The following is a 115343-nucleotide window of genomic DNA, read 5'->3' on the forward strand; positions in this document are numbered from 1 at the left end:
AAGGCATCAGAGCATGGCCGTTCTCGGTCAGTTTGGGATAACGGCCGGAGCGATCAAACAGATCGACACCACAGTCGAGTTCCATGTTCATAATGTGTTGGCTTATCACGGATTGGGCTCGACCTAACTTTCTCGCTGCTGCGGAAAATGAGCCGGATTCGGATGTGGCAACAAACGCCTGCAATTGTTCGATAGTAAACATATCGTTTTTACCGATGGTATCTAACTTTTTATTATCTCAATCATAGATAAAATTTCAGTCATTGAGTAGAACAAATGGGTAGATAATCATGACTCGTAACGAACGAATTTTCCACGCAGTACTTTTTGAATTGATGGCGTTAGCGATCATTGTGCCTGCAGCTGCGTTGATCACAGGCAAAGGTTCAAGTGATTTGGCGTTAGTAGGGATCGGTTTGAGTTTGTATACCGTAGTTTGGAACTACATTTACAACTTGTACTTCGATAAGTGGTTTGGTAGCAACCGAGCAGACAGAAGTTTAGCAATGCGCCTTGGTCACACTGTTGGGTTTGAAGGTGGGTTGATCTTTATTTCTATACCTGTGATCGCATGGTTCTTGGAGATTACGTTCCTTCAAGCATTGATGCTCGAAGCGGGGTTTCTAGTCTTCTTCTTGTTTTACGCCACAGGCTTTAACTGGTTGTACGATAAAGTTCAACCGTTTGGGAAAATGAGAAAGTTACTGGTGTAGCCGAGTGAGCTTCCCCAAATGCGATTGGAGTAACTAGAAAAAAGCCACCGTATTTCGGTGGCTTTATTGGTCAGTGGGCGGTAGTTATTCTGCAGAAAGTACGCGTAAGATTTTGTCTGCGTGTTCTGCAACTTCAATGCCTTCGTCGGTTAGATAACCACCATCAGGTTGCGTACACAATTGCTTTTGGTAAAGACGCGCAACTGCTGCTTGCATCTCTTCTGAGGCATCTGAATGAACTTTAATGCCTGTCGCTGCACTGCTTAAATCGAATTGAAGAAGAAGGTTCAGTTCGGCGATGTGTTCAGCTGAATATTTCATAGATAATTCCTTTGCGCTTTTTTATCCAAGCTAGTCTTAAAACCAGTGTTGAGCAACACAAAACAACAAGAAGTGTTAACTGCATTGCTATCAGACTGATATAACGTGGAATTTTTGTTCGAACGCTGAGTATCTTGTTTAATATCAATGATAGTTAAGACAACAAACTATAGTTGAGTTTTATCGATTTCCGTCTCACCAACAACATTTTTAGTAAACATGAAAAATAGCCCTTGAAAAAGTCAGGAAATGGAGCGATTATCCGCGCCTCTTTAATTGTTTCTAAATGTTACACTTCCATGAACTTCAATCAGTTTGACTCTTTATTGCCACCTCAGGCTGCTGAACGTGCCGCCGAAGTAGGTGTAGGCAAAGCAACGAAAGCTCCAATCAAATCTTTTCTGCTCGCCATTTCTGCGGGGCTTCATATTGGTATTGCTTTCATTTTCTATACCACAGTAACGACAGGCGCGGGCGATCTGCCTTGGGGCATCACACGACTCATTGGCGGTCTAGCATTTAGCCTTGGTTTGATTTTGGTGGTGGTTACTGGTGGCGAGCTATTTACCAGTTCGGTTCTGACTCTGGTTGCGCGTGCGAGTGGCAAAATTTCATGGAAAACGCTGGTTAAAAACTGGTTTGTGGTTTATTTCGGCAATATGGTTGGCGCTATTTTGCTGGTGGCGTGTATGTTGGTGACAAAGCAATACATGTTCGATCACGGCCAAGTTGGTCTGAATGCCATGGCCATTTCACAACATAAGTTGCACCATGGTTTTTTTGCGGCGGTTGCACTTGGCATCATGTGTAACGTGTTAGTTTGTATTGCGGTTTGGATGACATTCAGTGGCCGTACATTAACAGACAAAATCGCGGTAATGATTTTGCCAGTAGCGATGTTCGTCTCCGCTGGTTTTGAGCACTGTATTGCGAACATGTTCCAAGTTCCAATGGCTATTGGTATCAAATACTTTGCGCCAGAAGCCTTCTGGCAAATGACAGGTGCTGATATCGCAAATTATGCGGACTTGAACATGATGGGCTTTATCGTTAACAACCTTATCCCAGTCACGATCGGTAACATCATCGGCGGCGGTGTGTTCGTCGGTATGTGGTACTGGATGATCTATCTACGTGATGAAGACAAACATCTGCGATAGAGCCCAAAGAAAGAGAAAGGCGAGCTAAGTAGCTCGCCTTTTTTGTACGTCGTATTTGGGTGAAAGTGCTTTCTAAATCAGCTCTTCATTGATTCCAAATTCGTTTGGCAACCATTGAGATGTTATCTCTTGTGGCTCTTGCACAAGCCATTCAACCGGCAAGTCAGACAGTAACTCATCGTGTTTTTCCGCCATGATCAATACGTCCATGATATCTGCTCCATTTTGTCTCTAAGCACAATGTAGAAGCCGAAGATGTCATTGAGTTGACTAAAATGTGACCATTGCATGTTGATAAGACAGGAGACTCAGAAATGTGGCTATGTTTCTGGTTGCGTATATCTTTTGGTGGCTTATCCACATTTTCTGTGGATAACCTGTATCAAAGATCGTGAGTATCTCTGAAGATCCAGAAAATTTCATAAAATTAGGGGGTTATGTGGCCAATTACTGACCTCGCTTCATTCCATCAACTGGGCGTACTTTGACCGTAACACGGCCTTCTTTTGTTTGTACAAAGCTCAATGTCATTTCAAGTGTGATGGCAACAGAGACGCTCATCATGACAAAAATAGCTAGCATGATGACCAGTTGATATTTAATGGCAACCAATGGGCTTGCGCCCCCTAGGATTTGCCCCGTCATCATACCAGGAAGCGTGACAAGGCCCATCGTGGTCATTGAGGCTAGTGTTGGCGCTAACGATTTTCTCAGAGCCTCCTGAACGAAAGGAAAGGAAGCGTATTTAGGGGCGGCACCCAGTGAGATGGCAGCTTCGTACTCAGATTTACGCTCTTCAAAAGCAGAGAATAAGTTTTGTAGCGCGATGATATTACTGCTCAGACTATTGCCTAACAGCATGCCTGCCAATGGGATCATATATTGTGCATTGTAAAGCGGAGTAGGACGCACCAAGCCAGCGGTGATCGCAATTAGTAGTGGAAACAAGCCACATACAAGCCCGGTGAGAAGTGGCAGCATGAGCGGCTTTTTCGGTAAACGTGCTTTCCCTGCAATGGAGCTTGCTCCTACGACGAGCATAATCGCAAGCCAAAGTAAGTTGATGATCAAGCTGTTTAATTGAAAGAGATATTCAAGATAAACCCCGATCAGAACGAGCTGTAAAGTCATACGCACAACGCTGACTGATGCATCTTTCGCGATGCCTAATCTATAGCGTGCATTGATCGCAAATGGCACTAACAGAATCAAACTGAAAGCCGCTAATTTTGCCCAACTAATGTCCACCACACTGTTCATAATCACTCCTTGAAATTGCCGCTTAGAATTGTAACCAACCCCATTCTCTATATGAATCTCAATGGGTAATTTTTGCTTTTTTCATGGTGGAAATTGCGAGAGGTTTTATAAAATGTTTTTTATCATTTTGTTTACAAGTCATTATCTTTCTCAGGAGTTTGAGTAATTTTTCGGCACGAATTTTACCGCTCAAATGTAATTCATGTTTTGTAAATGTTGCAAGTTTAACAAGATTTTAAAAGACTTATTTTTTCATATCTGTTCATGTTTTTTAATAAATAATATCAATCCAACATAACTCCGGATGAGCTCAAAAAAGTGTTGAATTACAAGGCTTGAAGGGAGTTATTTGATTGAACCTTACTATTAGTATGGTCTAACATTTTCAATTAGAGATTGTAAAAACTTAAGCTTGGTTACACGGGCTTTTCAATAACACTAGATACAAAATAGGCAAATGTATGAGTGATGTTAATAAAATTGAGAGTGGCGAAAAACGCTCACTGGAGTGGAAGTCTTTCCTCTTCATTGCAGTTGTTCTCTTCCCAATTCTGAGTGTGGCTTTCGTAGGCGGCTACGGATTTATCGTTTGGGCACTACAAGTGTTCTTCTTTGGTCCTCCAGGCGCACACAGCATGTAAGCCAGTGAGCTCACAACCACACTTTTGAAAAGATTTTAAGAGAGCAAATAATGAAATCATTAATCATTAAACTGTGGCGTACGATGACGCGCCCGGCAGTTCATATCAGCCTTGGCGTGCTGACTATGGGCGGTTTCATCGCTGGTGTTATTTTCTGGGGTGGATTTAACACCGCGCTAGAAGCAACCAACACTGAAGAATTCTGTATTAGCTGTCACACCATGCGTGACAACGTATACGTTGAGCTGCAAGACACGGTTCACTGGAAAAACCACTCTGGTGTTCGTGCTACTTGTCCTGACTGTCACGTTCCTCACAACTGGACTGACAAAATCGCTCGTAAAATGCAGGCTTCTAAAGAAGTATTTGCGCAAGTTTTTGGCAACTACTCTGAACCCGGCGTTTTCGAAGAGCGTCGTATCGAACTTGCTAAACACGAATGGGATCGTTTCTCTGCAAACAAATCTCTAGAGTGTAAAAACTGTCACAACTACGAGTCTATGGACTTCGAGCAAATGTCTCCAACCGCTCGTATCCAGATGAAGCAAGCGGCAGAAAAAGATCAAAGCTGTGTTGACTGTCACAAAGGTATCGCGCACAACCTACCAGCAGGTATGGATAGCATCGGCGGCATCGTGGGTGATCTAGAGCAAATGACATCAGGTACTGACTACGCAGTAGGTCAAGAGCTCGTAAGTATTCGTCACCTTCCAATTTACTTTGACGCGCAAGGCGCGAAAGAAGCGGGTCTTCTAAACCCTGCATCAACAGTAAAAGTTCTGGAAGATAAAGGTGACTTCATCGAAATCGAAATTGACGGCTGGCGTAAAGCGAAAGGCTTTGGTCGCGTAATTCAAGAAGATTTCGGTAAGAACATTGCAACTGCGTCTCTACTTAAAGAAGCGTCTACAGACAGCAACATCGTTACGACTGGTGAAAAACGAGTGGACGAGCTGACTGGTCTTCCTTGGGAGAAAGTGGCAGCGAAAGTATGGATCAAGAAAGAGTCTATGCTGAACGACATCAACCCTGTATGGGAAAAATCGAAAGAAGCATACAAAACAAACTGTTCTGTATGTCATACACAACCAGCTGAAGCGCACTTCGATGCGAACACCTGGCCAGGTATGTTCGACGGCATGCTTGCGTTCGTTAACCTAGATACAGACAGTGAAGCACTGATCTTGAAATATCTACAGAAGCACTCTTCAGATTATGCTGAAGGCCACCACTAATAAGCGCGGATTGGAGTAATTTAAATGGCTATTACACGAAGAAGTTTTCTTAAAGGTGTAGCAACCACAAGTGCAGCGTCAGTTATCGGTCCAAGCTTATTGGCGTCAGCTTCTGCAAACGCAGCTGAGTCGACTGGTACTTGGAAAGTAACAGGCTCACACTGGGGCGCGTTCCGCGCCCACATCTACGCGGGTAAAGTTCAAGAGATCAAACCGCTAGAACTAGACAAAAACCCAACAGAAATGTTGAACGGCATCAAGGGTATTATCTACAGCCCTTCACGTGTTCGTTACCCAATGGTTCGTCTAGATTGGTTGAAGAAACATAAATACAGCGCGGATACTCGCGGTAACAACCGTTTCATCCGTGTGACTTGGGATGAAGCTCTAGACTTGTTCTACCGTGAGCTAGAACGTGTTCAAAAAGAATACGGTCCTTGGGCTCTGCATGCTGGTCAAACTGGTTGGAACCAAACAGGTTCATTCAACAACTGTACCGCGCACATGCAACGTGCAGTAGGTATGCACGGTAACTTCATCACTAAAGTAGGCGACTACTCGACTGGTGCAGGTCAAACCATCATGCCTTACGTACTTGGTTCAACTGAAGTTTACGCACAAGGTACGTCTTGGTCTGAAATCCTTGAGAACTCAGACAACATCATTCTGTGGGCAAACGACCCAGTGAAAAACCTACAAGTAGGTTGGAACTGTGAAACTCACGAATCATTCAAGTACCTTGCAGAGCTAAAAGAAAAAGTAGCGAAAGGCGAGATCAACGTTCTGTCTGTTGACCCAGTTAAGAACAAAACGCAACGCTACCTAGAGAACGATCACCTGTACATCAACCCGATGACAGACGTAGCGTTCATGCTGGCTGTGGCTCATGTTCTGTACAACGAAAACCTGTACGACAAGAAGTTCATTGATACTTACTGTCTAGGCTTTGAAGAGTTCATCCAATACGTTCAAGGTAAGACAAAAGACAAAGTAGAGAAGACACCAGAATGGGCAGCGGCTATCTGTGGCGTGAAAGCGGACAAGATTCGTGAATTCGCACGCATGCTAGTAAGCGGCCGTACACAGATCCTGATGGGTTGGTGTATCCAGCGTCAAGAGCACGGTGAGCAGCCATACTGGGCGGCGGCTGTGGTTGCGGCAATGGTTGGTCAAATCGGTCTACCTGGTGGTGGTATCTCTTACGGTCACCACTACTCAAGTATCGGTGTGCCTTCTACTGGTTTCGCTGGTCCTGGTGGTTTCCCTCGTAACCTTGACCAAGGTATGAAGCCGAAGTGGGACAACAACGACTTTAACGGTTACAGCCGTACTATCCCAGTTGCACGTTGGATCGACTGTCTGCTTGAGCCAGGCAAAGAGATCAACTACAACGGCGGTAAAGTGAAACTGCCAGACTTCAAGATGATGGTTATCTCGGGTTGTAACCCATGGCACCACCATCAAGATCGTAACCGCATGAAGAAAGCGTTCCGCAAACTTCAAACGGTTGTAACGATCGAGTTTGCTTGGACTGCAACATGTCGCTTCTCTGACATCGTTCTACCTGCGTGTACGCAATGGGAACGTAACGACATCGACGTGTACGGTTCATACTCGAACAAAGGTCTGATCGCGATGCATCGTCTCGTCGATCCATTGTTCCAATCTAAGCCTGACTTCCAAATCATGAGTGAACTAACTCAGCGTTTTGGTCGCCGCGAAGAATACACTCGTGGTATGAGCGAGATGGAGTGGATCGAAAGCCTATACAACGATTGTAAGAAAGCGAACGAAGGCAAGTTCGAAATGCCAGAATTCAATGAGTTCTGGGAGAAGAGCGTACTAGACTTTGGTGAAGGTAAACCTTGGGTTCGTCACGCGGACTTCCGTAAAGACCCTGAGCTTAACCCTCTAGGTACACCGTCTGGCTTCATCGAGATTACATCACGTAAGATCGGCCGTTACGGTTACGAACACTGTCAAGAGCACCCAATGTGGTTCGAAAAATCAGAGCGTTCACACGGTGGCCCTGGCTCAGACAAATACCCGTTCTGGTTGCAGTCTTGTCACCCAGACAAGCGTCTGCACTCTCAAATGTGTGAGTCTGAAGAGTTCCGCGCGACATACGCGGTGCAAGGTCGTGAGCCTGTTTACATCAACCCAATCGATGCAAAAGCAAAAGGCATTAAAGACGGTGACTTGGTACGCGTATTCAACGGCCGCGGTCAGCTACTAGCTGGTGCTGTTCTAACTGACAGTTACCCACGTGGCGTTATCCGTATCGAAGAAGGCGCATGGTACGGCCCACTAAACGAGAAAGAAGGCGCAATCTGTACTTACGGTGACCCTAATACGCTAACGCAGGACATCGGCTCTTCTGAGCTTGCTCAAGCGACTTCTGCGAACACATGTATCGTAGACTTCGAGAAGTTCACAGGCAAAGTACCGCCAGTGACTTCATTCGGTGGTCCAATCGAAGTTGCTTAATTAGTGCAATTTGCATAAATCGAAATACCAGCCTTCGGGCTGGTATTTTTTTAACCAAAATTTCAGTGAGCGTTATCTCAATAACCGTTTTTGAGCGTCAGAGTGCATGGATTCGTGACGAAAATAACGAATTGCTCGCATCATTCACAGGATAATGAAGTCATATTCAAAAGGCTTCACGCGCAACCAAGCATCGTGGGGTCAACTGGACACAAAACAATAATAATCAGTGAGTAGATGCAATATGGCTCAGACCATTCAGTTAGCCAACCATTCCGAAATGACGATCATCGATAACGATCTGCACGTGGATGTGATTGGTAATCAAGCCCATTTCTCTTTCTCTGGGCTTCACAATAAGACCTTTACTGACCGTGAAGTGCTGTTCGAAATGCCGTTTCTATACGAGCACGAAGCCAACGTGATTGGTGATGGTTTTCAAATGTTGGCGCAAACGTCAGGAACGATCACGCACCCGATTGAAATAGGTCGATGCCCCGACAACATTCCCCCATACCGTGTGTACTCGCAACATGCACCTAAGCGTTACTACAACTATCTAGTGATTGAGGATTCTGCTGGTTACACCTTGTTTGGCTTCACGACGTGCCGTCGATTTGCTGGTTACTTTGATATACAACAGCGAAATGGGCAGTGGATACTGACCGCAGCAATTGATGGTGAACACACGCAAGTGGCGGATTGGGAACACAATCAACTTGAGTCCATTACGATTTTAACTGGCAACTCGCTATCCGATCTGTATCAAGAGTTCAGCGAGATGATTGCCGCGCATCATCCTATTCGCAACGGTGTCACGCAGGATGCACCGATAGGCTGGTGTTCTTGGTATGCGTACTATGCCGATGTGACCGAGCAAAATGTTTTAGAAAATGTTGATTGCATGCAAGACAAGCTCGAAGACTTAGAATGGGTACTTCTGGATGATGGCTATCAAGCGTTCATGGGGGATTGGCTTACGCCGTCGGATAAATTCTCTGGCGGTGTGAAGGAGCTGATTCAAAACATTCGCGCAAAAGGCAAAAAGCCGGCGATTTGGATGGCTCCTTTCATAGCGCAGCCAGAATCTGAGGTCTTTAAGCAACATCCTGAATGGTTTGTTCGTCATCCTGACGGTCAGCTCCTTAAAGCCGAAGATGTTACCTACGGTGGCTGGCGTTGTACGCCTTGGTATATTCTCGATACGTCTAATCCCGAAGTGCAAGATCATCTAACGCACGTTGTGTCAGTGATGAGGTTAGAGTGGGGCGTAGAGCTGTTTAAGCTCGATGCAAACTACTGGGGAACACTAAAAGGAAAACGTAGTCAGTCTGGTATTACGGGTGTTGAAGCGTATCGATTAGGGATGGCGGCGATCGCCAGAGGAGCAGGAGACGCGTGGTTGCTTGGCTGCAACGCGCCAATGTGGCCATCTTTGGGGCTGGTGGATGCGATGCGTGTGTCTGATGACGTCGAGCGCCATAGCCACCGTTTTGAACAGATCGCTAAAGAGACGTTTTTCCGTAGTTGGCAGCACCGTAAGTTGTGGCAAATTGACCCAGACTGCGCGACGTTTACTTCTCTTGCTAATCAAGCTGCATCACGTGAAGACTACGAGTTTCACCGTACCGTATTATTGGCGTCTGGCGGCTTGCTTTTGTCTGGCGACCCTCTCCCGGAAATCACGCCATTTGCGAGTAAAACCTTGGCGAAGCTGATGTTGCGACAACGACGCAGCCAAGAATCTGCTAAGTTCACGGCGTTAAGTTTGAGCCATGCTTTTTTGAAACTGACGGACAAGAATGATCTACATTGTTTGTTCAATTACGCGAATCATAATGCGACTGAATTTACTCTCACAGCGGATCAGCCCGTTGATTGGTATGACTATTGGACCGGAGAAAAGCTCAACCAAGATCCTTGTCAGTTGCTTCTAGTGAGTGTCGATAGAGGTCTGAATGCCAAAGCAATAGTGACCGCGTAAAGGTCATTGAAAACGACGTATTAAACGAAAAGAGCCACTTGGGCTCTTTTCTTGTTTTTACGCGTTCTTTTTTGAGAGCGTAATAATTAAAACTCAAACATAAAGTAATAGCCATAGCCCACAATGAACGCAGGGATAGAAGAATAGACCGTTGCCATCAATGCCGCTTTGGGAGCCATGGCAATCGCGGGGAACAGTGCATCACCATCGTTAGAAATCGCATTTGCAATCTGCGCGGATAATGGTGCGGCACCAGTAATGTACAAACTGGTGACGAGAATCTGTGGGCCGCAGCCTGGTAGCATACCGATGGCTAAGCCAGCCAATGGCATCCAGATGCCCCAATTTGAAAAGGTAGCAGCCAAATCAACGCCTGAAAAATAGGTCGTTAATTCAAACGCAAGAAACGCCACGATAACCCACGCGCTGACAAAGTTGGTGTCTTGAGCTGCTTTTTGAATCGGGTGTGAATCAACGATTTTTTCATCTTCTGACACCGTCGATTGATAATCTCCCAACTCTTTTGTCATTGCCCACAACGACATGGAGACCACCGCAAATATCGCTCCTAACCATTCAATGCTACTTGGACTCAAATTCAGTAGCTGATTGATATCCACTTGGAATGAGGTCATTACGGCCACCATGCTCGCAGGGATTATCAACCACTTCCAGAATGCGCCTTGAAGATTAATCGCACGTTGCTCTAAAGGCGTGTATCGCTCGCTTTGATGCTGACAACAATGGTGGTGGGCGCTCGCTTGCTTTGGCTCGGGGCGTAGAAAGTCATCAGGATGAAATGCGTTGACGATCAAACCCGAAACCGTACCTACCACAATGCCAAGTGCGACGACGCCAACGCCGACGGACGGTTTTGCCGCGAGTAATAAGAATGCCGCATCGCCCATGGTTGATGTCAGTACGGCTACGATTGCGCCAAATCCTACTCGTCCACTAATAAATTGAGTCGTAACAACAATAGCGCCGCCACAGCCCGGAAGCGCACCGAGTAGGGCTGCAAAAAACACCTGATGATGACGAGAGCGATGATAGAGCTGAGTGATGCGATTCGTCTTCGACATAAAGTTGGAGAGGTAATGATAAATCGCCAAGGTTGCTGCGACATAACAAGATACTGCCCAGAAAGAATCGGAAAGCGTGGTCACTGTGATCTCTCGGGTGTTCTCATTCGCTAATAAGACAAGCATGATAATGGGGATAAGCAGTCGCTTATAAGCTAACTGGAACTGAGTTGGCTGAAATAGCTGCTGTGCGGAGTGCAAAAATCGGGTCGCGTTCATCGTTAACTCAAATGCAAATGGTAATAATTATCATTATATGTAAATGAGATTTATTCGCAATAGGGTTGTGAACTTTTCTTCGTGTCAAACTCCCTCAAATCAGGTAAAGTATCGGCCTTTGTGAGCAAACAGCTTCCACGGCACACCGTGCCATTGTTCGGAAGCGTATCAAATTGACTTGGATAGGAAGAAACATGATTCTAGTTGTAGGTCATAAGAACCCAGACAGTGACAGTATTTGTAGTGCACTAGTTGCAACAGAACTTCTAAAGGCGCGTGGCGTTGAAGCAATGCCAATTCGTCAGGGCGAAATCAACCGTGAAACTCAGCACATTCTTGAAGTAGCTGGCGCAGAAGTTCCAGAACTTCGCACTTCAGTAGCGGGTGAAACCGTTTGGCTAGTAGACTACTCAGATCTAGCGCAAGCACCAGACGACATCGCTGAAGCTGAAATCGCGGGTATCGTTGACCACCACCGTCTAGGTGACGTGATGACAGTGAACCCAATGGAAGCATGGATCTGGCCTGTTGGCTGTACTAACACAGTACTATTCAACATGTTCAAGATTGAAGGTCACGAGATCAAGCCTCAAATCGCTAAGCTAATGATGTCAGCAATCCTATCTGACACAGTAGGCTTCGCTTCTCCAACTTGTACACAAAAAGACAAAGATGCTGTTGCTGAGCTAGCTGCAATCGCTGACGTACAAGATGTGGATGCATTCACGAAAGATCTTCTAATTGCTAAGACAAACATCGAAGGTCTATCTGCGGCTCAACTCGTTGAAAAAGACCTTAAAGGTTACCCATTCAACGGTCGTGACGTAGTGGTTGGTCAGGTTGAACTTGCAACTCTTGAGCAAGTTGACGGTATGATCGAAGCACTAGAAGCGGACCTAGAATCTCGTTGTGAGAAAGATAACCTAGCGTTCGCTGCTGTTATGCTAACAGACATCACAACTGCTCAAACTCGTCTTCTATACAAAGGTGAGTGGGCTGAGAAACTTGTTAAGCACGAGAAAGACGGCATGCTAATGATGGAAAATACACTAAGCCGTAAGAAGCAAGGTTGGCCTTGGCTTCAAACTGAGCTAGCGTAATTTCATTATTACCAGCATATACTGTAAATGCCCGCTTAGCTGCGGGCATTTTTCTATGGGAAACAGGAGACTGATATGTCTGAGCAACTCACCCAAGAACAAATCGATACGATTAATCGCTACAACGAAGAGCAGCGCCTAAAGTATTGTGTCAAAGAGATTGTCGCGAATCGTAAAGTTTGGATTCTTAAAGACGAGCACGGCTGTGTCATGTTAAACACAGAAGACGATGATTGCGTTCCTGTGTGGCCAAATGAAGAATTTGCCAAGCAGTGGGCAACGGGTGACTGGGAAGAGTGTGAACCAGAAGCGATCTCTCTTAACAAATGGCATAGCCGTTGGACTACTGGCCTAGAAGATGATGAGCTATCGGTTGTTGTATTCCCGAATCAAAACGAAGAAGGCGTGGTGTTGTTTCCTGACGAGTTTGATTTCGAACTGCGTAAACAAGCAAGCCGTCGTTAATCTGACTTTACTCGCTTCACCCAATAGAAAAAGCCTGCATGAAAGCAGGCTTTTTGTTTATCGTGAGCCATCTGTTTAGTGGCTTGGCGCTTTGTAGAAATGGCTTTCTACCAAGCGCTGGGTAATCGCATGTTCTGGATTAGTAAGGACTTGGTTTGTCTCTCCAAACTCAACCACTTCGCCTTCGTGCATTACCATCACTTTGTCGGTGATGTGTTTTACGATACCGATATGCTGAGACACGTACACAAACGACAAGCCCATCTCTTCTTGCAGCTCCAAGAACAGGTTGATGATCTGCGAGCGCATCGCCATATCCAAACCGTTTAGCGCTTCATCCGCCACAATGATTGATGGCTGAAGGATGAGTGCACGAGCCAAACACACACGCTGTTTTTGACCAGCAGCAAGCATTTGAGGATAGAAGTAGGCGTGCTCCGGCAGAAGCCCTACGCGAAGCAACGTCTCTTTCACACGTTTCATTCGTGCATCTGGCGGCATGTTGGTGTTTCGTTTCAACGGACCTTCCAAGATTCGTCCAATTTGAATACGAGGATTCAATGACGTGTTTGGGTCTTGGAAAATCATGCGAATCAACTTACATCGCGTTGCGTAATCTTTGTGTTCTAAACGCTCACCATTGACTCGGATCTCACCTGAACTAGGTTCAACAACGCCTGCGAGCATGCGTGCAAGTGTTGATTTACCGGAGCCATTCTGGCCAATAAAGCCAATAGTTTGTCCCGGCTCTAGCGTAAAGCTCACGGGCTTAACTGCTTCATTAACTTGACGTCTGAACAGTCGAGAACGCGTGACAAACTGCTTCGATAAGTTATCGACTTCGAGTAACGCACTCATGACTTCTTCTCCGTGTTCAATGGAAAGTGACAGTTAAACTTATGGTTTTTAATGCGTCGCGTGTGTGGAATTTCAACACACTGTTTTTGCGCGTACGGACAACGCGGCCCTAATCGACAACCAATTGGCAGATGCTGCAAAGGAGGGATAGACCCAGGTAGCGATTGCAGTTTCTGCTTGTGCGGTACCCAATCATTAAAATCTGGCATCGCTTTTAGCAGCGCGTCAGTGTAAGGGTGTTTAGGTGCTTCGATGATTTTGTCGGTGTCGGCAGATTCAACCGACTGACCACAGTACATGACGGTAATTCGGCTTGCCCATTGCGTGATGGTAGCCAAGTCGTGACCGATCAGCAAAATCGTGGTGTTGTTGAGCTGGTTCATTCGGCTCAACAAACGCAGAATCTGCGATTGAGTGATGGGGTCCAAGTCGTTAGTTGGTTCATCGGCAATCAACAATTTAGGTTTGGTTGCGATGGCCATGGCGATCATGACTTTTTGACATTCACCATCTGTTAGCTCGTACGGGTAGCTGCCCATCAAGCGTTTGTGATCTTTGATACCAACTTTGTGCAGTAGCGCAATGGCCTGTTTTTTACGCCATTTGAATCGCTCCCACCACTTGCCTTCAAAGGCGCGAGAGGGGATAGACTCAATTAATTGACGTCCTACTTCTTCGGAAGGGTCCAAACAGGTTGAGGGTTCTTGGAAGATCATCGCGATATCGCGGGCAATGACGCGTCGACGCTCTTTCGGCGTAAGCTGTAAAAGGTCGATGTTGCCCAAGCGCATTCGGTCTGCGGTGATTCGCCAGTTGTCCTTACAAACCCCCACGATCGCTTTCGCAACTAAGCTTTTACCTGAGCCAGACTCGCCCACCAAGCCTCGGATTTCACCTTCGTTGAGCGTTAGGCTCATTCGGTCGACGGCTTTCACCATCCCTTGTGGTGTTTCGATCTCGATAGTCAGATGTCGAATATCTAATAACGGCATTATTCGATCCCCGCATTCAGCGCTTGGCGTACACCTTCACCTACTAAGTTTAAGATAATTACGGTGAACATGATGGTCAGACCCGGAAGCGTCACGGTCCATGGTGCGATGTAAATCAGCTCGACGGAATCACCCAAAATGGCACCCCATTCGGTACTCGGTGCTTGAGCACCCAAGCCAAGAAAACCAAGAGCTGTGATATCCAAAATGGCCGCCGACAGAGCGAGAGTAATCTCTGCTGCAATGACGGTTAAAATGTTTGGAAGAATCGAGCTCCACAGTAAGTAGAAGTCATTTGCGCCATCTAGGCGGGCTGCCATGATGTAATCTTTTTCTACCTCAGTATGCACGGCAATATACACCGAGCGAATAAAACGTGGGATCAGGGCTAAACAAATCGCCAGCAAGATATTAAATTCACCAAAGCCAAGGAATGCCACAAAAATGATCGCGAGCAATAGCGATGGAATCGACATAACGGTGTCGAGAAGGTGGTTCAAAGTACTGGAAAGCAGACCTTTCGTCATCCCCGCCAGCACTCCGATAAAGCAACCTACGATGGTCGCAATCGCAGTAATGCCAACTGCTGCACCAAAAGTCAGTTGAGAGCCCATGATCAAGCGCGACAGAATATCACGACCTAAGTCATCGGTTCCTAAAAAGTAATCGACGGTGCCCGCTGGTGCCCATGAAGGGGGAACGAGTAACTCACCAGATTGTGCTTGTGGATCAAACGGGACAAGCCACGGAGCTAAAATAGTGATCAATACAATCAAGCCTAAACACCACAAGCCAAACATCGCTAACCCGTTAGCGCGGTAACTACGCCAAAATCGCTCGAACTGAGTTGGAATGCGTTCTTCCTGATAAACGTTATTTGTTAGCATACCATTCCTTTCTCACCAGAGGGTTGATCATGGCGCCAATCAAGTCCGAAAGGATATTGGCAGTTAAAACGAGTGTCGCAAGCACCATTACTCCTGCTTGGATTGAGGCGTAATCTTGATTGGCAAGCGCATCCAGCAACCAGCGACCAATGCCCGGCCAGTTAAAGATCGACTCGGTGATGATCGCTAAAGTGATCATGCTAGATAGCTGAACCCCAACTTTTGGAATGATGGGCGGAATGGCGTTACGCATTACGTGCTGAGTGACGATCTCACGATTCGATAAACCTTTGATTCGGGCTGCGCGAATGTAGTTTTGGCTCATAACTTCTGCAACAGATGCACGCATCAAACCAACAACTTGAGTCGTAGGTGCTAACGCCAGAACCAAACACGGCAGAACCATATGCTCAATGACACTTTGCAGTGCATGAGCTCGGTATTCACCTTTCGCCATAAAGGCGTCAATAATGGCAAACCCAGTCACATGGTCGATTTCGTACAGCAAGTCATAGCGTCCAGCAACAGGGAAGATATGGTATTCCAACGAGAAGACCATGATCAGCAGTAGTGCCACCCAGAAAATCGGAGCAGAGTAACCCGACATCGAAAGAAACGAGATACCAGTGTCTAGCCACTTACCTTGCTTCATCCCTGCAATCGTACCAAGTGGGATACCGATTAAGAGCGAAACCAGAAAGGCGAAAAAGCACAATTCTAATGTGGCAGGAAAAACAACGGCGAGTTCGTCGTAAATCGCATTGCCGTTTTTGCTTAAACCAAAATCGAGCTGAGAAAGGTTAATTAAGTAGCTTTGCCAGCCAGACCAGAACTCAACATTTGCCCAATGTGAAAGCGGGTCAAGGCGCAGCAGAGAAAAGCCCACCAAAGTGAGAATCATCAAAGTGATGAAAAAGAGGTTAAATCGTCGAACGGTGTACCAAAACATCAGTGGATTCTCTCAACTCTATCAAACGGTTGGGCATTGAAAGGGCTCGATTTGAAGCCAGTTAATGACTTGTCGTGCACACGGAATTGAACCCCATGTGCCAACGGAATAACTGGAAACTCTTCATTCAAAATATTTTGTGCCTGACGATACAGGTTTAGGCGGTAACGTTGCTCTTGCGTCTCTAGCGCGAGATCCAGCAAAAAGTCGAAATCATCGTTACACCACATCGAAACGTTAAGGCCCACTCGGTCTGATTCGCACGATAGTAAAGGACGGAAGAAGTTATCCGGATCGCCAGTATCGCCAATCCAGCCAGTAAGGAGCAAGTCGATATCGTTGATGTTTTCAAGATCCACTCGCTCGAAACGGTCGTCGGTGAGCAGAGTCAGCTTGATGCCGATATCGGCGAAGTTCGCCTGAATGAGCTCAGCAGTTTTGCGTGGACTTGGGTTGAATGCTCTTGGCTCTAGCGGCACCCACATCGACAGTTTTAGACCATCTTCGTATCCCGCTTCACGAAGTAGAGCGAGAGCGTAATTTCGGTCATAACGAATTTTCGCACTGTCTTTTTGATACGCCCAAGAGTTCGGCGGCAGCAATGTATAAGCTAGGGTTCCTGTACCGTAATAAACCGAATCCAAGATATTTTGACGATTGATCGCAAGGTTCAAAGCTTGGCGGACTCTTGGGTCGCGAAGTGCTGGAGTCTCGGTATTAATCGCAATAAAGGAAACGTTATTTGCTGGTGTTGCCGTCAATTCAAGGTTTTCATCTTCTTGAATGATTGGGATCTGGCTAGAGATAGGTGAAGACAAAACATCGCATTCATTGCGCAGCAACTTAGCTAACGTGCCAGTACCACGGTGTGAAATGTCGAACACTACCTGTTCCATTTTCGCTGGCGAGTTCCAGTAGTTCGGGTGACGTTCCAAGCGAATCAAATCGTTTACTTGATACTCTTTGAGCTGGTAAGGCCCTGAACCAATAGGGAGTTGGTCGATTTGCTCTTTGTTGTCTTTTGCCGCCAATTGTTGACCGTATTCTGCTGACAGTATTACCGCATGGCTGGTGGCGATGTTTGCCAAGAATGAAAAGTTTGGTTGCGCGAGTTTAAACGTCACTGTGTAATCATCGACAGCAATCACATCTTGCAATAGATTTTGAAAATCTAAACCAGCAAACCATGGATAAAAACCACCACCAACTTGATGAAAAGGATGGTCTACATCAATGACTCGCTTAAAGCTGAATACCACGTCTTTTGAATTTAACGGGCGAGTCGGAGAGAACCACGGTGTCGTTTGGAACTGAACGCCATGTTTGAGCTTGAATGTGTACTCAGTACCTTCCTTGTTCACAGACCAACTTTCCGCAATGCTTGCAATAGGTTGGTGTGTTTTAGGATCAAGCGTGAGTAAGGTGTCGTACAACTGAGGGCTTAACGCCTCGGCTGTAATACCACTGTCTATAAGCTGAGGGTTAAATGTTGTTGGTTTACCTTGCCCACAAAACACAAAACCTGCTTGGCGAATATCGTTGTGATCGATTTCTTCACCACAAGCAGTCAGTAAGCTAATACCAATAAGGCTCAGCGATAATCTTATAAAAGCATTCATAATATGAAATGTTCATTGGATTTTGCTTGTTTCATTTGATCTTACTCGTCCGGAGCTCACAAGCGAAAATGATCTCGCTAATTTAACACCTTTGTGAACTCGCTCCAAACACAAAATCTTTTGCTGGTAGGGTGTTAGATCAAAATACGATGTCTATTTAACACTGTAGCCCGAATTTTGCAGACATGAGTTGCGTTATCTATGGCTAGTAGTGTTTTTGGTTTTGTTAACTTTGTCCGACTAAACCGTACTTTCTGACCATACCTCGTAGCTGGTGATAGCTTAATCCCAACAATTCGGCTGCTTGTCGTTGGTTGAATTTTGCTTCTTCCAAGGCACGATTGAGAAGATTGATATCTTGCTCCTCTTGCCACTGTTTGTAATCGAGAGGAAAGTGGATCGAAGTCGTTTGAGACGAGGCTTCTTCTTGAGGATCTTCGTTTGCCGCAGTATGACCAAGCGCATTGTTCCAACCAGTGGCAAAAGGGTTAAAAATCAGCTCATCAATCGGTTCTGCATTTAGTCCGTGTTGATAGATAGCGCGCTCAATTACGTTTTTTAGCTCACGCACATTACCTGGCCACGAGTAATCGAGCAGGGCTTGTTGCGCTTGATGAGTGAAACCAACGAAGTATTCGAGTTGCAACTCTCGACACATTTTCATTGCGTAATGTTCGGCAAGCGACAGGATATCTTCTTTGCGTTCTCGCAATGGTGGCAACATGATAACGTCAAAGGCTAGACGATCGAGTAAGTCGGCACGGAAATCACCTTGCTCAGCCAGTCGTGGCAAATCTGCATTGGTAGCACACACTAAGCGCACATCCGCGTTAAGAGCGGTATGACCACCGACGCGTTCGTATTCACCGTATTCAATCACTCGCAGCAGCTTCTCTTGCACAAGTAACGGCGCAGTTGCCAACTCATCCAAGAACAAGGTGCCACCTTCCGCTCGTTCAAAACGGCCTTTGTGCTTGCCTTTTGAACCAGTGAACGAGCCGGATTCATGGCCGAACAACTCGGAGTCAATCAAACCTTCGCTTAAGGTCGCACAGTTGAGAGAAAGAAGTGGCTTATCCCAACGTTTTGATAAGTAATGCAAACGTTGAGCGATCAGTTCTTTACCGGTACCTCGCTCACCAATAATGAGGACGGGACGTTCAATTGGGGCGAGTTGTGATACTTTATCCAATACAGCGAGAAAAGCGGGAGATTCACCAATAAGGTTTTGCTTCATAAAATCCTTCTTATTTTTGCTACCTAGCCTAATTTAAGCGCAGAGTTGGTGAATTTTACCAACTGTTGGTGAAAAACATCATAGCATAACGGTGTATAACAACAAGATTACTGATAACCTGTTGATTTTTATAGATTATAAAAGTTGGCATGGTACTTGTTATATATTCAGGGAGACACAAGGTGAATCACCACCTTGTCGAGTTTTAATAGGAAAAAAGAGGAGTTCCGTTATGGGTATTTTTTCTCGTTTTGCAGATATCGTTAACTCAAACATCAGTGCATTGCTAGACAAGGCGGAAGATCCTGAAAAAATGATCCGTCTTATCATTCAAGAAATGGAAGACACACTTGTAGAAGTGCGTACTAACTCGGCTAAAGCGATTGCAGACAAAAAAGAGCTGGCTCGTAAAGTTGAGATGCTAGAAGAGCAAATTGGCGAATGGGGTCAAAAAGCGAGCCTAGCGTTGGTTAAAGAGCGCGAAGATTTGGCGCGTGCAGCCCTAATTGAAAAGCAAAAACTTGAGCAAGTCGTAAAAGGTTTGCACACAGAGCAAACGCTGGTGGAAGAAACGATCAACAAGTTGACTGGTGAAATCGGTAAGCTTGAGAACAAAATCGCAGAAACACGTGCAAAGCAACAAGCGCTAGCGATTCGTAATCAAACAGCGTCTAACCGTCGCGATGTTCAAAAGCATCTGCATACTAGCCGCACCAATGAAGCAATGGCGAAGTTCGATCAATATTCTCGTAAAATTGACGAAATGGAAGCGGAAGCCGATCTGTACGCTCAAACTGGGAATGCAAAATCGCTAGAGCAAGAGTTTGCCGAGCTTCAGGCTCAAGACGAAATTGAAAAAGAGTTGGCAAAACTGAAAGAACAGATGTCATCGCAAGATAAATAAGAGAGGAGCCATTTATGTCGGCATTTTTATTAGTAGGACCAGTGATTGTCTTTTTAATCTTTGTCGCTCCACTATGGCTCTTCTTACACTATCGCAGTAAACGCAAAACGGATAGTGCACTGTCGAGCCAAGACTTAGAGCGCCTTCAGGTACTGTCTGAAAAAGCGGAAGCGATGCAGTCTCGAGTTGATACATTGGAGCGCATCTTAGATGCTGAGTCACCAACATGGAGACGTAAGTATGAATAATCGAGAACTGTATCGTGATCCAGTAAATGGCAAAATCTCCGGTGTTTGTGCCGGATTTGCCAACTACTTTGGTGCAGAAGTTTGGTTGATTCGTATTGTAGTGATTTCTGCTGCCCTATTAGGTGGTACATTCTTAGTGGTGTTAGCGTATATCGCGATGGCATTTATGCTCGAAAAGCAACCCGTGAGATATTCTGAAAACATAAGAGAGCAGCAAGAGCATACGCTTAAAAGTAAGCCTTGGCAGAAAGGACAAAGTCCGGATCAATTACTCAGTGTTTTGGAAAGAGATTTTGACCGTCTTGATGGCAAAATTTGTAACATGGAAGCGTATGTGACGTCCGATACATTTAGGGTAAACCGAGAGTTCAGCAAACTCTAAACTTGATGCATCTATCAATGATTTAAATAAAGCAGGCGACAAGCCTGCTTTTTTATCACAAATTACTAATTTTTAAGCATAATTAATCTTTTGTGCTCTGGAAGTTAATTCATAATTCATCTACTTTAAATGTAATCACTTACTTTTTATGGATGAATGTGATGAGAAAACTGCTCATTCCGATAGCCGTCACGGCTGCATTGTCGGGTTGTGGTAAAGAGCTTCCACCAGTTCCTGAGCCAGAATCTCGCCCCGCAAAACTTTTTACTGTTTCTGTTGGCAACGCACAATTTGAACGCCATTTCCCCGCCACCACAGAAGCCGGTGACAGAGCTGTACTCGCATTTCGTGTCCCAGGGTTGCTTCAATCTATTGAAGTTAATGAAGGGCAAGTCGTTAAAAAAGGCGATGTGCTAGCAGTTCTTAACCCAGATGAATATTCCTTATTGGAAAAGCAAGCAAGAGCGAATTTTGCGTTAGCTGATGTTCAGTACAAGCGCTATAAAAAGCTGCGGAAAGACCAAGTGGTCTCTGAACAAGATTTTGATGAAGCGAAAGCTAATCATAACTCCGCTAAAGCGCAATGGGATCAAGCCAAAGCGAACTTGCGCTACACCCAACTCGTTGCTCCTTACGATGGCACCATTTCTTATCTTCCTGCCGAAAATCATGAATACGTTGCCGCCAAAGAAGGGGTGATGAACATTCAAACCAATCAGGTAATGAAGGTGATTTTTCAACTGCCTGACTATTTGCTCAACCGTTATACGCAAGGCGTGAATGTTTCAGCAAAAATGATATTCGATGCGTTTCCCGAACGCTCTTTCGATCTGACTTTCCAAGAAATTGACACCGAAGCCGACCCAAAAACGGGCAGCTATAAAGTGACGATGGTGATGGAAAGACCGCCAGAGCTAGGCATTCTTCCAGGTATGTCAGGCAATGCGTATCTCGTGTCACAAAACTCCGGAGCGACCAAAATTCCAGATTCTGCGCTCTTTGAAGAAAATGGAAAAACTTACGTTTGGCGCGTTGATGACCAAGGTGTGGTTGCGAAAGCCGACATTACGATGAATGACAACGGACAGATCTTGCAAGGGTTAGCGGATGGCGATCAAATCATTATCTCAGGCATTAATGTCATTGAGCCGGGAATCAAAGTTCGGGCTTGGGTGAAGGAGCGAGGGTTGTAGTATGAAAGGAATCATAACCTTAACCGCGATTTTCGCAGCGCTTACTTTGGCTGGTTGTGGTGAAAAAGGGCCAGAAAGAACCGTCGAAACCCCCAAAGTAAGAGTGGTTTCGCTAGAAGGTAATCGAGTTGATGACAATCTGTATTTTCCAGCTGTTGCGAACGCCGCGGACCGCTCTCATTTGAGTTTCCGTGTGGCGGGTGAAGTGAGTCGCGTCATGGTGCGAGAAGGGGATAAAGTGCAAAAAGGCGCTGTTATCGCCACCCTAGACCCAACGGATTATCAACTGGATGTCGATAATGCCACGGCGAGATTTTCTGTGGTCGACAGTCAATATCGCCGCTCTCGGCCTTTGGTGGATAAAGGTTTGTTGGCGAAGTCGCAGTTTGATGAAATTGCTGCGCAGCGCCAAATCGCGTTGGCGGAGTTGGAACTCGCTAAGTTGCGTTTATCGTTCACCACATTAAAAGCGCCGGTTGATGGCATCATTTCTCGGGTCAATATTGATCAATTTGAGAATGTTCAAGTTGGGCAACATATTGTCAATATCCACAGTCTGGATCGCGTAGAAGTTCTGATTCAATTGCCAGATCGCTTGTACGTCAAACAGCCTCCTACAGAAGAAAGATTAACGGCAATTAATGCGGTGGTTCGTGTTCCTAGTGGCAACGAGTACAAGGCGACGGTTAAAGAGTTCACCACTGAGCCTGATCCAACCACAGGAACGTTTACCGTGACGCTTTCTTTACCGATGCCAAAAGAGGAATACATCCTTGATGGTATGGCAGTTGAAGTGACCTCGAAAGATGAAAAAGTGGGTTTAGAGCTGAACGTTGGGATCAATGTGCCGATTGAGGCAATTTTCAATGCTGATGGAGACGAGCTTGGACGTGAGAACAAGTTTGTTTGGGTGCTGAATGACGACAGTACCATTTCCCGAAAACAAATCCGAACCGGCAAAGCCTCCAAAACCTCGATTCAAGTGCTTGATGGATTAGCGCTTAACGACAAAGTGGTGGTTGCTGGCGTTTCGCGACTCAGAGATGGAATGAAAGTGGAAGTGGTTAAGCAGGAGGCTGGTTTATGAGCGAGCAAAATAAAGTGCCTCAAAGTGATGATGACGTAACGGGCATTGCGGCTTATTTCATTCGAAATCGCGTGATTAGCTGGATGGTGTCTTTGATCTTCTTGATTGGTGGTATTGCTGCCTTCTTCGGGTTGGGACGTTTAGAAGATCCGGCCTTTACCATCAAAGATGCGATGGTAGTGACGTCATACCCAGGTGCGACGCCGCAACAGGTGGAAGAAGAAGTGACGTACCCGCTGGAAAAAGCCATCCAGCAACTGACTTACGTTGACGAAGTGAACTCCATTTCCAACCGTGGTTTATCTCAGATCACCGTGACGATGAAAAACAACTATGGTCCCGATGATTTACCACAAATTTGGGATGAATTGCGTCGAAAAGTGAATGACTTAAAAGTCACCTTACCTCCAGGTGTTAATGAGCCTCAGGTTATTGATGACTTCGGTGATGTGTACGGCATCTTGTTGGCAGTGACAGGGGATGGCTACAGCTACAAAGAGTTGCTGGATTATGTTGACTACTTACGCCGTGAGCTTGAACTGGTCGATGGCGTCAGCAAGGTTTCTGTCTCTGGTCAGCAGCAAGAGCAAGTCTTTATTGAAGTTTCGATGAAGAAGCTCAGCAGTATTGGTTTGTCGCCAAATACGGTTTTTAACTTGCTGTCCACGCAAAATATTGTGTCTGATGCTGGCGCTATTCGTATTGGTGATGAGTACATTCGAATTCAGCCTACGGGTGAGTTCCAAAGCGTTGATGAGTTAGGGGACCTGTTGATCACCGAATCTGGTGCGCAAGGGCTTATTTTCCTCAAAGATGTAGCGGAAATTAAACGTGGCTATGTTGAAGTGCCGAGTAACATCATCAACTTTAATGGCAGCTTAGCGCTGAACGTTGGTGTGTCGTTTGCCCAAGGAGTCAACGTGGTTGAAGTCGGTAAGGCCTTTGATCGTCGCCTTGCCGAGTTGAAGTATCAACAACCGGTTGGTGTCGAAATCTCAGAGATTTACAGCCAACCGAAAGAGGTAGATAAATCGGTCAGCGGCTTTGTGATCAGTTTGGCGCAGGCAGTTGGCATCGTAATTATCGTATTGCTGTTCTTTATGGGGCTGCGCTCGGGTCTATTGATAGGCCTGATCTTGCTACTCACGGTTTTAGGTACGTTCATCTTCATGAAATATCTCGCGATTGACTTGCAGCGCATCTCTCTGGGTGCGTTGGTTATCGCACTCGGTATGTTGGTGGATAATGCCATCGTGGTGGTGGAAGGGATATTAATCGGCACTCAAAAAGGGCGAACGCGATTACAAGCTGCGACGGATATTGTCACTCAAACCAAATGGCCGCTATTGGGTGCAACTGTAATTGCGGTAACGGCATTTGCGCCAATTGGTTTGTCTGAAGACTCCACGGGTGAGTACTGTGGCACCTTGTTTACGGTACTGCTGATTTCCCTCATGCTGAGTTGGTTTACCGCTATTTCTCTAACGCCGTTCTTTGCCGATATTTTCTTTAAGGGACAGAAAATCAAGCAAGGTGAAGGTGAGGAAAACGACCCATATAACGGCATTATTTTTGTGGCATATAAAAAGTTTTTAGAGTTTTGTATGCGTCGCGCGTGGTTAACGGTCGTAGTTTTGATTGTTGGGCTTGGTGCAAGTGTTTATGGGTTTACCTTGGTAAAACAATCGTTTTTCCCATCTTCAACCACGCCAATTTTCCAATTGGATGTGTGGCTACCGGAAGGTACAGATATTCGTGCGACTAACGATAAGCTAAAAGAACTGGAATCTTGGCTTGCTGAGCAAGAGCACGTTGATCACATCACAACAACTGCGGGTAAAGGTCTGCAACGCTTTATGCTGACGTATGCTCCGGAAAAAAGCTATGCCGCTTATGGTGAAATCACTACGCGAGTTGATAACTACGAAGCGCTTGCGCCGTTAATGGCACGGTTTAGGGATCACCTAAAAGCCAACTATCCAGAGATCAATTACAAGCTCAAACAGATTGAATTGGGCCCTGGTGGCGGCGCGAAAATTGAAGCGCGTATTATCGGCTCTGATCCAACGGTGCTTCGCACGATTGCGGCGCAAGTAATGGATATCATGTACGCCGATCCGGGCGCGACCAATATTCGCCACGACTGGCGTGAGCGTACTCAAGTGCTTGAGCCTCAGTTCAACGAGAGTCAAGCGCGTCGTTACGGTATCACTAAATCTGATGTGGATGATTTCTTATCGATGTCGTTCTCGGGAATGACGATAGGTCTTTATCGTGACGGTACTACGTTGATGCCGATTGTGGCGCGTTTACCAGAAGACGAGCGTATCGATATTCGTAACATCGAAGGCATGAAAATTTGGAGCCCTGCGCAGAGTGAGTTTATCCCACTCCAGCAAGTCACAATGGGTTACGACATGCGTTGGGAAGACCCTATCATCGTGCGTAAGAACCGTAAGCGTATGCTTACTGTGATGGCGGACCCTGATATTCTCGGTGAAGAAACCGCATCGACGTTGCAAAAACGCCTACAGCCGCAAATCGAAGCGATTCAAATGCCACCTGGCTATTCTCTAGAATGGGGTGGTGAGTACGAGTCTTCAGGTGATGCTCAAGAGTCTCTGTTCACAACGATGCCGATGGGCTACTTGTTCATGTTCTTGATCACCGTGTTCCTATTCAACTCGATTAAAGAACCGCTGATTGTTTGGCTCACTGTGCCACTGGCATTGATTGGTGTCACCACCGGCTTGTTGGCACTCAATACGCCGTTTGGCTTTATGGCGTTGCTGGGCTTTTTGAGCTTATCTGGTATGGTACTCAAAAATGGCATTGTTCTGCTCGACCAAATTGAAATTGAGATGAAGTCGGGGAAAGAGGCGTATGACGCAGTGGTTGATGCGGCAGTCAGTCGTGTTCGCCCAGTGTGTATGGCAGCAATTACCACCATTTTGGGTATGATTCCTCTTCTACCTGATATCTTCTTTAAACCGATGGCGGTAACGATTATGTTTGGTTTAGGTTTTGCCACCATCCTGACACTTATTGTCGTGCCAGTGTTGTATCGTCTGTTCCATAAAGTGTCGGTGCCGAAATAGGCTTAATGTAAAGTAACGATGTAAAGTTCAGCGCCTCTAGCTGGTGAGTTAGAGGCGCTTTTTATAAGGACGAAAAATGACAGAACACAAAACGTGCGCGTGGGCGATGAACCACCCTCTAGAGCGCGCATATCACGATGCAGAGTGGGGCGTTCCGGTTTATGACGACAAAGTGTTGTTCGAATTTATTACGTTGGAAGGTGCGCAAGCGGGATTGAGTTGGATTACGATTCTGAAAAAACGTGAAGGGTACCGAGAAGCGTTTGAAAACTATGATTTGGACGCGTTGGAACAGAGAAATGAAGAGCGCGCCGAGTTCATCGTCGAAAACTTCGATGTAGTGAAGCATCGCGGCAAAATCAATTCGGTATTTAGCAACGCTAAAGCAGCCAAAGCACTTATTGCTGAATATGGCAGCTTATCAGCGGCGTTGTGGCAGTTTGTCGATGGCAAGCCTGTGGTAAATCAGTGGCATGAAATGAGTGACGTACCTGCTTCGACAGAACAGTCCAAAGCCATGAGCAAGTTTCTCAAAAAGAAAGGCTTTAAGTTTGTCGGTGAAACCATCTGTTATGCCTTTATGCAAGCCGTTGGCATGGTGGATGATCACATCGTTGGATGCCTCAAAAAACAAAACCAATAACGTTTCGTTTATATAATTGCTCAGTTTATACAGCTAGTTCTGGCTGTCATGAATACGTTCCAAGGCTTCGATACGGCGCCATTGAGTTGTCTCGAAGCTTTGCTTCCTCAAATTAGCAATTTCTAACTGCTTCTGTTCGTGACCCAAAAATTCATCATCAAGAATATCTGCACGTTTTTCTAGGTAATTTGTTAGCTCTGTTTCAAACGCCGATCGTTGTTCATCCAATTTTTGCAGCCTTTGCGCGCCTTCTTCTCCTACCAACTCGACGCGAGCAAGATACTTATCCTGTGAACTGAGTAATGCGGTTTGGTCGAGTTGCCTCGTTAAGGCATTGTTGCGTTCACTTTGCTGGATGTACTCAGGTTGTTCAGACAACGCTTGGTTGAGTAGTAGTTGCTGAGAATCAGAGTCTTGCTCGTACGTTTTAATCACCAGTTTCTCTATTGCGAGTTGGCGTAGTCGATTTTCTTCATCAAATAGTTGGGAAATTTGTTGATCGTTAAAGTATTCAAGTTGCAAATTTAGAATGGCTTCATTCAGCCGTTGCAGTTGGTTCAACGACAACGTCGTATCTTCAAGTGGTTCTAATTTAGAAAGCGCCCGTTTGTACGCGAGATAGGTTTGAAACAACTCAACATCAATGCCTAGTGAGTTTTGCTGCGAGATACTTTCTTCAATATTTTCTTGGATTTCTTCAAGGCTATGTTCCCCCAAACCACTTAATGAGTACTCAAAAAAGTCTTTCTGAGAGGAGAGGTCGATAGTAGTGTCATGTTGCGATTGAGCCATCTTGGGTTGTGGTGAGTCCGATACGTAGAGGGAAGCCGCTCCCACACCGAGAAGCAAAAGAATGGATACAGCGATAAGAGCGACTTTCGTCATGGGGAATTCCTGTTACAGTCCTTGCAGTTTCAAACGATTCGCATGCTGGCGATACAGCGTGACGGGGTCGGTTTCAAAAAGATGGTGGATACCGAGTAAACCGTTAATTTCGTCCAAGTGATTCATTTTGTAATCATCACGAATGACTTTTCCTAAATGAGTGCTGCATGCGCCAACGAGCCCATCGTTTGGCCCATCGAATGCCAAGCCGAGTACCATCATGGCTGCGTCTGTCGGATCGAAAACGTTGGAAAAAGTGGATGATCCGGTCCATGAGTAGTAATACACACCGTTCGGTGCCAGCAAATCACCGTCGCCACATTCGCTGGTTGGAATGCCTTCAGGGTAGTGTTGGTTAAAAGCTAGCGAGCCTTCCGTCGTTAATGCGGCTAAGGAAGCCAGTGGATCTTGATCAAGATCTGAACCACCTGAAAGCAGATTGATCAGAGTGGTTAACCCCTGCGCGAGTTTAACGGCTAACTGTTCTGTCCCCGAGCCTTCTGGAACAGTGCCGCGTACTAAGTCTGCGACTTTTGAGCCTTTGTTCACTCCGCCGATACTGGTGACAGAAGCCACTAAATCAGGGCGTACAGAGGCTACATAACGCGCTGTTGGGCCACCATGGCTGTGACCAATGAGGTTCACTTTGCTAGCACCTGTGGCGGCGAGTAAGGTTTCGACTTGAGAAAGAAGCTGCTCACCGCGGGCTTCGCTACTGTTTGTCGCGGAAACTTGTGCCACATAAACTGTAGCGCCATCTTTGGTTAATGAGTGAGGGATACCAAAGAAATAATCCACGCCAGCCAGCGAGTCAAAGCCGAACAAACCATGAACCAACACAATGGGGTATTTGGTTTGCGTATAGCCAGTTGCGGCGTTGGCTGAAGCAATCGGCAGGGTAATTAGAGTAAAAAGCAACACTGCTATGAGTTTGAGTTTCAAAGTTATCTCCTTGTGGTATGACCTCTTATGAGTGGTAAAGGGTAGGAGACAAATTGAGAAGATGGGAAGTCTTCATGTAGCACATGTTTTTATTCTGTGATTGCTCAAATGAAAAACAACACAAATGATGAACATTGAAGGAGAGGAAGAAGGGAGGCGGTAGATCTCCAGTTATTTCATTAGCTTATAAAAAAGCCCTGCTGAGCAGGGCGATAACATGAGTTATTTCAGAGAGACTTCTTTTTCAAGCATTAGGGCGTTGTATCGAGCAAATCCGGCTTCTAAATCGGCGATTAAGTCTTCAACATCTTCCAAGCCCACATGAATACGAATCAGAGTGCCTTCAAAGTTCGGATTGGCGACCGTGCGTAAGCTGTTAAAGCTGCGAGGTTCGTTAGCCAAAATCAAACTCTCATAACCACCCCAAGAGTAACCCATGCTGAAGTGTTTCATGCCATCAAGCAAAGCTGTGGTCGCTTTTGGATACGAGGTTTTCAGCACAAATGAGAACAAGCCATTGCCGCCAGTAAAATCACGCTCAAAGAACTCATGACCAGGGCAAGTCTCTAGGGCAGGGTGACGAACATGATCCACTTCAGGGCGGCTTGCCAACCACTGTGCGACTTTCAAACTGTTTTCAGCGTGCTGGCGTAAGCGAACATCCAAAGTGCGAATGCCTCGTAGGCCAAGGTAAGCGTCATCAGGAGAAACGCATTGACCCATCAGGTAGCTTTGTTCGCGAAGCTGATCCCAGTATTTCTCAGACGCTACTGCGGTGCCGAGCATGACGTCAGAGTGTCCAACGATGTACTTTGTCGCCGCTTGAATAGAAATGTCCACGCCATGCTCGAAAGGTGAGAAGTTCACGCCTGCGCCCCACGTGTTATCGAGCATCACAATGATATCGTGCTCGTGAGCGATGCGCGCCATGGTTGGAACGTCTTGAACTTCCATCGTGATTGACCCCGGCGATTCAAGAAACAGTATTTTGGTGTTTGGTTGAATCAAATCACGAATGTTTTCGCCGATCATCGGATCGTAGTAAGTGGTTTCTACGCCCATCTTTTTCATTATCACGTTGCAGAAATCACGCGTTGGTTCGTAACACGTATCAACCATCAAAATATGGTCGCCAGCTTCGACGAAAGAAAGGATCGCGTTAGAAATGGCTGCCGTTCCACAAGGGTAAAGAGCACAACCCGCGCCGCCTTCGATCTCGACCATTGCATCTTGAAAAGCAAAGTGAGTGTTAGTACCACGACGCCCGTAAAACAGCGTTTTGTTTGCGCGGTTTATTGCGGCTTGGTTTTTCTCTGCAACAGTATTAAACACGACAGTAGAAGCGCGTTGTACTGGCGGGTTTACCACGCCGTTGGTCCACTTCTTATCGCGGCCTGCGGTAATGAGTTTGGTCTTTTTGCCCTCTGACATAAAAATTCCCTGTCTTAAATATTACAATTTGGATTATTTAAAACATGGACGACATAGGGTTTGCAAGGGAAAAGTCACATATCGACCAATAACCGTTTGGATTGAACGTTTAGAGCGCCGTGTGGTAGCGATGATTACATGAGACGTATTGGGGAAAGCACAGAATAGTCGATGCGAAAAGTAAGACGCAGATAAAATAAACCTCCAGCATGGACTCTCATTACTGGAGGTTTGAACTGAAATGGTCACTGATTTAGAGCAATGGGTTGAAGAGGTAGAACACACGCTCAAGGAAACGAGAATAAAGGCTACGTTTTTCCCACTCGTCCAAAACGACAGGATGAGATTGCTTGATATAACCATCTTGCAACCATGACAATTGCTTGGTGAACTCTTCATCGTCGACAGCCAGAGTGACTTCAAAGTTCAGCCACAGGCTGCGCATGTCCATATTCACCGTACCAACCAAACAGAACTGGTCGTCGATAACGACCGATTTGGTGTGCAGCAAGCCACCATAGAACTCGTAAATTTTCACGCCAGCGGCCAAAAGTTCGCTGTAGAAAGCGCGCGATGCCCACTGAACCATAAGTGAGTCATTTTTGTGCGGTATGATCAGCTCAACATCAATACCGCGCTGCGCCGTCATTTTTAACGTCTCAAGCAAGTCGGTATTAGGTACAAAATACGGTGTTGTGATTCGTACCGAACGATTGGCTTGGTTAATTGCCAAAGTAAGCACTTGATAAATCAAATACTCTGGCATGCCGGGACCAGATGGAACCACCTGAATCGGATGTTGGTATTTGCTGTTGTCAATTTTGCACTCCGGCAACTTCGGCAGATAACGTTCGCCCGTTTCTACTTCCCAGTCCCAGCAGTGAATCGCACTCAGTACGTTTACGGTTGGCCCTGTAACTCGCACCATGATATCGATCCAACGCCCAACGCCGCTGCTCTGTTTAAAGTATGCAGGATCGACAAGGTTCATTGATCCTGTATAGGCGATTTCATCATCAATGACGATGATTTTACGGTGCTGGCGAAGATCAAGACGACGTAAGAACATACGCCACATCTTCACTTCGAGTGCCTGAATAACCTCGATACCCGAATCTTTCATCATTTTGTACCAAGGACTTCTGAAGAAGCGTGGGCTACCCGCAGAGTCCAGTAGTAGCTTCACATCCACACCACGTTTAGATGCTTGGATAAGAGCGGATGCTACCGAATCGGCCAAGCCGCCTGGGTGCCAAATGTAGAACACCATTCGAATGCTCGTTTTGGCATTCTCGATGTCTTCGATGATGGAGTGCAGAATTTCATCAGGAGATTGTTGCAAGGACAGAGTATTCCCGCTCAGAGCAGGTAGCCCAAGACGGTTGTTACACAGTTCATCGATGCGGTAGATATGGCGACCCATGGTTTCAGGCATGTGTGCGTGGCAATCATTGAGTTGACTAAACCACTTGGCAAAAGGGGTAAACATCTCTTTTGCTCGTTCAGCTCGTTTTCTGCCTAAGTTCAGCTCACCAAATAGGAAATAGCACGCAACGCCAAGCACGGGAAGGATATAGATGATCATTAGCCAAGCTAAAGACACGCTCACCGCACGACGCTTCAAAACAACGCGTAAAGTAACACCAGCAACTAAGAACCAATACAGTCCAATGCCAGTAAGAGTAAGAAAATGATAGAACTTGTCCATATACGCTCAAAGTAATATGCCCATCTAGGATATTAAGCATAAAAGTGGGTTGGGGGAACAGATTTCCCAATGAGAAGTGGGATTGACCCTACATGAGGAACAAATTTCATAACAGGTGATTCTGTTATTTTAATGTGAAAAATAAGGCTATTCTTTAACTTTTGAACAAAAAAGCAGCATTTAACGTGCGTAATACTACACTTGTGCGATAAATGTACTTTTTGGGGTTCCAATTCTAATGGGGAACTGCTTTACTTGCTATACATAGAGCGTCGAACAAACTTCTTATAAGTGTATATAAATATTTACACAAACATTTTAGACGCCTATCTCTATGCATACACAACACAACAAATCTTTGGAGAATAAGCGTGGCTACAACTAATACAGCAGCACCACGTGATACGTGGGGGTCTAAATTAGGCTTCGTAATGGCAGCAGCGGGTTCCGCTGTTGGTTTGGGTAACATCTGGAAGTTCCCGTACACAGCAGGTGAGAGTGGCGGCGGTGCGTTCGTTGCGATCTACCTTTTCTTTGTTATTTTTATCGGTTTTAGCGTCATGCTTACTGAGTTCGCTATTGGTCGTAAGACAGGTCTATCAGCAGTAGGCGCATTTAAATCCACTGACCGACGCTGGACGTTCACCGGCGTGATTGGTGTATTTAGTGGGCTACTTATCATGGGTTTTTACCCTGTCGTAGGTGGTTGGGCGTTAGCGTACATTTTTAAAGTCGGTGGTGGTCTACTAAGTACGCCAGAGGCAATCGGTGACAGCTTTGGTGGTTTCATTTCTGATCCGCTACAACCGCTGTTCTGGATGGGTGTGTACCTTTTCCTCAACGTACTGATCGTAATGAAAGGTATTTCTGGCGGTATCGAAAAAGCGGGTAAAGTTCTTATGCCGCTGCTGTTCATCATCTTGATCATCGTATCGGTGAAAGGTTTGATGCTTCCAGGTGCGATGGCAGGTCTTGAGTTCTTGTTCATGCCAGACTTCTCAAAAGTAGACAGTAACGTGGTACTTGCAGCATTAGGTCAGGCGTTCTTCTCATTGAGTCTTGGTATGGGTTGTATGATGACTTATGGCTCTTACTTGAAGAAGAAAGAGAACCTCGTTCAAACAACAGGCATGGTTACGGCAATGGATACCGGCGTAGCGATCCTTGCTGGTGTCGCGATGTTCCCTGCAATGTTTGCTTTCGGCATGGAACCAGCTGCAGGCCCAGGTCTGGTGTTCGTCGTTGTCCCTCAATTATTCGCGGAAATGGGCGGTGTGATTGGTTTGCTACTTGCGCTTCTGTTCTTCATCGGATTAACGGTAGCGGCGCTTACCTCTTCGGTTTCATTGTTAGAAGTAGTGGTTTCTTACCTTATCGATGAGAAAGGCATGAAACGTTCTAACGCAGTAGTTTCAGCAAGTGTCGTGATGGCATCACTTTGTGTCTTTGCATCGCTTTCGCTAGGCGGTATGGGACCAACGCTATTTGGTACTGGCGCATTCGATATCTTCGACCTACTGACAGACAAAATCTTCCTAGCGGTTGGGGGGATGTTGGTATGTATCTTTGCTGGCTGGCGCTTAAATCGTGCAGAGCTTGAAAAAGAAATCACGAATGATGGCGAAGTATCATTCCCACTATTTGGCTTATGGTACAACCTCGTTAAATACGTCATTCCGGTAGCGATTGCTATTGTTGCCTTCATGGGCATTAAGTCTGGCTTCGATAGCGGCAAAGGCGAAATCATGGTTTTAGGTATCGCGATTATTGGTTTTGCAGGATTACTTTCGAAGAAACTGTAAACAGCTTAAAAAGATAAAGAAAAGTGGGGGCTTAGTAAGGCTCCCGCTTTTTTTTGTGTCTGTAGGATAAGACTGACATTTTTAGATTAATTGTGTTTTTTTATAAAACTTTAATTGCAATGTGATGTTTGTCACATAAAATGCGCAACCACTGCAAAGGGGTGTCTATCGTCCCGAAATAATTCATGTGCAGATTGATACAGCAATGTCTGCACAGAACATAATTTATAAGGAACCTTGTCAGTGAAAATGTCAGTTCGTAAAAAGTTATATGCGAGCTTTGGTGCCATTTTGGCAACCATGTTGGTGATGATCGCGATTATTACGTTTGAAGTGATTAATTCACATAAAGTGGCACAAGAAGTCAGAACAGACGACGTCCCAGAGACCATTGGATACATGGCTTTGATCGATGAAGCTGGGGATATTTATCGAGATGCTGTCGGTATGATCATCAATACCAGTGGTGCACAACGTGAATATCAATCGAACAAGAAAGAGTTTGCCTCTGCGTTGGCTGATGTACAACGTCTTGAAACCGCTGGTGGAGAAGACTATCGCAATATCGAAAAAATTGAGCAGCTTATGGCGAATTTTACGTCGAGCTTTGAGAGCCAAATTCAGCCGAATATTGGGCATCGCAGTTTAGAAGAAAACGTTGAGCAAGTCCGTCAGTTGTACGAGGTGAATCTAGCTCCAATTGAAGACATGCTCAATGCGGCAACGGCAGAAGGCCGCCAAAGCACACATGATGCGCTTCTCCAATTGACCGATTCATTCAACGATATTGAGAACACCATTTACGCGCTAGGTACGCTTGCGGCGATCGCAACAGTGTTTATTGCATACTGGTTGTCTAATTCAATCACAGGGCGTTTGACCGCACTGGATACTTTGGCACAACGTGTGGCGGAAGGTGATTTGACAGCTTCTCCTATCAAAGACGAATCGGGTGATGAGCTTTCTAACTTAGCGACCTCTTTAAATAAAATGCAGGCATCTCTAACGGGGTTGATTGGCTCTATTTCAGTCGTGTCTGAAGAAGTTAAGTCGGTCACGAGTGAGCTGTCTGTTGTTAGCCAAGACATTGTTTCTGGTGCGAGTAGCCAAGCCGACAAAGCGAACCTCATCGCAACGGCAGCAGAAGAGCTGAGTTTGACCATTTCACAAGTGGCGGAACAAGGTGCGTCTACGTTTGAAGAAGCTCGTAAATCAGAAGCCACAGCCGAGCAAGGTCGTACGGTCATTGTTGAAATGGTAGAGAGCATTCAACAGGTATCGAAGCAAATGGCGGACATGTCGGTTCAGATGAATCACCTTGGTGCTCATGGCGAGAAAATTGGCGCAGTCATTAAAGTGATTGAAGACATCGCAGAGCAAACTAACTTGCTTGCGTTAAACGCGGCAATTGAAGCTGCACGTGCGGGTGAGTTTGGTCGCGGGTTTGCGGTTGTGGCTGATGAAGTCCGTGCACTTGCTGAGCGTACGACGAAAGCAACACAAGAAGTAGGCGAGATTATCCAAGCGATTCAAGTTGGCACGCAAGAAGCCGTGACTTACACCGAAGATGGTTGCCGTTTGGTGGAAATTGGTGTTAGCCAAAGCTCGGGAGCGGTGGAATCATTGGAAGAAATCGTTGCTGGTGCAGGGCACGTGCAAAGCATGGTGAACTCTATTGCGACCGCAGCCGAAGAGCAAACTGCGGTGACAAAAGAAATTGCCGCAGATATTACGTCGATCAGCGACATTTCGGTTCGCTCACTGCAACTAGCGAATGACAGCTCACAAAGCGTAGAAGGTTTGAACCGCAAGGTACACGAGTTGGAAACACTAGTGGGTAAGTTTAAGCTCGCCTAATCAATCAGAATCGGTATACTTCTGGCTCCAAACGTGGAGCCAGTTTTTTATGTTCGATATTCTACATACCCATCCCGATTTTCTGATCATCAATAAGCATCCCAACGTCTCTGTTCATAAAGACGATGGCGACACAATGCTGTTGCAAGAAGTGGCTAAGCAGAGTGGTGATGAGCAGCTCTATCTTATCCATCGCTTGGATAAAATGACGTCGGGTATTCTGCTCCTCGGACGCAACGCCAAAGCGGCCAGTGCGTTATCGCAAGCCTTTGCTGACCGCCAAGTGGAAAAGTTCTATCTGGCGATTGGCGCTAAAAAGCCGAAAAAGAAACAAGGTTGGGTGATAGGTGATATGGAGCGTTCGCGCCGTTCATCATGGAAGCTGGTCAACAGCAAAAACAACCCAGCCGTCACCCAGTTTTTCTCTCTTACGGCAGAGCCCGGAGAGCGCCTATTTTTATGTAAGCCACACACTGGTAAAACGCATCAAATCCGCGTGGCATTAAAATCGGTTGGCTCAGGTATTGTTGGCGACCCGATTTACAATGCAGGCAATGAGGCTGATCGCGGTTACCTGCATGCATTTTCACTTTGCTTCCAATACCGAGATGAGCAATATCGCTTTGTTTGCGATCCACGAGAATACCAAGTGCTGGGTAACAAATGGCACAGTGAAATCGTCTCTCAGGGTTTGGATACTTGGCTTTCCCCTTGGGAACTGAACTGGCCTACGATCAAATAACCGTCACAAAGAAAACTAATAAGAGAACTCGATGCAAGCATCACAACTTCCGCTGTTCTTTCAGCATCTAGAAACCGAGCTCGCGCAAGCTCCGAACGAAATTCGTCGACTGTTTCATGGTCGTGGCCGTCGTTTTGAGGGCTTAGAGCAAATCACCTGTGATTGGTTACAAGGTCAGTTGATTATCAACTTGTTTAAAGAAGTCGACGACGCGTTTCTCGCTGAGCTGAAAAGCGGCCTCAATGCGTTGGCACAATCACAACTGTGGGCAAATAAGCAAGGTCGCACTATGGTTCTTCAGCACCGTTATGCCGATGGTGCGCCTTCAGAAGTGCTTGTCGGTGAATTAGACGCTCGCCCTGTCGTTGAAGAAAACGGTTTGAAATACCAATTGGATATTGGTCGCAACCAAAACTTCGGTCTGTTTTTGGACATGCGCTACGGTCGTAATTGGGTTCGCGAAAATGCGAAGCACAAAAACGTGCTCAACTTGTTTGCTTACACCTGTGGCTTTTCTGTCGCTGCCATTGCGGGTGGCGCAGATAAAGTGGTTAACGTCGACATGGCAAAAGCGTCGCTGTCTAAAGGTCGTGAGAACCACAAGCTAAATGGTCATAACATCAACCAGGTAAGCTTTATGGGGCACGATATCTTTAAATCGTGGGGTAAGATTAAAAAATCTGGTCAGTATGATTTGATTATCATCGATCCGCCGTCATTCCAGAAAGGCAGCTTTGCGCTGACTAAAGATTACAAAAAGATTCTACGTCGGTTGCCAGATTTGTTGGCAGAAAGCGGTCAAGTGATGGCATGTGTGAACTCGCCATCTGTGACAAGCGACTTCTTGATTGAAAGCATGAAAGAAGAAGCGCCAGAGTTGACATTCCGTGAGCGTCTGGATAACCCACCAGAGTTTATGGACGTAGACAGCGAAGCTGCATTGAAAGTGTTGTTATTTAGCTAAAAGACTTTTGTTGCAACAGAAGTAACATCAAAAAAAGCGCCGCGAAACATCTAGACAGACGTATCGCGGCGCTTTTTTGTATTTGGAAAACTAACCAATCTGCACTTCAAGATCCGCTTTGATGGTTGATGAGCAGGCGAGCACATAGCCTTGTTCAATTTCTTCTGGCGTTAATGTTTCTAGGCTGGTGGAAGAGACGTTGCCTTGACGAACCTTGCATTTGCACGAGCCACAAATGCCGCTACGACAAGCGACGATTAATGGTAAACCTGCGCCTTCAAGCACATCGGCCAGTACCTGACCTTTTTGCGCATCGATGTTTTGAGCAAAGTCAGGAACGGAAACACGAACAGCTTCATCGGAGACCGATGTTTCTGCGCCAGTCGCTGGCGTAAAACTCTCTTGGTAGAAGTTTGTCATGTCAAAACCAAGGTCATTCAAATAGCCGTGAACATCTTGCATAAACTGGCTTGGACCACACAGGTAAACGGTACGTTGCTTGAAATCAGGAACAAGCTCTTTAAGCCAGTCGGCATTCAAACGACCTTGTGGGTGTGACGTTCCTTCGCGGTTTTTCAGCAACAGCTTTAAATGGAAGTTGGGATACACAGCGTCGAACGTTTCTAGCTGATCGTAGTAAATCGTCTCTTCTGGGCTGCGTGCGATATGAAGAAATGCGATGTCCACATCGTTGTCGTTTTCATCTTGATTACTCAGCCAGTGTTTTGCCATCGAAAATACGGGCGTGACGCCGCAACCTGCACTGATAAGCAAGGCTTTTGTTTCGCCATCACGTAAAACGGGTGGATGGTCAATGCAGTTAAATTCGCCCGTTGGTGGTAATGCTTGAACGGTATCACCGAGCAGCAGCGAGTCAACGATGTAGTTCGATACTTTACCGCCAGATACTCGTTTGATGGTGAGTTGAAGGTGATCGTCTTCATTGATCGAGCTGATTGAATAGGCACGAAACTCCATTTTTCCATCAATTTCGACGCCCAAGTTAATAAACTGGCCAGGTTTAAACTGAAACAGAAGTGATTCGGTTAGTTCGGCCAATTTGATGCTGACGGTGTCGTGTGTTTCGAAGTATTTGTCGATGCAACGGAGTGTGACGGGTTGGTTACCTTGCCATTCAAAAAACATAACAATCTCTTTGGTTGTGGCTATTTTTAGTTCGAAATAGATAGCGCCTCCACGTAAGGAGGCGCGAACAAGCAAGTTTATTAAGCTGCTAGGATAGCTTTTAGATCATCCTGAACATTGCCAATACTGCGCATATCGAACTTCTCTTGGATGATGGCGATTAGGTTTGGCGTAAGGAATGCCGGTGCAGTAGGGCCTGTGTAAATGCCTTTCACGCCCAATGCAAATAGCGTTAGCAAGATAACGATCGCTTTTTGCTCGAACCAAGAAAGTACAAGCGTGAGTGGTAGCTCATTGATGTCACAGTCAAACTCTTTCGCCAGTGCAAGTGCAAGCTGGATTGCAGAGTAAGCATCGTTACATTGGCCCACATCCAATAGGCGAGGGATACCGTTGATATCGCCGAACGTATTCTTGTTGAAGCGGAACTTACCACACGCCAAGGTCAGGATTAGCGTGTCTTCTGGCGCTTCAGCCGTAAAATCGGTGTAGTAGCTGCGTTCAGCTTTATCACCATCACAACCGCCGACTAGGAAGAAGTGTTTGATGTTGCCTTGCTTCACTTGATCGATAACCGCAGGGGCGGCATTCATCAGTGCATTGCGACCAAAACCAACCGTGATGTGGTGTTCGATTTCATCGTGTTGGAAACCGTCTTGCGCTAGAGCACATTCAATCACTTGGCTAAAATCATCGCCTTCGATGTGAGCCACACCAGGCCAGCCAACAATACTACGAGTGAATAAACGGTCTGCGTATTGACCCACATTTGGATTCAATAAGCAGTTTGACGTCATTACGATTGCGCCAGGGAAGTTTGCGAATTCTTTCTGTTGGTTTTGCCATGCGCTGCCGTAGTTGCCGACAAGATGAGGGTATTTCTTCAGCTCTGGGTAGCCGTGTGCAGGCAGCATTTCACCGTTGGTGTAAACGTTGATGCCCTTGCCTTCGGTTTGTTGCAGGATTTTTTCTAGGTCATGCAAATCATGGCCAGAGACAAGAATACATTTGCCTTTTACTGATTTGACGTTCACCGTTGTTGGTTCAGGATGGCCGAAGGTCGTAGTTTCACCTTGGTCGAGCATTTCCATCACTTTGTAGTTCATCAGGCCAATGCGCATTGAGCAATCAAGTAGTTCGCCAAGATCTTCAGGATCTGTGCCTAACCACGCCATGATTTCATGGTATTCGGCATAGATATCGTTGTTGGTTTGCTCAAGAACGCGTGCGTGCTCCATGTACGCTGCGGCACCTTTAAGTCCGTATAGGCAAAGTAGGCGTAGGCCAATAACATCTTCATGTACTTGGTCTTTACCACGGTTAACCGCGACTTGAGGAGCAAAAGCTAAGATAGCTTCTGCGCTGTCTGGTAGCTCAAAGTGAGCAACCGCAGGAATGTCAGCGACTTCGGTATCGGCAAGCGTTGCTGCAGACATCACTTGCTCTTTTAACAATGCTTTGTACGTTGCAGCTTGAGAAGTTAACTCCAGGATGCGTTCAGGGTCGAAGTTAACGTTCGTCAATGTAGAGAAAAATGCCTTGGGTGCCCATTGGTTGATTTCATCGTTAATGATGTTGAATTCAAGTGCTTTTGATGCCCAAAAAGAAACCCCTTGCAGTGTGTAAACCAACACGTCTTGTAGGTCTGATACTTCAGAAGTTTTGCCACACATGCCTTGTGCAAAAGAACAACCTTTAACAGCAGGGGTTTGAATTGTCTGTTCACATTGAATACAGAACATATTGGGTTCTCCAGTGATTGTTTTAATAGTCGTGATGTTGACCACTAGAGAGCAGAATGCGTGCCAATTATTATCTTGTTGATTTTTAATGGTTTTGTTTGTTTTTGATAGGGCGGGTGATGTAATTAAGACAACATAAACGATGTCTTAATTACATCGGATTCTTGTGGTTGGTTATTTATTGATCCCGAGCTTTTTACCCATTCGATATAAGTTACCGCGATCCATTTGTAAAAACTCCGCCGCTTTTGCCCAAACGCCACCAGTTTGGCTCAAAGCATGTTCAATTAAATCACGCTGATAGCTTTCTATTAGCTCTCGCATTGGTTGGCTTTCTTTGGGTAAATAATGTGATGTGTTTTTTACATCATCGAGAGCCAATGAGGTGTCGAAATGGTTAAGCATGATCGTGCTTGCGCCTTGTTGAATGGCGTGCAAAGCCGCGCGAGTTAAAGTGTGTTCGAGCTCGCGCACGTTTCCGTACCAAGGTAAAGATTCCAATTGAGTCAACACTTTAGGATGAACGTGCAGATTGGGTGCATTGAATTGTTGGCGTACTTTTTCCAACAAATATCCTGCTAAAACGGGAATATCCCCGTCACGGGCACGCAGTGGGGGGACTTGGATTGGGAACACGTTCAAACGGTGGAAAAGGTCTGCTCGAAACGTGCCAGCTTCGACCTCTTTTTCTAATTGTCGATTGGTCGCGGCGATGATGCGCACATTGACCATCAAATGCTGATCGCTACCTACACGTTGCAGCTCGCCTTGCTGAATTACGCGCAGCAATTTTGCTTGCAAAATCAAAGGCAGTTCACCCACTTCATCAAGGAAAATCGTTCCACCGTCTGCCAATTCAAACTTACCGGCACGGTGGCTATTCGCACCTGTAAATGCGCCTTTGACATGGCCAAACAGTTCACTCTCAGCCAGACCTTCAGGCAGGGCCGCACAGTTGACGTAAATCATCGGCTTATCGCTACGATGAGATTGCGCGTGCACCGAGTGCGCGACCAGTTCTTTACCAGTACCGGTCTCTCCTGTGATAAGTACCGCGTAATCTGATTGAGCAACGGTCGCAATGTTGTTTCGTAACTGGTTGATCTGCGGACTTAAACCCACCATTTCACCATGTTGAGAACGGGCTTGCTGGATAAGGGTTTGAGTGACGCTTTTTTGCTTCTGGTTTTGCGCTTTGAGTGCTTTTAATTGAGCAATGTTACGCAATGTCGCAGCGGTCAAAGCCGCAAAGGTTTCGATAGCGACAGGGTCAATGTCATCAAATGCGCCAATGGTTAGGGCGTCCATGGTTAACGCGCCAACAAGTTGTCCTTCCACATACAAGCTAAAGCCCATGCAATCGTGAACATCAATGCACTGGTCTTCGGTTAATAGTGTGCCGTCAAAAGGATCAGGCAGTGAACAATCGGCATCGAAACGCACCGGCTCACGGCTATGAATAATGGCATCTAAGCGTGGATGTGCTTTGGGGAAATAGCGACGACCTAAGACCGAGCTGGATAAGCCTTTTACCGCGACAGGAGTCAGAAACCCATCCTCATCGAAGATAAACAGGCAGCTCGCATCACATGGGAATACTTGCGCGACCCCATCAATGAGGTTTTGATATTGCTGCTCGTGAGAGCGATTAGAGCTGAGGTTTAGCGCGATATTAAGGAGTACGTGGTCAACAGTCGGTGTCATAACAAGCCCAAAGTTATCTGGAATGGGCTCATGTTAGCAATTTGATGTCATTTGAACATCGAAAGGTGTGGGAGGTTGATGTTCCATTGACGACGATCAAATTTGATACAAATAGAATCGCGCAAGCCGATGAGTAAGCAACGTACGCTTGCGCGGACTAAGCTCTTTGAGCCAAAACAGCAGACCAATGGAACGGAGTCATCGTGTTCAAATTAGCGAGGTACAACCCTTGCGTCATTACCAGACATGTTGATTTGAACGGCTTGGCCTGGCTGGAAAATCATGTTTGGGTTTGCTTCTTGAACGACAGATATGATCTTTCCATCCTCTAATCGAATGGTCAGGTTCACACCATTTCTTTTCGCGGTTGCTTCGGCGGCTTTACTACCTGCATAACCACCTAATAAACCACCACCAATGGCTGCGATATCCGAGCCAGAACCGCCCCCAATTTTCGAACCCAAAATACCACCCACGGCAGCCCCTGCTATTGTACCGATGGCGTTGGATTGGGTAGAGGCATCAATGGTTACGGGTTCTACTTTTTCTATCGTGCCGTAGTAAACCTGCTGAACTTTGCGAGTGTCGGACGAGCCGTATGCATCTCCGTACGGGTTAGGTGAGCTACAGCCGCCAAGCACGATCGCACAAGTAATGGTGAGCAACATGCCTAACTTGATGTGTTTTTTCATATAGCCTCCGAATGGTTTCTCCACCCAAAGAGTATATACCTCAATTTAGCATGTGCTTTGATGCGTTAATAAACAGTCGCTTAGTGATGTTTTTTCTCAAGAATACGTACATTTCTGAGCGGTGTTAACGGCCTTTGAGCGTATGAAACCCAGAGTAAATTCGCGTGAATGTGGTAAACCAACATGCCGCACCGAAGATGTATGCAATGACCGAAAAGTGTTGTGGCATCAGGCAAAACAGCACAAAACAGCCGATGGTTTCCGTGCCTTCGGTTAAGCCGCTCATGTAGTAGAGAGATTTGTGTTTATACACCGGATTATCGATGCCTTGTTTCCCTGCCATGATGGCAAAAGCCAAAAAGCTGCTTCCCGTTCCGACAAAGGAAAAAATCAAAAATGCCCCTGCAATGGCATTTTGTTCTGGGTTTGCTAACACAAAACCAAAAGGAATCAGGGAATAGAACAGAAAATCTAAGCTGATATCGAGAAAACCGCCCGCATCGGTAATGCCTTGAATCCTCGCCAGTGCGCCGTCTAATCCATCACAGATTCTGTTCAGCAAAATAAACAGCAATGCCAACAAGTATTGTTCGGTGATCAAAGCCGGTAGGGCAAAGCAGCCAAGCACAAAACCAAATACTGTCGTTTGGTTTGCGGTGATGCCACATTTGTCGAGGTATGTCGCACTGAGTGCCAGCGGTTTGCGGATGAGCTTTATACTCAGGCTATCAAGCATGATTTGTCTCCCACGGCCAGTTTAGGCAGCGGCTGCCATTGGGAATGTCGTCTTCATCGTGCGTTACCATCAAAGTAGGGATGTTCGCTTGCTGCAATTGCTCGACCACCCAATTGCGAAATTGTACGCGCAGATCTTTATCTAACTTGCTGTAGGGCTCATCGAGTAGCGCAACTTTCGGCTTTGCCAACAGCATACGAGTCAAAGCAATACGGGCACGTTGTCCTCCGGAGATTTGATCTGGGAAGGATTCGGCAAGTTTGGTCAATGCAATGTTCTTCAGTGCTTGCATGGCGTGAGCTTTACGTTCTTCACCTTTGATTGAGTTTGGTAGCGCGAAGGCAAGGTTCTCCCACACCGTCAAGTGGGGGAAGAGCAAATCGTCTTGGAATAGAATACCGACCTGACGCTTATGGGCAGGGAGGGCATCCAACTTTTCGTTATCAAGCGTAATGGATCCAGAGTAGTTGAACTCGGCGGATAGGTGCCCAGCAATAGCATCCAACAAAGTGGATTTACCACAACCACTTGGTCCCATCAGAGTAACAATTTCACCTTTCTCTACGGTCATGTTGAACGCAGAAAAAAGCGTGTCGCCATTGGCTTTACGGATGGCGAGGTTTTCGAGACAAAGACTCATTCAGTAGTAAACCTTTTATAGACAAGCGGCGATACTTCACGTGTAAGCGGCTTAGTAGTATCGCAAAAGAGAAGAACAAGAACGGCAAGAGTGCTTGCCAAATGGCGTAAATCGCGGTGACACGTCGGTCAAAACCACTGGATAGCGCAACGGCTTCGGTGGTGATGGTGCTAATGCGCCCAGCCCCTAGCACCAATGTCGGCAGGTATTGCGCCAGACTTACGCTAATCCCAACCGCCCATGCGAATGCAATCGCAGGTAGGAGGATTGGCAGTTTCACTTTTAACCAAGCTTGCATCGGTGTTTTACCCAAGCTGAGTGCGACGCGAGTTAAGCCGTTATCGAAGCTGCGCCATGGACCGTCTAGCGAGAGGTAAATAAATGGGAACGCGAAGAACACGTGCGCCCAGCATACCCAAAAGAAATACGCGTTACTGTTTAAGTACAGCGTCACTACTTGCATACCGAATAGCACGGATAGCTGAGGAATCAGCATTGGGATGGCGATGATGTAACCGGGCACCTGCCAGCGATAACGAAGGCGATACTCATGTGCGATCAAGGCAAGGGCTAGAGCGACGGTCGCGCTGATAACGGCAATTAGCATGCTCTGCTCCAGCGTACCAAGAATACTGTGCCATTCGTATTCCCAAAAACGCAGGCTATAGCGGCTCGGTAGTAAATCTGGAAAGCGCCAGCGTTGAGCAAAGCTCCATACCACCATGAGTGGAATCATTAGAAGTGCAAGTAGCGCGATCAGTGAAAATAGGGTTTTACCGGGTAAACGAAACCCGTTTCGACCAGAGTACTGCCAGCGTTTGAAGCCTTTGGTAATACACCATTCCATTAAGCGTGCAAATCCAATCAAAAGGCTAGCGATAGCAAACAACACGACCGCACCTGCGGCAGCTCTTGGTAGAAGTGATAAATCAGGATCGTTAAACCACTGCCATACCAAAACCGCAAACGTTGGTGGGTTGGTAGGGCCAATAATCAATGCAACATCGACAACCGACAAGCTGTAAGCCAATACCGCCAGCATTGGAAAGCGCAGTTTTGCTATCCATTGTGGGAATACGCATTTCCACCACGCTTGCGCCGAACTGTAGCCCATTGAGTGACTGACTTTTTCAATCTTATCGACTTTCAATTGCTGAAGAATTGGAATACTCATCAACAATAAAAACGGCACTTCTTTAATCGCAAGCATGATGATCAAACCGAGTGCATGCGGGTCTTTAATCAGCAATGCTAAGTCATTCACCGTTTGCGCATTTGGATCGTAACCAAACAGTTGGTTGAGAACCCTAACGCCCATACCTGTTGGGGCAAATAAGAAGGCAAAGCCAATTGCAAACGCGACATGCGGCATAGCGAGAAGTGGCGAGAGGCTAACTTCAATTTTTCGCCAAAACTTGCTGCCCCACGATGCTTGCAAAATCGCAAATGTGATCAAGCAAGCCAAGTAGCTACTGAAAATGGCAGAGTAGAAAGTCAGCCCGATGGATGTCCAAACACCCTCCCAATCAAAAACAGCGTTAAATCCATCCAAAGAAAAGTGGTGCAAGCCGATAGGAGGTACATAACCGAGCGCAGAAACCACCACTCCGAGTAGTCCCGGAATGGTAGGTAAAATACAAACAGCGATAATGATTAAATATAGCGCTCTTAACATGGGCTCTTATTAATTCCCGTAGCGTTTCAACCATTCTTTTTCTAAGGCAGATTGCCAACTCGGATGCGGCTCAGCGATAGATTTGAATTGTTGAGTATTTTTAGCCGAACCTGTTAGGTATTGGCTGCTTAGCACTGAAGGATCGCCCCAGATGTTAAGGTTACCTTTGCGAGATTGTGCTTCAGGGCTCAATAAAAAGTTTATCGCAACTTGCGCACCGGCACTGGCATTTGCGTTCCAAGGAATCGCTAAGAAGTGAATGTTTGAGAGTGCACCTGCGTCCATCGCATACGCTTTGGTGGTTTCTGCAAGATTACCGCTCGATTGTGCAGAGAAAACCGCGTTTGGGTTAAAGGTAATCGCAAGATCAATCTGACCATCATCCAGTAATTGGAGCGTTTCAGCCGTCCCCCCCGGGAATTGCTTACCGCCACGCCAAGCAACTTTATGGAACTCATCTAGGTAAGCCCATAGCGGTTGAGTGATTTGCTCAAATGTTTCACCAGTGACTGGTTTTTGCAAAGCGGGATCGTTGTTGGTCAACTCAATCAACAGTGCTTTAATAAAGCTTGTCCCATGAAACTCTGGTGGGCGAGGGTAAGTTAGGCGATTTGGAAACGCTTTTGCGTAACTCAGCATTTCAGCAAAAGATCGAGGAGGGTTATGCAGGGTTTGCTCATCATGAATAAACACTAATTGCCCCACACCCCAAGGTGCTTCCAGACCTTCAGTCGGCTCTGAAAAATCCACATCAATTGGCAATGATTTATCAACGTACTGCCAGCTTGGCAAACCTTCAACAAAAGGACCAAACAGTAATTGGTTATCCTTCATTGATTTGAAGTTCTCGCCATTGATCCAAACCATATCAACACTGCCACCGCTGTTTTTGCCTGCGGCTTTTTCTGCAATTAGGCGAGTGGTGGTTTCGGAAATATCAGTGACTTTCACGTGATTTAACGTCACGTTGTAGCGAGATTTAAGCTCTTTGCCTGCCCATTGGATATAGCGGTTGATCTCTTGGCTACCACCCCAAGCATGAAAATAGACGGTTTGTCCGTCGGCTTGTTGTTCGATTTTTTGCCATTCACTAGCGGCCGATGAGTCAGCAAAAGATGAAGTCGCAAAAGTGGTGGCTAAAATGCCAATGGTACTGAGTAGCTTTTTCATACGTAGTCCGTGTTTTTCTTCTGGTTCTTGTTTGAAGCTTCGCTGAGTTTGTTCGCGAATGGCCTCTGTCCTTCACAAGGATAGTAATCTATCTCGCGGTATTATCAATGTGAATCCCAATAGGATTTATTAATTGATTCAGGGAATTACTATCAATAATGTAAAGGGTAGAGCGCAGCACGATAGCTGCACTCTTTTAGCATCAATGTTGGATAGACCGGACTACTTCGCTAATTCTTCCATGTTGATGCCTTTTTTCTTCGCGATGTATTTTGGAATCAGAGACATACCAAACAGCACAAGACCCGCAACCGCAAATTTCACTAGCAACATCACAGACACGCCGTTTGTCGCAATATCCCCCGCCATGTAAGCGAAGATGAATGCGCCTGGTGCCATGGTCAACAGAGAAACCAGAGCGTAAGTGCCAAGGTTGAGGCTGGTTAGACCGTAAGCGTAGTTTTGTAGGCTGAATGGGAATACAGGCACAAGACGAGTCAGAATCAAGAAGCTGGTGCCGTTTGCTGCTACACCGTCATCGATTTTCTTGAAGATTGGGTTGTCGCCAAACTTCTTCATGATGGTATTACGCAGTAGGAAGCGCGCCACGATGAATGCCGCCACCGCGCCAAGCGTTGCAGAAAACAGCGCCAATACGCCACCTTTGATAGGACCAAATACGATACCTGCCACAATGGTGAACGCGCTGCCCGGTAGTAGGAAAACACACGCAAACACGAATGCTGCTACGAATACGGCGTAACCCCATACCCCAAAGCTTGCGATCCAATCTTGTAGGCTCTTGATGTCAGTGATGATTTCAAGAATACCAGTTTGTTTAGCCGCGAACAGAGCAATAGCCACAACAGCGACAATAAGAGCGATTTTTACGAATTTCATAAGTTCAACTTCACTTAAACCTAATAATTAAAAAGATATAGCTACAAAGACGTAGTTACAGAGACATAGCTACACAGACATACACTTGATCAGACCCGCTTTTGATTTGTAGCGGTTGAACCAAGCTTTCACAGGGCTAGCGAGTACGTTGACTGGCGGTTCATCGCCTTGCATGATCACCGGGCCGAACATTAGATCTAGAATGTGCCAAGATTTCGTACCAACACCCATCATGGATGCACGACATGCCGAGCAATAAACCACTACGTAGTCGGTTTCAAACTCTTCAACACGGCGCTTAATTACGCGCGTTGCCACGTCTGGGTTTGCAGGTACAACCATGCCGCCGAAGCCACAGCAGCGCGTGTTTTCACGTGTGTGTTCTGGTTCAGAGGTTTTGTAGCCAAGCTCGTTTAAGATCCAGCGAATGCCGTCTTGCAGTTCTTTCTCGTAGCGAGTCGAACAAGAATCATGAATGGTAAACACCACGTCACTGTTTTTTGCTTTGCCGCGTAGCGCTTCTGGCAACCCGATTTCTGGAAGCAGTTTCCATAATGAAACCGGCTTTTGTGTGCCGCCAGATTTTTTGATCATGCCGTAGCAGCTTTGGCACGCCACGATGACTTCTTGTGCATCTAGCTTGTCGAAGTCGGCTTGAAGCTGGCCGTAGCGTTCTTTGAATTTCTCTGTTTGGCCGATAGCCGCGGTAGGTTTGCCACAGCATTTCTGTACTGCGCCCATTTCTGGGAATACTTCTTTTAGGTAGCTCGCAATGGCCGCTACGCCTTCTGGTGAATAGGATGGCAAACTGCATCCTGGCATAAATACTTTATTACTCATTTTGTCGATACCGCTCGTTTTGCCATAGTGAAGATTTTTGAGAAGCCCAGTTTCTGGTGCATATTGATCGCTTTATGCCCCGGCATTGGTGATTCACCATTGTTTGCCTTAACAAAGTCAGTACGTGCGCCTAGGAACATTTCCTTCATCGGGAAGTCTTTCGGACACACGATGGTGCACTGGTCACAGGCGTTACATGAGTAAGCCAGCAATGGATCCATCGACTTGTTGTTCACGAAGTCAGAGAAGATGGTCTTTGGACAGTCACTGAAGTCATTCATCATGATGCACTCGGTCATACATAGCTTGCAGCTACATTGCAGACAGCGAGATGCTTCTTGTTTGATTTGTTCTTCAGTAAAGCCTAAATCCACTTGTGCAAAGTCTTGTTTACGCTCTTCAGCGTCACGCAACTCACCGTGTAGGCGAGGGGTATCTACCGTACCTTTTGGTAGTGGTACGTCTAGACGAGATGAGTAGCTGTATTCTTGCTCGAAGTCGCGGTCTTCAGTTAGTGGGCGAGTCGTTAGAAAGCGCTCAACACTCATTGCTGCTTTACGACCTAATGCCATCGCTTCAATCACGATGTTACCGCCACATGCGTCGCCGGCTACGAATACGTCTTCTAGGCTCGATGCTAGTGTTTGTTTGTCGACAACGTAACGACCGCCGCGAGTTTGTTCTAGTGCACCGTCAGTAATGTCTGCCACGATTTGGCCCGTAGCGAAAACAACCGTATCCACAGAGATGGTTTTGCTTTCTTCGCTGTATTGAGGAGCAAAGTTGCCTTGCTCGTCGAAGATAGACAGTACTTTCTTGAGCGTAATGCCTGTAACTTTGCCGTTCTCATGTTCAATAGCGACTGGACCCCAACCTGCGTTGAACTCGACGCCTTCTTCTAGTGACTCGTCGATTTCGACTTGGCTTGCAGGTAGGTTTTCAAGACTTTCAAGTGAGCATTGGTAAACGTCGCTTGCACCAATACGCCATGAAGAGCGTGCACAGTCCATTGCAACGTCACCACCACCGATAACCATCACGCGTTTACCTGCACGTGGGAATTGGCGGGTTTCTGAAATCTCTTTTAGGTACTCAACTGCAGAGAACACACCATCGTTGTCATGACCCGGCAGAGGGATGATCGAACCTACGTGTGCACCGTGAGCCAGAATCACAGCATCATGTTCGCTACGTAGAGTGTCGAAGCTAATGTCTTTGCCGATCTCAACGCCAAACTGAGTTTTGATACCCAGCATCGCTAGGTAGCTGTATTCGAAATCGATAACATCGCGTGGTAGACGGTATTCAGGGATACCCACACGCATCATGCCGCCGTAAACGTCTAGCTTTTCGTAAATCGTTACTTCGTGGCCTTGACGACGAAGCTCAATAGCTGCTTGCGCGCCAGCAGGGCCGGCACCTACGATCGCGATGTGCTTGTTAGTCAGAGGTGCAATGTTAAGATCCCAGTGATCTTGGTTATCCAGTTTTTCTGCGACGAAGCGTTTGATGCCTGCAACGCTGATCGGCTGGCCGAATTCAGTGTTACGACGACAAGAAGCCTCGCAAGGGTGTGCACAGATGCGGCCAAGCGTTTGAGGAAGAAATAATTTGCTGCGGATCAGATCCAGAGCACCTTGAAAATTACCTTCACCCGCCATGCGAACGTATTGCTTTACGTCTGTGTGCATTGGACATGCGGTTTGACATGCCGGATCGGCATCACCCATACAGCCATCGACAATCATTTGCGCGGTGTCGTATAGCTTTTGGCTAAAAATTACATTGTTCATTAACTGCGGTTTCCGTGTTGATTAGCTCTTGCCGTTGATAACGTTCACTTCAGGATTCTTCTGCTCGTAGTGAGCATGGCTGTACTCGATCCATGAGCCGTCGTAGTTGTAAACGCCTTTTGCACCTAGTACTTCAGTAAGAATCATGGTGGTGTGGGCAGAACGAACACCAGACTGGCAGTAAGCGATAACTTTCTTGTCTTTGATGATGTCGCCGTAAAGGGCTTGCAGTTCTTCTGCTGATTTCAGCGTTGTGTCTTCGTTCAACGCTTTGGTCCAGTTAATGTGAACACTGCTTGGGATAGTGCCCGGACCGTATGCGCCAGAAACCGCAACTTCACCGTTGAACTCGTCGTTGCCGCGAGTATCTAGGATCACCCAATCAGGGTTGTTTTGCGCTGCGATAACCATGTCTAGCGTTGCTAGGGCATTGTTCTCTTGTTGTGTGTTAGGTGCGTTGTATTCAACCGCTGCAACGCTTTGGTTTGCAGAGCCAGTTGGGTAGCCAGCGCCCATCCAAGCGTTCAAGCCCCCGTCAAGGTAACGAACGTCTTGGTGACCAAGGTTATGGATTTGCCAGTAAAGACGCGCAGCATCGTGGTGTGAGCCCGCAGCGTAGACGACGATTGTGCTGTCTGTTGTTGCGCCAAAGCTACCTAGGATTGTTTCCATTTCTTCTGTGCTGTTACTCATACCGCTGAAGTCGTAGGCGTCTTCAGCCGCTGAGTAATCGTTACGCCACATAGTGTAAGAACCAGAAATAGGACTATCTGGTTTGATAGGGTTTAGCGCACCGATCACAACCACGTCTTTGTCACCATCCATCAGCGATTTCAGTTGTTGTGCAGAGATGAAGTGTTCTGGGTGAGCGTACTGTGTGAACTTCTGCTCTTGAGCAGCAGCATCCACAATCACAGCCTCAGCTGAGAACATCGTATTGTAAGCTGAGTAGCCAACCGCTGCGACAGCGGCCAATATACCCAACGCAATTGTCGATTTTTTCATGAGTTGCTTCCGTATTTTAATTTAAAGTTTTGCTGCCGAATCCTTGATATTTCGACAGATAGAATGCTTTTGAAGGGGGAGTACAGGCATGAACGTTTCTTAATCATTTTTGATGTTCATGGCTTAAAATAAGCGGAAATGCGTTCTACCCCTTTGTGGGTAAGGCATTCTGAGGAAATCAATAGTTAGGCGGTATTGTGGTTTCCCACAATAATGATGTGGGATTGATCTAAAGCAACAAAGTTAGAGAGGGGAACGGTGCTAAAATGCGAAACCAATGCGCTGTCGTTGTGCTTTATTAAGTGACTAAAAATTATTTTCAAAAACTCCTTTATTCTATTGTATTTGTTGGTTTTACCTGTATTTCTCAAGTCAAAGCAGAACATCAGCCTTATAGGACAACATTTGATGTAGGTGTGTTGGCATTGAGAGGGCATTCTCACGCCAAAGAATCTTGGCAACCCACAATGACATGGTTGGAAGAACAAAACCCTAACTATGAATTCAACTTACATACTTACGATTTTGACCAACTAGAAGAAGCCTTTTTACACGGTTGGTTGGATTTCATATTAACGAGTCCAGGACAGGCAACTAAGCTTGCTCGTGAGTACCCTATTAACTGGCTAGCAACGCAGAAAACGGCTTACAGCAATGTGCCGAACAAGTCGATAGCATCAGTCGTTGTTGTGCGTGAAGAATCGCCTTTTAAAACACTGAGAGACATCAATGAAGCCAGTATCGCCGCTGTATCAGAAAAGGCGTTTGGTGGTTTTCTTGCTCTACGTTATGAGCTCGACAAACTTGGGTATTTCAACTCATCGTTCTTTGAAACAATCCATTTTACTGGCCCACCGACCGATCAGTTGATTCTCGATGTGATCGACGACCAAATTGATGTTGCAATTGTTCCTGCTTGTACACTGGAAAACATGGCGGCCGAAGGCAAGATAGAGCTGCATAATTTGCGAGTGCTCAACGAAAGAAGGCCTGCTGATTCGGTTTGCGCAGTTAGTACTCCTCTGTACCCAAATTGGACCATGGCCATGACGGAGCGTGCTCCAGTAGATGTTGGGCAAAAGGTCGCACAAACCCTGTTTGCAATGCCTGCAGATCATTCAGCCGCTATTGCTGCCAACAATGTGGGTTGGACGCTACCTGCGCCTAGCGTTAACGTAGATAAAGTCTACAAGCATTTGGACTTACATCCCTTACAGAAACCTTGGGCGCAAAAGGTTCAAGAGTGGCTACATAAAAACCAAGCAGTCGCTATCGCAGCGCTGCTAACATTGATGTTACTGACTATCTATCACTTTTGGCTAGAGTGGACGTTCAAACGTAGTAGAGAAAAGTTGAAAGCTACCCTCAATGATTTACGTCGCAAGAGTAGCATGTTGGAACACGCTCAACGGATTACGATTGTGGGGGAATTAGGCAGCAGTATCGCACATGAAATTAATCAACCATTGGCTGCGATTAAAAACTACAGTCAAGGTGCAAAGATGCGGATGGAGCAAGGCACTACACCCGAAGAAATGTTGCCGATAATAGAGAAAATTCAACAACAAGTGACGTCTGCGAGTGACATAGTGCAGCGTTTACGTAGTTTGATTCACCGGACGCCAATCGAGAAAAGCTGGGTTGACTTACCTGCCGTCATCAATGATGCAATGAAGTTGGTGGATTATGAGTTCCAACGTCACAATATCCAACTAGGTGTGATGTATTCTGGCGAGGTACAAAACGTTTATGTGGATGTGACTGGATTGCAACAGGTGATCATTAATGTGCTTAATAACGCCAAAGATGCCTGTCTTGCTCATTCGACTTCGCAAAAAGAGTTGTTTGTTGATCTCCATGTCAGCTTTTGTGATGACGTTGTCATCATTGACGTCATGGATAACGGGGTCGGGCTCGAAGAGCAAAATACCCCTCTCGATCAGCCTTTTTATACCACGAAGGAAAATGGCCTAGGGCTAGGGCTTGCTATTTGTCGCGATGTAATTGAAGCGCACCAAGGTTCCATCAATTTTAGGTCAATTGACCCATTTGGGTGTCAAGTGACTATCGTTTTACCATATCAGGAAGCTCAGAATGAGTCGTAATCTTTGCCCACTTTATATCGTTGACGATGAAGTGCCTGTTTTAGAATCAATGGCCTTTATGTTAGAAAGTTATGGTTATAGCGTCGATGTCTATTCAAACGGGCAAGATTTCTTACAGAGAGTGAATCTGCATCAAGCTGGATGTGTATTGTTGGATAGCCGAATGCCAGAAATGCGTGGGCAGGAGCTTCACCTGCTAATGCGTAATCAATGCAGTCCAATCAGCGTTATATATCTGACTGGGCATGGTGATATTCCAATGGCAGTCGACGCCTTAAAAGAAGGCGCGTTGGACTTTTTTCAAAAGCCTGTGGACGGTAATGCTTTAGTGGCGGCAATCGATAATGCTATGGAATGTTCACTAAAAAACCAAGAAAAACAAAGTGCAAAACTAACTCTTCAAAGCCTTACTAGAAGAGAAAAAGAAGTACTGATTCTGGTGGTTAAAGGGATGAAAAATCAGGATATGGCGAACCAACTGTGTGTTTCGCTTCGTACTATAGAAGTTCATCGCTCCAATGTAATGAAGAAGTTGGAAGTAGAAAGTTTAGCGGCATTGATTCATAAAGTAGGGCACGTAATTTAGGTATAAAAAAAGCAGCCAGTTGGCTGCTTTAAAAAATGGTTTTGTTTACTGACTTGGGATTAGTTTACCCAGTCACGTAGAGTAAACGTCAATTCATGATCGGCATTTTTCAGAACAAGACCATCTTTAGTTAGAGTGATGTCACTCCAGTTAGATAGTGTTTGTGTCATTGCATTTTCGATCTTCATTTGATCTTCCATACACATCTTCATGGTCATGCCCATTTTTTCGATGCGTAGTTGGTTGTTTTTCAGCTCAGCTTGACCGAAGAAGTTGTTACAACCCGCATTGCCGTTTGCTGTTAGGTTTTCACCGATTTCTAGGCGAGCCGCTTTTTGGTTTTCGTCTAGAACGATATTTTTACCATCAACTTGAACAAGTTCCCAGTTGTGGTGCTGTAAATCTTGAGCCGTAATTTCTTTCACATCATCACCGTTGCTAGCACAAGCAGTCATAAGAACAGGGAGAGAGATTGCTGTAACTAACGTTTTTAGGCTAAGCTTCATTTTATAGACTCCGTTTTTAGAAACGCGGTAAGTATAAGTAATAAAACACTGTTTTTGTCAGCATACGGTTATGGTTTCGTATGTTTTTGACATAACGAAGTGTATAACAGATTTTGTCGGTGAGTAATCTTCTCGTTTAGTTATTTAAACTAGGCAAACACGCCCTAGCATGGAAAGAGCGTTTATAGTATGGAGCAACTGGAATTTTTCACTGTCCCAAGCCCTTGTGTTGGAGTATGTACCTCCGATGAAAAAGGGTTTTGCAAGGGGTGTATGAGAAAAAGAGAGGAACGGTTTAATTGGCTGAACTTAACCCCCGCTCAGCAGTTGCACGTTATTAAGTTGTGTCGTCAAAGATACAGAAGAAAGATGTTGGCAGGTAAGACGAAGCCAGAACAGCTTCAAGATAATTCATCACCTCAACAAGATTTGTTTTAGAAGCATTTCTAATTAAGGTGCGGACACGCCATCGTTCTTGTTTCTGCTTTTTACATATTCCCGGCCCGGCAAGGTATCCTTTAAGAACCGGGAATCTCCTATCCATTTTTCCCTATAAATCGGTAATTGGCGTTATTTCATCGACCAACGGTCGCTAACCCAGCCTCCCGCTTGTTCGTCAAAGTGATTTCCTGCAAATCGATGGTTGAGCTCAACCTCTAATTTGCTTGTTGGAAGCTCATCCATTAACTGGTGAATGTACCTTGCCATAGGGTCGGTACATGCTTCACGTTCTCGGCGGATGACCACTTCTTTGATCATTTGGAGTCTGTAGCTATTGCTGGCTCGTTTCATTTTTGACCTCCAGAACTCGATGGCAGCAGTTTGAACACATTGACGTCCAGATCGCTGCTCATTGGCGTGCGCGTGGCGGCACATCACCATCGTTTGAAGTCCAAAGACAAATTGTTTGAGAGCAGTGTTTGTAACGCCATTCACATCTTTCTCAGAATCATTGACTATGCGAATAAAAATGTCTCGCGAAATTTAGCCGATGAGCCTGCATATTTGAAAGACCTTATCAAACATAGAAGCCCAGCACAGGGGCGTCAACAACACAAATGAACAATTTTTGAACAGATTGTGAAGGTGGAGAATTATCAGCAATTTATCGAAAATAAAAAACCGAAGCACAAAGCTTCGGTTTTGATTTAGGAGCTCTGACGGATTGATTCGATAGAACCATTCTAGTCAGAGCGTAAGGTGTAGAGTATTAGCTACCAGTTGCAGGACAGCCTTTCACTGCTTGGCTATTGCTGAAGTACTTGATGTTGTCTAGGTTCTTGTTGTAGCTATCCGCCGAGATTTGCGGGTTGTTTACGAAGAACTCACGCAGTACTGATGCGTCTGTCATTTGAGTTGATTCAACTTGGATAACTGGGTAGTCATCACCGCCTGCAGCGCTGAAGCTAATTACAGCGAACGTGTAAGTTGCGTCTAGGTTGAAGCCTTTACCGTTAATGTCAGTAATAGTTACTGAGCCAGCATCACAATCTACATCTAGAGTGATGTTGTCTAGTTGAGCGTAAGCACCAGAACCCGCAGATTTCGTAGCAACGACGTCTAGGTATTCTTTTACTTCTTTACCTGTCATGGTCGCTTTTGTTACGAAGTTACCAAATGGTTGTACTGTTAGTACATCACGGTAAGTGATATCGCCAGCTTGGATTGAATCACGAACACCACCGGAGTTCATCACACCAAAGTCTGCTTTCACTAGCTCGTATGTACGGTACGCTTCACCTAGTAGGTGGCCAAGGTTCGTTTGCTGTGAGCGAACTACACCACGGTCGCCTTCAAGTTTACCATCCGTAGAAGATACTTTAACGTCAAGCAGATCTTGACCTTGCTCTTGGTAAGTACGAAGAATTTGCTTAACTACAGCATCTGGCTTGATTTCTTCAGCGATGAATTGGTAGTCGCCGTTCGCATCTTTTGCCTTTAGGTTAACTGGAATCAAAGCGTAGTTTGCTAGGTGCAGTTTGCCATCGTAGTATTCGAAGTCTGCACGACCAACATATTTACCCCACTCATGCGCTTGCATGATGTATGTGCCGTTTTGTTGGTCTGGAGCACACTCGTCACCTGGTTTGAAGTCTGCGTATTCGTTAGTACCCGGCTCCATACATACTGGGTTTTGTGAGTGGCCACCAATAATTGCATCTAGTTGGCCTTCTTCAAGAGAACGCGCTAGTAAAACGTCACCTGGTGCTTCGCTACCATGGTTACCATCTTGGTAGTGACCCATGTGTGTTGTTGCAAAAACTAGATCGACAGTTTCGTTTGCTTCGATTTCCTTAAGTACTTTTTTGATTTCAACCTGAGGATCTTCGAAGTAGATATCAGCAACGTTACTTGGGTTTACCAGTTTCGCTGTATCTTTTGTTGTTAGGCCAACAACCGCAACTTTAAGTCCGTTAATCGTGAAGACTTTGTAAGGCGCGAAGTAACGTTCGTCGGTTACTTTACCATCGGTGTCTTTCTTGTAGATGTTTGCAGCGAGCATAGGGAAGTCAGCCCATTGGATCTGCTTGTTCAAAACATCTAAAGCGTTATCAAACTCGTGGTTACCGACAGCCATTGCGTCGTAACCAAGCAGGTTCATCCCTATGAAGTCCGGTTCTGCATCTTGCATGTCTGACTCAGGAACACCTGTGTTGATATCACCGCCAGACAATAGAATGGTTTCGCCACCGCTTGATTCCACTTCTGCACGAATAGAGTCGATCAAAGTTTTGCGTGCAGCCATGCCGTATTCGCCTTTGCTGTTTTCCCAAAAGCGGCCATGGTTGTCGTTAGTGTGTAGAACGGTGAATTTAGTACAAGAATCTGCAGTCTCACAGGTTACTGGTGAATTGTCGCTGTCTGAGCCGCATCCTGCTAGCGCAGCGCCCACTGCCACTACCAATAGAGATTTGGAAAACTTCATAAGGGATCCTTTCTTTGTGATTTTGTTATTGTTACGGCGTGAAATATACGGAATTAATGTGAAAGTTTAGTGATCTATCTCTTATTTATACTTCTATCGACGATACGAATTAATAAGCATGCAAACTACGTCTATAAATAAACAGAATTGGTATTTAGCATTTATTTTATGTGGCTTAAGCTATTTTTTGTGAGGCAGTTAATTGAATGCGTGTTGTTTATGTGAATCAATACGCATTTTGGTGAGGTATGACGCTAAGTTTGGTTATTATTTTGCCAAATTCATGTTTTTCTAAGTTCCTACGAAACAAATAGTTATAATTTTCTACTGCAAAGGTAGAGAGGTAGGGATGTTTATAAAATCATCTGCGAAAACAGCAGAAATCGATTGCTCTTGGCACAATCAGTTTGAACTCAGTCAAAAACCGTACAACGGTTATTACTATGACTCCCAATTTTGGAAAAGGTTTTCCGAACACACCGCTGTTTATTTATTCCAATCTGATGCGTTTACTCTTTTATCCTGTCCGGAAAATCTCTGGCATAAAATTAAACATTTTCAGCCGAGTGAGCTAGAGAGAAAATTAAATAACCTGCAATTATTCTGCGAATATGACGACGTCGACTATCATTTATTTAATGATAATACCTTCAATAAAGATGCTGATGTTTTCACTTTGAATATTGAATCTGACAATGAGTTGCTTGACGTATTTTTACGTAGTAACAGCGCAGAAGATATTGAGAAAGCCGATTTCGAGCTCGATAGCCACTTCTTCTATGGCATTTTAGAAGAGGGTAAATTGGTTGCGGTATTAGCGTCATATTGTTACAAAGGAAAGGAACCATTTGAGTCGTTATCGTTACTGGTTAGCCCTAAAGCGAGAGAAAAGGGTACGGTAAGCGCTTGCTTTCACACTTAGTGGCGGAGGTTAAAACGCGAGATCGTAAAGTGAGATACCGAGTAAATATAGAAAATACACCTTCGATTAAGTTGTGCGAATCTTTGAGATTTGAAGCTTATAACCGATTGCGCGTATTTACTCAGGATGAATAGAAAGGAAAGTAATGGGATACACAGTAAGGAATGCTGTTAGAGAAGAAGCAGCTCAAATTGCTAAAATACATGTCGATTCGTGGCAGGTGGCGTACAAAGGGTTAATGCCACAAAGCTATATAGAGCAGTTTACCATTGAGCGCCGAGAAAGGATGTGGACACGAGTTATGACGGAGCAACTGGCTCAATTGATCGTGGTTGAGAAACAAGGGGAAATCGTCGGGTTTTTAAGTTACGAGTTGCCTAACCACACCAGTGAAGATAAAACGGCGTTGGTAACGTGTTGCTATGTCTCGCCGTTACATTATGGGCAAGGGGCAGGAAGTGCACTGTTAGATGAGCTCGAAACACGTCTACTCTCTACGCCAGTAATGCAGATAAGTCTGAAAGCACTGAACACTAATAAGCAAGGACTGAATTTTTACAAGAAGTGTGGTTTTGTGCGTACCGGGGAAGAAGAATCCGAAGTCATTGATAGCATGACGCTGACTGACCTCACTTTAATGAAGTACATTGCCCGTTCGTAAATCAAATGCCATATATAGTAAAACCCCGGAGGTGGTAAGACTCCGGGGTTTTGAAATTTTTTAGATGTCTCGGTTGGTAAATCCGATTATCTTTTATGCAAAAGGTCTGGATTTAATCCGATTAATTCCTTGGTAGGGAATTAGATACGGATGAAGTCCATGTGTTCAACTTTTGGCTTGAACGCGTGACGTTGAACGTCTTGTGGCTTAACTTTAACTTCTTTGCCATCGATAACTAGAACGATGCCTTCGTAGAATTCAGGCTTGTCCATTTGGTTTACGATGTCGTCGTGGTTAAGAACGATAGCTACTGCTGCTTCTTCACCGCCGTATACAACTGCAGGGAATTTGCCAGCGTGACGTAGGCGGCGGCTCGCACCTTTACCTAGTTCAGTACGTACTACTGCTTCGAATTTCATAGTATTTACTCTCAAATTAGTAAAAATCAAATGTTCACAATCAACAATGCGACCTTGTTGTTCGTGGTAAAGCTTGAAACAGGAACTGTTCAAGCGAGCGCGGATACTATCATTCCACTTAGAATTGGGCAACCCAAATCGTATCTAAATCAATAAAAACACATCATTTGGCGGATCCTAAGTTGATGGTTTTTATCACTTAGCGTGAAAAATGCTCGTATCGCTTCTATTTTCATCGGTTTGATTAGCGTTTACCGATGAAAAAGAGTCTTTCGTGATTCGTTTAAGTACGGCTACGGTGCAACGTTAATGTGGCTTTTAAACCACCCATTTTGCTCTTTTCTAAAGCCAGTAGGCCTCGATAGCTGTGCGCCATTTCACTCACAATATTTAAACCGAGCCCAGAACCTGGCGTTGTTTCGTCTAATCTGACACCTCGTTTGGTGACTTGGCCTAATTGCGCTTGAGGGATTCCAGGCCCATCGTCTTCGATAATCAGGTGGATACTATCCTTATCCTGAGTAGAGTGGACGCGAATCATGCTATTTGCCCATTTATAGCCATTTTCAAGCAAGTTACCGATCATTTCGTCGAGGTCGGTTTTTTCGACAGCAACATTCAACTCAGAATCAAGCTCATTAACTAAGGTGATGTCTCGTTCGGCATAGACTTTATCGAACGCCATTGAGATAGCATCCACTCGCTCTGCTGGATTGGCTTTGACAGAAAGGATGTTCATGGAACCCGCCATTCGAGCGCGACCTAAATGATAGTCGATGTGATCTTGAATCTGGTTGAGTGGGGCGTTTAAGCGTGCTTGCGTTTTGGGCTCTAGCGTTTGCACTTCATTTTTTAACACAGATAGCGGCGTTTTAAGTGCGTGTGACAAATTACCCGCGTGGTTACGCGCACGTTCCAGTAACTCCTGATAGTGGAAAAGAAGAGCATTGAGGTCAGAAATAAGCGGCGAAATCTCTTTTGGATAAGTTTCTTCTAAACTCTTTTTATTTCCAGCTTTGAGCTCTGCCAGCTCTTTTTGCAGTTTAGTTAGTGGACTCAATGACCAAACGATTTGCAAGAGAATGACAGTCAGAACGCCAGCAAACAACAATCCTAGAATTAGCCAGAGTTGACCAATAAGGGTTTGCAGTGTGCTTTTGATTGGCTCTTCATCAATACCTACGATGATATGAATTGGACCATCGTAGTCGGGTAGATATAGCGCTTTTTCCAGAGTAATCAGTTTTTCGTCTCTTGCACCATACGCATCTTTATCGAGCCCTTTATACTCGATTCTCTTATCCCACAACGAGCGAGAGCGTTCGAGGCTTGAGTTTGTCGATGCACTCCAATATAAGCCGCTGTACGGGCGACTAAAGCGAGGATCCGACAGTTGAGCTGCTAACGAAAGATGGCCTGTATGATCGACTTCCAATTGAGCGGCGATTTCATCCATAAAGATGCTCAGTTGGGAGCGCGTGTCGTCCACCATATAGTTATAAACTTGGGTAGGAATGGTGACACCCGCAGCAAGGATCATGGCTGTGAGCCATACAACCGCCGCCAACACCAATCGGCTTTTGATACTTAATCGCTTTAAGGCATGCAGCGGCAGTTTGTTCTTATTCGGCATTCAGTTGATACCCTAAGCCACGCACGGTTTTGATGATTTTTGGGGCGATTTTCTTACGAATACGACCGATAAATACTTCAATCGTGTTGGAGTCACGATCAAAGTCTTGCTTGTAAATGTGCTCCACAAGCTCCGTGCGTGAAATGACTTTTTCAGGATTATGCATAAAGTAAGCGACTACTTTATATTCCAGCGCTGTTAGGCTCACTGCTTGGCCTTGCCACATCACTTTTGAGGTTCTGGTATCTAGGCTTAAATCGCCTATTTGCATGACCGGAGAAGCGTTACCAGATGCTCTGCGCAGTTGGGCGCGAAGACGAGCGATAAGCTCAACCATTTCAAACGGTTTAGTCAGGTAATCATCTGCGCCTGCGTTTAGGCCTTCTACTCGTTGAGTTAAGGTATCACGCGCACTTAGGATCACGACCGGAGTGTTGATGTTTTCATCTCGAATGCCCTTTAAAACGGTCAAGCCATCGAGTTTCGGCAGACCAAGGTCGAGCACAATCGCGTCCCATTCTTCGGATGTCGCTCGGTAGAGCGCGTCAATGCCATCTTGTGATAGCTCAGGTACCCAACCGTTATTTTCCAACGTTTCGATAATTTGCTCGCCTAGACGAGGATCATCTTCGACAACAAGTATTTTCATGGCAGCGTTTCTTATTATTTAGTTTTGTGGTGGTTTTAAAGCTTTATTGAAGTTTCGACCTTTGACTTCCAGCATTTCCAATGTGGCAGCGTCATATTCGACCTTCAACACGCTATTGTTGAAGAGTATTTTCAGTTCGTAAACCCATTCATTGTCATCTTCTTCAAGCTCGACTTTGATGATGCGACCATAAAGGTCATTTTCGACGGCCGCGTAAAGCTCAGAGAAAGGGCGAATGTAGCCTTTTTGTACGGCGCGGTAGACCTCATCTTGGTCTTCATCAAATTCGATACGTGTGCCGGGCTTTTCGACATCTTGCACGATGGCGTGGCCATTTTGCGTGGTGTAAATATCATTTTGCTGCGCGAAGCTTGGTGCAGAAAGCAGCATCGGGGCGAGGCTGAAAAACAACGCAAGATTTTGAGAGGTCACTGGTTTATACATAGCAAAACCTTTTCTGAAGAGTTGGCAAAATTATATCTAGCTGTACATGAACAGAAAGTGAATCATCGTGTGAACTGTCGGTTCAGTCACATTCACTTTGCTCTTGGCAAAATCACTGGTGCGAATCGAGCGTTATTTAAGTTCATCTTCAAAAATCTTGTCGCGCAACTTCCAAAAGCGCCCAGACTTTCTGGCAATGACAAACTGCGGTAAACGGAAACGGTGTTGATTGGCGACGACTCGTGTAGGCGATGCCTCTTCAAACGGGCGATGTTTATCTGCAAGATGAGGGCGCACAAACTGGTCTTTAAAAGTTTGCTTCTGTTTCTTGGTGCTTAATGACCAAAACTCACGAACTAACGCATGACCTTCGCCTTGGTATGGTTCCCCCGAATACGTGACTTTGAGCTGTGATTTGCCGTCATTTGATTTGAACACGGACAAGTCCATTTCTGTGCACTCGAAGATCAGTGCGTCTTTCAAATTCAGTGCTTCTTTTAGTTTCTTATCTGGGTCGACCAATGTTGCATCACATTCATGGCATATACGAGCGGCAATATCATTATCTGCGCCACATTCGCCGCAATATTTGGCACGAAAACGGTAGCCACAATGTTCGCGTTCGCCCGTGTCTTCATCTTCAAAGTAACCTTGGCATCGTCGGCCAAAGTGTTCGAGTAAAAAGCCATTGCTGTCCAATTTACCCCAGAAATTGTTGTTAAATCCGCAAGCAGGGCAAGGAATAGTAATGATCTCGCTGGTGGAGTCGGGTTTTGGATCTCCCACTTCTGGCTGATACAAATCGTAGCTGTTACCCGCGTAATCGAGTACCAGACATTCATTTTTACCTTCCGATAAACGCAAACCTCGTCCAACAATTTGTTGATATAAGCTGACCGATTCTGTGGGGCGCAAGATGGCAATCAAATCCACATGAGGCGCGTCAAATCCGGTGGTTAACACAGAGACATTCACCAAGTATTTGATTTCACGATTTTTGAAAGCTTGAATGATCGCATCGCGCTCTGGCGTTGGAGTGTCACCAATGACGATGGCGGTTTCGCCTTCTGGCAGCAGGCCGTGAATTTCTTGAGCATGTCGAACTGTTGCAGCAAAGATCATCACGCCTTTACGCTCTCTCGCGTATTGAATGATTTGCTCTACGATCTGAGGAGTGGCGCGTTTGGCTTTGTCGATAACCATGTCCATTTCCGCTTCTTTGTAGCGTCCGGTATTAGCGGGTTTCAGCTGCGAGAAGTCGTAAGACAAAACGGGCGCATCCATCATGCGTGCGGGGGTGAGGAAGTTTTCGTCCAGCAAGTAACGGATAGGCAGTTCGAAAATGCAGTCGCGGAAAAATCGCGACTCTTCGGTGCGTACTTGACCTCGGGTGTGGTATTGATAAATCCATCCCATTCCTAAACGATACGGTGTTGCCGTTAAGCCCAAAACTTTGATGCCAGGGTTGAGCTCTCGAAGGTGCGTAATCACTTTTTGATAGCTGCTGTTTTTATCGTCTGGCACACGGTGACATTCATCGATAACCAGAAGTGAGAACTGGTTTTTGAATGAGTCCAAATTGCGCACTACCGATTGCACCGAGGCAAACACCACTTGTTGGTCAGTTTCCTTTCTTCCTAATCCTGCCGAAAATATGGCGCCTTTCAAACCGTAGCCTTCATATTTCGCGTGGTTTTGTTCCACCAGCTCTTTTACGTGGGCCAAAACCAGCACACGCCCTTTGGCAAGGCGTGCCAGTTCTGCAATAACTAAGCTTTTCCCTGCACCAGTTGGTAGTACGATCACTGCGGGGGTGGAATGTTTGCGAAAGTAATGAATAACGGCTTTAACAGAGTCAGCTTGATATGGGCGAAGTGTGTACATGAAAATATGTGAAATTGCTCAACTATTCGAACTAGGAAGGCTATAATACCTGACTTTTATACCCAAGTGACCTTTGAACCGTAATTCGGAGATCACTTGGGTATAATTCAATGAGGTATTCATGCGTTTAGATAAGTATTTGTGTGATGCTCTGGGTGCGACTCGCAAGCAGGCAACAAAGATCATCAAAAGTGGCGAAGTGCTCGTCGATGGCGAAGTACAAAAAAGTGGTTCATTCAAAGTGCCAGAAGGTGGTGTTGTAGAATGGGATGGCCGAGAAGTCGGTGCGCCAGGGCCTCGTTACATCATGTTGTACAAACCAGCGGATTTTGTTTGTTCACACGAAGATGGTTACAACCCTACGGCCTTTGTATTGCTTGATGAACCTAAAGTCGAAAACCTTCACTTCGCTGGCCGTTTAGATGTGGACACGACGGGTTTGGTGTTGATTACAGATGATGGCCAATGGTCTCACCGTATTACATCACCGAAACGCAAATGCAAGAAAACATACCGCGTGTGGCTAGCGGATGCGATTCAACCTGATTACCTTGAAAAGTTTGCGCAAGGTATTGAGTTGAGAAACGAACGCGAAGCGACGTTACCAGCGCACCTTGAGATCGTGAATGAAGCAGAAAACGAAGTGCTGCTTACTATCGTTGAAGGTAAGTACCACCAAGTGAAACGCATGTTTGCTGCACTTGGTAACAAAGTAGAACTACTTCATCGTGAGCGAATCGGCGATATCGTGTTGGATGACAGTCTAGAACCGGGTGATTACCGTTATCTGACCCTAGAAGAAGTGGATTCTGTGTGGAATTAATCGTCGCTCTCGGAAATTCTTTAGTTCCTGACAGGAACTAGTCTTTTGGTAGGAATTGGCTCAAAATGACGATTCCTACCAAAATGTTTTCGTGCCTAGACAATTTCGGTATGCATGCTTAACCTCAGTGATATGCCGCGGTGTTTTATCACAGGCTCACGCATACTTTTCTCGCGAAACATCCGTTCGTAGTGAATCAATCATGCTGTCATCTTTGGTTTATTGCGCGCAATTATCGGGTGAACATGCATCGTTATCATGCGCTTTTCTATGTCGAGCTCGTCAAGGCCACCTTGGTAAACATTCGTCCTTATGATCCTCGAAAATTGAATCAGCAAAGCACTGTGCTTTGTTTTCAATGGTACGAGAAGCATCCTTGCTAGTTTCTGCAAAGAAATGGCTGATGGCAAGGACACAACTAGAGGTAAAAGAATGACAGAAAAAGCTCAAAGCGCTCCCCAATCTCAAATCAGTTTTTTACTGTTTCTTGTGCTCGGTGCAATTGGCGCGCTAACGCCATTGGCGATCGACATGTATCTACCGGCAATGCCGACCATCGCAAAAGATTTGGGCGTTGCACCTGGTGCGGTTCAAATTACATTGACGGCTTATACGGCGGGTTTTGCGATTGGTCAGTTAATTCATGGGCCGCTTGCCGATAGCTTTGGCCGCAGACCTGTACTGATTTTGGGTGTGCTTTTCTTTGGATTAGCAGCTGTGGTGAGTGCGACCACAAACGGCATTGATGCGTTAACCTATGTTCGTACCGCTCAAGGATTTGCTGGCGCGGCCGCGGCGGTCATTATTCAAGCTGTGGTGCGTGACATGTTTGACCGTGAAGACTTTGCGCGCGCAATGTCTTTCGTCACATTAGTTATCACGATTGCCCCGTTGGTTGCGCCGATGATTGGCGGTCACCTTGCGATTTGGTTTGGATGGCGTTCTATCTTTTGGGTGCTGGCTATCTTTGCTGTGGTTGTCATTCTGTTGGTGTTTTGGAAAATTCCGGAGACGCTAAAACCAGAAAACCGTCAACCACTGCGTTTTCGCACCACATTAAAAAACTACGCCCGTTTGTGTTCAAGTTCTGAAGCGTTGGGCTTGATGTTGTCTGGTGCATTCTCGTTTTCGGGGATGTTTGCATTCCTAACTGCGGGTTCGTTTGTTTATATTGATTTGTATGGTGTTCGACCTGACCAATTTGGTTACTTATTTGGTTTGAACATTGTGGCGATGATCATTATGACCAGTATTAACGGTCGTTTGGTGAAAAAAGTGGGCTCTCATGCCATGCTTCGTTTTGGGTTGTTCGTGCAACTTTTGGCTGGCATTGGTCTGTTCGTAAGTTGGTTAATGGACTTCGGACTGTGGGGCATCGTGCCTTTTGTTGTGCTGTTTATCGGCACATTGTCGACGATTGGTAGTAATGCGATGGCGTTGCTTTTAAGTGGCTACCCATCAATGGCGGGTACGGCATCGTCTCTGGCGGGGACGTTAAGATTCGGTATCGGCTCATTGGTTGGCGCGCTGGTGGCATCACTACCTGGTAATGCTGCGTGGCCTATGATCATCGTTATGTTTGCTTGTTCTGTGCTTTCAGCACTGTTTTATTGGACTTTAGGAAGAAAGGCGTAATGTCGAATTACACCAAAGAAATTCAAAACTTGGTTAACTCTGCTCTGAATGAACTGGAGCAGGAACATCGTTCTGGCAAGTTGGCCAATGCGCCAGTGGCGAACAACCACTATCTTGTTCGTTGGGTAACAAAAGCTCTGAAATCTCAGCGTTTTGGTCGAACGGTCGGCGATGACTTAACTCGTTGGCAAAAGGCGGGGCGTTCAAAGGGGAATGACGCTGGTTTGTTGTTTATCTTCAAACGTATTTCTGCTTTCTACGCGCAATTCTTCCCTGAAGGTGAAGATTCAAAAGTGATCAAAGACTCTGACGTCGAAGCTTTTTTGGATGTCATGGAGCAAGCAGGTTGGGAGGTTTCTACCTCTGAACAATTGGTTGGTTGTGGCAAAATCCAAATCTTCACGGAAGGTCAAAATTCTTTGGCACTATGTGCAGACCAATGCGAAAGCTGCTTCGACGGCGAGTTGCTCGTTAAACCAATGAGCTGGTTTGTGCGTGGCAACCATGCAGAGTTTGTTGAGAAAGCAGCGCAAGCGGGCTTTATGGTGCATAAAGTGACGGACTACAAATCGATGGTGAAATACCACGGCGAGTACCTTATCTTCCCTGCAAACGAAGGTAACCAATTGGCTGAGATTCCTTTGAGCTTCCAAGCTTAATCAACTTCTCACAGCAGTAGAATTGAAATACGAAAGCATCAGGCGCTTAAAACGTCTGATGCTTTTTTGTTACGTCACACTGTGCTTAAAAGCGATATTTCCAATAGACGCCGCCATACAGACCTTCATAGCTTTGCAAAACGTCGCCCATCGTTCCGGTTTCGTTGTTAAACAAGTAATCCTCTTCTGAGTAGTCTTCATAACGGAGGTTAAGCTGCACGTTTTGATTTTCAGATACTTCATAGTCAGCGATGACTTCAAATCGATACGAGTTCGCCTCGTTATCAGGATATTGGTAACCACCAGATGTGGTTGAAGATTTACTGTCCGCTTGGCTGTAGCTGTAATCAAATGAGACAGAAAGTTTGTCGTCCAGCAGTCGCTCTTTACTCACACCAAAACCAATGGTTGTGATGTCATCTTTGAGCTTGGTGGTGTAGCGATTCCAGCCGACAATGTCAGAGTTTGCTTGTTGTTGCTCGGAGCGGATGATCTGTTGATTGTAAAAAACATGCCCGCTTAATCCGTCGAGTAAACTGAAGTTGAGGCTGAGGTCGTAGCCGTAATCTTCCCCTTCGCTTAAACCAATATCAGGTTTTGCATAGTCATCATTTCCGTACCAAACTTCTGCAAGTAGCTGGACATCGTCTGTCATGTCATAACTGCCGTCGCCACGGAGCTCAATCCTCTCTTTGTCGGCTAAATAGTATTGGCGCAAATTAGGCGAGTCGTTGCTGTCGTCCTGCCAATCAGAGCCATCGCGGAAAGAGTAGGAGACTTTACCGCCTAATTGCCACGGACTGTTTGGCCTGTACTGAGCACCAACAAAAACGCGTTGTTCATCGGTACGTTTTCGGTCGGCATAGCTTCGCTCGTCTTGTTTGAAGTGATAACCCGCATTCACCTTCACATCAGACGCAACACGATGCGTTAACGTTGTTTCCAGTTTGGTTTTTGTGTGGTCGTATTTTTCTCTTGTAGAGCCGATGATGGTGTTTCTATCGGAGTTATCGTCTTTGTCTGAATAGCCTGCAGAAATGGCGAAAGCTGTGTCTCGCGAAAGTTTGTTGTGGTAATCCGCGCTCATTTGCCAAGTGTTGGTTTCGCCATGGAATGTATTGGAGTTAACGGGGGACTGAGGAAACGGATTTAACCCGCCTTCAGAAGACGTTTGTGACCAAAGTAAGCGGCCGCTGAACGTTTGTTGATTCAACCGATAATTCCCTGTGACAGCAAATTGGTGAAAGTCGTTGTCAGGCTCATACGCAAGGTGATTGGCGTAAGGGTTGGTAATGCCGCCGTAATAGAGTGCGGACTTGTCATTGCGGAAAAACGAGCCGCGATACGCAATATCCACCAGCCACAAATCTTCAATGTAGCTCACTCCTACTTGAGTATTTAAGGTTTCATGATCGACGGCTTTGGGTATGAATCCAGGCGTGTTGGCGTAACCCGGAATGGTCGATGAATAGAGCGAAGTAGGGCCTTCTTTACGTTCGTGCTTCATGGATGCATATGGCTTCCATGGCGTATGTGGTGTGTACTTGAGTTCTAGCTTAAATGTCTCTCGCGTCACTGAGTTTTCATATTTCGATAGGTCACCACTAACGAGTGCATCTTCTCTTGGATGATACGCACTGAGTGAGGACTGATTCCAGAAATACGGAGTTTCACTGTAACTGCCGAGGATACGTAATCCGTCGTACTGGCCCATTTCCCACTGCAGTAAGAAGCGTTGCAAACCAAGATCTCCGACGACGATTCGATTGTAGAATCCATCGTCTTCATATTGTTCGATATCGGCGTTTAGGCTCGCGTTAAAGTGTTTGTTGTCAGAGTTTGTACCGTAAACGGGCGGATTCCAATTATAGAATCGAGAGGAACCGTCGTTGTTAAGGTAACCGACGCCCGCGCTGACTTCTCCACTCCATGTGCCGTCGCTGCTGCATTCACTGCACTGCCAGCGGCTAGTGTCGGCTGGTTGAGAACGTTGTAACGAATAATCGTTGGCGTGCGCTTGCACAGCAAAAGCAAGGGAAATAGCGATGCACAGTTGAGATAGTTTCATGCCTCCCTCCTAATAACTTAATGTTTGACCACGTGGGTGGTTAGAGCCATGCACTTGATTGTGGCAGTTCAAACAACTTCCGCCTCGCACTCTCAAGTCGTTTTCAGGAATGGCTACGTTTGCATGTGGCACACGGTGACATTCCTGACATAGCATTGGCAGTCGTTTATTGAGCAGGGCTTTGTTCACTGAACCATGAGGTGTGTGGCAGGATGTGCAATCTTCAGTTACAGGCTCATGCTCCCATAAGAATGGGCCGCGTTTTTCTGCATGACACTCGTAACAAGCGTTATTGACGGTTGACCAGTTCAGGCTTGCTTCATTTAATGTCTGATGTGGATTGTGGCAGCTAGAACAAGTCATGACGCCGTCGATAATAGGATGACGACTGCGTTTGTGGATATCTGATTTGGTGCGGGAGTGACAATCGGTGCATTTGTCTGCTTGCATTTCGGCAACCATCATCGGATCGTCTTTTTGATGCAGTTGGTGACAGCTTGCACAAGAAAGCCCTTCAAAAGCGTGTTCGCTACTATGCCAAGTCGAGCGTTTCGCATCTTGGTGACAAGATAAACACACGCTGTTTTGCTTTTCGGCTGGAACAGGGGAGTTTGGCCCAAAAGTGATCATCGGTTCACGAACTTGTCCTTTTCGTGGATTGCGCTCGTGATTGTTCGCTGGGCCATGGCATGCTTCACACTGTTTATCATTCATTGGCCCATGCAGGTTTGCGGACTTGCCATGAATGTTGTCGAAAATACCCGTAGCGGGTTTGTCTGATGTATCGTCATGGCAACGAAGGCAGCCATCTGGTCCGCGGCGTGAATATTTTCCCTCGGAAAACTTGGTGTCTAATATGGTTTCAATTTCTTCTTGAGTTAACGTCGCCGCTTTGGGTTCTGGCTTGGCGACATCTTCCGAACTGACGGTGAAGATGACGCCTAACCCAAGTATCCCAGCTACCAACCACCGCAGAAACATTGCTTTCATAGCTCTTCCTTTTCTTATCCTTAATTGTCAAAGCATTGTGTTCAATGACGAATTCAACGGTAGTCGTATACCTTGTGAACCTTATCTACCCCTTGTGACTGACCAATAGCATGGCAAGTCGCACATTGTTCGGTGCCCATGGCTTGTGCTGCTGTGTCTGCTCCAAATACCGCGCCGTGATTCAGCATATGGTTCAGAGGCGCATCTCCTGCCACGGTATCCGGGTCAGCATTAGCTAAAGATGACTCTAGGTGACACGCGCCACAGGCGACTAACGCAGGACTAAAGTACTTACCACTTGCCAGAGAAGGGCGCGTATTTTGTTGGCTAGGTAAGTTGTATTGAGCATTGGTATGGCAGGCCTCACAGTTGTTGACTGCGCCAGGGAAAGGCGCTTCACCGCTATGAGCGGAGCCAAAGGCATGGAATGAGTGCACGTGGTACTTTAGATCAGCCGCCATTCCAGGATAAAACGCAGAACGTTCGGAGTTATGGCAATTTTTACATTGTTGGAAGTCGGTGGCAGCATGTGGATGCTCACCGAGCTTATGGATAGTCAGCTCTTTGTGACAATCGTTACACGATGAAATGTCCGCGCCCACTGGCAGTTTGTGTCGCTTGTTGATACCAGACACATCAAACGAGCCGGATGCGTTATTGGCGGCAATGACGAAAGGCGATTTGATAAGATCGATGCCTTCAAACGTGACGCATTCGGCGAGCTCGCCATCTCTACGGTTGGCACAAAGTGGCATGTCGGCGATGTTAACCGTCAACGTAGAGTTGGAGGTTGGCTTAATCGCAGCGTCAGTGAAGTCTTTATGACACAAGAATAGGCCTTCTCCTTGAGCCTCACAGCCGTCACCAAGTGCGCCATCATCGGCGACATTGAGACTGTTGTTTGCGACCATCGGGCCTTGGCCGTTATCCCAGTTCAGCAACAAATTGAGGTGCCCATGTTCATTAATGAAAGGGGTCAGTTCGTTGATGGAGCCAATACCTGAGCCCGCTTTCGACACTCTTAGTTCAACCTCAAACTGGTCATCAATAAATCGCGCGCTTTCAACGCTGATTTCGAGCGAATCACGTGCCTTTGCAAGATTCTCTAAACGCATTACGTGAACCGTTTTAGCACTTCGGCTTGCGTCTTGGCCGATGATTGGATCGCCATTGTCGTCTCGGTCATAAGGACGGTGACAGCCCGAGCAGGAGTTTTGTGGCTCGCCGTTTCTTACCCAAGCCGTACCGACTTGGTTATCATGCGCGCCTCTGTCTCGGTACAAGTGACAGGTCTCACAGGCAACTTGGCTTGGGTGTTCAAACCAATTGTTGGCGTCTGATGCTTTCGCGACATCGGTTGAATGGCAGGTTGTACAGTTGCGGGCATCTTGCGGGAAAGGGTTGCCTTCAATGACTAAACCATTGATGTCGGTAACGAGCACGTCATTCTCGTCGACAGGCTGTTTGTAAGTATCGGTGTTATTTCTGTCGCTACCTAATTTGAAAACATTACCGTGGTATTGATGAACAACGGCAGTGAGAGGGCGTCTGGCTGGTGCAGCGCCAGGATTACTGTCATTGTGGCAAGCGGTACAAACGGCAATGTTGTTATCAATTGAGCGATAGCCCGGTCCATGATGAAGCGGTTCGCCCATATGACAGTTTTCACACGTGCCTGTTTCAATCACATTGCGGGAGACCACTGCATCTGAACTTTCTTGCGGCACCCATTCAAACACGTAGGTAAAACCGTTGCCTTGCTCGCCATACGCCATGACGATTCGGTGGAGTTTATCCGCATCCCAAGCGATAAAACCGTTGTTGCTAGAAGAGTCGGCAGTATAAGGATCGGACACTTTCAAAACGTCAGGAATGGCAAACGTGTAGCGATACCCCTCGTCTGTTTTTACTAGTGTTCCATCCCAAACACTCTCCATGCTGGCACGGTTATTTGTGGTATTACTTGAGTGATGGAAACTCTTCCAATAGGTATTGCCATGACGCCCATTGAAGGTAAAGGCTGGATCGCTCGAATTTTGTGTGTCGACACGAGAGGGCATTGCTTTAAGAAGTGCGATGCGAAAGTCTTTCGTTTCGTCTAGCTCATGAGATCTGCCACTGCCGTCTTTGACGGTAAAATCGACTACCAGTTTGGTTTCTCCGGTTTCTTGAGTGACCAATGATGGCTCGGAAACACTGATCTCGAAATCACCAAGCGCAGGTGGTGGTGTATTTTGATCGTTTTTGCTGTCTGGACCACATCCGGTGAGCAGTAAAATAAAAAATATTAATGTAGCGATCGACTTTAAACCGTTCATAGTCCCTCTCGATTCGTCCTAAAGTAAGTGGGAATGCGTTGGAATGGTTAAATATCTCAATAAGCAATTGATTGAAATATTAATTTTGTATTCAAGCCAAAAGCAAAATATCCATATTTACATCGCTTGAATAAATCGAAATACATGGCTTGTAAGAGTATAGACGCAATATGAAATATTATTAAAATAAACCATTTTTTCTATGCGTGAATTTTAGGTTTTAAATTATTGTGTTTTAAATCAATTGCTTGTATTGAGGTTTGTTGTTCTTGAAGAGGTCGGTGCAGAAAAAGTAGGGGTATTGAACTACGCTACTTTAAATGGTTGACGGCTTAATATTTTTATCTTGGATATCGTTGGTTTTAAGTCGCGTTTATAAAATGATTTTCTTATCGTTTATTCGCTGTCTGGTTTTGATTAACAAAGATAATTACTACGGAGTCAGTCTAATATGCACCAACTAATTAAATTATCTCTAAAATTTTCCTCGGTGTTAGCCATTAGCTCAGTTTTGGCCTCCCACAGTTTAGCGTCACCAAGTGAGCTAATTTCACAACATGAATGTGAAGCTTGTCATGGGCCAAACGGTGTTAGCTCAGACACGAATATTCCGACCATCGCAGGGATTCCCGAGTTCAACTTTTTCGACCAGATGTTGCGTTACCTTGAGGGCAGACCCTCAGCTTCGGTTAATCACGTATACGGAGACACGAGCCAAAAAGGCGACATGGTGACGATAGTCAAATCTTTATCTGAAGCGCAGATTGAAGAGTTAGCAAAACATTATGCTGGGCTTGAGTTTGTGCCTGCTAAGCAGTCTTTCGATCAAGCGTTAGCGATGAAAGGTAAGGCTATCCACGCGAAAAGTTGCGAGAACTGTCATTCGGATGGTGGCAGTAACGCTCTGGATGAAGCTTCGGTTTTAGCTGGTCAGCAGAAGGGCTATCTCGCCACTACGTTGCAACAGTTTAAGCAAGGCAAACGCTCCGTTGATAAAAAAATGGATGAGGCGTTCAAAGGGCTTAGTGCCGATGATTTAAACGCGCTCGTAGAATACTATGCGAGTTATCGCTAGCGCTGCTTTGGGATGAACACCAATGAGTTTATGGCGTAAACCAAACAGAAAATGGATGCTCGGCATACCAATTGGTGGCTTATTGGCGTTTATCCTTGGTGGGGCGGCCTTCAGTGTTTTTCACTTTGGTATGGATTACACCAATCGCAACGAGTTTTGTTACAGCTGCCATATTGGGATGGATACGATAGTTGAGGAGTACCAAGCATCCCCACACTTCAAAAATGCTCAGGGTGTGATTGCCGCTACGTGCAGTGATTGTCATGTCCCTAGGGAGTTTTTTGCTAAAATCGCATTGAAAATCGGCGCTACAGCCGACATCTATCACAAACTGACTGGTGACATTACACTTGAGAATTTCGAGGCGGAGCATCGTCCGAGGTTGGCTGCTGAAGTCACACAGCAGTTTATCGAGAATAAATCAAAACAGTGTCGATATTGCCATTCTGTTGACAAGATGGATTTCGAAGCGCAAGGACGAACCGTTGCGCGTCGACATCAGATGATGGAAAGTCGAGAGCAATCGTGCATTGATTGCCATGCGGGGATTGCTCATCACCTGCCTATTTCTCTAGATTCTCCAGAGACTGTTCCTACTGAGGAGTAATACTGATACTTTCGGCTTCTTTCGCGATGGCTTTGACCATGCCTTTGAATATGAATAGATGGGCTGGCATCATGGCAAACCAGTAAAGTAGCCCGAGAAATCCCTGTGGGTGCCACCAAGCGGTGATATCCAGTTCTCGTTCATCACCATGGTCTTTGATGGTAATCTCTAAACGTCCAAGCCCTGGGCCTTTCATCCCAAAAAACAGTGAGAGGAACTGATCTTCCTCGCAGCGAATTACTTTCCAAGAGTCAATATAATCGCCGACTTTGAGCTCCGGCCCCGGAGGAGAAACGCGAATCGGTTTCCCACCACCAAAAAAGATGTCGAGCCATTCACGTGTGCGCCACAAAATGTTGGCAAAGTAATAGCCTTTTTCACGACTCCCGATTTTTTGAGCCACTTTCCATAATGCCGCAGCGGAGGCTTGAGTTTTTATGCTCGCACCGGCTTGTTTAGGGTAGTAGCCATACCCCGGTTGCCATCGACGAAGTGCCGCTGGCTCAAAGCCCCAAACATTACTGCGCACAAACGTGCCTTCATCTTGGATGGTGTCGGATACCGCTTGCTCGTAGCTGATCAGCGTTTGCGGAAATCGTGCTTCAATCGCTTTGGAATCGGCGATGTAGTCATGCTCTAACCCTGCGAGTAATGCTTTGCCGATGTTTGCTGGCACAGAGGTGACCAAGCCGAGCCAGTACGAGGCCATTTTGGGGGTAAGCAACGGTGTCGACCACAGCCGATAAGGCTTGTTGGTGATTTGGCAAATGATTTTAAATTGCTCGCGGTAGCTGAGTGTATCTGGCCCACCAACTTCATAAATTTGGCTTTCTTCTGGGGGTGATGCTTCGGCCAACTGTAATAAATAGTGATTGAGGTTGGGTAGGGCGATGGGGTTGGCTTTTGAGTCAACCCATTTAGGCGCAATCAAAATAGGTAAGTTGTAGACAAAATCTCGCATGATCTCGAAAGCGGCGGAGCCAGGACCAATGATGACACCAGCACGTAACTCTGTCACCGGAACACCGGATTGTCGAATGATCTTTCCAGTGGCTTTACGAGCGGCTAAATGGCGTGAATTTCCAGTTTGTGGCTGTATGGCACTTAAATAAATAACGTGTTTGACACGACTTTGCTCCAATGCGTATTTAAAGTTCAAAGCAAGGTTCAATTCGTATTCAACAAAATCATCACCTTGTGCCATGCCGTGCACCAGAAAGAACACCAAATCAAAATCATCAACTAATGAAAGTGTACTTTCTGCGTCCGCCAAGTCTAAGTAAGTCAGTGTAAGGTTGGGATGTGGGCTGGTCCTAGACTCCAAATAATCAATATGTCGAGATGCAGCGGTTACGCTGTAACCTTTATCGAGCAGTAGAGGAAGAAGCTGAGAACCAATGTAACCAGAGGCACCTAATACCAACACCTTTTTCATTATCCGTCCTTTTATTGCTGGTGGAAAAATCACCGCTGGGTATAATCATGAGACACTTTTCCCATTCTATCAATAAGTTGTCGTTGGAGTGCTCGTGACTTTTCTATCTCAACTCTCAACTCACGCAGATAAAGCCTTTTTGCGTCGATTGTTCGCAATAGCACTTCCCATCACGCTGCAAAGTATTATGTTTTCCAGCCGAAGCCTGGTCGATGTATTGATGCTAGGGCAACTTGGTGAAGCCGAAATTGCCGCTGTGGGAGTCGCAGCTCGAGCGACGTTTGTTACCACCATCATGTTAGTTGGGGTGACCACGGGTGGCGCACTGCTTACCGCGCAGTACTGGGGAGCGGGAGACAAAATTGGCGTAAGACAAAGTACGTCGCTGACTTGGATGATTGCGATGGTGTTTGCCGCGCTGGCCGTTTGTTTGTTCGTCTTTTTCCCGCAGCCAATCATGGGCTTGACCACGGATTCCCAAGAGGTGATTGAGCTTGGGTCAAGCTACTTGGTAATTTCATCAGCCAGTATGTTCGCAGTGGCGTGTGTTGCCAGTATGGCGGTGGGATTACGTGCTATGCATCAACCAGGGTTGAGTACTTTCTTTAGCGGTATCGGTATTCTCTCCAACGTGTTTTTAAACTGGGTGTTGATTTTCGGTCACCTAGGCTTTCCTGCCCTTGGTATTACCGGTGCAGCAATTGCAACGGTGATCAGTGGAGCCATTGAAGTTGGTTGCTTATTTGGTTATTTGTGGTTGAAAAAACACATTATCGCCTTTGGTTGGGGCGATATTCGTGCCAGCTTAGTGTTGGACAAAATCACTCGTTTTCTTAGCTTATCTTTACCCACGACGTTCAACTTTCTCGCTTGGGCTGGAGGACTGTTTGCTTACCACGCGATCATGGGACAAGCAGGCGTGCAAGGTTTGGCAGCGCTGTCGGTGATGACGCCCGTTGAGTCGATTGCTCTCGCTATGATGATTGGCCTATCGAACGCGGCTGCGGTTTTAGTGGGTAACCAACTCGGCGCGAAAAACTTTGAACCTGTGTATTACCAAGCTTGGGCGACGGTAATCTTGAATGTTCTGATTGCTTTCGGTGTTGCGGTACTTCTATTTTTCACCAATCAGCTCATACTCGATGCGTTCAGTGCATTGAGCGCCGAGACTCGTCATTTGGCAGAGCAGTTCATGGTGATTCTGGCACTTGGCGTCGTATTGCGCTCAGTGCCTATGATGGTCATTGTGGGGGTTCTTCGTGCTGGTGGAGATGTGAAATTCTGCCTGTATCAAGATGTGTTTGCTCAATGGATAATCGGTATTCCGCTCGCTGCGTTTGCAGCGATATATTTGGGGTGGGAGCCACAGTGGGTGTATCTACTTTTCCTCACTGAAGAGGTAGTGAAGTGGTGTATCTGTTTGCCTCGAATGAAGAGCAAAAAATGGATGAAAAACTTAATTGAAAAGTAGCGATATTGAAGCTGGTTGAAGTTTCTAATAAATCTCGTTCATAGTTTGCTTATATTTCGCATTTTGCAGCCGTTTCAAGTTTTTTGCTTGCTATAGCTAGAAAAATTGCTGCAAAAATCTGCTTATAACGTCAACAAAATCTGTTGTAGAAAGTGAATCGAGTTGCATTTGTACTCTCATAGTGTGATCAAGCATTCAAAATACTTCCTACTAACAGGATTTTAGTGTAGATTCTGAACCCAATTTTTAAACACCATTTGAGCGGCAAAATCAATGTTAAAACTGTCAGACCTATGTAAAGGCTATGTAGACGGGGGAGAGTTTCATCCTGTGCTACAAGGGGCAGAATTAACATTACAGCAAGGTGAGCAAGTCGCTCTGATGGGGGAAAGTGGTTCTGGTAAAAGTACGTTGCTGAACGTCATTGCTGGTTTAGATACCGCCGATTCAGGCGAGGTTCAGTTTCCAAACTTTGCGATGCATGATGCTCCAGAACACTTAAGAACGCTCTACCGCCGCAACAATATTGGTAACATCTTCCAACAATTCAACCTTCTTCCTACTTTGAACATCGCCGATAACATCCGTTTTTGCCGTCAACTAAAAGGGTTACCGGAAGATAAAGGTCTCTGGCGTCAAATTCTTTCGGCTCTGGATCTCATGCCTTTATTAGGACGCTATCCAGAAGAAGTGTCGGGTGGCCAGCAACAACGTGCTGCGATTGCGCGCGCGTTGTACATGGAACCCAAAATTCTGCTTGCCGATGAACCAACGGGAAGTTTGGATGAGCGAAATGCGGAAGCGGTAATGCGTTTGCTGACCAGTCTTGCACGCCAATTGGACTGCACCTTGTTATTAGTGACGCACAGTGAGAAAGTTGCGGCACACATGGAAGGGAAAATTCGTCTTCAAGGAGGGCAACTGCATGTTATGGCCCGTAGTTAAGGCACTACTCGGTCATTACCGTCGTTACCCACTGCAAATTATTCTCGTCTGGTTAGGCTTAACGCTTGGTGTTTCGCTTCTCGTTGGTGTTACTTCTATCAACCAACATGCGAAGCAGAGTTACGAAACAGGTGAGAAGCTTTTCTCAAACCCTCTTCCTTACCGAATTCGTACCAAACATTCTGCAAATAAAATTCCTCAAGGGTTTTACATTCAGTTGCGCCGCGCTGGTTTCAACCAATGTGCGCCTTTCGACGTTCTTCATCTGGATGCCAAAACGGACATGAACTTGATGCTCGTTGGCATCGATCCTGTCGCAATGATCCCTCTTCAGCACGGCAAGTCACTCAATGAGATGCCTGTTCTCTCCTTGATGAAGCCGCCGTATCCGATTTTGATCAGTCAAGATTTGGCGTCTTACATGAACTGGCAAGACGGTGACTTTATTGAGTTGAATGACGGCAGTCGTCTTGGCCCTGTCCAAGTGGATCAAAACAAGCTCTTATCAGGTACACGTTTAGTTACCGACATTTCTTTATTAAGAATGTTGAAGCGAAGCTCGGGCCTTTCAGCGATTTCATGTGGCGAGATGCCAGAAGAAAAACTGATCGCATTAAAAGACATACTGCCAAATGGCATGACTTTGGTTCGAAACACTCGTACTGAGCTTGAATCTTTGACCAAAGCATTCCACATGAACCTAACCGCGATGGGGATGTTGTCGTTTTTGGTTGGACTGTTCATCTTCTATCAAGCGATGTCATTGTCTTTTATTCAGCGTCAGCGATTAGTCGGCATTTTGCGTCAAACCGGTGTGAATGGAACCCAATTGGCGCAAGCGCTATTACTTGAGCTCTCGATACTCGTTTTGGTCGCTTGGGCTTGCGGTAACTTCTTTGGACTCATGTTGGCGAACGAGTTGATCCCTGCAGTATCTTCCAGTTTGAGCGATCTATATGACGCCAACGTTGGCCTTACTATCGGTTGGTCGTGGCAGTCGAGCTTATACAGTTTGATTATGTCGGCAATGGGCGCTCTGATTTCCTGTTTGTGGCCACTGATTCGATTGTTGAAATCGCAACCAATTCGTTTGTCTTCGCGTTTATCGTTAATGCGCTTTGCTGGAAGAGAGTTTTCTTGGCAAGCATTGGCGGCATGTGCTTTCTGTGTAGCCGCGGTTGCGGTTTACCAAGCACCTAAAACGCAAGAGACGGGTTTTGCCATTATCGCATTGATGTTGGTGAGTGTGGCTCTATTCATGCCATTTTTGATGTGGCACATGTTCCAAAGCTTCTCATACACGTTACGCTGGGTTCGTGTGCGTTGGTTCTTTGCTGATGCGGCGGCAAGTATGAGCTATCGTGGTGTCGCAACGATGGCGTTTATGTTGGCACTCGCTGCGAATATTGGTGTTGAGACCATGGTGGGTAGCTTTAGAGACACCACTGACAAATGGTTAAGCCAACGCTTGGCCGCAGATATCTATATTTATCCAACAAACAACTCGGCTGGGCGAATGAGCGCATGGTTACAAGATCAGCCAGAAGTTGAATCGGTTTGGTGGCGCTGGGAAAAAGATGTTCCTACCGAGCATGGCGCGTTGCAAGTGGTCAGCACAGGCCCTTCTGAAGGAGAGCTAGATTCGCTAACGGTCAAGCTGGGTGTTCCAAACTACTGGTATCAGCTGCATCAAACTAAGAGCTTGATGGTCAGTGAATCTATGGCTCTCAAACTGGATATTCGTCCGGGCGATTACATTGATCTGCAAGCGCCACTGGGTGAAGGTTGGCAAGTCGTGGGTGTGTACTACGATTATGGCAACCCATACAACCAAGTGATGATGTCCCATCGAAACTGGCTTTACGCGTTCGCCGGCACGGGCAACGTAGGGTTAGGCGTATTGCTGAAAGACAGCGTGAATGGGGAAGGGTTGAAGAATCGTTTAGAAAATGTCTTCCGATTGCCACAAGACCGCGTATTCGACAACAGCAATATCTACAATCAAGCCATGAGAGTATTTGATCACACGTTCGCCATCGCTGGCACGCTAGGCAACATTACTCTTATCATTGCTGTATTTGGCCTTTTCTTTGCAACCCTAGCAGGAGAACTCTCTCGTCAAAGACACTTCTCGCTGCTGAGATGCATGGGTGTTTCTGGCAAAGAGTTGGTTGCCTTGGGGGGCTTGCAACTGTTCGCCTTTGGTGCCATTTCTGCGATTATTGCAGTACCGTTAGGATTGGCCTTGGCCCACCTAATTGTTGATATCATCATTAAACAATCTTTTGGTTGGTCACTCGAACTGCAAACCATTCCTTGGGAATATGCACAAACTATCGCTTGGGCAATGCTCGCGATTATGATCGCCGGGGCGTTACCCGTAATTCGAATGATTAAGAGTACGCCAATGAAGTCGTTGAGGGATGCGTTGTAGTGGAAAAACAAAACTCTAAAAAGCGCGTTTTTGCTTCGATGCTGATCGTTGTCGTTTTTGCCATGTTGACTGGAGCGACGTTGTATTCAACTTTTTGGCTAGAGCCTACTGCTACCCAAGAAAACGAAATTAATTCGGTACTGACGCGAGAAAATAAAACCATTTTTGAGCCGGTTTTACCGGACGAGCATGTCTCATTGCCTTCAGACTTTCGCTTCCATCCTGAATATCAACATGAATGGTGGAACTACTTTGCGAAGCTGCAAGATAAGCAAGGTCGCACTTACAACGTGCAGTGGAGCTATTTTCGCGTCGCCACCGATGAACGAGAAACCAGCGGTTGGCAAAACCCGCAACTGTACATTTCACATGTTGTCGTGAGCCATGGTTCGCATGTGTGGAAAGAACAGCGTGTTGCGCGTGGTGGTATTGGTCAAGCTGGCATGACAAACCGACCATTCCGTTTATGGATAGATAACTGGACTTGGCGCTCATTAGGCTCTACACCATTTCCAGGCAACCTCAATGTTACAACGGACACATTCGGACTCGAACTGAATACCATGACAAGCGGGCCGTTTGTGGTAAATGGAGACAAAGGCTTTCAAGTTAAACATGCACTGCAATCTGTGGCTTCGTTTAGCTTTAGCGCACCGTTTCTTAATGTAAAAGGCACATTGAACTTAAATGGCCGCCTCATCCCCGTAACAGGCTCAGCCTGGACGCAAAAAGAATGGGGCAGTGGCTTAATCGGCCAAGGCCAACAAGGTTGGGATTGGTTTGTCTTTAACTTGGATGATGGACGTGCGTTAACGGTTAGCCGTTACCGTCACCACGGTCAGACGCCTCATATTTTCGGTACGCTATCGACCCGTTCGGGAAAAGTGGTCAATCTATCAGAGAAAGAGGTCTCGATTACGCCAATGCAGGTAACAAGCCTGTCGAATGGCAGACGTTTACCGTTGCAATGGATCATCAATGCACCTGAACACAAAATTAATTTGACGACTCGTATCATAAAATCCGATATGTGGTTGCCATTTGTTATCCCTTATTGGGAAGGTCCCATCTTGGCTTCTGGCTCCAACGAGGCGTGGGGCTTTATGCAGCTCACCGGCTACTAAAATCTATCGAAAGCCACTTAGCAAAGTGGCTTTTTTGTGTCTGAAGCACGTTAGTTCTGTCTAAAAAATCACAGACTTACCGTGAAGTGAGACATCATCTTATGCTACTTTAATAACGATCTTGGTTAATAACTGGATAGATAAGAGGAGGCGAGAAGGCTTACTTCGTCTCAATAGTTTGTTGAAAAATACGATGAGTAATGAAGATAACCTCGGAAAAATCGAAGTTTATACTCTGAACAAGCGATTATTCTAAAATTTTCTGCAGCTATACACTCTTATCATTCTTTGTTAATCGTTTATTAAGATAATAAATATAAGGACGAAACCATGAACGATGTCATCCGTGACTTTTTCAAAATGGAATCCGCAGGTGGTATTCTTCTCGTGATTGCAGCGGCAATTGCGATGACCATTGCAAACTCACCACTGGGCGAAACTTATCAATCTCTACTGCATACTTATGTATTTGGTATGTCTGTTTCTCACTGGATCAACGACGGTCTGATGGCTGTGTTCTTCCTACTTATTGGCCTTGAAGTAAAGCGCGAGCTGCTTGAAGGCGCGTTAAAATCGAAAGAAACTGCCATCTTCCCTGCAATTGCTGCGGTCGGTGGTATGTTGGCTCCGGCACTTATTTACGTTGCTTTTAATGCAAATGACCCTGAAGCGATCTCTGGTTGGGCAATTCCTGCGGCGACAGACATTGCATTTGCTCTGGGTATCATGGCGTTACTTGGTAAGCGCGTACCAGTGAGTCTAAAAGTATTTTTGTTGGCTCTTGCGATCATTGACGACTTAGGTGTTGTAGTCATCATTGCTCTGTTCTACACCGGTGATCTTTCTTCAATGGCATTGCTTGTCGGCTTCGTCATGACAGGTGTACTGTTCATGCTGAACGCGAAAGAAGTCACCAAGCTAACACCGTACATGATTGTGGGTGCGATTCTGTGGTTTGCTGTACTTAAGTCTGGTGTGCACGCAACATTGGCAGGTGTAGTGATCGGTTTCGCGATTCCGCTGAAAGGAAAGCAGGGCGAACACTCTCCATTGAAACACATGGAGCATGCTCTTCACCCTTATGTTGCATTTGGTATTCTTCCTCTGTTTGCATTTGCGAACGCAGGCATCTCGCTAGAAGGCGTATCGATGTCTGGCCTAACTTCAATGCTGCCTCTAGGTATTGCACTAGGTCTATTGATTGGTAAACCTCTAGGCATCTTTAGCTTTAGCTGGGCAGCTGTGAAACTGGGCGTTGCGAAGCTACCAGAGGGTATAAACTTCAAGCATATCTTCGCGGTATCAGTGTTGTGTGGTATCGGTTTTACGATGTCGATCTTTATCTCTTCACTGGCGTTCGGTAACGTAAGCCCTGAGTTTGATACATACGCTCGATTAGGTATTTTGATGGGCTCAACTACTGCAGCGGTACTTGGTTACGCTCTACTGCATTTCTCATTACCAAAGAAAGCACAAGACTAACTTCGTATTTAACTGATTTGTAACTCAAAGCCTCCCACTTGGGAGGCTTTTTGTTTTTGAAGAGTGTTAGATAAAGCCTGATCGACAGGCGAAAAAAAGCCCAGCCGAAAAGTTGACTGGGCGGATACAAACATAGGAGTTAATAAGAAAAAAGCAGCAACGTAACAATTAGATTGAAACAAGTTTGACGGCCAGTGAAACTTTAAATGCCCTAGTTGTTACATCTATTCAGACCGAGCTATTTCAGAACAGTTCCATTTTTTTTCAAAAAATTTTGCACTAAATTTATTCGTTTCAAATTCATTCTTTTAAGTGGCTTATCTACTTCGTGGTCCGACCAATGTCTGGAAATGTGATGTTAATCATTTGTTAATCTAAAGTTTCGGGAGTATATTTTCAAACAGTTGTTTAATACGAGTGATTAAAATGGCCCCGAGAAGCACAACAAAAGAAAAAATACTCGATGTCGCAGAAGGACTTTTTGCTGAATATGGTTTCAATGATACGTCGCTAAGAACCATTACAGGCAAAGCAAATGTGAATCTTGCATCGGTGAATTATCACTTTGGTGACAAAAAGACGTTAGTGCGCGCGGTATTAGACCGGTACCTTGAAGCACTGATGCCAAGCATAAAGGCGTCTCTCATTGAGTTGAATACCCGCGAAAGCTACAACATGGACGAAGTGTTTGAATCATTACGTTTACCGCTGCGTACACTTAATGATGTTAGACCAAATGGTACTGCACTATTTATGTTGTTGATTGGTCGAGGTTACACCGATGTACAAGGGCATTTACGTTGGTTTATCAGCACTCGATACTCAGAAGTATTGAATTTGTTTACTTTCTCTATCATGAAAGCAAACCCAGAGCTGACGGAAGAGTTGTTGTTTTGGCGATTACATTTCACGTTGGGAACGTGCGTATTTACGATGGCCTCTAGTCAAGCTTTGACCGAGCTGGCAGAAAGCAAATTTGAAAAAGAAATCGATGTGAAATCTGTCGTCGATTTACTGATTCCTTACTTGTCCGCTGGTATGTCGGCGAAATAGTCGCTCGATAACGACAAGTAAAAAGTGAAACCAATAATAAGGATTAGCCGCAAGCGGTGACGTGAACAAAAGGATCTGAACTATGAGCTCTCTACGAAGAAAATGGATTAGTGACCCAGCATTTAAAGTGTTTAAGAAAGTTCTTCCTCCGCTGTCGAGTACAGAAAAAGAAGCGATGGAAGCCGGTAGTGTATGGTGGGATGCCGAGTTGTTTTCTGGCAAGCCAAACTTTACGACGCTACACCATTACCCCGCGCCGACGTTAACAGCTGAAGAGCAAGCGTTTATGGATAATGAACTTGAAACGCTCTTAGACATGCTAGACGATCAAAAAATCGTGAAAGAAGATCGTGATTTGCCACCGGAGGTGTGGGAATACTTGCGCAAAGAACGTTTCTTCTCACTGATTATCTCGAAAGAGTACGGTGGCCGTGAGTTTTCTGCATTGGCAAACTCAACGATTGTGTCTCGTATTGCAACGCGCAGTATTAGTGTTGCGGTATCGGTAATGGTTCCTAACTCGTTGGGGCCAGGTGAGCTTCTTTCTCACTACGGCACTCAGGAGCAAAAAGATTACTGGTTACCACGTCTTGCTGATGGTACGGACATTCCTTGTTTTGCTTTGACTGGACCGGAAGCAGGTTCAGATGCGGGCGGCATTCCTGACCAGGGTGTGGTGTGTTACGGCATGCACGATGGCGAAGAGGTGCTTGGTGTTCGAGTTAGCTGGAACAAGCGTTACATCACACTTGCACCTGTTGCGACTGTTCTTGGTCTAGCTTTCAAGCTGCAGGACCCAGACGGTTTACTCGGCGATAAGAAAGACGTAGGCATTACTTGTGCGCTCATTCCTGCTGACCATGACGGCGTTGAAATTGGTGAGCGTCACGATCCACTTGGTTCTGCTTTCATGAATGGTCCGACTCGTGGTGAAGATGTTTTCATTCCAATGGATTGGCTCATCGGTGGCTCAGATTACGCGGGCAAAGGCTGGCGTATGTTGGTTGAGTGTTTGTCTGCTGGCCGCGGTATTTCACTGCCAGCACTTGGTACTGCAATCGGCCACCTGACAACCAGAACCACTGGCGCTTATGCATACGTACGTAAGCAGTTTGGTATGTCTATCGGTAAGTTCGAAGGGGTAGCAGAAGCGATGGGCCGTATTGGCGGTCTGACTTATCTTTTGGAAGCAACGCGTACGTTGACGACTACCTCTCTCGATATGAAAGAGAAACCTGGCATTGTTACGGCTATTGCCAAATACCACATGACTGAAATTGCACGTACGATTTTGAACGACTCGTTCGATATTCACGCAGGTCGTGCGATTCAAGATGGTCCAATGAACTATCTTGCGAAACACTACTTGGGTATTCCTGTTGCGATTACAGTTGAAGGTGCAAATATCCTAACGCGTAACTTGATGATCTTTGGTCAAGGTGCGACACGTTGTCATCCATATGTGCTTAAAGAGATGGAAGCGGCGGCGAATCCAGACTCAGAGCAGGGTGCGAAAGAGTTCGATTCTCTATTGTTCAAACATATTGGTCATGCGATGGGGAATACGTTTGGTGCGCTAGGTGCAGCACTAACAGGCTCGCGCTTTGTGAAAGCGAATATGAGTGGTCCAACTCAGCGCTATTATAAAGACATCACCCGCCTGAGCCGAGCGTTAGCAGTAAGCGCCGATTTTGCCATGTTGACGTTAGGTGGTGACTTGAAGCGTAAAGAGATGATTTCTGCACGTTTGGGTGATGGTTTGAGCTACCTGTACATGGCATCCGCGACGCTGAAAAAATACGAAGATGAAGGGCGTCAGCAAGGCGATTTAAACTTCGTGCATTACGCTGTCCAATACTGTTTGCACAACGCGGCTAAATCGCTGAATGAAGCGTACGCAAACTTCCCAGTGAAATATGTTGGTGGCGTGTTGAAAGGCTTGCTATTTCCACTAGGGAATCACTTCGACAAACCAAGTGATGAGTTAAGTGTCAGCATTGCTGAAGCCATGATGACCCCAGGCGTGCAGCGTGACCGTTTAACCCACTTGTGTTACATCGGCAAATCCGAAAATGATAGCGTAGGTTTGATGGAAAATGCCTTCCTAGCCATGTATGACGTCAAACCATTGGAGCGTAAGCTAATGAAAGCAGCGAAAGATGGCAAAGTGGCTCGTAAAGGTCTTCTGCAAGATCGCTTACAGCAAGCACTTGACGCTGGTGTGTTGACAGAGCAAGAGGTTGAAAAGATCACTGCTGCTGACCAACTTCGTTACAAAGCTATTCAAGTAGACCACTTCAGTCATGATTTCTCTGAAGTTCGTACTGATAGCCCGAAAAAATCACACTTGAATCCAGCAGCCTAATGAGTGAACCTTGGTAATGAAAAGCACCTCCTAGAGGTGCTTTTTTGTGTCTTTTATTCATGACAAGGAGAGATAGTGCTCCAACCACTTGCATTTTCGAAGCATTTTTACAGAAATTAGATGCGAACTTCGAGCGAAACTTTTATCCTAACAAGGTTTTTTAAAGGAAGTTGAATATGATCATCAAACCTAGAATTCGTGGATTTATCTGTACTACAACGCACCCAGTTGGTTGTGAAGCTAACGTAAAAGAACAAATTGCTTACACAAAAGCGCAAGGCCCAATCAAAAACGCGCCTAAACGCGTTCTTGTCGTTGGTGCTTCAAGTGGCTACGGTCTATCTTCTCGTATCGCTGCGGCATTTGGTGGCGGCGCATCAACTATCGGTGTGTTCTTCGAAAAAGAAGGCACAGAGAAGAAACCTGGTACGGCAGGCTTCTACAATGCGGCAGCTTTTGAAAAGCTTGCTCGTGAAGAAGGCCTATACGCTAAAAGCCTAAACGGCGATGCTTTCTCAAACGAAGCGAAACAGAAAACCATTGATCTGATCAAAGAAGACCTAGGTCAGGTTGATATGGTGGTTTACTCACTGGCTTCACCAGTGCGTAAAATGCCAGAAACAGGTGAGCTTATTCGTTCAGCTCTTAAACCTATCGGTGAGACTTACACATCGACAGCGGTTGATACCAACAAAGACGTAATCATTGAAGCAAGCGTTGAGCCTGCGACAGAAGAAGAAATCAAAGACACAGTAACCGTAATGGGCGGTGAAGACTGGGAACTTTGGATCAATGCACTTTCTGACGCTGGTGTATTAGCGGAAGGTTGTAAGACAGTCGCTTACAGCTACATCGGTACTGAACTAACGTGGCCAATCTACTGGGATGGCGCGCTAGGTAAAGCTAAAATGGACCTAGACCGTGCTGCAAAAGCACTAAACGAGAAACTGGGTGCAACTGGCGGTAGCGCAAACGTTGCTGTACTTAAGTCAGTTGTTACTCAAGCAAGCTCTGCAATTCCGGTTATGCCTCTTTACATCGCAATGGTATTCAAGAAGATGCGTGAAGAAGGTGTACACGAAGGTTGTATGGAGCAAATCTACCGCATGTTCAGCCAACGTCTTTACAAAGAAGATGGCAGCGCAGCAGAAGTGGATGATATGAATCGTCTACGTCTGGATGACTGGGAACTGCGTGAAGATATCCAACAACACTGTCGTGAGCTATGGCCACAAATTACAACTGAAAACCTAAAAGAGCTAACTGACTACGTTGAGTACAAAGAAGAGTTCTTGAAGCTATTCGGTTTTGGTGTCGAAGGTGTTGACTACGACGCTGACGTAAATCCAGCAGTAGAGACAGACTTCATTCAAATCTAATTGATTGGATAGATATGCAAAAGGCGCTCATTGAGCGCCTTTTTTGTACTTGATGATTGAGCCGTTTCATCAAACTCAAGCCGGTTAACTCAAAATTATCAAAATCGTACCAGCTAGCGTCATCAGGATGTTGGCTATCGCATAAGTACCCGCATAACCAAGAGCTGGAATCGTCGACTTCGCGTATTCGTTTACAACATCCATCGCCGGTGCACAAGTACGTGCGCCAATGATCGCCCCGAATAGCAATGCGCGGTTCATCTTCAAAATGTATGCACCAACAAGGTAAGCAATCACAACAGGCACGACACTGACAATAAACGCAAGACCAATCACCTGTGGGCCAACTTGAGTCAAGTGCTCGAACATCTTGCCACCAGCACTCAAACCGATACCGACCATAAAGAACATTAAACCAAGGTCTTTGACCATGTTTAACGCGCCTTGCGGTACGTAGCCGAAAGTAGGGTGGTTGGCTCTAAGGAAGCCTAGTGTAATACCTGACAGCAAAAGGCCTACCGCGTTACCTAAGCTAAACGACACTTGACCAAATGTCATGGTCACTAGGCCAAACATAATGCCAAGAATAAAGAAGCTACAGAACGCCAATAAGTCGGCCATTTGGCTGTGAATCGAGATGAAACCGATTTTCTCAGCAAGGCCATGTACACGACTCTTCTCACCACTCACCTGAAGTACATCACCTTTGGCAAGAACAATGTCTAAATCCATTGGCATTTCGATTTGCGCACGAACTACGCGGTTAAGGAAACAACCGAACTCAGACAGGTTCAAATCAGATAGACGTTTGCCGGCAATCGCGTCGCTCTTAACGACAATCTCTTCTTCCACAATACGCAGATCGAGAAGGTTACGGTCGAACACTTCTTTACCGTTTCGGAAGCTTGGGTCCAAACGAGCGTGGCTGTCAGGGAAGCCTACCAGTGCTATTTCATCGCCTTCTTGCAAAATCGCATCACCATCAGGGTGGGCGAGGATACCATTACGGCGAATACGCTCAATGTAACAACCCGTTTGGCGGTAAATACCAAGTTCACGTAAGTTTTTGCCGTCTGTCCAATCGATAAGCTCCGGGCCAACTCGATATGCGCGAATAATAGGTAGATAAACTTTGCGCTGGCTTGAGTTACCAAGGCCACGCTCTTGAGCGATTTGTTGAGCAGAGTCTGAAAGGTTCTGCTTTTGTAACTTTGGTAGCAACTTAGCGAACATGATCATGCTGATCAAACCAATCAGATAAGCCATCGCGTAACCTACGGATAGATTTTCTAATACCAAAGAAAAATCCATATTGCGCGGTATTGTCGCAAGACCAGAGTTCAAAGCATCTTGAGCACCAACTAGAACAGGTGTCGCTGTCAATGCACCGGCCATCATACCGGCAGAAAGACCGAAATCGAGGCCAAAGTAGTGGCTTAAACCGTAAGTTAAGCTCACTGCAGCGACAAGCACGGTCATACTGAGGATGAAGTAGTGTTTACCATCCCTAAAGAAGATGCCAAAAAAGTTAGGTCCAGCTTCTATGCCAACGCAATAGATAAAGAGCATAAAGCCGATGGTTAGCGCTTCAGCGTTAAAGGAAAAGCCTAAATGACCCATGATCAGCGAGGTAATTAGAACACCTATAGAGTTGCCTAACTGTAGGTTTCCAAAGCGAATTTTTCCGATGGCAAGGCCAATGGCTAATACGACGAAGATTAGAAGAATGGGGTTTTGATCGAGAAGTTGTACGACGTCTATGTTCACTGTGTGGCTCGGTAAAGTGTGTGCCAAAAAAAGGTTTAGAACTGCGAATTGTAACTAAATATAGCAAAAAGATAAGTGAATTTTTTTAGGTTTTGCTATTAGTTGACTTAGGGAAGTAACAAGCTGAAAAATAATAAAAAAGCCGCATGATGCGGCTTTTAAAAAATCTAATGCTCATTACTCGTCGAATAGACCTAGGTGCTCTTTCGCGTAAGCTTCGAAATCGTCACAACCACCGATGTGTTCTTGGTCGATGAAGATTTGAGGAACAGTTTCAACTGGTTTGCCAACTGTCTTCTCAAGGTCTGCTTTAGAAATGCCTTCAGCTTGGATATCAACATAACGGTAGTTAAAGTCATCACGTTTAGCTTTTAGTGTTTCTGCGTGTTCTTTAGCGCGAACACAGTAAGGACATGCAGGACGACCAAAAATAACAACGAACATATTCTTATTTCTCCTAAATCTATTCTTTTTTGAAAGCGTACAAACATAGAGGCTTGGTGCGCTCTCTTTTGTTGAAGTAACTATGCCTTATCCAGATACGGAAATAAAGCAGCAATTACCTCTTGTATCTATAGGCGAAATCTATCGGATAAAAACTAAACGAGCTTTAAACCAAAAGACGTAAATAACCGCTTACTCGGACAAAAAATAAGCCTTAAAAATGACATGGTAACTATGTGAAGTGACGCATAAAAACACACTTTCTGAAGGGTTATTGATGGCAAGCTGGATTGGGTCAACTTTTTTTTACGCAAACCATAGCAATCTATTAAAAGTTGTCGTTTTGGGGAGGAAGTGTATGTTTCAGTTTATGACTGCAACACGGATTATTTTCGGTGAAGGAGCGCTCCAATCTTCACTATCAGTTATCAATCAATTTGGGTATAGCGTCTTGCTTGTGACGGGAAAAGAGACTCAGCGCGCCACGCCCATCATCAATTATCTCAAAGCTCAAAATATGCGTTATCAGCACGTCGCCATCAATGGGGAGCCCAACATTACGATGGTGGAAGAGACGGCGGTGCTCGGGCGAAAATTTCAACCTGATATGGTCATCGCGATCGGCGGTGGTAGCGTCATCGACATGGGCAAGGCATTGGCCGCAATCATCCCCAATCAGGGTAATGTCTACGATTATGTGGAAGTAGTTGGAAGAAACGTTCCTCTCAAAGCGAAACCGATTCACTTCATCGCGATTCCCACAACTGCGAGTACTGGCTCAGAAGTGACTAGAAATGCCGTTCTTAAGTCTGGGCAGGACAAAGTAAAAGTAAGTTTAAGAAGTCCGGACATGTTGGCTGACGTTGCGATTGTCGACCCAACATTAACTTATGGGACAGATCAATACACATCTGGACGAGGCGCTATGGATGCATTTACGCATCTGATGGAAGCTTATGTGTGCGGCGAGCCGAATCCTCTCACTGATATGGTATGCGAAGAAGGGCTTCGTCGATTGAGTCGATCAGTGATTGCAGGCTGTAAGCAGGATAATCATAAGGCTCGTTCGGATTTATCTTTTGCGGCTTTGCTTGGAGGGATGGCGATCACTAACGCTAAGTTGGGCGCTGCTCATGGGCTAGCCTCTGCACTTGGTGGGAAACTTGATGCTCCGCACAGTGTGATAACTGCACGTTTAGCACCTCATGTGATGCAAGAAAACATCAATGCAGCAAAGCAAGCGGGCAGGAATGATGTGATCAACCGTTATCGAAAACTGGCTCAACTTGTCACGGATAGAGCGAATGCGAATGAACATGACGGCGTGCTGTGGGTCAAGATGGTGTTAGATAAGCTAGAATTGCCATTGCTTGGTAAGTTTGGTGTTTGCCAAACTTCGTTTGAACAGGTAGCAAACGATGCGCTTAAGTCTGTTGCGATTAAAGGTAACCCTTTACCTCTTAATCAGGAGCGTTTGGTGTTCATACTAAAACAAGTGTGCGATTGCAGTGGAGATTGTGCCGCAGAAAGCACGCCGCACATGAGTTCAGTAGAGGTATTGGAATCGAGAAGCGATTTATCAAGTGTGAATGAGTAAATACAAGTAAAGTCGTTGCGAGAAGAAATAAAAAGGGGAGCCAATTGGCTCCCCTTAATCAATGCTTAGTACTGACTTAGCTTGTCATAACGACTGTCTTTTAAGGCATCTTTCACGCGTTTTAGGTTTTCGCGGAAACCTGTACCACGGCGAAGTGTAAAGCCTGTGGCTAATACGTCGATAACGGTCATTTGAACGACACGGCTTGCCATTGGCATGTATACGTCCGTATCTTCAGGAATATCTAAAGTGATAGCCAGTGAACTTGCTTTCTCTAATGGAGAGTCTTTCGCAGTGATAGCGATGACAGTTGCACCGTTCTCACGAGCCAGATTCGCAATTTCAACTTGGCTTTTCGTGCGACCAGTATGAGAAATGAGAACAATCACGTCGTTGTCGCTGCAGTTAATACAGCTCATGCGTTGCATGACAATATCTTCAAAACAAGTAATTGGGATATTAAAACGGATGAACTTGTTTTGAGCATCGCGAGCAACAGATGAAGACGCACCAAGACCAAAGAAAGAAATACGTTTTGCTTGAGTCAGCAAGTCAACCGCACGGTTTACTTGCATCGGGTCTAGGCTATTTTTAGCAACATCCAAACACGCCATTGTCGATTCGAAAATCTTATGCGTGTAAGCATCTGGGCCGTCATCTTCTTCCACATTACGGTTTACGTATGGCGTACCGTTAGCAAGGCTCTGAGCCAAGTGAAGTTTAAAATCCGGGAAACCTTTGGTATCCAGGCGGCGACAGAAGCGGTTTACAGTGGGCTCACTCACGTCAGCCATTTTTGCTAACGTTGCAATGCTAGAATGAATCGCAGTTTGTGGAGACGCCATAATTACTTCTGCAACTTTGCGCTCTGACTTACTGAAATTCTCCAGATTTTTTTGAATTTTTTCTAATGTATTCATAGTGTTCACGAGGGTATAGAGAACAACTCGCTGGCTCTGTTAACGGGTGGAAACACATCGGTTTCTAAGTTAGAGAGGGGCGTTAACGAAAACTACCAGCGCCATAGTTTCAGTATAAACCTGATCTTCAATCTGGCTAAACCAAATACGGTTACTATTTAGTGAGAATTTGACAGGCCTCAAACAAAATGTTGTAAAAACTACAGAATTGAATGTGGAATCGTAGTTTTGTTGCGCCAGTCGCACGAGAATGATGTTTGAGTTACATCAAAAAGAAAGAAATTTTCAAGTTGATGTAACTCATTCTTAGGCTTACGCGCCTAAAATATCTGAGGCCATTTCTTCGATTTTTGCTGTCAAACTTGGTGCTTGTTTGGTGATTTCGCGTTGTTCGTCCAGTACTGAGCTCAAGATATCCCTGGTCGTCAATGGGTTGGCTAGTACCACTCGGAATACGATGGTGTTCATTCTTTGCCATTGGTCAGGGTTCAGTCTTGTACGAGAAACAAACGATTTGCCCGTTTCACGTTGACGCTTCTGGATAAACTGCGTGAGCTGGTTGATGAGCTCGTTTAGTTTTTCCTTTTGAGTACCTTCCGCTTTATCTAGCGCTTCACGAATCAATGGCGGTAGATAGCGGTAGGTCAGTAGGCAAAGCTCCGGTTCAGAAACGAGTTCGAAGTCATCTTGCTGTTTGATGAGGTCAGCAAAGTAGCGCGCTTTCTCGATACTTTGATCGATCAATAGTTCGTAGCCTGGGCGACTAATAATGTGCATCGCCGCATACACTAACATGGCCATGCCTGAGCGAGAGCCTTCTAGTGTATGACTACCTAAATCTTTTGAACCTTTGCGTAAGATGTATTGCGCATGGTGTTCAATGGACTTCATCGCGTCTGGGTCTTTGAACAACACCATGCCTGCACCCATAGGGATGTACAGTTGTTTGTGCGCGTCGATAGTCACTGAGTCAGCCAGTTCAACACCTTCGAGAAGGTGACGGTAATGATTAGACATCAACGTTGCACCACCCCAAGCGGCATCTACATGGAAGTGACAATTGTGCTCTTGGCACACTTGAGCGATCTGCGACAGAGGATCGACGTTCCCCGTTTCTGTTGTGCCAGCGACACCGATAACCGCAATTGGTTTGATGTTTTGTTCTTTAAGCTCGGCAATTTTTGCTTTTAGGTCGTCAACAACAATACGGTTGTTTGCATCGGTTTTCACCGCGACTAAACCCTCTTGACCTAAGCCAAGTACGTCTGCTGCTTTTTTCAGTGAATAGTGACCACGTTCAGAAACCAGAACTGCAAGGCCTTCGTAGCCATAGTACTTCATGGCTTTGAATAGACCTTCTTTTTCTACCCCTTTGAAATCACCATCTGCTTTCAACGCTTTATTGCGTGCAACCCAAAGCGCCGTAATGTTCGCGATTGTGCCACCAGAGCAAAACGCACCAAGTGAATGGTTCGCGCTGTGCATCCATTTACGATAAAACTTGTCGTTTTGACCGTAAATTAAGCGGTGTAACATCCCTAAAACTTGACGTTCAAGAGGTGTGAATGCTTTTGATGTTTCGATCTTAACCAAGTTTTGGTTTAGCGCGATCATGATCTTGGATAAAGGCATCAAGAAGTAGGGTAGCGCCGAGGTCATGTGACCGATAAAACTTGGGGCTGAAGTGTGAACCGAGTGCGACACTAACGTGTCTAGCAGGTGCTCGGTGTGATCTGACACGAATTCAGGTTGCTCAGGAATCTGAGCAGAAGAAAAGTCTTTCTCGATTTCGCGTAAAGGCTTTTCTTCTGCCACGATGTGTTCACGAAGAAATTGGTTCAAGTTTCGGGAGAGACTTTCGTCAATTTTTGTCAACGTAGAATCAGGACCTTCAGGTACGGTGAAGATCTTTAGCAAGCTCTCAAAGCTAACGTCAGCGGTTTTTTGTTCCTTAACCATGGCAAAGAATCATTTGTAGTTATTTTGGTAATGCGAGCGGCACAATCTAAACTAAAACGGGCGCAAAGTCCCGTTTTAATTATTGAAACCCATGTTACTGAAATGAAAGCGTGGTCATATCTAATCGCTCTAAAGCGGAGGTTTTAGAGTCAGTTAGCGATTAGTCACACTTTTGTTTTTCAAGCTTCTCAATCGATTGGTTGTACTTGTTGAGTGCCGAGTCAATTTGTTGAGGGTGACTTAACAAATCAGCAAACGCAGAGCGAAGTTCGTAGTTTTTCGGATGATTGGTTGATTGACGATCGCTAAATGTTTTCTTAGCGGCTTCACCTAAATCATCACTGCGACTTGCAAGCTGTTTGACATCGTGTTGCTCTAATTTCAACCAAGCTTCGATAGGTTGTTCTGTTGCTACGCGGCTTGGATCATTTTTAAGAAAGTAATGAACAGCCTCACGATTAAGTTCAAAGTGGTGTTTGCGACCATCTAAGAACCACTGGCTGACTTCTTTTAAGTCAGGATATTGGGAGACCGTTAAATCAACAAGATCTTGATACCATTGTAGTGAAGCATCGACATAGCCATCGTACTTGTTAGCAAGACACTGTTGATCTGCGGCAAACGTAAAAGTTGAGCTTGTAGCGAGGAGCGCTGCAACGACAAAGCGTTTCATTCTTCTTCCTTCTGGTTGTTATCCCTTCATTAACGTTAAAGCGCATCGAATGATGTTGCTCTTCTCAATTGGATTTGTTGTATAAATCGTTGGGCTAAATAACAAAATTCAAATTAAGAAGTTGTCAGTGTACTGACCACTTTAACGTTAACTGGGTATTTAAATTTTTGCCGTATTGTAATGGATGTTAAAGATAAAACCTGAGATCTAGCTAGCAAGTGATACAAAGAAAAGCATCATAACGGGCACAAGTAAACTCAAGATAAAACCACTAACAATAGCGACAGGGACGCAGCGGACGCCACCTGTGGTTTGAATCACAGGCAACGTAAAGTCCATCGCAGTTGCGCCCGCATAACCGATAGCAGTACAAGGGTAGCTACGGATAAAGAGTGGGATCGCGACCAGCGCTATCAACTCACGCATGAGTTCGATAAGGAAAGACGCACCACCAAACACAGGACCAAATGCGTCGCCCATCAAAATGCCTGCTAATGAATACCAGCCAAATCCGGAAGACATCGCTAATGCTTGATAAAGTGGTAAGTCTAAAATCACAGAAGCGATAACGCCGCCGAGCATACAAGTGGCGATAACAATGGCAGCAATCGCCATGCCTTGTTTGTTGAGCAAGATCTGCCTCAGAGTTAAACCGCTGTTTCTGAGTTGAATGCCGATGAAAAAGAGCAGAAGGAAGAGGATCCATTCGCTCGCGGTATCTACCCACTCCAGACCTATCGGCAAAATGAGACCAGCAATTAAGCCTCCACCAACGACAACAATCAGTTTTACTGATTCTAGTGCCATAGAAGAAAGTGGAAGCTTGTTTTGGTTGTGATTGGTCTGTAACGGGATAATCTTATCGATTATTGGCAGAGCGAGTAAGTTACATACACTCAAGCAGACGAAAAAAGTACCAGCGTACAGCAGTATACTCTGCAAGTTGCTACTCAAGTTGTCTAAGGCAGCTAAACTTAAACCCATCAACGAAAGAATGACGTAAATAAGGTATGAAGTTGATTGGTTAATTTTCTCTAGTAAAGCTGCGCGAGAAATAGGAATTAAGTACCCCACAACAAGAGGGGCAAAAATGAATAGCATCCCTGAGAACATAAAACTTGATAATTCCTTAGTGAGACAAGCCGGAGACAAAAGCCACTGACAAAACAACACTCGACCTTGAGTTTAATGTTTATCGTGGATGACGTTAGTTAACTTAATTACAAGCCGCTAGCACTGAGTACTGCGTTGATTTCGTTTCGAAAGTCAGTATCACTCATATTGCTTAGGTCATACAAGACCTCTGCACCTGTTAAATTGAATTCCACTTCATGTTCATCAATACGTTCGTCTTGATTGCGGAACATCAATAAGTGGTTTGCAATTCGAGCAATGTCCAAATAACTGACTTCTGGACGAGCGGTAACAAACTTTTCGTTTGAAGAGACTTCTCGAAAATCGTTGTCGAACCCCCAGCGTTCTAGCACCAACTTACTGGTTGCAGAGCAGCGAGTTTGGAAGATTTGCAACGCGATATCAGGGTCAAGGTAATTGCCACTATCCAGATACAGGTGATATTCGTTAATGAGGCAGAACAAGCCAATATCGGCCAATAAGCCAACTAGAAGTGCCTTTTCCAGCTCCAGATGTGTGTAAACAGAAGGCTCGTGTTTGTGGAATTCTTGTACGACCAGCACCATCGTGGCGCCAAGCTCTCGAGAGACGGCCGCACTTTTTACCAGTATGTCATTGCACTCTTTACTCAGATTGACCGCGTGTTTCAATTGCTCGATAGCTTGTGCGGTCACGATGTCTCGAACGCGGAAGATACCTAAACGAGAGACGGCGGTAGTTAAATCACTACAAGTAATGTTTCTTCGGTTAAAAATCACCGAGTTGGCTACGCGAATCACAATAGCAGCTAACCCTGGATCTTCTAAAAGGCAATTTGCGACATCAGAAACCGTGGTGTTTTCTTCTATACAAAGTTTTTGAATTTTGATGACTACATCGGGGATGGGTGGTAACGAAATTTTACCGGTAGATATGGATTGTTCGACCAATTGGGCGAATTCAGATTCAAGCGCTTGTATAAGCTTATCTTTGTTATTTGGTAGCCAAAAAAATGATAGATGTTCCATTGTGACGTGGTGTTAGAGAACTTTCGTACAGTGTACCCTTACCCGAAGAGCATTATCAATGAAATGCGTACTAAGTTCTCTATAAATGGTATACGGATCATAACGATGCGTGGTTTTTGGCACGCCATGCGTCAAAAAAATATCGCTAAATACCCAATAAGTGTGAAACTAATCACGTATGATGAATTTATACTTTTTTATATGTGACCTATGTCCTAACTTATTTTTCAACGTTAAGTATGATTAAGCAAGTTGGTGAGCACAACTCACAAAAATATCGCCAACAAATCGACATTTTAAATTCGCTACAAGCTGCTGTTTATCTGGTGACATCGCTAATCGGGGTAATTTATTCAGATTAAAGAGGTCAATGGACATGACAGACCAAGCTTTTTTTAAATATGTACGCAATTTTAATGAGTATCAGAAACGTTCTATGTTTGGTGGTATCGGCTTGTTTAGCGATGACGCCATGTTTGCGCTTGTCAGCAATGATTGCTGTTATTTGCGCGGCGGTAATGGTTTAGACGAAGAATTTACTCTGCTTAATTGTGAAAAATACAAGCACGTCAAAAAACAGACGACGGCTACTGTAAACTATTATGACGTAACCGATTTATTTGAGTCCGGATTTACTGGTCTTGACGATTTGTTACGCAAATCTATTGATTGCTCAATTAAGGAGCGAAAATACCAAAAGTCTTCTGCAAGTAAACGTTTGAGAGATCTACCGAACATGCAGCTTACATTAGAGCGCATGGTTAAAAAGGCGGGTATTGATGATGTTGAAACCTTTTTGGAACTTGGTCCAGTTGAAGTGTTCAACAAAGTAAGAGTTGCTTACGGCAATGATGTTGACGTTAAACTGCTGTGGAAGTTTGCTGGTGCCATTGATGGTGTGCACTGGAAACTAATCCAAGAGCCACGCAAAAAACAGTTACTGGCACTGTGTGAATAAGGCAACTGAACCACACAATGATTGACTCGTTTCTAATGGAGTTAGCGAGTCAGAAAAGTAAGTGTTAAAAGCAGAAAAGGGATGTTGATGTTTTTGACCACTTCATTTGAGTTAGTCATTTTATGAACAAAAAAACCGAGGCAATTGCCTCGGTTTTGCTTTTTTCACGCCAATTAGAACTTGAAGCGTGTAGTGAACATGATTTGATCACCGTAGAAATCGTTGATGCGAGCTTCAGCACCAAGAGAGAAAAGCTCTGTTGAATGGAAGCGCGCGTAAGCAGAACCTGTCCAATCGTCATCGTTGTCGATTGAAACGTAACCAACTTTACCACCCACTTCAAGTTGAGGACCAAGCCATTGGCGAACGCCTAGGTTTAGCTCCATACCAACATCTGTGCTGCTTGAGCTTGTTGGCTGAACCACACGCATCAGCATTTCACCTGTAAGGTCTGCCCAGTTGTTTAGCGGTGAGTGAAAGCCAAAACCTGCAGCAGAATCAAAGTCGCTATCAAACTCAGAGTCGATACGAGCAATAACGTGCGCATTCGGGTGAATAGATTTGCTGAAGCCAGCACCAAATGTCACAGGGCTTGCGCCGATACGAGCTTCGAAATAATCGTAGCTAAAGTTGCTCATAGTTGCAGGCGCGTTGCGGTCTGCGGCTAGGGCATGGCTTGATGCCATTAATAGGGCAGCGGCTAATAGTGTTTTACGCATAACTAACGATAAACCTTGTTCTTTATTTCCATGGATTCAGGCAAATGCTTGAACCGTAATCTGATTTGTCCGACATCATAATAAAAACGAAGGTCTACGACCAACAAAAATGTGTCGAGGTTTTGTCAATTGACTTAATGGTGACGTAACAAAAGCAAAAAGCGCGCCACTAGTTGCTAGAGAGCTATTCTCAACTATTACTCTCCGAAGCTGGCTCTGCGATCTGCCATTGCATTCAAGATTGCTTCTGAATCGAGAATCGTCGTCCAAGACAACAAATTGTCATCATTTTCAATAACAAAGGCTGTTAGCTGGGATTTAATGGCTTGTCTTAGCTCCTCACCTTTCCAAGGCTTGGCAATGTAATAATCTAAGCTAGCATGGTTTACCGCTTCAACGGTGTCTTCAAGACCCGCTTGTCCGGTTAGGAGCACTTTTCTTGCTGCTTTGGTGTCACCATTTTGACTCAGTTCTATAAGAAAGCTGATGCCCGTTTGTTCTGGCATGATGTGGTCGCACAAAATCAGCGCAAGCTGAACTTCTTCTTCCGCCATCTCTTCAATCACTTGCTTTGCTTCCGTAACGGACTCTGCGCCCTCAACGATGAAATGTTCTTCGAATGGTGCTAAATCTTGAAGGACACTATCCAAGACTTCTCGTTCGTCATCGACACATAAAATCAGATACTTAGTCATGTTTCATCTCCTTCTTCAATGACTGGTAACCAGACGGTCATACAAGTAAAGGCATTGAGTTCCGATTGAACATCAATCCAGCCTTTGTGTGCTGCAACGATTTGTTGGCAAATAGACAGTCCAATACCTAAGCCAAAGTTGCCTTCTTTTTTGGTTGTAAAGTTGAGTTCAAAAATTGCTTTTTTCTGCGAATCCGGAATACCGCATCCATTATCTTCAAATGAAATCACGGCATAACTCTGTTGGTTTTTTTCAACTTCTCTCGTTTGTATTTTTAACGACCCTTTTTCAGGAAAGGCGTCAATCGCATTGGATATTAGGTTGGTCCATACTTGTTGCAATGCAATAGGTTGGCAAAGCATACGCGGAAGTGGGGCGTAATCTGTTGAAACTTGATGTACCTTTAGCTTGTTTTCGAAAATCACTAAAGTGTCTTCGATGCCTTCATGGATATCGGCGTAGTGCATGCGTTCATCATCAGATCTCGCGTAGCCTTTTAGGCTCTTCACCATGTCAGCGATGCGAGCGGCACAAACATTGATAGAACGGAGAGAAGCACCTGCTTGATGGTATTGTTCTAACGTCTCTAGCGTAGAGGAGGCATTGTCTTTCTTCTTGGCGAGCTGGGAAACGAGTTCGGAATCGCTCTCTAGGCCTAAATTGACGACTTTTTTGGCAATGGCACGATCAGGTAACGTGCTGTTGAGCTCTTTGACGCGTGAGCGCAGTTCCGCAGTCGAGGCTGGCTTGGCGGTTTGAGCTCTGGTTAGAAGCTGAACGCCTTTGATTTGTACTTCTGCTGTCGGAAGTTGAGTTAATAGCCCTTCGAGGGTATGAGTGAGGTTTTCTACACCACGCAAAATCGCAGCTATTGGGTTGTTCAGTTCATGGGCCACGCCTGCAACCAACTGGCCGAGCATGGCCATTTTTTCTCTTTCAATCAGTTGTTGATGAGCAGATTCAAGTGATTCGAGTGTTTTCTGCAATTGTAATTTTGTGTTGATGCTTCTCTGTAATCGGCGATTGAAATGACGAAGAAGTAAGTTCGTAAATAGGGGGAGAAGGTTTGAGTCACTCTGCATTACTTTACGGAACACATTTCTATCAAGTTTAATTACTTCTGTTTCGGTAAGCGTAAGTGCAGTAGAAAAGGAGCATTCCCCAGTTACAAATGACATGCCGCCGACAATGTTCCCTTTGGTATGGCGAACCACTTCTCGCTGCATACCTTGTTCGTCTCTTTTGTAAAGCGCCACTTCTCCGCTGGTTATGAACCATAAAAAGCTGTTAGGTTCCCCTTCAACCGTCAGCAAATGCTCAGGAGAGTAGGTTCGACAAGCTTTTGTTTCGTCATTTTCTTTGAAAAACTGCTGCAAGGCAGAGATTACTTGTTCTGCCAGTTCATTATCAGACATCGAGTGATAGTCGTGTAAGAAACCTGCTTGGTAATTGCTCATCTGATTTTCGATATGAGCACGTAGCAATTTGTGCTGGTCCAAGATTTGGCTATAACTGAGCAAGTCTTCTTTGCAATTACGTAAGATAAACTGCGTCAGCTCTTTTTGAGCCGTATTAAAAAGGACATTATCTGGTAGAGGCTTGGTCAAACAATGATCCAAACGACCTTCATTGACGGCCGTGAGTATCGCGTCAATATCTGAAGAGCAACTGATGAGAATTTTACGAGCGCGCTCGGTGTGCGGTGTTTTGTCCAGCCCAATGAGAAAATCCACACCATTAAAGTGCGCGTGATGGCTGGCGATCACTAACGCGACAGTTTGTTCTCTTTCTTCAAGATATTCCAACGCGCTTTGCGCTTCTTCTATCGACTCGACAGAAAAAATATCAAACTTGCTAGAGAAAGCCGACAGTTCCAATCGAAACTGCTCTGCACTGATTGGATTATTGTCGAGACACAATACAGCGTAACGATTCACAGGTGGTTGAGCTCCGGTTAAAACTTGGCCAAGCAAACTTTATCAATAAAACGGTGTAATGAGTGCGAGCTGCGTATGATTCCTGACTAATGGACTAGAATTAGCATCAATAGTCTGATTTATCTCAATGTTTTATCCGTTAATAGTTTGGGGTAGACTGAGCGCAAATACCTGAAAAGTGATGTTATGCAAAACTTAAAAAAACTAGGCGCCATCGGTGGTGCAATCTCATTGGCGTTGTGTTGGCCGCTTGCGGTTGGTCAAATTGGTCAGTCGATCATTGAAGACGGTATCGCCAATATGAACGATAAGATGATCAAAGGCGAAGTTGTTGAATACCAACGCGGCTACCTTTCTTCCGTTGTATTAACTCGATACTCAGTGGTTGACCCTGAACTGAAAACACAGTTTGAACGCGATGGTTTGCCGATTATGTTCGAAGTCACGAGTGATGTAAGCCATGGCTTAACTAGCCTGACAGCAGACTCTAAGCTGGTGGATAATGATTTTCTGCCGCTTACCATGCATAGCAAAACACAGCTTAATGGTAACACTGCGTTTACGTTGGATTTAGACAGCTGGAACTATCGCAATGAAGCGCAAGGCGTATCGGTTTCGACAAGTCCTGCGCAAGTGACTGGCGATGTTACCGTACTCGGTGATTTGAAGTACCAAGTATCGATTCCTTCGGTTCAAGTCGATTTTGAAAATGGTGACGAGCTACACCTGAATGAGCTGAGTGGACAAGGTAAGGGTAAGCAAGCGAAAGGCTATTGGCTTGGTGAACAAACCTTTTCTTTAGAAAAGTTAGATGTGGTGGATTCATCGCTTAAACAGGTATTTTTGATTGAAAAGGCGAGCTACAGCGGCAACACGTCGAATGACGAAACCGGTGAGAAGCTAAACAGCCAATTGAACATTAATGCTCAAAAAATGCGCCTAACGGATGGCACTGATGTTGATAACTTTAAGTTGAATTTTGCTATTGCAGATGTCGATAGTAATTCGTTCGATCAAATTATGTCGATCTATCAAAGCTCACCAGTACTTGATGAACAACAGGTGTCCGAATTAATGCCTCACATCGACACGCTATTTAGTAAGGGTTTTAAGCTTTCAGTTAATGAGCTTTCTTTGGCGTTTGGTGAAGGTAAATTCCGCAACGAGTGGCAATTATCTGTCCCTCAAGGTACAGACCATATCACGCAAGACCCAATGAAGTTGATGACCGCAACAAACGGCGAATTGAGTACTTACTTCTCAGATGAACTTGTTGAACACTATCCATTTATCCAAGAAGGCATTGATGAGCTTTTGATCATGGAGTTGATTGAAAAAGTCGATGGTGGTTATGAACTTAAAGCTCAAATCGGTGAAGGCAAGCTTAAGTTTGAAAATGGTCATGAATTTCCATTGATTGGTCTGTTAATGCCCGCGTTGATGCAGAAATAAGCCGATTACGATTAGAGCTTTCCGTTAATTTGACGTTTTCAGTTTAAAAGAGGTCTTAAGACCTCTTTTCTTGTTTTTATCACCATAAAAACGTGATATTAATTTCGTAATATTTACATAGCAGGAGCAATGAGCATAATGGAACAAAATACGGACAACGTATTTAACTTCAGTGCAGGGCCAGCGGCTTTGCCAAAAGCTGTCATGCAGCAAGCACAACAGGAACTTATCGACTGGCAAGGTCTTGGTACTTCGGTAATGGAAATCAGTCACCGAAGTAAAGAGTTCATCAAAGTTGCACAAGAAGCAGAGCAAGATCTACGTGATTTGCTGAATATTCCAGACAACTACAAAGTACTGTTCTGCCAAGGTGGTGCTCGTGCTCAGTTTGCCGCTGTTCCGCTAAACTTACTTGGTGATGCAGAAACTGCAACCTACATCGATGGTGGCTACTGGGCTGAAAGTGCAGTCGAAGAGGCGAAGAAGTACTGCGAACCTGACGTATTTGATGCCAAAACAGAGATTGACGGTAAAGTAGCTGTTCTACCTGCAAGCGAATGGAAAATTGCCCCAGAAGCGGCTTATGTTCACTTTTGCCCAAATGAAACCATCGATGGCATCGAAATCAATGATCTTCCGATCACCGACAAACCAATTGTTGCTGATATGTCTTCGACAATTCTTTCTCGTGAAATCGACGTGTCGAAATACGGTGTGATTTACGCGGGCGCTCAGAAAAACATTGGCCCATCAGGTATTGCCATCGCGATCGTTCGTGACGATCTACTCGGCATGGCGAAACAAGTGCTACCAAGTATTCTTGATTACAAAGTTCTTGCTGAAAAAGAATCAATGTTTAACACGCCACCAACGTTTGCTTGGTACTTGTCTGGCCTTGTTTTCAAATGGCTTAAAGCACAAGGCGGCGTTAAGAGCATTGAAACAGTGAATCGCGAAAAAGCAAAACTGCTTTACGATTACATTGAACAGTCTGATTTCTACCGCAACGGCGTTCATCCATCGAACCGTTCATTAATGAACGTTCCTTTCCAATTAGCGAAGCCTGAACTTGACGCGACTTTCCTTGAGCTTGCAGATGCAAAAGGACTAAAGGCGCTAAAAGGTCACCGTGTGGTGGGCGGTATGCGCGCATCGATTTACAATGCAATGCCGCTAGAAGGTGTGCAAGCGTTGGTCGACTTCATGAAAGAGTTCGAGCAAAACTACGCATAGAGCACAAATTGAATGAGTTAAAAGCGTCGCAATTGCGGCGCTTTTGTTTATGTGCGTAACCAATTGAATGGAAGATTCTAAAGAACGAATTGCAGGATAGAGGATATGAACAAGCTGAATGTGGAAGTGCTTAAAAAACAATTCCCACTTTTAGAGCAACTGATCAACCTAGATGAAGTTTGTTGGTTTAATCCCAACGTGACCTCGCTTGAAGAAGGTTTGCCACACGTCGGATTGAACGCAGAAGATATTCATTGCGCGAGTGCAAGGCTCAAGCGCTTTGCTCCTTATCTTATGAAAGCTTTTCCTGAAACCAAAGCCGCTTCTGGTCTCATTGAGTCGCCTGTAGTGGACATTCCAAAGATGAAAGCAGCTTTGGAAACTCAGTACAACGTCCCAATATTCGGCCGCCTTATGCTCAAGCTTGATAGTCACCTACCAATATCCGGCTCGATAAAAGCCCGTGGTGGCATTTATGAAGTGTTAGTTCATGCTGAAAAACTGGCGATTGCCGCAGGGTTGTTAAGTGAGAGTGATGATTACAGCAAGCTGCTGAGTGGTGAGTTCCGACAGTTTTTCCAACAATACAGCATCGCGGTTGGTTCGACGGGAAACCTAGGCATGTCGATAGGTATGATGAGTGCCAAGCTTGGCTTTTCAGTATCGGTTCATATGTCAGCCGATGCGAGAGAGTGGAAGAAAAATAAACTTCGATCGCACGGTGTCAACGTGGTTGAGTACGAGCAAGATTATGGTGTTGCGGTTGAGCAAGGTCGAAAACAGGCAGAGAGCGATCCCAACTGCTTTTTTATCGATGATGAAAACTCACAAACCTTGTTCCTAGGTTACTCGGTTGCAGGTGAACGCTTAAAACAACAATTTGATGATTTAGGTATTGTGGTTGATGAACGTCATCCACTATTTGTGTATTTACCATGCGGTGTTGGTGGTGGGCCAGGTGGTGTTGCTTTTGGGCTAAAGGTGGCCTTTGGTGACCACGTGCATTGCATCTTCGCTGAGCCAACACATTCTCCTTGCATGTTGTTGGGAGTACATACTGGTTTGCATGATGAGATAGCGGTGCAAGATATCGGTATAGATAATCTCACCGCGGCAGATGGCTTGGCCGTTGGCCGTCCTTCTGGTTTTGTTGGGCGAGCCATGGAGCGGTTAATTGATGGTTACTACACCGTGACGGACGAATGTATGTATCAGCTTTTAGGTGAGCTGAGCGAACGAGAAGGCATCAATTTGGAGCCCTCTGCATTAGCCGGAATGATGGGCGCGGTGCATGTATCGAGTTCTCTACACTACCAGACTCGTTTACAGCTTACGGATGAACGTTTGAAAAATGCCACACACTTAGTTTGGGCGACCGGGGGAGGGATGGTGCCAGAAGCCGAAATGTCAGCTTACTTGGCGAAGTCTGGTCGTTAGAGCGTTCTTCAAATTTGTTGAGTTAGTCAATGAAAAAGCTCATCCGAAGATGAGCTTTTTTTAGTCTTACTTATAGAGATTGAAGCAACTGGTAATAACGACCGCGTTGAGCGAGTAGCGTTTGATGGTCGCCTTGCTCAATGATCTCGCCCTGTTCCATAAGGCAAATGTTGTCCATGTTCTCTAATTCGATGAGTCGGTGAGTGATGAACACAACCGTCTTGTTGGCAAAATACTCGTTGAAAAGCGCCATAATTTTTTGTTCGGTACGCTTGTCGAGGCCTTCGGTTGGCTCATCAAGAAGCAAGAGCGGTGCATCTCGTAGCAACGCTCGCGCAATACCAATACGACGTTTCTCGCCACCAGAAAGCTGACGACCGCCATCACCCAGCCAAGCATCAAGACCCGGCTCTTCAAGCAGAGCACCCAGTTCAACTTTCGTTAGGATATCCGCCAGTTGCTCATCAGTCGCATTTGGTGACGCCATTAACAAGTTGTCACGTAGTGTGCCGTTTAACACATCTACTCGTTGGCTCACTACGGTAATTGCTGAGCGCAGATCGGATTCACACCAATCTTTTAGTGAAGCGCCACCAATGCGAACCTCACCTTGGTTTACATCCCAGTAGCGACAAAGTAGTTGAATCAGAGTCGACTTGCCTGAACCCGTTTGACCAACAATTGCGGTTTTCGAGCCTAAAGGAAGTGAAAGCGAAAGGTTTTTTAGCACTTTCTGTTGTCCATCAGGGTATGCAAAATCAATGTTGATGAACTCGATATCCAGTGGCTTTTCTTCGCGTTTAGATTGCTCAGGGAAGACAACATCAGGCTCAGCAAGAATCACTTCGTTCAAGCGACGGGCAGAAGTCAGCGTTTGACCAAGGTATTGGAACGCACCCGTAATAGGCATCAAAATTTCAAAACTTGCCATTGTTGCAAAAGCGAATAGGGCGATCCAAGGATCAGGTGCCCGACCACCAACGCCATCAGCAGCAAACCAAAGCATGACAACTAAAGTCAGGCCGTTCACCAACATCAGAAGTCCTGACGCCATACCAGTCAGATTAGCGTTTACAAACTGGTTTGAAAGCAGTTGTTTTTGCTTTTCAAGAATCAGGTTACGGTAGCGTTCTTCTGCGCCAAAAATACTCAGCTCGCTATAGCCTTGTAGCCAATCGAGTGTCGCGACACGAAGCTGAGCTTTGTTATGCGTTAAGTGCTCACCATTGTTTTTGCCCAGTTTGTAAAAAAGCACTGGCCACACCAAAAGCATGATCGTAAGAATTGAGCCTAAAAGTAGCGCAAGATGCCAGTCAAAGAATGCCAAGACTGCGGTTAAACTCAGAATGCCAAAGATGCCAATAATGACTGGGCTGACAAGTCGCAGATAAACGTGATCCATTGCGTCCACATCGGCTACCAGACGGTTCAGCAGATCAGCATCGCGCATTGTTGACACTCGGCCTGGGATCAGCGGAGCAAGTTTCTTGAAGAAGAAGATGCGCAGGTCTGTTAGCAACTTAAATGTCGCATTGTGGCTTACAACGCGCTCACCCCAACGGCCAGCTGTTCGTGCCATTGCGGCACCGCGCACGCCAGCACCTGGCAGCATGTAGTTGAAGGTTTCACGCGCAACGGTTAAACCAGCCACTGCTGCTGCGGAGATAAACCAACCAGACAGAGTGAGCAAGCCAACAGATGCAGCAAGTGTTAGGAACGCCAATAGCATACCCAGTGACAAACCGAACCAATGTTTTTTATACAGTTTTAGATAAGGGAGTAAATCACGCATCTAGGTTCCCCTTGTCTGATTCGCGCTGCGCTAGGTTGGCAGCTAACATGTCTTTAAACAAACCTTCTTGTGAGGCTAGGGTAGCGTAGTCGCCACGTTGTACGATTTGACCATCTTGCATCACGAGAATTTGTGAAACGTTTTGCAAAGGTGCAAGTTGGTGAGTGATCATCAAGTTAGTGGTGGATTGGGTATACTTATTAATTCCTTCCATCACCAGTTTTTCACTGCGCGCATCTAAGCTTGCTGTTGGTTCGTCAAGCAACCAGAAACGGCCGTTTTGTAGCATTGCTCGCGCAAGTGCAAGACGTTGAGCTTGTCCTACAGATAAACCGCCTGAACGGTCAGAGATTGCGTAATTCAGGCCATGCATTTCAACAAACTCAGCCGCGTAAGAATCGTTGAGCACTGTATTCACTTGTGCGTCTGGAATATCGTGTTTACCAAGCGTGACGTTATCACGAATGCTGCCGTGCAATAACATTGGGTTTTGACCAATCCAGCTGACAGCTTCGCGCCAAGTCGATAGATCAAGTTGAGACAACTCGCAGCCGTTAATTTTCAAACTGCCCTTGTATGGCATAAAGCCAAGAATGGTATTAACCAAACTGGTTTTACCTGCGCCACTTGGGCCAACAAGCGCAGTGCTTTGATTGGCTTCCAATGAAAATGACAGAGGGCCAGCCAATTGTTTGCCTTCAGGGCTGAAAACAACCAAATCTTGAGCTTCGATTTGAATTGGCGTGTTCTGTTCAAGAGATTGAGTTCCATCTTTCACTTGATCTACCTCTAGTTCAAGAAACTCGACAATACTTTCGGCAGCGCCCACCGCTTGTTGCTTCGCGTGATAGAAAGTGCCGAGATCTCGAAGTGGTTGGTAAAACTCAGGAGCTAAAATCAGGATGAACAGGCCAGCAAACAAGGTGACGCCAGCACCGTAGTAACCAAAGTTCAATTCACCGATGTAACTGAAGCCGAAGTAAACCGCAGTAATAGCGATAGAAATAGAAGTGAAGAACTCCAGTACCGCAGAAGAAAGGAATGCGATTTTTAGTACATCCATCGTGCGGGTACGAAATACCTCTGATGCCCCTTTTAGGGTCTCAGTTTCTGACTTTGTACGGTCGAAAAGGCGAATAGTCGTCATCGCTTGCAATCGGTCGTAGAAGTGACCGGATAAGCGTTGCATTGCTTTGAAGTTTTTACGGTTCGCTTCCGCGGCTTTGATACCAACTAATGCCATAAAAATAGGCACCAGTGGGGCCGTCACAAGGAAGATTAAACCTGCCGCCCAGTTAACTGGGAATACCACAACCAAAATGATGAAAGGAACTAATACCGACAGCGACATTTGAGGTAAGTAGCGAGAGAAGAAGTCTTGCATGTTCTCAACTTGCTCTAGAATCAATGTCGCCCAACTGCCTGCTGGTTTGCCTTTAATGTAAGCAGGCCCCAGCTTGTGGACTTTGTCTAAAATGAGCTGTCGAATGTAAACTCGGATTTGTTCGCCACAGCGGTAGCCCGCAATTTCGCGGCCCCACGTACATGCAGCGCGGCCGATGACGGTTCCGACTAATCCGACAAAGTGCCAAATGAGCTCACTTTTATCGACTTGTTCGATGATTAATTGGTGAAGAATGGAGGCGAGCAGGGCTGCTTGAGCCAATAAAAACACGCTTGAAAGTACGCCTAGGCCTATCGCAATCATGAGCCAGCGCTTGGCTAACTTGCTCTGTTGCTTAAGCCACTTATTCAAGCTGCTTTGCTTTTTCTTATCCATCGTGAAGGCTTAATGATAATTGTTTTAATGAGGCGGTAGTATACAAAAGAAAACCCAGCGGGAATACCGCTGGGCTTTAAGGATATGACACAAATGTGAAAAGTTATTTGTCACTAAGTGCGTCTAGGAAGCGTTCCGCATCCAGGGCAGCCATACAGCCTGTACCTGCTGATGTGATTGCTTGACGATAGTTGTGATCCATTACGTCACCAGCTGCAAATACACCTTCAATGCTGGTTTGCGTTGCGTTGCCTTCTAGACCCGACTTCACAACGATGTAGCCATCTTTCATTTCTAGTTGGCCTTCAAAGATCTGGGTGTTTGGCTGGTGGCCGATCGCGATAAACGCGCCCATCACTTCAAGATCTTCAGTTGTGCCTGTGTTTACATCTTTAATGCGAACACCAGTTACACCCATATCGTCGCCCAGAACTTCATCTAGTGTGCGATCGGTGTGAAGAATGATGTTGCCATTTTCCACTTTGTCCATAAGACGATTAATGAGGATCTTCTCAGCACGGAATGAATCACGACGGTGGATCAGGTGAACTTCAGATGCGATGTTAGATAGGTACAGCGCTTCTTCAACCGCTGTGTTACCGCCGCCGACAACCGCTACTTTTTGGTTGCGGTAGAAGAAACCGTCACACGTAGCACATGCCGATACGCCGCGACCTTTGAACGCTTCTTCTGATTCCAGACCTAGGTATTTAGCTGATGCACCTGTTGAAATGATCAAAGCATCACAGGTGTACTCACCAGAATCACCTTTTAAACGGAATGGACGTTGAGACAGTTCAACTTCGTTGATGTGATCGAATACGATTTCTGTTTCGAAACGTTCCGCATGCTCTTTCATGCGTTCCATTAATGCTGGGCCTGTTAGGCCTTCTGCATCACCTGGCCAGTTTTCTACTTCTGTTGTAGTGGTTAGCTGACCACCTTGTTGCATTCCCGTCACAAGTACAGGGTTTAGATTCGCGCGCGCAGCGTATACTGCCGCGGTGTAACCTGCTGGACCAGAACCAAGAATTAATAGTTTACAGTGTTTTACGTCGCTCATTGTGGCTCCAAAGAGGGCTGAACATTTCTCTCGATTGTATGGAAATTCTTATAGCTTTAAAAGCATAAACGGCGATTGAGATCGAATAAATGGTTATAGATTAGAACTCACTATCGCGTGATAGAAATTGTCTCAATCCAGCATAAAATTCTATTTGCAGTAGAGAAATCTAGTTTCAAATGTTGCGTAAGCTTTAATCTAAAACATATACCTAATTTAGCTTTTGTTTGTGGGCTTTAATCTTGTTTTTTTATTTATGTTGAAGCTATCAACGTTAAAAGCTGGCAATTGCAGAATATTTGCGTAATCTATGTTGTAAATTAAATGTTAATTAAATGTACCTCATTAAAGGAGTCAATGATGTTACATTCGCGTGAGAACACTCTACATTTAACTCAGCTCAGCATGGCAGCAATTGAGCAACTTTCGCCTTCATTTGAAGCGTTACCTCATACTGAGCACGCTGATGGGCAATATCGATTACGACGCTACTCAGTCGTGAGTTTTGAAGATGGACAAGTGATAGATTTGAACAAGAACAGCTTTGTACAGTCTTCAGATATCAACCGATTTCAGGGTGATGTCATTCGTCAATTTGAACCTATCGAGAAAGACATTTTAGCAAGTGAAGGCTTTCGCGAAATGTGTGCGCTATTTGTGAGCGCAAACCACCTTCCAAATGGTCAAGAAATCGAAATTCACCAGATTCGAATCACTGCATTAGATAGCGAAACGCAGGTCGCGCCAGAAGGTGTGCACCAAGACGGTTTTGATCATATCGCGATGGTTGGTGTTGGTCGTCACAACATCATTGGTGGTGACATCATGCTATACAGTAGCCATAACCAAGCCCCATTTTTCCGCAAAGTATTAGAAAACGGGGAAGTGGCGATGTTGGCTGACAGCAAACTTTGGCACAACGCCTGTCCAATTCGTTCTGTGATTGATGACCAAGCAGGCCACATGGATGTCTTTGTATTAACCGCAACGGACAAACGTAATGAACTTCAATCTTAATCAAATCAGAGAACAGTTTCCCGCGCTGGCTCAGTATCATAATGACAAACCAGTTACGTTTTTTGATGGGCCTGGCGGCTCGCAAGTTCCTCAATCTGTGCTTGATTCAATGGTCGGTTACCTTGGGCGTTTTAATTCCAACTTGGGTGGGCATTACTTCTCTAGCCAAGCTACAGTCGATGTCATGCAGAGTGCGCGCGAGTCGGCACAAGCGCTATTGAATGCCCCTTCGTCTGGTAATATTGTCTTTGGCGCGAACATGACATCACTGACGTTCCAGTTAAGCCGTGCAATCAGTCGTGATTGGCAAGAAGGGGATGAGATCATTGTCTCAGCGCTTGACCATTACTCGAACGTTTCAAGCTGGCAACAAGCAGCAGAAGACAAAGGTGCTAAGGTTCACCAAGTTCGAATCAATGAAGCGGACTGCACTTTAGATCTTGAGCACTTACAAAGCCTACTTTCAGAAAAAACACGCTTGGTTGCCGTGACATATGCGTCAAACACCACGGGATCGATGGTCGATATTCAGCGCGTAGTTGACATGGCGCACGGTGTTGGTGCTCAAGTTTATGTCGATGCAGTGCATTATGCTCCTCACCACTTAGTCGATGTACAAGCGCTGGGCTGTGATTTCTTAGCGTGTTCTGCTTATAAGTTCTTTGGTCCGCATGTCGGTATCGCTTACGTGGCTGACCAATGGTTGCACAGCCTTCGTCCTTATAAAGTAGAACCGGCTACGAATATTGGTCCGGGTCGTTTTGAAACGGGTACACAAAGCTTCGAAGGCCTTGCTGGTGTTGCGGCCGCAGTGGAATATTTGGCTCAGTTTGGCGATAACGACTTACCACTTCGTCAGCGATTAGAACAAAGTTACGCGCTTTACAATCAACACGAACAGCGTTTAAGTGAGCGTTTTTTGCAACGACTCGACGCGCTAGAAGGTGTGAAACTGTATGGCATTGAGAGCGAAGATTGTCAGCAACGTACGCCGACGTTTGCCCTAACATTTGACAAGTATTCACCAGAGTTTATCGCTAAGACCTTAGGTGAGCACAATATCTGTGTTTGGAATGGCCACTTTTATGCACTTGGTTTGGTTCGTCAGCTTGGCATTGAAGAATCAGGTGGGGTCGTACGAATTGGTTGTATGCATTACAACACTATTGAAGAAGTGGATATGTTGTTTGATGTGCTAGAAAGCATCCTTGATGCTTAATCTCTCATCGCTCTGAACGAAGAAAAACAAAGGCTCGAGCCAGTGCTCGAGCTTTTTTTATCTAGGAAGTTTGTATAGTAAAGCAGACGTATCTATGCGCTTACTTCAACTTCGTAAGATGTAAATTTGCGGACGTTAATCACACCGGTATCAAAAATCAGATACTGACCTTTGATGCCTTGCAAAATACCAGTCACAACCGGGTTTTTGTCGAAGTTATGAGAGGTGATTTTCGTTGGGTGTTGCTGAACGGGGTAGCTAAGATCGGTAATGGTTTCGCTCAGCACCTCGATGGCATCTTCACCAAATTGCTGTTTGATTTCAGCAATCTTGTCTTGCACAAGAGGAAGCAGTTCAGCAAAACGATCTTGTAACTCAATCGGTTCACCATCGCCTTTAAGCAAAGTGCGCCAGTTTGTTTTGTCTGCAATATGCTTTGCCAGTTCCACTTCAATCAAGCCTGAAATATGACGCGTTTTGACTTTGAAAATTGGCAGACCCTGAGTTGCACCTTGATCAATCCAACGTGTTGGAATTTGAGTGTGGCGAGTGATGCCCACTTTCAAGCTTGATGTATTTGATAGATACACGAAGTGATCCACCATACAGTTTTCTTCTCCCCACTGCGGTTCGCGGCATGTGCCTTGATCGTAGTGGCAAGTCTCTGGCTTCATGATGCACATATCGCAGCTCGCAAGCTTCTTCATACACACGAAACAGTGGCCTTGAGAATAGCTCTTTTTGGTTTTCTTACCGCATGAGCAACAAAAAATATTGCCAGTATGCGTCAACGAGAGTGTTTTACCGAGAAACGGTGACAGATCGACTTCTTCATCACCCACAGGAAGACGATAGCTGACAGCACCATGGAGAGAAGCACGCATTTTGTTTAGCGTACCAGTAGCAATTAATGACATGACATTACTCGTTATTGTGTTTTGCGACAGTATATAACGAAGTGCGCTCAAGATGCAGGGTTGACAGGGCTAATAACTGGCAATGTTTCCACAATGAATGACCATTGTTTCTCGTCGCAAAGCATGATAGTGCCTCGCTTGAGTGGTTGTGAATTGCTTCGCAAATAACAAGTAAGTCATCAAATTAGACGATTTTAAACCGTGATAACGGTTCAAAACGCGTTACCATGTATCGGAAATAAGAACCCAAGCCAAAAGTAATTTTGTTTCTTGATAAATGACTTTATTTGAAGTTCGAAATATCATTGAGTACACTGTGTTGTATATAAGTTAAGCAGGTCACTTGCCTATGAAGTGGATACACAAATTAATCTTCGCTCTTTCGATTTGTACGATCAGTTTAGTTGCTCTGTACAGTGTGTTAGGTGACACGCGTAAGCTCGTCATCACACCTGAACAATTCAATATTTATGCGACAAAAGATGCGAGTGAAGGTGGGCTAAGCTCGGCCGATATCACCTATGATGCACAAAGCTTGGTACTCAATTGTGAGCTGAAAAAAAGCAGTTATGCTTGGCCGTATTGCGGTATCTCGGTTTATACCGATGTAGCGAAGCCAACGCATGGCATCGATCTTTCTAATTACCATACCATCCGATTAAAGCTTCATTATGAAGAGGCGGGCAATGGGCAAAACTCAAGCCATGACTTGCGTCTTTATCTGAGAAACTACAATCCGGAATACTCGAAACCGGATGATGAATACACTATCAAATACAATGGCATGCAGTTTTCTCCATCGAATTTTAGTGAAACCATCGAGATTCCGATTAAGAACTTACAGGTAATGACCTGGTGGCTTGCGGATAACAAGGTCGATATTGAACATTCTGCACCAGAGTTTTCGAACATTACGCGTATTGATATTGCCACTGGTTCGGGTGCTGCGCTTGGTCAGCACAAAATTGTGATTGATAAGATCGAATTTGAAGGTGCCTATCTTGCACAAGAAACGTTGTTGTTTGCTCTATTGTTTTCTTGGATGGCTTTAGGGCTGGCTTTCTCTCTGCATGAACTACGGAAAAACAGAGCGGCGTATGAAAAAGCGAAGCGTCGTCATCGTCATCTAGAAAAAGTGAATGGCACTTTGCGCGCGCAGAATTACGAATTTGCCGAGTTGGCGCACCGAGATGCGCTAACCGGAGCGATGAACCGTCATGCTGTACAAACTTGGTTAGAACAGCAAGCACGCCAAGTACGTTGGGGGCACTCGACGTTGAGCATCCTTTATATGGATTTAGACAACTTTAAGAAGATTAACGATAAGTTCGGGCATCAAATGGGGGACGACATTCTGCGTGAGTTCGTCATGGTCGTTGCCAGTTCTATTGCACCTGATGACCGTTTGGTTCGTTGGGGTGGTGAAGAGTTTGTGGTTTTCTGCCCAGATACCAATATCGAACAAGCCGTGAAAAAGGCCGAGATGATACGCAAGAATGTCGCAAACCACTTGTGGGTTCATGGAGAGGCACTTACTTGCAGTATTGGTGTGGCTCAAATGCAAAATGAGCGCGTAACCGAGACCATGGCAAGAGCCGATGAAGTATTGTATCTCGCTAAGCGTAATGGTCGAAACCGCGTTGAAGTGAATTACGGATTGTTGAGTTGCCAAAAGAATGAGGCATAAATAGATAGCATGACGTTCTAGCGATTCACACTTTTCGTTTAAACGCGCCGTTGTACTGAGCTTATGAAAGCAAAGTATGACGGCTTTTTTGTGTCTACAGTTTGTGTTGGCAGGCTATTGAGTTCGATTGTTCATTGAAGCTGGTATGAGAGTTTGTTCAGGCTTTAAGAGTAAAGGTTGATTGAGCACTAGGAATTCCC

General features: G+C 45.5%; 99 protein-coding genes (1 of these 99 only partly in view). 46 read left to right on the forward strand and 53 right to left on the reverse strand.

The genetic code is table 11. The annotated features are described in order from the left end of the window. Positions 1 to 202, reverse strand: partial view of a LysR family transcriptional regulator gene (locus DYB02_RS07030; protein ID WP_005495701.1) — the 5' end (the start) only. Its footprint begins 683 nt before the window's first position; the window shows 202 of its 885 coding nt (coding positions 1–202); it begins with the start codon at positions 200 to 202; its stop codon lies beyond the left edge, outside the window. Positions 203 to 290: 88 nt separating this feature from the next. Between DYB02_RS07030 and DYB02_RS07035 the strand changes: the two genes are divergently transcribed. After that, positions 291 to 713 (forward strand): PACE efflux transporter, encoded by a 423-nt coding sequence (locus DYB02_RS07035; RefSeq protein WP_015296537.1) that lies wholly within the window; start codon positions 291 to 293, stop codon positions 711 to 713. Between the two features lie 84 nt (positions 714 to 797). Here DYB02_RS07035 and DYB02_RS07040 read toward each other — a convergent pair whose 3' ends face one another. After that, the gene (locus DYB02_RS07040; protein ID WP_005462432.1) at positions 798 to 1034 is read right to left on the reverse strand and encodes a TIGR02647 family protein; all 237 of its coding nucleotides are present in this window, start codon (positions 1032 to 1034) and stop codon (positions 798 to 800) included. 299 nt (positions 1035 to 1333) lie between these two features. On the opposite strand from DYB02_RS07040, the gene focA reads away from it, so the two are divergent. Further along, a complete protein-coding gene (gene focA / locus DYB02_RS07045) occupies positions 1334 to 2194 on the forward strand; it encodes a formate transporter FocA (protein ID WP_005462425.1) in 861 nt (286 codons plus the stop codon). A 72-nt stretch (positions 2195 to 2266) separates the two neighbouring features. On the opposite strand, the gene DYB02_RS07050 is transcribed toward focA, so the two are convergent. Both DYB02_RS07050 and DYB02_RS07055 read right to left on the reverse strand, forming a co-directional pair. After that, positions 2267 to 2404: a hypothetical protein gene (locus DYB02_RS07050; RefSeq protein WP_077345686.1), complete on the reverse strand. Its 138-nt coding sequence runs from the start codon at positions 2402 to 2404 to the stop codon at positions 2267 to 2269. A gap of 237 nt (positions 2405 to 2641) precedes the next feature. After that, positions 2642 to 3454, reverse strand: a complete 813-nt coding sequence (locus DYB02_RS07055) for an ABC transporter permease (protein ID WP_017448340.1) — start codon at positions 3452 to 3454, stop codon at positions 2642 to 2644. Between the two features lie 461 nt (positions 3455 to 3915). Between DYB02_RS07055 and torE the strand changes: the two genes are divergently transcribed. The 4 genes from torE (at position 3916) to DYB02_RS07075 (ending at position 9801) form a co-directional block, all read left to right on the forward strand. Beyond that, complete coding sequence (gene torE, locus DYB02_RS07060; protein ID WP_029806709.1) at positions 3916 to 4095, forward strand: trimethylamine N-oxide reductase system protein TorE; 180 nt, start codon at positions 3916 to 3918, stop codon at positions 4093 to 4095. Positions 4096 to 4145: 50 nt separating this feature from the next. After that, the gene (torC, locus tag DYB02_RS07065; RefSeq protein WP_005462368.1) at positions 4146 to 5330 is read left to right on the forward strand and encodes a pentaheme c-type cytochrome TorC; all 1185 of its coding nucleotides are present in this window, start codon (positions 4146 to 4148) and stop codon (positions 5328 to 5330) included. A gap of 24 nt (positions 5331 to 5354) precedes the next feature. After that, entirely contained in the window at positions 5355 to 7817 is a 2463-nt protein-coding gene (torA, locus tag DYB02_RS07070) for a trimethylamine-N-oxide reductase TorA (RefSeq protein WP_005462326.1), read from the forward strand. Positions 7818 to 8061: 244 nt separating this feature from the next. Continuing rightward, a complete protein-coding gene (locus DYB02_RS07075) occupies positions 8062 to 9801 on the forward strand; it encodes a glycoside hydrolase family 36 protein (RefSeq protein WP_025611268.1) in 1740 nt (579 codons plus the stop codon). A gap of 86 nt (positions 9802 to 9887) precedes the next feature. Here the strand turns inward: DYB02_RS07075 and DYB02_RS07080 are convergent, their stop codons facing one another. Then, positions 9888 to 11102, reverse strand: a complete 1215-nt coding sequence (locus tag DYB02_RS07080; protein WP_025506587.1) for a putative manganese transporter — start codon at positions 11100 to 11102, stop codon at positions 9888 to 9890. A gap of 194 nt (positions 11103 to 11296) precedes the next feature. Between DYB02_RS07080 and DYB02_RS07085 the strand changes: the two genes are divergently transcribed. Both DYB02_RS07085 and DYB02_RS07090 read left to right on the forward strand, forming a co-directional pair. After that, complete coding sequence (locus DYB02_RS07085; protein WP_005462364.1) at positions 11297 to 12202, forward strand: manganese-dependent inorganic pyrophosphatase; 906 nt, start codon at positions 11297 to 11299, stop codon at positions 12200 to 12202. Between the two features lie 75 nt (positions 12203 to 12277). Then, positions 12278 to 12667 carry a DUF2750 domain-containing protein gene (locus DYB02_RS07090; RefSeq protein ID WP_005478908.1) on the forward strand — a complete coding sequence of 130 codons (390 nt, stop codon included), beginning with the start codon at positions 12278 to 12280 and terminating at the stop codon, positions 12665 to 12667. Between the two features lie 75 nt (positions 12668 to 12742). Here DYB02_RS07090 and DYB02_RS07095 read toward each other — a convergent pair whose 3' ends face one another. From DYB02_RS07095 to pspF, 6 genes are all read right to left on the reverse strand, one after another. Beyond that, a complete protein-coding gene (locus DYB02_RS07095) occupies positions 12743 to 13525 on the reverse strand; it encodes a peptide ABC transporter ATP-binding protein (protein WP_005462331.1) in 783 nt (260 codons plus the stop codon). Beyond that, positions 13522 to 14517, reverse strand: coding sequence for a peptide ABC transporter ATP-binding protein (locus DYB02_RS07100; protein ID WP_005462378.1), 996 nt, complete (start codon positions 14515 to 14517; stop codon positions 13522 to 13524). The genes DYB02_RS07095 and DYB02_RS07100 overlap by 4 nt, the downstream gene beginning before the upstream one ends. Further along, positions 14517 to 15404 (reverse strand): ABC transporter permease subunit, encoded by an 888-nt coding sequence (locus tag DYB02_RS07105; RefSeq protein WP_029804847.1) that lies wholly within the window; start codon positions 15402 to 15404, stop codon positions 14517 to 14519. Before DYB02_RS07105 ends, DYB02_RS07100 begins: the two co-directional genes overlap by 1 nt. Then, a complete protein-coding gene (locus DYB02_RS07110; protein ID WP_005478933.1) occupies positions 15391 to 16353 on the reverse strand; it encodes an ABC transporter permease in 963 nt (320 codons plus the stop codon). Before DYB02_RS07110 ends, DYB02_RS07105 begins: the two co-directional genes overlap by 14 nt. Continuing rightward, positions 16353 to 17972, reverse strand: a complete 1620-nt coding sequence (gene sapA / locus DYB02_RS07115) for an ABC transporter substrate-binding protein SapA (RefSeq protein WP_029804849.1) — start codon at positions 17970 to 17972, stop codon at positions 16353 to 16355. Before sapA ends, DYB02_RS07110 begins: the two co-directional genes overlap by 1 nt. Positions 17973 to 18198: 226 nt before the next feature. Further along, positions 18199 to 19209 carry a phage shock protein operon transcriptional activator gene (pspF, locus tag DYB02_RS07120; protein WP_005495684.1) on the reverse strand — a complete coding sequence of 337 codons (1011 nt, stop codon included), beginning with the start codon at positions 19207 to 19209 and terminating at the stop codon, positions 18199 to 18201. Positions 19210 to 19441: 232 nt separating this feature from the next. Between pspF and pspA the strand changes: the two genes are divergently transcribed. From pspA to DYB02_RS07155, 7 genes are all read left to right on the forward strand, one after another. Next, on the forward strand, positions 19442 to 20113 hold the full coding sequence (pspA, locus tag DYB02_RS07125; protein ID WP_005462360.1) for a phage shock protein PspA: 672 nt from the start codon (positions 19442 to 19444) through the stop codon (positions 20111 to 20113). Positions 20114 to 20127: 14 nt separating this feature from the next. Next, a complete protein-coding gene (pspB, locus tag DYB02_RS07130; RefSeq protein ID WP_015296543.1) occupies positions 20128 to 20361 on the forward strand; it encodes an envelope stress response membrane protein PspB in 234 nt (77 codons plus the stop codon). Next, complete coding sequence (pspC, locus tag DYB02_RS07135; RefSeq protein WP_029804851.1) at positions 20354 to 20743, forward strand: envelope stress response membrane protein PspC; 390 nt, start codon at positions 20354 to 20356, stop codon at positions 20741 to 20743. Before pspB ends, pspC begins: the two co-directional genes overlap by 8 nt. Positions 20744 to 20904: 161 nt before the next feature. Continuing rightward, positions 20905 to 21936 carry an efflux RND transporter periplasmic adaptor subunit VmeG gene (gene vmeG / locus DYB02_RS07140; protein WP_005462329.1) on the forward strand — a complete coding sequence of 344 codons (1032 nt, stop codon included), beginning with the start codon at positions 20905 to 20907 and terminating at the stop codon, positions 21934 to 21936. Between the two features lies 1 nt (position 21937). Then, positions 21938 to 23023: an efflux RND transporter periplasmic adaptor subunit VmeH gene (vmeH, locus tag DYB02_RS07145; protein WP_005478901.1), complete on the forward strand. Its 1086-nt coding sequence runs from the start codon at positions 21938 to 21940 to the stop codon at positions 23021 to 23023. Further along, positions 23020 to 26121, forward strand: coding sequence for an efflux RND transporter permease subunit VmeI (gene vmeI, locus DYB02_RS07150; protein WP_005462306.1), 3102 nt, complete (start codon positions 23020 to 23022; stop codon positions 26119 to 26121). Before vmeH ends, vmeI begins: the two co-directional genes overlap by 4 nt. A 76-nt stretch (positions 26122 to 26197) precedes the next feature. After that, positions 26198 to 26764 carry a DNA-3-methyladenine glycosylase I gene (locus tag DYB02_RS07155; RefSeq protein ID WP_029804853.1) on the forward strand — a complete coding sequence of 189 codons (567 nt, stop codon included), beginning with the start codon at positions 26198 to 26200 and terminating at the stop codon, positions 26762 to 26764. A 33-nt stretch (positions 26765 to 26797) separates the two neighbouring features. Here the strand turns inward: DYB02_RS07155 and DYB02_RS07160 are convergent, their stop codons facing one another. From DYB02_RS07160 to cls, 4 genes are all read right to left on the reverse strand, one after another. After that, a complete protein-coding gene (locus DYB02_RS07160) occupies positions 26798 to 27649 on the reverse strand; it encodes a lipase secretion chaperone (protein WP_029804855.1) in 852 nt (283 codons plus the stop codon). A gap of 12 nt (positions 27650 to 27661) precedes the next feature. Beyond that, positions 27662 to 28591, reverse strand: coding sequence for an esterase/lipase family protein (locus tag DYB02_RS07165; protein WP_017448345.1), 930 nt, complete (start codon positions 28589 to 28591; stop codon positions 27662 to 27664). Positions 28592 to 28813: 222 nt separating this feature from the next. Continuing rightward, entirely contained in the window at positions 28814 to 30022 is a 1209-nt protein-coding gene (locus DYB02_RS07170; protein ID WP_029845783.1) for a cystathionine beta-lyase, read from the reverse strand. Positions 30023 to 30275: 253 nt separating this feature from the next. Beyond that, positions 30276 to 31730, reverse strand: a complete 1455-nt coding sequence (cls, locus tag DYB02_RS07175; protein ID WP_005462347.1) for a cardiolipin synthase — start codon at positions 31728 to 31730, stop codon at positions 30276 to 30278. A 371-nt stretch (positions 31731 to 32101) separates the two neighbouring features. On the opposite strand from cls, the gene DYB02_RS07180 reads away from it, so the two are divergent. The 4 genes from DYB02_RS07180 to DYB02_RS07195 all read left to right on the forward strand — a co-directional run bounded on the left by DYB02_RS07180 (position 32102) and on the right by DYB02_RS07195 (position 37095). Next, positions 32102 to 33532, forward strand: a complete 1431-nt coding sequence (locus DYB02_RS07180; protein WP_005462328.1) for a sodium-dependent transporter — start codon at positions 32102 to 32104, stop codon at positions 33530 to 33532. 243 nt (positions 33533 to 33775) lie between these two features. Next, entirely contained in the window at positions 33776 to 35389 is a 1614-nt protein-coding gene (locus DYB02_RS07185) for a methyl-accepting chemotaxis protein (protein ID WP_029806111.1), read from the forward strand. 49 nt (positions 35390 to 35438) lie between these two features. Further along, positions 35439 to 36131 (forward strand): TIGR01621 family pseudouridine synthase, encoded by a 693-nt coding sequence (locus DYB02_RS07190; RefSeq protein ID WP_029806112.1) that lies wholly within the window; start codon positions 35439 to 35441, stop codon positions 36129 to 36131. A gap of 31 nt (positions 36132 to 36162) precedes the next feature. Further along, a complete protein-coding gene (locus tag DYB02_RS07195; RefSeq protein WP_029806114.1) occupies positions 36163 to 37095 on the forward strand; it encodes a class I SAM-dependent methyltransferase in 933 nt (310 codons plus the stop codon). Positions 37096 to 37185: 90 nt separating this feature from the next. Here the strand turns inward: DYB02_RS07195 and DYB02_RS07200 are convergent, their stop codons facing one another. The 12 genes from DYB02_RS07200 to DYB02_RS07260 form a co-directional block, all read right to left on the reverse strand. Continuing rightward, positions 37186 to 38241, reverse strand: a complete 1056-nt coding sequence (locus DYB02_RS07200; RefSeq protein ID WP_029803989.1) for an FAD-binding oxidoreductase — start codon at positions 38239 to 38241, stop codon at positions 37186 to 37188. Positions 38242 to 38321: 80 nt separating this feature from the next. Beyond that, positions 38322 to 39983 carry a hydroxylamine reductase gene (hcp, locus tag DYB02_RS07205; RefSeq protein WP_029803988.1) on the reverse strand — a complete coding sequence of 554 codons (1662 nt, stop codon included), beginning with the start codon at positions 39981 to 39983 and terminating at the stop codon, positions 38322 to 38324. Between the two features lie 174 nt (positions 39984 to 40157). Next, positions 40158 to 41687, reverse strand: coding sequence for a nitric oxide reductase transcriptional regulator NorR (norR, locus tag DYB02_RS07210; RefSeq protein WP_020903951.1), 1530 nt, complete (start codon positions 41685 to 41687; stop codon positions 40158 to 40160). Positions 41688 to 41899: 212 nt separating this feature from the next. Continuing rightward, positions 41900 to 42379, reverse strand: coding sequence for an outer membrane lipoprotein (locus DYB02_RS07220; RefSeq protein WP_005462302.1), 480 nt, complete (start codon positions 42377 to 42379; stop codon positions 41900 to 41902). A gap of 124 nt (positions 42380 to 42503) precedes the next feature. Further along, complete coding sequence (locus DYB02_RS07225) at positions 42504 to 43115, reverse strand: CDP-alcohol phosphatidyltransferase family protein (protein WP_005495656.1); 612 nt, start codon at positions 43113 to 43115, stop codon at positions 42504 to 42506. Further along, the gene (locus tag DYB02_RS07230) at positions 43108 to 43755 is read right to left on the reverse strand and encodes an ATP-binding cassette domain-containing protein (RefSeq protein ID WP_020903950.1); all 648 of its coding nucleotides are present in this window, start codon (positions 43753 to 43755) and stop codon (positions 43108 to 43110) included. The genes DYB02_RS07225 and DYB02_RS07230 overlap by 8 nt, the downstream gene beginning before the upstream one ends. Next, the gene (locus tag DYB02_RS07235) at positions 43721 to 45430 is read right to left on the reverse strand and encodes an ABC transporter permease (protein ID WP_029803986.1); all 1710 of its coding nucleotides are present in this window, start codon (positions 45428 to 45430) and stop codon (positions 43721 to 43723) included. The genes DYB02_RS07230 and DYB02_RS07235 overlap by 35 nt, the downstream gene beginning before the upstream one ends. A 9-nt stretch (positions 45431 to 45439) precedes the next feature. Next, complete coding sequence (locus DYB02_RS07240) at positions 45440 to 46600, reverse strand: ABC transporter substrate-binding protein (protein ID WP_005495649.1); 1161 nt, start codon at positions 46598 to 46600, stop codon at positions 45440 to 45442. Between the two features lie 222 nt (positions 46601 to 46822). Next, complete coding sequence (locus tag DYB02_RS07245) at positions 46823 to 47500, reverse strand: TVP38/TMEM64 family protein (protein ID WP_005495647.1); 678 nt, start codon at positions 47498 to 47500, stop codon at positions 46823 to 46825. Positions 47501 to 47569: 69 nt separating this feature from the next. Continuing rightward, positions 47570 to 48340 carry a heterodisulfide reductase-related iron-sulfur binding cluster gene (locus DYB02_RS07250; protein WP_005478886.1) on the reverse strand — a complete coding sequence of 257 codons (771 nt, stop codon included), beginning with the start codon at positions 48338 to 48340 and terminating at the stop codon, positions 47570 to 47572. Then, positions 48337 to 50133, reverse strand: a complete 1797-nt coding sequence (locus tag DYB02_RS07255; RefSeq protein WP_029803984.1) for an FAD-dependent oxidoreductase — start codon at positions 50131 to 50133, stop codon at positions 48337 to 48339. The genes DYB02_RS07250 and DYB02_RS07255 overlap by 4 nt, the downstream gene beginning before the upstream one ends. A gap of 21 nt (positions 50134 to 50154) precedes the next feature. Further along, positions 50155 to 51138, reverse strand: coding sequence for a sulfurtransferase (locus DYB02_RS07260; protein ID WP_029803983.1), 984 nt, complete (start codon positions 51136 to 51138; stop codon positions 50155 to 50157). A gap of 362 nt (positions 51139 to 51500) precedes the next feature. On the opposite strand from DYB02_RS07260, the gene DYB02_RS07265 reads away from it, so the two are divergent. Together DYB02_RS07265 and DYB02_RS07270 are read left to right on the forward strand one after the other, a co-directional pair. Further along, positions 51501 to 53243, forward strand: a complete 1743-nt coding sequence (locus DYB02_RS07265) for a sensor histidine kinase (RefSeq protein WP_370446066.1) — start codon at positions 51501 to 51503, stop codon at positions 53241 to 53243. Continuing rightward, positions 53233 to 53829 carry a response regulator transcription factor gene (locus DYB02_RS07270; RefSeq protein WP_015296558.1) on the forward strand — a complete coding sequence of 199 codons (597 nt, stop codon included), beginning with the start codon at positions 53233 to 53235 and terminating at the stop codon, positions 53827 to 53829. The genes DYB02_RS07265 and DYB02_RS07270 overlap by 11 nt, the downstream gene beginning before the upstream one ends. 59 nt (positions 53830 to 53888) lie before the next feature. On the opposite strand, the gene DYB02_RS07275 is transcribed toward DYB02_RS07270, so the two are convergent. Beyond that, the gene (locus tag DYB02_RS07275; protein WP_005486896.1) at positions 53889 to 54335 is read right to left on the reverse strand and encodes an META domain-containing protein; all 447 of its coding nucleotides are present in this window, start codon (positions 54333 to 54335) and stop codon (positions 53889 to 53891) included. Between the two features lie 189 nt (positions 54336 to 54524). Here DYB02_RS07275 and DYB02_RS07280 point away from each other — a divergent pair, with 189 nt between their 5' ends. Beyond that, on the forward strand, positions 54525 to 54773 hold the full coding sequence (locus DYB02_RS07280) for a DUF1289 domain-containing protein (protein ID WP_025499858.1): 249 nt from the start codon (positions 54525 to 54527) through the stop codon (positions 54771 to 54773). Between the two features lie 132 nt (positions 54774 to 54905). Here DYB02_RS07280 and DYB02_RS25645 read toward each other — a convergent pair whose 3' ends face one another. Together DYB02_RS25645 and ushA are read right to left on the reverse strand one after the other, a co-directional pair. Further along, on the reverse strand, positions 54906 to 55127 hold the full coding sequence (locus tag DYB02_RS25645; protein ID WP_005462330.1) for a hypothetical protein: 222 nt from the start codon (positions 55125 to 55127) through the stop codon (positions 54906 to 54908). Between the two features lie 418 nt (positions 55128 to 55545). Then, a complete protein-coding gene (ushA, locus tag DYB02_RS07295) occupies positions 55546 to 57261 on the reverse strand; it encodes a bifunctional UDP-sugar hydrolase/5'-nucleotidase UshA (protein ID WP_005495634.1) in 1716 nt (571 codons plus the stop codon). A gap of 349 nt (positions 57262 to 57610) precedes the next feature. On the opposite strand from ushA, the gene DYB02_RS07300 reads away from it, so the two are divergent. From DYB02_RS07300 to DYB02_RS07305, 3 genes are read left to right on the forward strand one after another with little or no spacing between them, the layout of a single operon-like run. Then, a complete protein-coding gene (locus tag DYB02_RS07300) occupies positions 57611 to 58183 on the forward strand; it encodes an amino acid acetyltransferase (protein WP_225868812.1) in 573 nt (190 codons plus the stop codon). Beyond that, positions 58183 to 58317, forward strand: a complete 135-nt coding sequence (locus DYB02_RS25880) for a hypothetical protein (RefSeq protein ID WP_229651024.1) — start codon at positions 58183 to 58185, stop codon at positions 58315 to 58317. Before DYB02_RS07300 ends, DYB02_RS25880 begins: the two co-directional genes overlap by 1 nt. A gap of 11 nt (positions 58318 to 58328) precedes the next feature. After that, positions 58329 to 58844: a GNAT family N-acetyltransferase gene (locus DYB02_RS07305; protein ID WP_021449248.1), complete on the forward strand. Its 516-nt coding sequence runs from the start codon at positions 58329 to 58331 to the stop codon at positions 58842 to 58844. 140 nt (positions 58845 to 58984) lie between these two features. Here the strand turns inward: DYB02_RS07305 and rplY are convergent, their stop codons facing one another. From rplY to radD, 5 genes are all read right to left on the reverse strand, one after another. Beyond that, positions 58985 to 59263, reverse strand: a complete 279-nt coding sequence (gene rplY / locus DYB02_RS07310) for a 50S ribosomal protein L25 (RefSeq protein WP_005378066.1) — start codon at positions 59261 to 59263, stop codon at positions 58985 to 58987. 283 nt (positions 59264 to 59546) lie between these two features. Further along, positions 59547 to 60896, reverse strand: a complete 1350-nt coding sequence (locus tag DYB02_RS07315) for an ATP-binding protein (RefSeq protein ID WP_029803980.1) — start codon at positions 60894 to 60896, stop codon at positions 59547 to 59549. Then, on the reverse strand, positions 60886 to 61545 hold the full coding sequence (locus tag DYB02_RS07320; protein ID WP_005478918.1) for a response regulator transcription factor: 660 nt from the start codon (positions 61543 to 61545) through the stop codon (positions 60886 to 60888). The genes DYB02_RS07315 and DYB02_RS07320 overlap by 11 nt, the downstream gene beginning before the upstream one ends. Positions 61546 to 61563: 18 nt before the next feature. Continuing rightward, entirely contained in the window at positions 61564 to 61989 is a 426-nt protein-coding gene (locus DYB02_RS07325) for a PepSY domain-containing protein (protein ID WP_005495629.1), read from the reverse strand. A gap of 132 nt (positions 61990 to 62121) precedes the next feature. After that, positions 62122 to 63873, reverse strand: coding sequence for a DNA repair helicase RadD (radD, locus tag DYB02_RS07330; protein ID WP_029803978.1), 1752 nt, complete (start codon positions 63871 to 63873; stop codon positions 62122 to 62124). Between the two features lie 121 nt (positions 63874 to 63994). Here radD and rsuA point away from each other — a divergent pair, with 121 nt between their 5' ends. The 3 genes from rsuA to DYB02_RS07345 all read left to right on the forward strand — a co-directional run bounded on the left by rsuA (position 63995) and on the right by DYB02_RS07345 (position 66990). Beyond that, a complete protein-coding gene (gene rsuA / locus DYB02_RS07335) occupies positions 63995 to 64696 on the forward strand; it encodes a 16S rRNA pseudouridine(516) synthase RsuA (protein WP_029803977.1) in 702 nt (233 codons plus the stop codon). 432 nt (positions 64697 to 65128) lie between these two features. Beyond that, entirely contained in the window at positions 65129 to 66331 is a 1203-nt protein-coding gene (locus tag DYB02_RS07340; protein WP_029803976.1) for a Bcr/CflA family multidrug efflux MFS transporter, read from the forward strand. Continuing rightward, positions 66331 to 66990, forward strand: a complete 660-nt coding sequence (locus tag DYB02_RS07345) for a DUF2913 family protein (RefSeq protein ID WP_005462414.1) — start codon at positions 66331 to 66333, stop codon at positions 66988 to 66990. The genes DYB02_RS07340 and DYB02_RS07345 overlap by 1 nt, the downstream gene beginning before the upstream one ends. An 85-nt stretch (positions 66991 to 67075) precedes the next feature. On the opposite strand, the gene DYB02_RS07350 is transcribed toward DYB02_RS07345, so the two are convergent. Genes DYB02_RS07350 through DYB02_RS07360 form a run of 3 tightly spaced genes read right to left on the reverse strand, consistent with a single transcriptional unit; the run spans position 67076 to position 72366 of the window. Then, positions 67076 to 69058, reverse strand: a complete 1983-nt coding sequence (locus DYB02_RS07350) for an MtrB/PioB family decaheme-associated outer membrane protein (RefSeq protein ID WP_029845812.1) — start codon at positions 69056 to 69058, stop codon at positions 67076 to 67078. Positions 69059 to 69067: 9 nt separating this feature from the next. Then, positions 69068 to 70048, reverse strand: a complete 981-nt coding sequence (locus DYB02_RS07355; protein ID WP_025442038.1) for a DmsE family decaheme c-type cytochrome — start codon at positions 70046 to 70048, stop codon at positions 69068 to 69070. A 53-nt stretch (positions 70049 to 70101) separates the two neighbouring features. Continuing rightward, positions 70102 to 72366 (reverse strand): OmcA/MtrC family decaheme c-type cytochrome, encoded by a 2265-nt coding sequence (locus DYB02_RS07360; protein ID WP_029804643.1) that lies wholly within the window; start codon positions 72364 to 72366, stop codon positions 70102 to 70104. 451 nt (positions 72367 to 72817) lie between these two features. Between DYB02_RS07360 and DYB02_RS07365 the strand changes: the two genes are divergently transcribed. Together DYB02_RS07365 and DYB02_RS07370 are read left to right on the forward strand one after the other, a co-directional pair. Beyond that, on the forward strand, positions 72818 to 73441 hold the full coding sequence (locus tag DYB02_RS07365; RefSeq protein ID WP_024702708.1) for a c-type cytochrome: 624 nt from the start codon (positions 72818 to 72820) through the stop codon (positions 73439 to 73441). A gap of 22 nt (positions 73442 to 73463) precedes the next feature. Further along, positions 73464 to 74048, forward strand: a complete 585-nt coding sequence (locus tag DYB02_RS07370) for a NapC/NirT family cytochrome c (RefSeq protein WP_005495609.1) — start codon at positions 73464 to 73466, stop codon at positions 74046 to 74048. Here DYB02_RS07370 and DYB02_RS07375 read toward each other — a convergent pair. Then, positions 74035 to 75483: a DUF2867 domain-containing protein gene (locus DYB02_RS07375; RefSeq protein ID WP_029804644.1), complete on the reverse strand. Its 1449-nt coding sequence runs from the start codon at positions 75481 to 75483 to the stop codon at positions 74035 to 74037. The genes DYB02_RS07370 and DYB02_RS07375 overlap by 14 nt on opposite strands. A 94-nt stretch (positions 75484 to 75577) precedes the next feature. On the opposite strand from DYB02_RS07375, the gene DYB02_RS07380 reads away from it, so the two are divergent. The 8 genes from DYB02_RS07380 (at position 75578) to fabV (ending at position 87736) form a co-directional block, all read left to right on the forward strand. Further along, positions 75578 to 76954, forward strand: coding sequence for an MATE family efflux transporter (locus tag DYB02_RS07380; RefSeq protein ID WP_015296569.1), 1377 nt, complete (start codon positions 75578 to 75580; stop codon positions 76952 to 76954). Positions 76955 to 77227: 273 nt separating this feature from the next. After that, positions 77228 to 77899, forward strand: coding sequence for an ABC transporter ATP-binding protein (locus tag DYB02_RS07385; RefSeq protein WP_005462397.1), 672 nt, complete (start codon positions 77228 to 77230; stop codon positions 77897 to 77899). Next, positions 77880 to 80333: an ABC transporter permease gene (locus DYB02_RS07390; protein ID WP_029804646.1), complete on the forward strand. Its 2454-nt coding sequence runs from the start codon at positions 77880 to 77882 to the stop codon at positions 80331 to 80333. The genes DYB02_RS07385 and DYB02_RS07390 overlap by 20 nt, the downstream gene beginning before the upstream one ends. Before the next feature lie 38 nt (positions 80334 to 80371). Further along, positions 80372 to 81457 carry a lipocalin-like domain-containing protein gene (locus DYB02_RS07395; protein WP_041953782.1) on the forward strand — a complete coding sequence of 362 codons (1086 nt, stop codon included), beginning with the start codon at positions 80372 to 80374 and terminating at the stop codon, positions 81455 to 81457. A 330-nt stretch (positions 81458 to 81787) separates the two neighbouring features. Beyond that, on the forward strand, positions 81788 to 82939 hold the full coding sequence (nhaA, locus tag DYB02_RS07400; RefSeq protein ID WP_005462393.1) for a Na+/H+ antiporter NhaA: 1152 nt from the start codon (positions 81788 to 81790) through the stop codon (positions 82937 to 82939). Positions 82940 to 83365: 426 nt separating this feature from the next. Next, positions 83366 to 83992 (forward strand): TetR family transcriptional repressor PsrA, encoded by a 627-nt coding sequence (gene psrA, locus DYB02_RS07405; protein WP_005462382.1) that lies wholly within the window; start codon positions 83366 to 83368, stop codon positions 83990 to 83992. 82 nt (positions 83993 to 84074) lie between these two features. After that, on the forward strand, positions 84075 to 86357 hold the full coding sequence (locus DYB02_RS07410) for an acyl-CoA dehydrogenase (RefSeq protein WP_005495596.1): 2283 nt from the start codon (positions 84075 to 84077) through the stop codon (positions 86355 to 86357). A gap of 176 nt (positions 86358 to 86533) precedes the next feature. Beyond that, positions 86534 to 87736 carry an enoyl-ACP reductase FabV gene (fabV, locus tag DYB02_RS07415; protein ID WP_020840437.1) on the forward strand — a complete coding sequence of 401 codons (1203 nt, stop codon included), beginning with the start codon at positions 86534 to 86536 and terminating at the stop codon, positions 87734 to 87736. Between the two features lie 84 nt (positions 87737 to 87820). Here the strand turns inward: fabV and DYB02_RS07420 are convergent, their stop codons facing one another. Both DYB02_RS07420 and DYB02_RS07425 read right to left on the reverse strand, forming a co-directional pair. Next, the gene (locus DYB02_RS07420) at positions 87821 to 89503 is read right to left on the reverse strand and encodes an aspartate:alanine antiporter (protein WP_005483552.1); all 1683 of its coding nucleotides are present in this window, start codon (positions 89501 to 89503) and stop codon (positions 87821 to 87823) included. Between the two features lie 177 nt (positions 89504 to 89680). Next, a complete protein-coding gene (locus DYB02_RS07425) occupies positions 89681 to 89947 on the reverse strand; it encodes a GrxA family glutaredoxin (RefSeq protein WP_005459605.1) in 267 nt (88 codons plus the stop codon). A 358-nt stretch (positions 89948 to 90305) separates the two neighbouring features. On the opposite strand from DYB02_RS07425, the gene DYB02_RS07435 reads away from it, so the two are divergent. Then, positions 90306 to 91544, forward strand: a complete 1239-nt coding sequence (locus DYB02_RS07435; RefSeq protein ID WP_015296573.1) for an iron-containing alcohol dehydrogenase — start codon at positions 90306 to 90308, stop codon at positions 91542 to 91544. Positions 91545 to 91609: 65 nt separating this feature from the next. Here the strand turns inward: DYB02_RS07435 and DYB02_RS07440 are convergent, their stop codons facing one another. The 5 genes from DYB02_RS07440 to DYB02_RS07460 form a co-directional block, all read right to left on the reverse strand. Further along, positions 91610 to 92464, reverse strand: a complete 855-nt coding sequence (locus DYB02_RS07440; RefSeq protein ID WP_005483567.1) for a MurR/RpiR family transcriptional regulator — start codon at positions 92462 to 92464, stop codon at positions 91610 to 91612. A gap of 312 nt (positions 92465 to 92776) precedes the next feature. Continuing rightward, a complete protein-coding gene (panP, locus tag DYB02_RS07445) occupies positions 92777 to 94423 on the reverse strand; it encodes a pyridoxal-dependent aspartate 1-decarboxylase PanP (RefSeq protein WP_005495590.1) in 1647 nt (548 codons plus the stop codon). A gap of 160 nt (positions 94424 to 94583) precedes the next feature. Further along, on the reverse strand, positions 94584 to 95096 hold the full coding sequence (locus DYB02_RS07450) for a hypothetical protein (RefSeq protein ID WP_005485575.1): 513 nt from the start codon (positions 95094 to 95096) through the stop codon (positions 94584 to 94586). 207 nt (positions 95097 to 95303) lie between these two features. Next, entirely contained in the window at positions 95304 to 96209 is a 906-nt protein-coding gene (locus tag DYB02_RS07455) for a LysO family transporter (RefSeq protein ID WP_005483516.1), read from the reverse strand. A gap of 107 nt (positions 96210 to 96316) precedes the next feature. Continuing rightward, a complete protein-coding gene (locus tag DYB02_RS07460) occupies positions 96317 to 97237 on the reverse strand; it encodes an HDOD domain-containing protein (RefSeq protein ID WP_017448658.1) in 921 nt (306 codons plus the stop codon). Between the two features lie 370 nt (positions 97238 to 97607). Here DYB02_RS07460 and DYB02_RS07475 point away from each other — a divergent pair, with 370 nt between their 5' ends. Continuing rightward, positions 97608 to 98195 carry a TfoX/Sxy family DNA transformation protein gene (locus DYB02_RS07475; protein WP_005459593.1) on the forward strand — a complete coding sequence of 196 codons (588 nt, stop codon included), beginning with the start codon at positions 97608 to 97610 and terminating at the stop codon, positions 98193 to 98195. A 173-nt stretch (positions 98196 to 98368) separates the two neighbouring features. Here DYB02_RS07475 and DYB02_RS07480 read toward each other — a convergent pair whose 3' ends face one another. The 3 genes from DYB02_RS07480 to DYB02_RS07490 form a co-directional block, all read right to left on the reverse strand. Next, entirely contained in the window at positions 98369 to 98914 is a 546-nt protein-coding gene (locus tag DYB02_RS07480; RefSeq protein ID WP_005459590.1) for a hypothetical protein, read from the reverse strand. Positions 98915 to 99111: 197 nt separating this feature from the next. After that, positions 99112 to 99609, reverse strand: coding sequence for a response regulator (locus tag DYB02_RS07485; protein ID WP_020840443.1), 498 nt, complete (start codon positions 99607 to 99609; stop codon positions 99112 to 99114). Then, the gene (locus tag DYB02_RS07490; RefSeq protein WP_029853298.1) at positions 99606 to 101546 is read right to left on the reverse strand and encodes an ATP-binding protein; all 1941 of its coding nucleotides are present in this window, start codon (positions 101544 to 101546) and stop codon (positions 99606 to 99608) included. The genes DYB02_RS07485 and DYB02_RS07490 overlap by 4 nt, the downstream gene beginning before the upstream one ends. Before the next feature lie 186 nt (positions 101547 to 101732). Between DYB02_RS07490 and DYB02_RS07495 the strand changes: the two genes are divergently transcribed. From DYB02_RS07495 to dsdA, 3 genes are all read left to right on the forward strand, one after another. Next, positions 101733 to 102998 (forward strand): DUF945 family protein, encoded by a 1266-nt coding sequence (locus tag DYB02_RS07495; protein ID WP_029805556.1) that lies wholly within the window; start codon positions 101733 to 101735, stop codon positions 102996 to 102998. Positions 102999 to 103136: 138 nt separating this feature from the next. After that, the gene (gene serC / locus DYB02_RS07500; protein ID WP_029805557.1) at positions 103137 to 104231 is read left to right on the forward strand and encodes a 3-phosphoserine/phosphohydroxythreonine transaminase; all 1095 of its coding nucleotides are present in this window, start codon (positions 103137 to 103139) and stop codon (positions 104229 to 104231) included. Between the two features lie 105 nt (positions 104232 to 104336). Further along, entirely contained in the window at positions 104337 to 105668 is a 1332-nt protein-coding gene (gene dsdA, locus DYB02_RS07505) for a D-serine ammonia-lyase (RefSeq protein ID WP_029805559.1), read from the forward strand. 70 nt (positions 105669 to 105738) lie between these two features. Here dsdA and cydC read toward each other — a convergent pair whose 3' ends face one another. The 3 genes from cydC to trxB form a co-directional block, all read right to left on the reverse strand. Beyond that, positions 105739 to 107460: a heme ABC transporter ATP-binding protein/permease CydC gene (cydC, locus tag DYB02_RS07510; RefSeq protein WP_029805561.1), complete on the reverse strand. Its 1722-nt coding sequence runs from the start codon at positions 107458 to 107460 to the stop codon at positions 105739 to 105741. Beyond that, positions 107453 to 109240, reverse strand: coding sequence for a heme ABC transporter permease/ATP-binding protein CydD (cydD, locus tag DYB02_RS07515; protein WP_005488660.1), 1788 nt, complete (start codon positions 109238 to 109240; stop codon positions 107453 to 107455). The genes cydC and cydD overlap by 8 nt, the downstream gene beginning before the upstream one ends. 103 nt (positions 109241 to 109343) lie before the next feature. Next, complete coding sequence (gene trxB / locus DYB02_RS07520; RefSeq protein ID WP_005495561.1) at positions 109344 to 110303, reverse strand: thioredoxin-disulfide reductase; 960 nt, start codon at positions 110301 to 110303, stop codon at positions 109344 to 109346. Positions 110304 to 110663: 360 nt separating this feature from the next. On the opposite strand from trxB, the gene DYB02_RS07525 reads away from it, so the two are divergent. Beyond that, positions 110664 to 111320, forward strand: a complete 657-nt coding sequence (locus DYB02_RS07525; RefSeq protein WP_015296577.1) for a 2OG-Fe dioxygenase family protein — start codon at positions 110664 to 110666, stop codon at positions 111318 to 111320. Further along, positions 111304 to 112539, forward strand: a complete 1236-nt coding sequence (locus tag DYB02_RS07530; RefSeq protein WP_029806721.1) for a cysteine desulfurase-like protein — start codon at positions 111304 to 111306, stop codon at positions 112537 to 112539. Before DYB02_RS07525 ends, DYB02_RS07530 begins: the two co-directional genes overlap by 17 nt. Positions 112540 to 112631: 92 nt before the next feature. Here DYB02_RS07530 and DYB02_RS07535 read toward each other — a convergent pair whose 3' ends face one another. Further along, the gene (locus tag DYB02_RS07535) at positions 112632 to 113456 is read right to left on the reverse strand and encodes a DUF2797 domain-containing protein (RefSeq protein ID WP_029806800.1); all 825 of its coding nucleotides are present in this window, start codon (positions 113454 to 113456) and stop codon (positions 112632 to 112634) included. Between the two features lie 349 nt (positions 113457 to 113805). Between DYB02_RS07535 and DYB02_RS07540 the strand changes: the two genes are divergently transcribed. Continuing rightward, on the forward strand, positions 113806 to 115143 hold the full coding sequence (locus tag DYB02_RS07540; RefSeq protein ID WP_029806802.1) for a diguanylate cyclase: 1338 nt from the start codon (positions 113806 to 113808) through the stop codon (positions 115141 to 115143). The last annotated feature ends 200 nt before the right edge of the window (positions 115144 to 115343 follow it).

Origin of the sequence: Vibrio parahaemolyticus, assembly GCF_900460535.1 — a bacterium.
Taxonomy (GTDB): Bacteria; Pseudomonadota; Gammaproteobacteria; order Enterobacterales; family Vibrionaceae; genus Vibrio; species Vibrio parahaemolyticus.

Coding starts and splice junctions, on each gene's coding strand:
- DYB02_RS07450 (WP_005485575.1), bottom strand. CDS start 95,096: ATGAAACGCTTTGTCGTTGCAGCGCTCCTCGCTACAAGCTCAACTTTT.
- DYB02_RS07190 (WP_029806112.1), top strand. CDS start 35,439: ATGTTCGATATTCTACATACCCATCCCGATTTTCTGATCATCAATAAG.
- DYB02_RS07395 (WP_041953782.1), top strand. CDS start 80,372: ATGCTGATCGTTGTCGTTTTTGCCATGTTGACTGGAGCGACGTTGTAT.
- DYB02_RS07355 (WP_025442038.1), bottom strand. CDS start 70,048: ATGAAAGCAATGTTTCTGCGGTGGTTGGTAGCTGGGATACTTGGGTTA.
- trxB (WP_005495561.1), bottom strand. CDS start 110,303: ATGAGCGACGTAAAACACTGTAAACTATTAATTCTTGGTTCTGGTCCA.
- DYB02_RS07260 (WP_029803983.1), bottom strand. CDS start 51,138: ATGAAAAAATCGACAATTGCGTTGGGTATATTGGCCGCTGTCGCAGCG.
- pspC (WP_029804851.1), top strand. CDS start 20,354: ATGAATAATCGAGAACTGTATCGTGATCCAGTAAATGGCAAAATCTCC.
- DYB02_RS07090 (WP_005478908.1), top strand. CDS start 12,278: ATGTCTGAGCAACTCACCCAAGAACAAATCGATACGATTAATCGCTAC.
- DYB02_RS07155 (WP_029804853.1), top strand. CDS start 26,198: ATGACAGAACACAAAACGTGCGCGTGGGCGATGAACCACCCTCTAGAG.
- DYB02_RS07110 (WP_005478933.1), bottom strand. CDS start 16,353: ATGTTTTGGTACACCGTTCGACGATTTAACCTCTTTTTCATCACTTTG.
- DYB02_RS07245 (WP_005495647.1), bottom strand. CDS start 47,500: ATGAAATTCGTAAAAATCGCTCTTATTGTCGCTGTTGTGGCTATTGCT.
- DYB02_RS07325 (WP_005495629.1), bottom strand. CDS start 61,989: ATGTATAAACCAGTGACCTCTCAAAATCTTGCGTTGTTTTTCAGCCTC.
- DYB02_RS07315 (WP_029803980.1), bottom strand. CDS start 60,896: ATGCCGAATAAGAACAAACTGCCGCTGCATGCCTTAAAGCGATTAAGT.
- vmeI (WP_005462306.1), top strand. CDS start 23,020: ATGAGCGAGCAAAATAAAGTGCCTCAAAGTGATGATGACGTAACGGGC.
- DYB02_RS07055 (WP_017448340.1), bottom strand. CDS start 3,454: ATGAACAGTGTGGTGGACATTAGTTGGGCAAAATTAGCGGCTTTCAGT.
- ushA (WP_005495634.1), bottom strand. CDS start 57,261: ATGAAGTTTTCCAAATCTCTATTGGTAGTGGCAGTGGGCGCTGCGCTA.
- psrA (WP_005462382.1), top strand. CDS start 83,366: ATGGCCCCGAGAAGCACAACAAAAGAAAAAATACTCGATGTCGCAGAA.
- DYB02_RS07095 (WP_005462331.1), bottom strand. CDS start 13,525: ATGAGTGCGTTACTCGAAGTCGATAACTTATCGAAGCAGTTTGTCACG.
- DYB02_RS07040 (WP_005462432.1), bottom strand. CDS start 1,034: ATGAAATATTCAGCTGAACACATCGCCGAACTGAACCTTCTTCTTCAA.
- DYB02_RS07375 (WP_029804644.1), bottom strand. CDS start 75,483: ATGAAAAAGGTGTTGGTATTAGGTGCCTCTGGTTACATTGGTTCTCAG.
- DYB02_RS07340 (WP_029803976.1), top strand. CDS start 65,129: ATGACAGAAAAAGCTCAAAGCGCTCCCCAATCTCAAATCAGTTTTTTA.
- pspB (WP_015296543.1), top strand. CDS start 20,128: ATGTCGGCATTTTTATTAGTAGGACCAGTGATTGTCTTTTTAATCTTT.
- DYB02_RS07345 (WP_005462414.1), top strand. CDS start 66,331: ATGTCGAATTACACCAAAGAAATTCAAAACTTGGTTAACTCTGCTCTG.
- sapA (WP_029804849.1), bottom strand. CDS start 17,972: ATGAATGCTTTTATAAGATTATCGCTGAGCCTTATTGGTATTAGCTTA.
- rplY (WP_005378066.1), bottom strand. CDS start 59,263: ATGAAATTCGAAGCAGTAGTACGTACTGAACTAGGTAAAGGTGCGAGC.
- DYB02_RS25645 (WP_005462330.1), bottom strand. CDS start 55,127: ATGAAACGAGCCAGCAATAGCTACAGACTCCAAATGATCAAAGAAGTG.
- DYB02_RS07105 (WP_029804847.1), bottom strand. CDS start 15,404: ATGCTAACAAATAACGTTTATCAGGAAGAACGCATTCCAACTCAGTTC.
- cydD (WP_005488660.1), bottom strand. CDS start 109,240: ATGGATAAGAAAAAGCAAAGCAGCTTGAATAAGTGGCTTAAGCAACAG.
- DYB02_RS07360 (WP_029804643.1), bottom strand. CDS start 72,366: ATGAACGGTTTAAAGTCGATCGCTACATTAATATTTTTTATTTTACTG.
- DYB02_RS07320 (WP_005478918.1), bottom strand. CDS start 61,545: ATGAAAATACTTGTTGTCGAAGATGATCCTCGTCTAGGCGAGCAAATT.
- norR (WP_020903951.1), bottom strand. CDS start 41,687: ATGACACCGACTGTTGACCACGTACTCCTTAATATCGCGCTAAACCTC.
- DYB02_RS07075 (WP_025611268.1), top strand. CDS start 8,062: ATGGCTCAGACCATTCAGTTAGCCAACCATTCCGAAATGACGATCATC.
- DYB02_RS07200 (WP_029803989.1), bottom strand. CDS start 38,241: ATGTTTTTTGAATGGCAAGGTAACCAACCCGTCACACTCCGTTGCATC.
- DYB02_RS07275 (WP_005486896.1), bottom strand. CDS start 54,335: ATGAAGCTTAGCCTAAAAACGTTAGTTACAGCAATCTCTCTCCCTGTT.
- DYB02_RS07480 (WP_005459590.1), bottom strand. CDS start 98,914: ATGCGTAAAACACTATTAGCCGCTGCCCTATTAATGGCATCAAGCCAT.
- DYB02_RS07455 (WP_005483516.1), bottom strand. CDS start 96,209: ATGTTCTCAGGGATGCTATTCATTTTTGCCCCTCTTGTTGTGGGGTAC.
- DYB02_RS07535 (WP_029806800.1), bottom strand. CDS start 113,456: ATGTCATTAATTGCTACTGGTACGCTAAACAAAATGCGTGCTTCTCTC.
- vmeG (WP_005462329.1), top strand. CDS start 20,905: ATGAGAAAACTGCTCATTCCGATAGCCGTCACGGCTGCATTGTCGGGT.
- DYB02_RS07475 (WP_005459593.1), top strand. CDS start 97,608: ATGGACATGACAGACCAAGCTTTTTTTAAATATGTACGCAATTTTAAT.
- DYB02_RS07280 (WP_025499858.1), top strand. CDS start 54,525: ATGGAGCAACTGGAATTTTTCACTGTCCCAAGCCCTTGTGTTGGAGTA.
- radD (WP_029803978.1), bottom strand. CDS start 63,873: ATGTACACACTTCGCCCATATCAAGCTGACTCTGTTAAAGCCGTTATT.
- pspF (WP_005495684.1), bottom strand. CDS start 19,209: ATGAAGCAAAACCTTATTGGTGAATCTCCCGCTTTTCTCGCTGTATTG.
- nhaA (WP_005462393.1), top strand. CDS start 81,788: ATGAACGATGTCATCCGTGACTTTTTCAAAATGGAATCCGCAGGTGGT.
- fabV (WP_020840437.1), top strand. CDS start 86,534: ATGATCATCAAACCTAGAATTCGTGGATTTATCTGTACTACAACGCAC.
- DYB02_RS07300 (WP_225868812.1), top strand. CDS start 57,611: ATGTTTATAAAATCATCTGCGAAAACAGCAGAAATCGATTGCTCTTGG.
- dsdA (WP_029805559.1), top strand. CDS start 104,337: ATGAACAAGCTGAATGTGGAAGTGCTTAAAAAACAATTCCCACTTTTA.
- DYB02_RS07230 (WP_020903950.1), bottom strand. CDS start 43,755: ATGAGTCTTTGTCTCGAAAACCTCGCCATCCGTAAAGCCAATGGCGAC.
- DYB02_RS07525 (WP_015296577.1), top strand. CDS start 110,664: ATGTTACATTCGCGTGAGAACACTCTACATTTAACTCAGCTCAGCATG.
- DYB02_RS07050 (WP_077345686.1), bottom strand. CDS start 2,404: ATGGACGTATTGATCATGGCGGAAAAACACGATGAGTTACTGTCTGAC.
- DYB02_RS07495 (WP_029805556.1), top strand. CDS start 101,733: ATGCAAAACTTAAAAAAACTAGGCGCCATCGGTGGTGCAATCTCATTG.
- DYB02_RS07080 (WP_025506587.1), bottom strand. CDS start 11,102: ATGAACGCGACCCGATTTTTGCACTCCGCACAGCAGCTATTTCAGCCA.
- DYB02_RS07225 (WP_005495656.1), bottom strand. CDS start 43,115: ATGCTTGATAGCCTGAGTATAAAGCTCATCCGCAAACCGCTGGCACTC.
- DYB02_RS07365 (WP_024702708.1), top strand. CDS start 72,818: ATGCACCAACTAATTAAATTATCTCTAAAATTTTCCTCGGTGTTAGCC.
- focA (WP_005462425.1), top strand. CDS start 1,334: ATGAACTTCAATCAGTTTGACTCTTTATTGCCACCTCAGGCTGCTGAA.
- DYB02_RS07170 (WP_029845783.1), bottom strand. CDS start 30,022: ATGTCAGAGGGCAAAAAGACCAAACTCATTACCGCAGGCCGCGATAAG.
- DYB02_RS07195 (WP_029806114.1), top strand. CDS start 36,163: ATGCAAGCATCACAACTTCCGCTGTTCTTTCAGCATCTAGAAACCGAG.
- DYB02_RS07270 (WP_015296558.1), top strand. CDS start 53,233: ATGAGTCGTAATCTTTGCCCACTTTATATCGTTGACGATGAAGTGCCT.
- DYB02_RS07370 (WP_005495609.1), top strand. CDS start 73,464: ATGAGTTTATGGCGTAAACCAAACAGAAAATGGATGCTCGGCATACCA.
- DYB02_RS07240 (WP_005495649.1), bottom strand. CDS start 46,600: ATGAAAAAGCTACTCAGTACCATTGGCATTTTAGCCACCACTTTTGCG.
- DYB02_RS07440 (WP_005483567.1), bottom strand. CDS start 92,464: ATGAATACATTAGAAAAAATTCAAAAAAATCTGGAGAATTTCAGTAAG.
- DYB02_RS07235 (WP_029803986.1), bottom strand. CDS start 45,430: ATGTTAAGAGCGCTATATTTAATCATTATCGCTGTTTGTATTTTACCT.
- pspA (WP_005462360.1), top strand. CDS start 19,442: ATGGGTATTTTTTCTCGTTTTGCAGATATCGTTAACTCAAACATCAGT.
- DYB02_RS07160 (WP_029804855.1), bottom strand. CDS start 27,649: ATGACGAAAGTCGCTCTTATCGCTGTATCCATTCTTTTGCTTCTCGGT.
- DYB02_RS07460 (WP_017448658.1), bottom strand. CDS start 97,237: ATGGAACATCTATCATTTTTTTGGCTACCAAATAACAAAGATAAGCTT.
- torE (WP_029806709.1), top strand. CDS start 3,916: ATGAGTGATGTTAATAAAATTGAGAGTGGCGAAAAACGCTCACTGGAG.
- DYB02_RS07485 (WP_020840443.1), bottom strand. CDS start 99,609: ATGACTAAGTATCTGATTTTATGTGTCGATGACGAACGAGAAGTCTTG.
- DYB02_RS07350 (WP_029845812.1), bottom strand. CDS start 69,058: ATGAAACTATCTCAACTGTGCATCGCTATTTCCCTTGCTTTTGCTGTG.
- DYB02_RS07035 (WP_015296537.1), top strand. CDS start 291: ATGACTCGTAACGAACGAATTTTCCACGCAGTACTTTTTGAATTGATG.
- DYB02_RS07305 (WP_021449248.1), top strand. CDS start 58,329: ATGGGATACACAGTAAGGAATGCTGTTAGAGAAGAAGCAGCTCAAATT.
- DYB02_RS07385 (WP_005462397.1), top strand. CDS start 77,228: ATGTTAAAACTGTCAGACCTATGTAAAGGCTATGTAGACGGGGGAGAG.
- torA (WP_005462326.1), top strand. CDS start 5,355: ATGGCTATTACACGAAGAAGTTTTCTTAAAGGTGTAGCAACCACAAGT.
- hcp (WP_029803988.1), bottom strand. CDS start 39,983: ATGTTCTGTATTCAATGTGAACAGACAATTCAAACCCCTGCTGTTAAA.
- torC (WP_005462368.1), top strand. CDS start 4,146: ATGAAATCATTAATCATTAAACTGTGGCGTACGATGACGCGCCCGGCA.
- DYB02_RS07085 (WP_005462364.1), top strand. CDS start 11,297: ATGATTCTAGTTGTAGGTCATAAGAACCCAGACAGTGACAGTATTTGT.
- vmeH (WP_005478901.1), top strand. CDS start 21,938: ATGAAAGGAATCATAACCTTAACCGCGATTTTCGCAGCGCTTACTTTG.
- serC (WP_029805557.1), top strand. CDS start 103,137: ATGGAACAAAATACGGACAACGTATTTAACTTCAGTGCAGGGCCAGCG.
- DYB02_RS07540 (WP_029806802.1), top strand. CDS start 113,806: ATGAAGTGGATACACAAATTAATCTTCGCTCTTTCGATTTGTACGATC.
- DYB02_RS07435 (WP_015296573.1), top strand. CDS start 90,306: ATGTTTCAGTTTATGACTGCAACACGGATTATTTTCGGTGAAGGAGCG.
- DYB02_RS07220 (WP_005462302.1), bottom strand. CDS start 42,379: ATGAAAAAACACATCAAGTTAGGCATGTTGCTCACCATTACTTGTGCG.
- cydC (WP_029805561.1), bottom strand. CDS start 107,460: ATGCGTGATTTACTCCCTTATCTAAAACTGTATAAAAAACATTGGTTC.
- DYB02_RS07425 (WP_005459605.1), bottom strand. CDS start 89,947: ATGTTCGTTGTTATTTTTGGTCGTCCTGCATGTCCTTACTGTGTTCGC.
- cls (WP_005462347.1), bottom strand. CDS start 31,730: ATGGACAAGTTCTATCATTTTCTTACTCTTACTGGCATTGGACTGTAT.
- rsuA (WP_029803977.1), top strand. CDS start 63,995: ATGCGTTTAGATAAGTATTTGTGTGATGCTCTGGGTGCGACTCGCAAG.
- DYB02_RS07390 (WP_029804646.1), top strand. CDS start 77,880: ATGTTATGGCCCGTAGTTAAGGCACTACTCGGTCATTACCGTCGTTAC.
- DYB02_RS07100 (WP_005462378.1), bottom strand. CDS start 14,517: ATGCCGTTATTAGATATTCGACATCTGACTATCGAGATCGAAACACCA.
- DYB02_RS07410 (WP_005495596.1), top strand. CDS start 84,075: ATGAGCTCTCTACGAAGAAAATGGATTAGTGACCCAGCATTTAAAGTG.
- DYB02_RS07250 (WP_005478886.1), bottom strand. CDS start 48,340: ATGAGTAATAAAGTATTTATGCCAGGATGCAGTTTGCCATCCTATTCA.
- panP (WP_005495590.1), bottom strand. CDS start 94,423: ATGGTTAAGGAACAAAAAACCGCTGACGTTAGCTTTGAGAGCTTGCTA.
- DYB02_RS07255 (WP_029803984.1), bottom strand. CDS start 50,133: ATGAACAATGTAATTTTTAGCCAAAAGCTATACGACACCGCGCAAATG.
- DYB02_RS07530 (WP_029806721.1), top strand. CDS start 111,304: ATGAACTTCAATCTTAATCAAATCAGAGAACAGTTTCCCGCGCTGGCT.